This window comes from Rheinheimera sp. 4Y26, assembly GCF_025245835.1.
Classification (GTDB): domain Bacteria; phylum Pseudomonadota; class Gammaproteobacteria; order Enterobacterales; family Alteromonadaceae; genus Pararheinheimera.
Genome location: NZ_JAOBWS010000013.1, coordinates 1 through 90,626 on the forward strand (window position 1 = coordinate 1; position 90,626 = coordinate 90,626).

88 protein-coding genes, 3 tRNA genes and 2 other RNA genes are annotated in these 90,626 nt (G+C 48.9%); 66 read left to right on the top strand and 27 right to left on the bottom strand.

The features are described 5' to 3' along the window. Window positions 1–122 precede the first annotated feature (122 nt). A tRNA-Leu gene (locus tag N3Z11_RS14835) sits at window positions 123–207 on the top strand. 12 nt (window positions 208–219) lie between these two features. Here N3Z11_RS14835 and N3Z11_RS14840 read toward each other — a convergent pair. Continuing rightward, on the bottom strand, window positions 220–369 hold the full coding sequence (locus N3Z11_RS14840; protein WP_260657981.1) for a hypothetical protein: 150 nt from the start codon (window positions 367–369) through the stop codon (window positions 220–222). Between the two features lie 67 nt (window positions 370–436). On the opposite strand from N3Z11_RS14840, the gene N3Z11_RS14845 reads away from it, so the two are divergent. Then, complete coding sequence (locus tag N3Z11_RS14845) at window positions 437–1,639, top strand: tetratricopeptide repeat protein (protein WP_260657982.1); 1,203 nt, start codon at window positions 437–439, stop codon at window positions 1,637–1,639. A gap of 103 nt (window positions 1,640–1,742) precedes the next feature. Then, window positions 1,743–2,675, top strand: a complete 933-nt coding sequence (locus tag N3Z11_RS14850; RefSeq protein WP_260657983.1) for a M28 family peptidase — start codon at window positions 1,743–1,745, stop codon at window positions 2,673–2,675. On the opposite strand, the gene N3Z11_RS14855 is transcribed toward N3Z11_RS14850, so the two are convergent. Genes N3Z11_RS14855 through N3Z11_RS14865 form a run of 3 tightly spaced genes read right to left on the bottom strand, consistent with a single transcriptional unit; the run spans window position 2,672 to window position 7,289 of the window. After that, entirely contained in the window at window positions 2,672–4,264 is a 1,593-nt protein-coding gene (locus N3Z11_RS14855) for an FAD-binding domain-containing protein (RefSeq protein ID WP_260657984.1), read from the bottom strand. The two genes, N3Z11_RS14850 and N3Z11_RS14855, sit on opposite strands and share 4 nt — an antisense overlap. Further along, window positions 4,261–5,763: an FAD-binding domain-containing protein gene (locus N3Z11_RS14860; RefSeq protein ID WP_260657985.1), complete on the bottom strand. Its 1,503-nt coding sequence runs from the start codon at window positions 5,761–5,763 to the stop codon at window positions 4,261–4,263. Before N3Z11_RS14860 ends, N3Z11_RS14855 begins: the two co-directional genes overlap by 4 nt. Before the next feature lie 2 nt (window positions 5,764–5,765). Then, window positions 5,766–7,289 (bottom strand): cryptochrome/photolyase family protein, encoded by a 1,524-nt coding sequence (locus N3Z11_RS14865; RefSeq protein WP_260657986.1) that lies wholly within the window; start codon window positions 7,287–7,289, stop codon window positions 5,766–5,768. A 180-nt stretch (window positions 7,290–7,469) separates the two neighbouring features. Between N3Z11_RS14865 and N3Z11_RS14870 the strand changes: the two genes are divergently transcribed. Continuing rightward, window positions 7,470–8,012: a DUF2796 domain-containing protein gene (locus N3Z11_RS14870; RefSeq protein ID WP_260657987.1), complete on the top strand. Its 543-nt coding sequence runs from the start codon at window positions 7,470–7,472 to the stop codon at window positions 8,010–8,012. Window positions 8,013–8,158: 146 nt separating this feature from the next. Here the strand turns inward: N3Z11_RS14870 and N3Z11_RS14875 are convergent, their stop codons facing one another. Next, the gene (locus N3Z11_RS14875) at window positions 8,159–8,710 is read right to left on the bottom strand and encodes a DUF3299 domain-containing protein (protein WP_260657988.1); all 552 of its coding nucleotides are present in this window, start codon (window positions 8,708–8,710) and stop codon (window positions 8,159–8,161) included. A gap of 90 nt (window positions 8,711–8,800) precedes the next feature. Here N3Z11_RS14875 and N3Z11_RS14880 point away from each other — a divergent pair, with 90 nt between their 5' ends. The 3 genes from N3Z11_RS14880 to N3Z11_RS14890 all read left to right on the top strand — a co-directional run bounded on the left by N3Z11_RS14880 (window position 8,801) and on the right by N3Z11_RS14890 (window position 12,515). After that, on the top strand, window positions 8,801–9,532 hold the full coding sequence (locus tag N3Z11_RS14880) for an ABC transporter ATP-binding protein (protein WP_260657989.1): 732 nt from the start codon (window positions 8,801–8,803) through the stop codon (window positions 9,530–9,532). Continuing rightward, window positions 9,523–10,779, top strand: coding sequence for an ABC transporter permease (locus N3Z11_RS14885; RefSeq protein ID WP_260657990.1), 1,257 nt, complete (start codon window positions 9,523–9,525; stop codon window positions 10,777–10,779). Before N3Z11_RS14880 ends, N3Z11_RS14885 begins: the two co-directional genes overlap by 10 nt. Window positions 10,780–10,859: 80 nt before the next feature. Further along, on the top strand, window positions 10,860–12,515 hold the full coding sequence (locus tag N3Z11_RS14890; RefSeq protein ID WP_260657991.1) for a diguanylate cyclase: 1,656 nt from the start codon (window positions 10,860–10,862) through the stop codon (window positions 12,513–12,515). Here the strand turns inward: N3Z11_RS14890 and N3Z11_RS14895 are convergent. The 10 genes from N3Z11_RS14895 to N3Z11_RS14940 form a co-directional block, all read right to left on the bottom strand. Continuing rightward, entirely contained in the window at window positions 12,481–16,335 is a 3,855-nt protein-coding gene (locus N3Z11_RS14895) for a PAS domain S-box protein (RefSeq protein WP_260657992.1), read from the bottom strand. The two genes, N3Z11_RS14890 and N3Z11_RS14895, sit on opposite strands and share 35 nt — an antisense overlap. A gap of 79 nt (window positions 16,336–16,414) precedes the next feature. Then, complete coding sequence (locus N3Z11_RS14900; RefSeq protein WP_260657993.1) at window positions 16,415–16,876, bottom strand: hypothetical protein; 462 nt, start codon at window positions 16,874–16,876, stop codon at window positions 16,415–16,417. A gap of 249 nt (window positions 16,877–17,125) precedes the next feature. After that, complete coding sequence (locus N3Z11_RS14905) at window positions 17,126–17,464, bottom strand: hypothetical protein (protein ID WP_260657994.1); 339 nt, start codon at window positions 17,462–17,464, stop codon at window positions 17,126–17,128. 349 nt (window positions 17,465–17,813) lie between these two features. Further along, window positions 17,814–18,500: an RloB family protein gene (locus N3Z11_RS14910; RefSeq protein WP_260657995.1), complete on the bottom strand. Its 687-nt coding sequence runs from the start codon at window positions 18,498–18,500 to the stop codon at window positions 17,814–17,816. Then, window positions 18,478–19,821, bottom strand: a complete 1,344-nt coding sequence (locus tag N3Z11_RS14915; protein WP_260657996.1) for an AAA family ATPase — start codon at window positions 19,819–19,821, stop codon at window positions 18,478–18,480. Before N3Z11_RS14915 ends, N3Z11_RS14910 begins: the two co-directional genes overlap by 23 nt. 284 nt (window positions 19,822–20,105) lie before the next feature. Then, entirely contained in the window at window positions 20,106–21,194 is a 1,089-nt protein-coding gene (locus N3Z11_RS14920; RefSeq protein ID WP_260657997.1) for a site-specific integrase, read from the bottom strand. Between the two features lie 3 nt (window positions 21,195–21,197). After that, window positions 21,198–21,407 (bottom strand): hypothetical protein, encoded by a 210-nt coding sequence (locus tag N3Z11_RS14925; protein ID WP_260657998.1) that lies wholly within the window; start codon window positions 21,405–21,407, stop codon window positions 21,198–21,200. 362 nt (window positions 21,408–21,769) lie between these two features. Continuing rightward, window positions 21,770–22,009: a hypothetical protein gene (locus tag N3Z11_RS14930; RefSeq protein ID WP_260657999.1), complete on the bottom strand. Its 240-nt coding sequence runs from the start codon at window positions 22,007–22,009 to the stop codon at window positions 21,770–21,772. 16 nt (window positions 22,010–22,025) lie between these two features. Next, window positions 22,026–23,549 (bottom strand): replication endonuclease, encoded by a 1,524-nt coding sequence (locus N3Z11_RS14935; protein ID WP_260658000.1) that lies wholly within the window; start codon window positions 23,547–23,549, stop codon window positions 22,026–22,028. 445 nt (window positions 23,550–23,994) lie between these two features. Then, window positions 23,995–24,636 (bottom strand): helix-turn-helix domain-containing protein, encoded by a 642-nt coding sequence (locus N3Z11_RS14940; protein ID WP_260658001.1) that lies wholly within the window; start codon window positions 24,634–24,636, stop codon window positions 23,995–23,997. 191 nt (window positions 24,637–24,827) lie between these two features. Here N3Z11_RS14940 and N3Z11_RS14945 point away from each other — a divergent pair, with 191 nt between their 5' ends. The 44 genes from N3Z11_RS14945 (at window position 24,828) to N3Z11_RS15160 (ending at window position 60,516) form a co-directional block, all read left to right on the top strand. Further along, window positions 24,828–25,046 carry a transcriptional regulator gene (locus tag N3Z11_RS14945; protein WP_260658002.1) on the top strand — a complete coding sequence of 73 codons (219 nt, stop codon included), beginning with the start codon at window positions 24,828–24,830 and terminating at the stop codon, window positions 25,044–25,046. Beyond that, window positions 25,046–27,283: a DNA-binding protein gene (locus tag N3Z11_RS14950; RefSeq protein ID WP_260658003.1), complete on the top strand. Its 2,238-nt coding sequence runs from the start codon at window positions 25,046–25,048 to the stop codon at window positions 27,281–27,283. Before N3Z11_RS14945 ends, N3Z11_RS14950 begins: the two co-directional genes overlap by 1 nt. 71 nt (window positions 27,284–27,354) lie before the next feature. Further along, the gene (locus tag N3Z11_RS14955; RefSeq protein ID WP_260658004.1) at window positions 27,355–28,080 is read left to right on the top strand and encodes an AAA family ATPase; all 726 of its coding nucleotides are present in this window, start codon (window positions 27,355–27,357) and stop codon (window positions 28,078–28,080) included. A 15-nt stretch (window positions 28,081–28,095) separates the two neighbouring features. Continuing rightward, on the top strand, window positions 28,096–28,674 hold the full coding sequence (locus N3Z11_RS14960) for a hypothetical protein (protein ID WP_260658005.1): 579 nt from the start codon (window positions 28,096–28,098) through the stop codon (window positions 28,672–28,674). Further along, window positions 28,671–29,165: a helix-turn-helix transcriptional regulator gene (locus N3Z11_RS14965; protein WP_260658006.1), complete on the top strand. Its 495-nt coding sequence runs from the start codon at window positions 28,671–28,673 to the stop codon at window positions 29,163–29,165. Before N3Z11_RS14960 ends, N3Z11_RS14965 begins: the two co-directional genes overlap by 4 nt. 8 nt (window positions 29,166–29,173) lie before the next feature. Continuing rightward, a complete protein-coding gene (locus N3Z11_RS14970) occupies window positions 29,174–29,443 on the top strand; it encodes a hypothetical protein (protein ID WP_260658007.1) in 270 nt (89 codons plus the stop codon). A 40-nt stretch (window positions 29,444–29,483) separates the two neighbouring features. Continuing rightward, a complete protein-coding gene (locus N3Z11_RS14975) occupies window positions 29,484–30,131 on the top strand; it encodes a DUF3164 family protein (protein ID WP_260658008.1) in 648 nt (215 codons plus the stop codon). Further along, window positions 30,128–30,331, top strand: a complete 204-nt coding sequence (locus N3Z11_RS14980; protein ID WP_260658009.1) for a hypothetical protein — start codon at window positions 30,128–30,130, stop codon at window positions 30,329–30,331. Before N3Z11_RS14975 ends, N3Z11_RS14980 begins: the two co-directional genes overlap by 4 nt. After that, on the top strand, window positions 30,319–30,546 hold the full coding sequence (locus tag N3Z11_RS14985) for a hypothetical protein (protein WP_260658010.1): 228 nt from the start codon (window positions 30,319–30,321) through the stop codon (window positions 30,544–30,546). The genes N3Z11_RS14980 and N3Z11_RS14985 overlap by 13 nt, the downstream gene beginning before the upstream one ends. After that, window positions 30,546–30,619: hammerhead ribozyme type II (locus tag N3Z11_RS14990), an RNA gene on the top strand. The genes N3Z11_RS14985 and N3Z11_RS14990 overlap by 1 nt, the downstream gene beginning before the upstream one ends. Window positions 30,620–30,627: 8 nt before the next feature. Then, window positions 30,628–31,212 (top strand): gp16 family protein, encoded by a 585-nt coding sequence (locus tag N3Z11_RS14995; protein ID WP_260658011.1) that lies wholly within the window; start codon window positions 30,628–30,630, stop codon window positions 31,210–31,212. Beyond that, window positions 31,209–31,691, top strand: coding sequence for a hypothetical protein (locus tag N3Z11_RS15000; protein WP_260658012.1), 483 nt, complete (start codon window positions 31,209–31,211; stop codon window positions 31,689–31,691). The genes N3Z11_RS14995 and N3Z11_RS15000 overlap by 4 nt, the downstream gene beginning before the upstream one ends. Beyond that, complete coding sequence (locus N3Z11_RS15005; protein WP_260658013.1) at window positions 31,688–32,110, top strand: Mor transcription activator family protein; 423 nt, start codon at window positions 31,688–31,690, stop codon at window positions 32,108–32,110. Before N3Z11_RS15000 ends, N3Z11_RS15005 begins: the two co-directional genes overlap by 4 nt. A gap of 536 nt (window positions 32,111–32,646) precedes the next feature. After that, the gene (locus N3Z11_RS15010; RefSeq protein WP_260658014.1) at window positions 32,647–33,579 is read left to right on the top strand and encodes a DUF4760 domain-containing protein; all 933 of its coding nucleotides are present in this window, start codon (window positions 32,647–32,649) and stop codon (window positions 33,577–33,579) included. Between the two features lie 114 nt (window positions 33,580–33,693). Continuing rightward, on the top strand, window positions 33,694–34,128 hold the full coding sequence (locus tag N3Z11_RS15015) for a DUF5675 family protein (protein ID WP_260658015.1): 435 nt from the start codon (window positions 33,694–33,696) through the stop codon (window positions 34,126–34,128). Between the two features lie 2 nt (window positions 34,129–34,130). Then, the gene (locus N3Z11_RS15020; RefSeq protein WP_260658016.1) at window positions 34,131–34,406 is read left to right on the top strand and encodes a hypothetical protein; all 276 of its coding nucleotides are present in this window, start codon (window positions 34,131–34,133) and stop codon (window positions 34,404–34,406) included. After that, window positions 34,397–34,975 carry a hypothetical protein gene (locus tag N3Z11_RS15025; RefSeq protein ID WP_260658017.1) on the top strand — a complete coding sequence of 193 codons (579 nt, stop codon included), beginning with the start codon at window positions 34,397–34,399 and terminating at the stop codon, window positions 34,973–34,975. The genes N3Z11_RS15020 and N3Z11_RS15025 overlap by 10 nt, the downstream gene beginning before the upstream one ends. Beyond that, window positions 34,972–35,205 (top strand): TraR/DksA family transcriptional regulator, encoded by a 234-nt coding sequence (locus N3Z11_RS15030; protein WP_260658018.1) that lies wholly within the window; start codon window positions 34,972–34,974, stop codon window positions 35,203–35,205. The genes N3Z11_RS15025 and N3Z11_RS15030 overlap by 4 nt, the downstream gene beginning before the upstream one ends. After that, window positions 35,198–35,536 (top strand): DUF2730 domain-containing protein, encoded by a 339-nt coding sequence (locus tag N3Z11_RS15035; protein ID WP_260658019.1) that lies wholly within the window; start codon window positions 35,198–35,200, stop codon window positions 35,534–35,536. Before N3Z11_RS15030 ends, N3Z11_RS15035 begins: the two co-directional genes overlap by 8 nt. Continuing rightward, entirely contained in the window at window positions 35,536–35,826 is a 291-nt protein-coding gene (locus N3Z11_RS15040; protein WP_260658020.1) for an ArsR family transcriptional regulator, read from the top strand. The genes N3Z11_RS15035 and N3Z11_RS15040 overlap by 1 nt, the downstream gene beginning before the upstream one ends. 11 nt (window positions 35,827–35,837) lie before the next feature. Then, the gene (locus tag N3Z11_RS15045) at window positions 35,838–36,419 is read left to right on the top strand and encodes a DUF3486 family protein (protein ID WP_260658021.1); all 582 of its coding nucleotides are present in this window, start codon (window positions 35,838–35,840) and stop codon (window positions 36,417–36,419) included. Then, window positions 36,419–38,044 carry a terminase large subunit domain-containing protein gene (locus N3Z11_RS15050; RefSeq protein ID WP_260658022.1) on the top strand — a complete coding sequence of 542 codons (1,626 nt, stop codon included), beginning with the start codon at window positions 36,419–36,421 and terminating at the stop codon, window positions 38,042–38,044. Before N3Z11_RS15045 ends, N3Z11_RS15050 begins: the two co-directional genes overlap by 1 nt. Next, on the top strand, window positions 38,044–39,615 hold the full coding sequence (locus N3Z11_RS15055) for a DUF935 domain-containing protein (RefSeq protein WP_260658023.1): 1,572 nt from the start codon (window positions 38,044–38,046) through the stop codon (window positions 39,613–39,615). The genes N3Z11_RS15050 and N3Z11_RS15055 overlap by 1 nt, the downstream gene beginning before the upstream one ends. Further along, a complete protein-coding gene (locus tag N3Z11_RS15060; RefSeq protein ID WP_260658024.1) occupies window positions 39,615–41,042 on the top strand; it encodes a phage head morphogenesis protein in 1,428 nt (475 codons plus the stop codon). Before N3Z11_RS15055 ends, N3Z11_RS15060 begins: the two co-directional genes overlap by 1 nt. After that, window positions 41,042–41,314, top strand: coding sequence for a hypothetical protein (locus tag N3Z11_RS15065; RefSeq protein ID WP_260658025.1), 273 nt, complete (start codon window positions 41,042–41,044; stop codon window positions 41,312–41,314). The genes N3Z11_RS15060 and N3Z11_RS15065 overlap by 1 nt, the downstream gene beginning before the upstream one ends. Continuing rightward, complete coding sequence (locus N3Z11_RS15070) at window positions 41,302–41,748, top strand: phage virion morphogenesis protein (protein ID WP_260658026.1); 447 nt, start codon at window positions 41,302–41,304, stop codon at window positions 41,746–41,748. Before N3Z11_RS15065 ends, N3Z11_RS15070 begins: the two co-directional genes overlap by 13 nt. 116 nt (window positions 41,749–41,864) lie before the next feature. Continuing rightward, window positions 41,865–43,130, top strand: coding sequence for a KAP family NTPase (locus tag N3Z11_RS15075; protein WP_260658027.1), 1,266 nt, complete (start codon window positions 41,865–41,867; stop codon window positions 43,128–43,130). A 77-nt stretch (window positions 43,131–43,207) separates the two neighbouring features. Beyond that, a complete protein-coding gene (locus N3Z11_RS15080) occupies window positions 43,208–44,323 on the top strand; it encodes a phage protease (RefSeq protein ID WP_260658028.1) in 1,116 nt (371 codons plus the stop codon). 4 nt (window positions 44,324–44,327) lie between these two features. Then, a complete protein-coding gene (locus tag N3Z11_RS15085) occupies window positions 44,328–45,254 on the top strand; it encodes a Mu-like prophage major head subunit gpT family protein (RefSeq protein ID WP_260658029.1) in 927 nt (308 codons plus the stop codon). 41 nt (window positions 45,255–45,295) lie between these two features. Further along, on the top strand, window positions 45,296–45,736 hold the full coding sequence (locus N3Z11_RS15090; protein WP_260658030.1) for a hypothetical protein: 441 nt from the start codon (window positions 45,296–45,298) through the stop codon (window positions 45,734–45,736). Then, window positions 45,736–46,152 (top strand): gp436 family protein, encoded by a 417-nt coding sequence (locus tag N3Z11_RS15095; protein WP_260658031.1) that lies wholly within the window; start codon window positions 45,736–45,738, stop codon window positions 46,150–46,152. Before N3Z11_RS15090 ends, N3Z11_RS15095 begins: the two co-directional genes overlap by 1 nt. Further along, window positions 46,152–46,589, top strand: coding sequence for a hypothetical protein (locus N3Z11_RS15100; protein ID WP_260658032.1), 438 nt, complete (start codon window positions 46,152–46,154; stop codon window positions 46,587–46,589). The genes N3Z11_RS15095 and N3Z11_RS15100 overlap by 1 nt, the downstream gene beginning before the upstream one ends. 3 nt (window positions 46,590–46,592) lie before the next feature. Beyond that, window positions 46,593–46,715, top strand: a complete 123-nt coding sequence (locus tag N3Z11_RS15105) for a hypothetical protein (protein WP_260658033.1) — start codon at window positions 46,593–46,595, stop codon at window positions 46,713–46,715. A 3-nt stretch (window positions 46,716–46,718) separates the two neighbouring features. Then, window positions 46,719–47,669 (top strand): hypothetical protein, encoded by a 951-nt coding sequence (locus tag N3Z11_RS15110; RefSeq protein ID WP_260658034.1) that lies wholly within the window; start codon window positions 46,719–46,721, stop codon window positions 47,667–47,669. 61 nt (window positions 47,670–47,730) lie between these two features. Continuing rightward, a complete protein-coding gene (locus N3Z11_RS15115; RefSeq protein ID WP_260658035.1) occupies window positions 47,731–48,162 on the top strand; it encodes a hypothetical protein in 432 nt (143 codons plus the stop codon). Window positions 48,163–48,215: 53 nt separating this feature from the next. Then, window positions 48,216–48,515, top strand: a complete 300-nt coding sequence (locus tag N3Z11_RS15120) for a DUF1799 domain-containing protein (protein WP_260658036.1) — start codon at window positions 48,216–48,218, stop codon at window positions 48,513–48,515. A gap of 113 nt (window positions 48,516–48,628) precedes the next feature. Continuing rightward, window positions 48,629–54,250: a tape measure protein gene (locus N3Z11_RS15125; RefSeq protein WP_260658037.1), complete on the top strand. Its 5,622-nt coding sequence runs from the start codon at window positions 48,629–48,631 to the stop codon at window positions 54,248–54,250. Then, a complete protein-coding gene (locus N3Z11_RS15130; RefSeq protein ID WP_260658038.1) occupies window positions 54,247–55,680 on the top strand; it encodes a hypothetical protein in 1,434 nt (477 codons plus the stop codon). The genes N3Z11_RS15125 and N3Z11_RS15130 overlap by 4 nt, the downstream gene beginning before the upstream one ends. After that, window positions 55,677–56,522 (top strand): hypothetical protein, encoded by an 846-nt coding sequence (locus N3Z11_RS15135; RefSeq protein WP_260658039.1) that lies wholly within the window; start codon window positions 55,677–55,679, stop codon window positions 56,520–56,522. The genes N3Z11_RS15130 and N3Z11_RS15135 overlap by 4 nt, the downstream gene beginning before the upstream one ends. After that, complete coding sequence (locus N3Z11_RS15140; RefSeq protein WP_260658040.1) at window positions 56,523–56,933, top strand: hypothetical protein; 411 nt, start codon at window positions 56,523–56,525, stop codon at window positions 56,931–56,933. Window position 56,934: 1 nt separating this feature from the next. After that, the gene (locus N3Z11_RS15145) at window positions 56,935–58,935 is read left to right on the top strand and encodes a hypothetical protein (RefSeq protein WP_260658041.1); all 2,001 of its coding nucleotides are present in this window, start codon (window positions 56,935–56,937) and stop codon (window positions 58,933–58,935) included. Then, complete coding sequence (locus N3Z11_RS15150) at window positions 58,932–59,324, top strand: hypothetical protein (RefSeq protein WP_260658042.1); 393 nt, start codon at window positions 58,932–58,934, stop codon at window positions 59,322–59,324. The genes N3Z11_RS15145 and N3Z11_RS15150 overlap by 4 nt, the downstream gene beginning before the upstream one ends. A gap of 14 nt (window positions 59,325–59,338) precedes the next feature. Beyond that, window positions 59,339–59,770, top strand: a complete 432-nt coding sequence (locus N3Z11_RS15155) for a hypothetical protein (RefSeq protein ID WP_260658043.1) — start codon at window positions 59,339–59,341, stop codon at window positions 59,768–59,770. Window positions 59,771–59,820: 50 nt separating this feature from the next. Then, on the top strand, window positions 59,821–60,516 hold the full coding sequence (locus N3Z11_RS15160) for an SOS response-associated peptidase (protein WP_260658044.1): 696 nt from the start codon (window positions 59,821–59,823) through the stop codon (window positions 60,514–60,516). A 199-nt stretch (window positions 60,517–60,715) separates the two neighbouring features. Here N3Z11_RS15160 and ssrA read toward each other — a convergent pair. Both ssrA and smpB read right to left on the bottom strand, forming a co-directional pair. Further along, window positions 60,716–61,073, bottom strand: a transfer-messenger RNA (tmRNA) gene (gene ssrA, locus N3Z11_RS15165). A gap of 156 nt (window positions 61,074–61,229) precedes the next feature. Beyond that, on the bottom strand, window positions 61,230–61,712 hold the full coding sequence (gene smpB, locus N3Z11_RS15170) for an SsrA-binding protein SmpB (protein ID WP_260658045.1): 483 nt from the start codon (window positions 61,710–61,712) through the stop codon (window positions 61,230–61,232). 117 nt (window positions 61,713–61,829) lie between these two features. Between smpB and N3Z11_RS15175 the strand changes: the two genes are divergently transcribed. Then, window positions 61,830–62,273 (top strand): type II toxin-antitoxin system RatA family toxin, encoded by a 444-nt coding sequence (locus tag N3Z11_RS15175; RefSeq protein ID WP_260658046.1) that lies wholly within the window; start codon window positions 61,830–61,832, stop codon window positions 62,271–62,273. After that, the gene (locus N3Z11_RS15180; protein WP_260658047.1) at window positions 62,266–62,610 is read left to right on the top strand and encodes an RnfH family protein; all 345 of its coding nucleotides are present in this window, start codon (window positions 62,266–62,268) and stop codon (window positions 62,608–62,610) included. The genes N3Z11_RS15175 and N3Z11_RS15180 overlap by 8 nt, the downstream gene beginning before the upstream one ends. 3 nt (window positions 62,611–62,613) lie before the next feature. Here N3Z11_RS15180 and N3Z11_RS15185 read toward each other — a convergent pair whose 3' ends face one another. From N3Z11_RS15185 to nadK, 4 genes are all read right to left on the bottom strand, one after another. Next, window positions 62,614–62,736 carry a hypothetical protein gene (locus N3Z11_RS15185; RefSeq protein WP_260658048.1) on the bottom strand — a complete coding sequence of 41 codons (123 nt, stop codon included), beginning with the start codon at window positions 62,734–62,736 and terminating at the stop codon, window positions 62,614–62,616. Window positions 62,737–62,865: 129 nt separating this feature from the next. Further along, complete coding sequence (locus tag N3Z11_RS15190) at window positions 62,866–63,234, bottom strand: outer membrane protein assembly factor BamE (protein ID WP_260658049.1); 369 nt, start codon at window positions 63,232–63,234, stop codon at window positions 62,866–62,868. Between the two features lie 74 nt (window positions 63,235–63,308). Next, the gene (recN, locus tag N3Z11_RS15195; protein ID WP_260658050.1) at window positions 63,309–64,976 is read right to left on the bottom strand and encodes a DNA repair protein RecN; all 1,668 of its coding nucleotides are present in this window, start codon (window positions 64,974–64,976) and stop codon (window positions 63,309–63,311) included. A gap of 141 nt (window positions 64,977–65,117) precedes the next feature. Further along, a complete protein-coding gene (nadK, locus tag N3Z11_RS15200) occupies window positions 65,118–65,999 on the bottom strand; it encodes an NAD(+) kinase (protein WP_260658051.1) in 882 nt (293 codons plus the stop codon). A gap of 153 nt (window positions 66,000–66,152) precedes the next feature. On the opposite strand from nadK, the gene hrcA reads away from it, so the two are divergent. Next, window positions 66,153–67,169, top strand: a complete 1,017-nt coding sequence (gene hrcA / locus N3Z11_RS15205; protein WP_260658052.1) for a heat-inducible transcriptional repressor HrcA — start codon at window positions 66,153–66,155, stop codon at window positions 67,167–67,169. A gap of 42 nt (window positions 67,170–67,211) precedes the next feature. Next, a complete protein-coding gene (gene grpE / locus N3Z11_RS15210) occupies window positions 67,212–67,781 on the top strand; it encodes a nucleotide exchange factor GrpE (RefSeq protein ID WP_260658053.1) in 570 nt (189 codons plus the stop codon). Between the two features lie 85 nt (window positions 67,782–67,866). Here grpE and N3Z11_RS15215 read toward each other — a convergent pair whose 3' ends face one another. Then, window positions 67,867–69,483 carry a methyl-accepting chemotaxis protein gene (locus N3Z11_RS15215; RefSeq protein ID WP_260658054.1) on the bottom strand — a complete coding sequence of 539 codons (1,617 nt, stop codon included), beginning with the start codon at window positions 69,481–69,483 and terminating at the stop codon, window positions 67,867–67,869. Window positions 69,484–69,699: 216 nt separating this feature from the next. On the opposite strand from N3Z11_RS15215, the gene N3Z11_RS15220 reads away from it, so the two are divergent. After that, window positions 69,700–71,181, top strand: coding sequence for an NAD-dependent succinate-semialdehyde dehydrogenase (locus N3Z11_RS15220; RefSeq protein ID WP_260658055.1), 1,482 nt, complete (start codon window positions 69,700–69,702; stop codon window positions 71,179–71,181). A gap of 52 nt (window positions 71,182–71,233) precedes the next feature. Here N3Z11_RS15220 and N3Z11_RS15225 read toward each other — a convergent pair whose 3' ends face one another. After that, window positions 71,234–71,731, bottom strand: a complete 498-nt coding sequence (locus N3Z11_RS15225; protein WP_260658056.1) for a PACE efflux transporter — start codon at window positions 71,729–71,731, stop codon at window positions 71,234–71,236. 92 nt (window positions 71,732–71,823) lie between these two features. On the opposite strand from N3Z11_RS15225, the gene N3Z11_RS15230 reads away from it, so the two are divergent. Together N3Z11_RS15230 and N3Z11_RS15235 are read left to right on the top strand one after the other, a co-directional pair. Beyond that, entirely contained in the window at window positions 71,824–72,720 is an 897-nt protein-coding gene (locus N3Z11_RS15230) for a LysR family transcriptional regulator (RefSeq protein ID WP_260658057.1), read from the top strand. Window positions 72,721–72,931: 211 nt separating this feature from the next. Then, window positions 72,932–75,844, top strand: a complete 2,913-nt coding sequence (locus N3Z11_RS15235; RefSeq protein ID WP_260658058.1) for a diguanylate cyclase — start codon at window positions 72,932–72,934, stop codon at window positions 75,842–75,844. Between the two features lie 108 nt (window positions 75,845–75,952). Here N3Z11_RS15235 and N3Z11_RS15240 read toward each other — a convergent pair whose 3' ends face one another. From N3Z11_RS15240 to N3Z11_RS15255, 4 genes are all read right to left on the bottom strand, one after another. Next, on the bottom strand, window positions 75,953–76,360 hold the full coding sequence (locus tag N3Z11_RS15240) for a phosphate ABC transporter substrate-binding protein (RefSeq protein WP_260658059.1): 408 nt from the start codon (window positions 76,358–76,360) through the stop codon (window positions 75,953–75,955). Between the two features lie 10 nt (window positions 76,361–76,370). Continuing rightward, window positions 76,371–77,576 (bottom strand): hypothetical protein, encoded by a 1,206-nt coding sequence (locus N3Z11_RS15245; protein WP_260658060.1) that lies wholly within the window; start codon window positions 77,574–77,576, stop codon window positions 76,371–76,373. A 235-nt stretch (window positions 77,577–77,811) separates the two neighbouring features. Continuing rightward, window positions 77,812–81,531: a hybrid sensor histidine kinase/response regulator gene (locus N3Z11_RS15250; protein ID WP_260658061.1), complete on the bottom strand. Its 3,720-nt coding sequence runs from the start codon at window positions 81,529–81,531 to the stop codon at window positions 77,812–77,814. 106 nt (window positions 81,532–81,637) lie between these two features. Further along, window positions 81,638–82,132: a TIGR00645 family protein gene (locus tag N3Z11_RS15255; RefSeq protein ID WP_260658062.1), complete on the bottom strand. Its 495-nt coding sequence runs from the start codon at window positions 82,130–82,132 to the stop codon at window positions 81,638–81,640. A gap of 199 nt (window positions 82,133–82,331) precedes the next feature. On the opposite strand from N3Z11_RS15255, the gene N3Z11_RS15260 reads away from it, so the two are divergent. From N3Z11_RS15260 to N3Z11_RS15295, 8 genes are all read left to right on the top strand, one after another. Further along, a complete protein-coding gene (locus N3Z11_RS15260) occupies window positions 82,332–84,497 on the top strand; it encodes a S46 family peptidase (RefSeq protein ID WP_260658063.1) in 2,166 nt (721 codons plus the stop codon). A gap of 290 nt (window positions 84,498–84,787) precedes the next feature. After that, a complete protein-coding gene (locus N3Z11_RS15265) occupies window positions 84,788–85,501 on the top strand; it encodes a hypothetical protein (protein ID WP_260658064.1) in 714 nt (237 codons plus the stop codon). 28 nt (window positions 85,502–85,529) lie between these two features. After that, the gene (locus N3Z11_RS15270; protein WP_260658065.1) at window positions 85,530–85,964 is read left to right on the top strand and encodes a regulatory protein RecX; all 435 of its coding nucleotides are present in this window, start codon (window positions 85,530–85,532) and stop codon (window positions 85,962–85,964) included. Between the two features lie 156 nt (window positions 85,965–86,120). Continuing rightward, window positions 86,121–88,739 (top strand): alanine--tRNA ligase, encoded by a 2,619-nt coding sequence (gene alaS / locus N3Z11_RS15275; protein ID WP_409566873.1) that lies wholly within the window; start codon window positions 86,121–86,123, stop codon window positions 88,737–88,739. Window positions 88,740–88,743: 4 nt separating this feature from the next. Next, window positions 88,744–89,955: an aspartate kinase gene (locus N3Z11_RS15280; RefSeq protein WP_260658067.1), complete on the top strand. Its 1,212-nt coding sequence runs from the start codon at window positions 88,744–88,746 to the stop codon at window positions 89,953–89,955. Between the two features lie 116 nt (window positions 89,956–90,071). Then, window positions 90,072–90,275, top strand: a complete 204-nt coding sequence (gene csrA, locus N3Z11_RS15285) for a carbon storage regulator CsrA (RefSeq protein ID WP_031568392.1) — start codon at window positions 90,072–90,074, stop codon at window positions 90,273–90,275. Window positions 90,276–90,442: 167 nt separating this feature from the next. Then, a tRNA-Ser gene (locus tag N3Z11_RS15290) sits at window positions 90,443–90,532 on the top strand. A gap of 17 nt (window positions 90,533–90,549) precedes the next feature. Continuing rightward, a tRNA-Arg gene (locus N3Z11_RS15295) sits at window positions 90,550–90,626 on the top strand.

The window sequence follows — 90,626 nt, forward strand, 5'->3', positions numbered from 1 at the left end:
TGGAATTGGTAGACACACTAGCTTCAGGTGTTAGCGCTTCGCGGCGTGGGGGTTCGAGTCCCCCCCTAGGCACCAAAGTCGCAGACAAATAAAAGTCGTATTGCAAAATACGCAAAACACTTGCCTCGGTGGTGGAATTGGTAGACACACTAGCTTCAGGTGTTAGCGCTTCGCGGCGTGGGGGTTCGAGTCCCCCCCTAGGCACCAAATAATCCAGCTTTATGCTGGATTTTTTGTTTTTATACGCGGCAAAAATTTCTCTTTATTATTCCCCTGAATACCCTCTGTACCTGCATTGGCGTCGTCACTATGGCGACTGGCAAAAATTTTTGCCGCACAGATACTTTTTGTCACAATTTGTTCCGTCATCTGATAAAGCCTGTGCCGGCACTGCGGTATACACTCAAAGCTGTATGAACTGCAGTTGAGGTGTGTGATGCCCCTATTCATTCATCGGTCAGCCATCAAAATTTTATCCACCACTTTGTTGTTGTTTCTGACTGCCTGTCAGCAGGTGCCTGTGACACAGGAGCAGCAGCTTGCCGGGCTTTTGCTATTACAGGACAACGAGTTCCAGCCAATAACAACGCCTGTTGAAACCGAAGAACAAATTTTTGCCTTGCCGCACACTGTCGTCGAGCAGGCGCGTCAACAGGTTTTAGCTTATCAGTTCGCCGACGAACGCAGCCTGGCACTGCTGACCTTTATTTTTGGCAGTGACGGCGACCCGCTGGAGTATGTGAATAATGCCACACTCACAGCCACTGATACTTATCAGAAAAAACAAGCTAATTGTCTTTCTTTGACCATTTTGGCTTATAGTCTGGCGCAACAACTTGGGTTTGATGCATATTTTCAGGATGTTGATGTGCCTGAGTATTGGGTTACCCGTTCAGGGAACAGTATGTTAAACGGCCATGTGAATCTGATGATTTACCCTATTAAAATCAGCAGTTCTATCCAGCAAATTGTCGTGCTGAGAAACAATGGTTACCTGATTGATTTTGATATGGCACCGCAGCGGGCAAAACAACAAGCACAGCGGATTTCCGAGCAGACGATAGTGGCGATGTTTTATAACAATAAAGCCGCAGATGCGATGATGAATAATCAATATGATCTGGCTTACCATTATCTGAAAGCTGCTATCGCCAAAGCACCACAACTGGCACAGAACTGGAACAACCTGGCGGTGTTATATCGGAAAAAAGAGCTGTTAACGCAGGCAGAGCAGGTGTATTTGTATAGTTTGCGTCTGGAGCCGGAGCACACCAATACCATGTCAAATCTGGCGATGTTGTATGAACTGACCGGAAGAGTGCAGGAGGCCGCCGTACTGGACGCCAAAGTAGCCAAAAAACGGCTGAGTAATCCTTATTTTTTTATTATGCAAGGCAATGAAGCACTGGAGCGCCATGAGGCCGATGATGCCATTAAACACTTCCGGCGCAGTCTGAAATTACAACCCCATGTGCCAGAGGCTTATTTTGGACTGGCGCGCAGTTATCTGCTGAAGCAGGATCTGGTCAAAGCCAGTGGTTATCTGCAAACGGCCAAACGTTATTCCGACTCTGCTACTGAGCAGCGGCGTTATCAATATAAGCTGGATATGCTCAATGCAGTGGCAAAACAAGATTAACCCTGACCTTTCCTTCAAGTGCCAGCGCCATCGTCTGGCGCTTTTATTTGTATGGTTCTTTACATTTTCAGTTGTGCTGCTCCCCGGGGGAGCAGTGGCCGCAGTGCAACAATCCGCACAGTTCGCCATGCCCGGCCAATTGGCCGGCGCGAATGCCCAGGATGTGCTGTTTGAGCAGGCCTGGCAGGACTTACAACTGTTATCCGCCGATGAAATGGCCGGGCGCAGCAGTGGCAGTGAGGGCAGTGTGCTGGCACAACAATATCTGCAACAACGTTTTGCCGACCTTGGTTTAGTTGCCTTGACCGACAATTACCGCCAGCCCTTTCGTTATAACCTTGGTTTTAGTCAGCAGCATGGGGTGAATCTGATTGGACTGAAACAAGGTTGCCGTTATCCGGATATTTATATTGTGGTCACAGCACATTACGATCACCTGAAACCCCAGGGGAAACGGATTTTTAATGGCGCAGATGACAATGCCTCGGGCGTGGCCGGGATGTTATATCTTGCCGCTATGCTGCAAAGCCAGTGCCCGGCTTATTCTTATCTTTTTGTTGCCACAGACGCGGAAGAGCATGGGCTCGATGGAGCCAAAGCCTTTTTAGCGCAGCCACCGGTCAGCCCCGCAAAAATGTTGTTAAATATCAATCTCGATATGATTGGCCGCGGTGAAAGAAACAATAAGTTGTACCTGCTTGGTAAACGCAGTTTGCCCGTCATTTTACAAATGCCACGCACTGAAAAAAACGGCGTCCGACTGGTGCTGGCCAGTGACCGGCGGCCAGAGAGCAGAGGCAGCGCCAGCGTGGACTGGAGTAATGCCAGCGATCATGGGGTATTCAGGCGGGCCGGTATTCCTTATTTATATTTTGGCGTGGATCTTCATGCCGATTATCACAGCCCCAATGATGACTGGCAGCGGATTGATGCCGGTTTTTTTCAGGCGGCTTTAAGCCAAATTGCTGGCACTGTGCTTTGGCTGGAGCAACAAAGCCCGGCACAGTTACAGTATCCGCGCAACAGTACAAACTAAACTGAGTCTTCAGTAAACATCAGCAGCTGTTGTGGCTGTCCGGCTGCCTGTGCCAAAGCCCCGCCGGTTCTGGTGGTCCGAACCGGTCTTTTACGACTGGCGTGACGCTGTACCAGTTGTTGCTGCTGTGCACGCCACTGTGTTTTGTCCTGAAGTGCCGACCAGGTCGATAGTTTTGCTCTGGCTTCGCGCATCGCTTGTTCCAGCTGCACTATCGGCATCGGATAATCGCTGCCAAGCATTACACCATAACGCCGTTGTAACTGTGCCGGTAACAGCCATGGGCTATGCAACCAGTCATCCGGTAGCTGCGTAAGTTCAGGACACCAGCGCCGGATAAAATGCCCCTGGGGATCTTTTTGCTGGCTTTGTTTCAGCGGGTTATAGATGCGGTTTGGATTCATCGAAGTAGTACCGGACTGCATCTGAATTTGCGGGTAGTGAATACCGGGTTCGTAATCAACAAAACATTGCGCCAGAAACAGCGCCGTTGGCCGCCAATGTAACCACAGATGATAAGACGCAAAAGCCACCAGCATGGCGCGGCCACGAAAATGCAACCAGCCGGTGCTCAGTAAACAGCGAATAGCAGCGTCTATCAGCGGGTAGCCGGTTTGACCGGCACAAAAAGCAGCAAATTTTTCTCTGGAAAAATCCAGCTCGCGCATGCCATCAAAACCCGGATGCATATTGGTCATTTCAATCACCGGCTCATCTTCGAGCTTTTGCATAAAGTGACAATGCCAACGCAGCCTGCTGAAAAAAGCCTGCAGTGCAGTTTTGTGGGCGCCGGGCTGCAACTGCTGCATTTGTTGTACAGACTGCTGCTGCAAAGCGCGCATGCTCAGCATGCCGTAGCTTAAATAAGGGCTCAGCCGCGAGCAGCTTTGGCCTGCTTTGGCGGCAAAGGAAATATGTTTTTGATAGTTATTTGAGCGGCTTGCAAAAAAACTATGCAGGGTGTCGGGCAGGTTAGAGGCCTGCTGCATGCTGTGGCAGGGCGGTAAATCATGGCGTCTGGTTGGCGCAAGCTCAGTCAGTGTCTGCTTAAGGTCAGCCTCGGCTTGTAGTTGCGCAGAATGTGGTGTTAAAACAGGTGCCAACACAGGCACGAGCGCTGTTGGTGGTTTTTCCTGCGATGACTTTAGCCAGTCGTCGGCCTGATGAAACCAATGATCGCGGTTGGAAAGTGGCCGGAAAATGGCAAACTGACGAAACTGATGCCAGGCCACACCATGTGCTTTAAGTGCCTGAGCCACAGCCAAATCGCGCTGATAACTCCATAAGTTGCCGGTTTCTTCGTGGCTGAATACCGCAGTTGCCTGATATTGCTGACAAAGCTGCACTAACACTTTGCTGGCCGGGCCACGCTGCAGCAATAAAGGTTGCCCAAGCGAGCGCAGCTGTTTGTCCAGCTCCAGCAAAGCACCTTTGATAAATTGCCAGTGACGCAGCGAAGTATCAGGCTGCTGCCAGTAGTCGGGTTCAATAATATAAAGTGGCAACACAGGCCCGTGTTTGGCGGCAGCGCTCAGCGCGGCATGGTCGTTAATCCGTAAATCACGTTTAAACCACAAAATACTGATCATGGGTTTTGCAGCTGTTGTTGTAGTTTCTCCAGGCTGCTGTGCCAGTCTGGCCGTGCCGGCGGTAGACCAAGCTGTGCCGCATAAGGTGCTGCGATGCTACTGACATAAGGCAAATGTGCTGCCATGCCCAAAGAACGGAGTTCAGGCAACTGGCTGCGGATAAAGACAGCAGCCGGATCGTACTGCAGCGCTTGTTTCAGTTGATTAAAATAACGGCCGGGGGCTGTGCCGGCGCCGGCAATATAAGCCCAGTTGCCCCAGTTGCTGGCCACGTCATAATCCAGCAGCTGTTGTTCAAAAAAAGCCGCACCAAAACGCCAGTCCAGCGCCAAATCATAAATCAGGTAACTGGCCACCAGTTGCCGGCCACGGTTGGACATCAGGCCGGTTTGTAATAAAAAACGCATATTGGCATCCACCAGTGGCACACCGGTTTGCCCCTGACACCAGAGCTGAAATTTCAGTTGTTGCAGTGCCATATCGCCTTGAGATTCCGGCACCGGATGGCGGCCAAGCCCTTGCCGTCGAAAAAGCGCAGCGCCAAATTTGCGCTGGTGCCAGCGAAAATATTCGCGCCATAACAGTTCGAACTTCAGCCAGTAAGTCGAGTCGTTGGCGCCCAGGCTCTGCTCCAGCTGACAAATCTGTTGCCACACCCAACGCACTGACAAGCTGCCATGACTGAGCGCTGTAGATAAAAAGCTGGCGTAGCCCGGGGTTTGACCCGGCGGCACCATAGCGCCGTCGGCAGCCACATCACAAAACTGATTCCGGCTTTGTTTGTAGTGGTAAATGGCTTTATTTTCATAAAGATAAGCAAGAAACTGTGCTTGCTGCTGGCGCCCGGCGGCAATGTGGATGTTGTGCGGTTTGGGGCATAACAACAACTGCTGTTGCCAGTTTGCTTCCAGCGTCAGCAGCCAGGCTGCGCTTTCTTTGGTTTTTGCCAGCTCAGTGGCGCCCAGCCAGCGTCCGCTGATATTGTTGTCAGCACAAGCTGAGCTGACCCGGAGCTCAGGCTCACGCGCTTTTCTAAACTGGCTAAAACTGTCGGGAAAGGCGGCAAGTTCAGGTCGCAAGCTGTCGCCAAGCAGTGAATTTAAATCAACACAAGACACTGGCACATAGTGTGCGGCCAGTTGCTGCAGCTGCCGCTCTTCTTCGGCAACAGGCTCTGCCATGGTTACTGCGCTGATGCCAAGGGTCTTTATCAGCTGTGGCAGTAGCTCGGTGCTGTCGGCCAGCACACAGAGAAGGGGCAGCTGTAACTTTGCCAGTTGTAACCTGAAATCCTCAACCAGCCACAGCTGATGGCCAAGTCGTAGCCGGCTGGCTCTTGTGATGCCAAATTGGCTGCCAAAAAATTGTTTTTTCTCCAGCAGCACCAGTGCGATGCAGTCGTCCTGTTGCTGCAACAGTGCGATGCAGTCGTCCTGTTGCTGCAACAGTGGATTGTCAGTCAGTCGCAGTGCCTGATTTAGCATTACCAGACGGGTCATGCTCAGAGTTTTTCCAGTTTGATTAAAAGTTCAGCCGCATAATCACGAATGGCCTGTTGTGAATCGGCCGGTTTGCGCCGCCATTGCTGATACGCCAGTTGCATCCTGGCATTGCCGGCCAGTTTGTCTTCGTTGCGGGCCAGAAAATCCCAATACAGTGCATTAAAAGGGCAGGCGCCTTCACCCGTGACCTTTTTCACCTGATAACTACAGTGCTGACAATAGTTGCTCATGCGCTGAATATAATTGCCGCTGGCAGCATAGGGTTTAGACGCCAGCACACCGCCATCGGCAAACAGCGCCATACCGCTGGTGTTGGGCAGCTGCACCCACTCAAAAGCATCGGCATACACCGACAGATACCAGTCATTCATCGCCTCTACCGACAAACCGGCCAACAGTGCAAAGTTGCCGGTGATCATCAGCCGCTGAATATGGTGGGAATATGCATATTGCCGGGTGTGGTCAATAGCCTGCTGCATACAACGCATTTTGGTATTGCCATGCCAGTAATAGGCAGGGAGGGCGCGCTCGGCAGCAAAAAAGTTCAGCGTTTTATAATCCGGCATCAGCAACCAGTACAAACCGCGCACATATTCGCGCCAGCCAATCAATTGTCGGATAAAACCTTCGGCCGCATTCAGTGGTACCTTGCCTTCCCGATAAGCCAGCTCCACTTTCTGACACATCCAGCGCACATCCAATAAACCAATGTTCAGATAAAGCGCGCTGACGCTGTGAAATAAAAACGGCTGATCAAGCTGCATTGCGTCCTGATACTGGCCAAACAGCGGCAATTGCTGACTGACAAAATCAAGAAAAACCGCCCTGGCGTCCTTGCCAGTGACGGCGAGAGAAAAGGTGTCTGCATCGCCCATATGCTGACTAAATTCACGTTTGACCAGCGCAATCACTTCAGTGGTGATGTGGTCCTGCTGCACAGCGCTGGGGGTGGGGAGTTGCAGGTGGTCCGGACAACTTTGTCTGTTGTCATGGTCAAAATTCCATTTGCCACCTTCGGGCTCGCTGCCGTTCATCAAGAGGCCGGTGTAACGGCGCATTTCACGGTAAAAATATTCCATCCTGAACTGACTGCGGCCGTCTGCCCAGCGTCTGAACATCTCGGTACTGGCAATAAAACGATCGTCCGGCAACACTGTCACCGGCTTTTTTAACAGCGCTGGCCAGGTTGAGATTTCCTGCGCCAGCCGGTATTCAGCCGCTTCAGTCAGCAATACTTCTGTCAGTTGTGGCTGCTGGCTCAGCGTCGTGGCGACGGATTCATATAAAGACGAAATCCGCTCTTCATACTGAAAATACTTTACCTCCATACCCTGGGCGCGCAGGCTGGCGGCAAAGTGACGCATTGCACTGAAAATCAGCACTATTTTATGCTGGTGATGGCGTACATAACCGGCTTCTGCCTGTACTTCTGCCATTAGCACCAGATCGCCGCTTTGCCATTGCCTTAAGCTGGCAAGGGCCGGACTTAGTTGATCACCCAAAATCAGAATCAGTTTTGCCATAACAATCAGACTGGCACTCAAAGCAACAAGATATTGACATTACGCACCAACCCGCCGGAAAGATCAGACCGGATAAACTGATTTTGCCGGTGGCTGGTCTTAGCATATTGCGCGGCCGATTGCAGTGTGTTTCTGTTGCGGTATGATTCGGCCAGAATGATTGCTGCACAGGAGATAACAATGAACACTAATCGGAGCAAAAAATGTTGGTCGGGCGCGCTGAGCATAGTCGTCATGGCCTCAATGATGTTAGGCGCAGGGCTGGCACAGGCGCAGCAACATAACGAACATGGTGCCCATCAGCATGGCAAAGCCAGCCTGACATTTGTGCTGGATGGTAATGAAGCTGAGCTGGTGTTAACTACTGCGGCGGCCAATATTGTTGGTTTTGAGCATAAAGCCAGTACTGATGCTGAAAAACAGCAACAACAGCAGCAGCTGGAGATGCTCAAAAGTGGCAGCTGGTTTGCGCTTGCCGAAGCAGCCAATTGCAGTATCAGCGGGCATAATTTCCGCGAAGAGCAGGGTGAAGCCAATCATGCTGATTTATATGTAGATTTTCAGATTTTATGTCAGGCTCCATTAAAATTGTCCGACATCAGTTTTAGCCTGTTTAGCCAAAGCCCGGCGCTGGAAAGTATTGATGTGCAATATCTGGTAAATGGTGAGGCTGCTGTGGCTGAGTTGTCTGCAAAAAATGCGGTGTTGAAATTAATCCGCTGATAACAATAGAAAAGTATTGTTGTCGTTTTGCCGGTAAATACCGGCTTTGCAGTTGAGTACAGCTAAAGTGCCGTCAAAACAATAAAAAAGCCTGATATAAATCAGGCTTTTTTATGTATCCGGTTTTTGCCTGGGGCTGTGATTTGTTATTCGTACACATACTCACTGATTTTGTCGGCTTTAATGCTGTACGCCGAATTGGCCAGATCGTGGCTCATGGTTTCAGTGGTTAAGGTGCCTTCGAGCCAGAAAGGGTTGTAAATCATATCTGCCTTTAAACCTTTGGCATTGGTGACAAAAATAATCTGGTTTGGTGGTGGTGGTGGCACGTGAATACAGGCACCAAAATAAGGCACCAGGAAAAAAGCGGTAATGTTTTGGTCGGCATCATATTCAATAGGCACCACAAAACCCGGGATCCGCACTTTTTTGCCGTTGAGCTCACTGCGCACTTTGGCGGACTGCAGCACTTCGGCCCAGGCCTGGCTGGCCGGATCATCTTTATTCAGTTTATTAATGGCAGAACCACCGCCTTCGCCGCCTTCATGGCTGACTTCCGGCAAGGCTTCCATTTTGGCCAAATCTTCCGGGGGTAATAAATCAGTCCATTCCAGCGTTTGCACTGCTTGTGCGCTGGCTGCTTGTTCGCTTGTGGCGGCAGAAGTCTGGAATGCGACCAGACTCAGGAATAATCCCATCAACAACGGCTTGAACATTGGAGCTTACTCTCGCGCTTATGTTATAAAGTAATAATTGTGCCGTATCATATCACTTTGCCGAGAATGCTTGTGCCTGCAAAACCGAATTTTCCCGCGCTTGAACTCAAAAATTTTTATTTCAGTTACCAGGGGCCAACCGCTTTTAGCCTGCAGTTACCTGATCTGCAGCTTGAGGTCGGGCAGCATTTATTTATCCGTGGAGCTTCGGGTTCAGGTAAAACCACTTTGCTGAATTTATTGTCCGGTATTCACCCGTTAAGCCGCGGAGAGATCCGGATCCATGGCGCTTTATTTCAGCCACAAAAAGCCGCCCGCCGTGATTTGATGCGCGCCAGAGATATTGGCGTGGTGTTTCAGCAATTAAATCTTATCAGCTATTTGTCGGTGCTGGATAACGTGTTGCTGGCGGCGGAATTTGCCGGCAGTCGCGCTGCGGCCACAATACAGAGAGCGCAGATGTTGTTGACTGCCCTTGGCCTTGAGGCCGCATTGTGGCGGCAAAGTGCGGTGAACCTGAGTGTGGGTCAGCAACAAAGAGTGGCTATTGCCAGAGCCTTGCTGAATGAACCGGCGCTGCTGATTGCCGATGAACCGACCTCGGCGCTGGATGCCGACAACAGAGATGCTTTTATCCGCCTGATGCTGAGCGAAGCAAACCGCTGCGGCACCACAGTGCTGTTTGTCAGCCATGACGCTCAGCTTGCCCGTTATTTTCAATGGCAATTACGGATGGATAAGCTGGCTGATGGTATTCAACCGCTGGCGGCAGCACGGCAGACGGAGGACAGCTTATGTTGTTAAAACTGGCCAGACAAAGTTTATGGCACAGGCGCGGCACAGTGCTGATGACCTTGTTGTCGCTGACCATCAGTATTGCGTTATTGCTGGGCATTGATCATCTACGCCTCGAAGCCAAACGCAGTTTCACCAGCACAGTGTCGGGCACAGATTTAATTGTCGGTGCGCGCTCAGGCCAGCTGAATTTATTGTTGTATTCGGTATTCCGCCTTGGCAATGCTACCAATAACATCAGTTATCAGCACTATCAGCAGCTATCTTCACATCCACAGGTGGCCTGGGCTATTCCAATGGCACTGGGTGATTCACACCGAGGTTTTCGGGTGATAGGTACCAATGGCGATTATTTCCGTTATTTCCGTTATGGACAGCAGCAATCCCTGAGCTTTGCAAAAGGTGAAGCCTTCAGCACTGTGTATCAGGTGGTGCTGGGGGCAACAGTTGCGGAAAAACTGGGGTATCAGCTTGGCGATCAAATCATTTTGTCGCATGGCGTGGGTGCAGTCAGTTTTACCCAGCATAAAGATCAGCCCTTTGCCGTGGTGGGTATTCTGGCGGCAACAGGCACGCCGGTGGATCAGAGTGTGCACGTCAGCCTGGAAAGTATTGAAGCCATTCACCTTGGCTGGCAGGGCGGCGCGCCGGGTTTTGGCAAAAAGCCCAAACTAAACGACACCCAACTGCAACAGCTTGAGCCTAAGGTGCTGACCGCTTTTATGCTGGGGTTAAAATCCAAAGTGGCTACTTTTGCTATTCAGCGGCAAATTAATGAATTTAAAGCCGAACCATTAACCGCCATCTTGCCAGGAGCAGCTCTTGCTGAACTCTGGCAAATGCTGGCCATGGTGGAAAACATGTTATTGCTGGTGACCTTACTGGTGCTGATTGCGGCCTTGATTGGGATGGTCACCACTTTGCTGGCGGCAATGAAAGAGCGGCAACGGGAAATGGCGATTTTACGGGCCGTTGGCGCAAGGCCATGGCAGCTATTTTGTCTTATTCAGCTGGAAGTTTTTTGTATCAGTCTGGCCAGTATCGGCAGCGCTTTATTGCTGCTTTGTGGCTCGTTAGCGGTGTTACAGCCGCTTCTGAGCAGCAGTTATGGTCTGGTGATTTCCTGGTTGCCCTGGCATGGTCATACCGCAGCTTTATTGGCGGCACTGCTGGCACTGGCGTTATTGTTGGGGGCAATTCCGTCTTATCTGACTTACCGGCAAAGTTTGGCACAGGGCCTGACGGTGCGTTTGTAAGCTGTTGGACCTATTCTAACCGCTTGGTTGTTCAGGGAACTTTGCTATAGTAAGGCATCGGAATAAAGCGAAGCGGACGCATGACAAACGCAAAAGAAAAGCTCGAGCAACAAATGGCTCTGTTGCACCAGCAATATCTGGATCGATTACAACAGGAATTGCCACAGTTGCAGCAGCAGCTGGACCAACTGGATACAACTGCGGATTGGCGTCCGCTGGTTGCTAAACTGCTGGCAAGTTTTCACACTCTGGCAGGTTCTGCCGGCACCTTTGGTTTTCATGAGCTGGGCCAGTCTGCCAAGGCGCTTGAGCTGCAGGCTAAAAACTGGCTGGCTGATACCAATGCCCCTGCGGCTGAGCAAATCGACAGTTTCCGCCATATTTTTTCCCAGTTGCGCCAGCAAAAACGCCTGGTGGTGCAGCAGCGGCAGCAGTTACCTGTTGCCGCCAAAAGTAACGAGAAAAAACAAACGCTGATTTATCTGCTGGAAGATGAAGGTGATACAGCGCGGCATTTGTGCCTGACTTTATCCACTTTTGGTTATGTGGTGGAGTGGTTTAAACAAAGCCATTTGTTGCAGGCTGCACTACTGCGAAAGTTACCTGATGCATTGATCATCGACATAGAGTTGCCTGAAGAAACTGAGAGTGGCCTTAGTTTTGTTGAACGTATGCAGCAACAGTTGCCGGAGCAGTTACCACTTTTTGTGATCAGTGGTCATGATCATTTTGATTTTTACCTCAAAGCGGTGCGCTGTGGCGCTTTGGGTTATTTTGTAAAACCTATTAATGCCCAGGCTTTGGAAGCGCGCTTACAGCGATTGTTGGCCGGCAGGCAGCGCGATGCATTCAGAGTGCTGATTGTCGATGACGACCAACTGCTGGCTAAGCATTATGCGCTGGTGCTTGAAACGGCGGGTTTGCGTGCTGAGATCCTGAATGATCCGGCAGATATTTTTGCCGGTTTACGTAAATTCCACCCAGATGTGATTCTGCTCGACGTCAATATGCCGCAATGCACAGGGCCTGAGCTGGCGCAACTTATCCGGTTACAGGATGAGTGGCTGGGGGTGCCTATTATTTATTTATCTTCGGAAACCGACAGTGAGCGGCAGCTGGCGGTGTTGATCAAAGCGGGTGATGACTTCCTGACCAAACCTATCAGCGACAATGCGCTGGTGGTGGCTATTTTTGCCAGAGCTCAGCGTGCCCGTCAGCTGGCCGAAGTGATGACCAAAGACAGCCTGACCGGCTTATTACAACACGCACATATAAAAGAGCGTCTGGCAACTGAGCTGGAACGCAGTGACAGGGCGCAGCAGCAGGTCAGTGTGGTGATGCTGGATATCGACCACTTTAAAAAGGTCAACGACAATTATGGCCATTTAACCGGCGATCAGGTGATTACCAGCCTGGCGAATCTGTTAAAACAGCAGTTGCGTAAAACCGACATGATAGGCCGTTACGGCGGTGAAGAGTTTTTGCTGGTATTGCCGGATTGTCCGGTGGAAAAAGCTTTTAGTGTCATTGATAAACTGCGTGAGTCTTTTGCCGGTTTCCCTTTTAGTTTTGATAACCACACCTTTTATTGCACTTTTAGCGCAGGTATTGCCTGTGGCAACGGCCACCTGCAGCCTGATCTGGTGATAGAGCAGGCTGATCAGGCGTTGTATCAGGCGAAAACCAATGGCCGCAATCAGGTCAGGATTTTTGCAGCGCCAGTAGCTGATGAATAGTATCCAATAATTGTGGAATGGCATGCTGACCTTTAGCCAGCACAGCCTCCACTCTGGCACATTGTTCTGCAGTCACCTGCTCTGACGACCAGACCAGCACCGGAACATGCTGATGTTGTTTAGCGATGAGCGGCAACAGCTCCCAACCTGAACCATCCGGTAAACCTAAATCCAGTACCACCAGATCAAAATGTTGCTGTTGCAATAACCGGCTGGCTTCTTCCACCGAGCCAGCACTGACGGTGCAGGCTTCATCGATGGTAAGCTGCTGCAGCGAGCTCAGCGCCGGATCATCTTCTACATGTAAAATTTTGGCTTTGGCCGGGCTGAGCAAATTGTGCAGCTTGTCCAGTAACACATCAGGTTGCAGCGGTTTGGTCAGCCAGTCAAAAGCGGTAAAGCCGGTATAGAGCGTTTGTCCTTCCTGTTTTTCCACCGAAATCACCAGAATCGGCAAGTTGGCGGTCTGACGCTGGCTGCGCAGTTCACTGATAAAGGCTGCAGCATGGCCATCCGGCAGATGCATATCCAGCGTCATGGCAACAAAACTGCGTAAACTCAAAGCTCTTCTGGCGCTCGCCAGATTATGGGCCGTGCTGACCAGATAACCCGAGGTTTCCAGCAGCATTTTTATGTAACCGGCAACGGCCGGATCGTCTTCCACCACCAGTACAGCATCGCGGTGCAAGCTGTTGCCAGGCTGCAGAGTCGGGAAATAAAGTGCAAAACAACTGCCACCTTCCGGGCGTTTGTGATAACTGATATGGCCGAGCATGCGCTCAGTCAGCTCTTTGACAATAGCAAGACCAAGGCCTGTGCCTTCTTTGCTGCGGGCGTCAGCTGAATCAGCCTGAGAGAATTTTTCAAACATCCGTAGTTGGAACTCAGGACTGATGCCAGGGCCTGCATCCAGTACCTCAATCATCACTTCAGTGTTTTTCTGGCTGAGTTTTACCAGTATTTCACTGCCGGCAGGGGAGAACTTGGCTGCGTTTGACAATAAATTGGCCATGATTTGATGAAAGCGCATCGGATCAAGCTGCACAGCACCATCTGTATCTGCTTCCAACCTGATTCGGGCCTGATATTTGTCCGCATAAGGTTGGTTATGTAACACACTTTGTTCCAGTAATTCTTTGATAGAGCAGGTCGAAAACTCAAACTGCATTTTACCGGCCACCAGTTTATCAATGTCGAGCAAATCGTTAATCAGCTGGCTGAGTTTGTTACTGTTCTCCTGTGCTATGGCCAGCATATTCTGCATGGTTTTTGGCACTTCGCCCAAAGCGCCGCCGCTAATCAGCCCAAGCGCACCGGAAATGGCAGTGAGCGGGGTACGAAGTTCATGGCTGACGGTAGAGACAAACTGATTTTTCATCTGCTCTATGCGTTTGTGCTCGGTAATATCCTGAATAATGGACCAGCTTTGTTGTTCGCCACTGGCACTTTGAATAAGCACACCACTTTGTACCACAGGCACCAGATGGCCATCCTGATGCAGCAGTTCTTTTTCATAAGGACCATAACGGCCGGTTTGTTGTAACGAAGTTAATTGTTGTTGTTCCTGTTCGTCGTAACTGGCAGGGGTCAGATCGGCAAAACGGCTATGGATCAGGCTGTGGTGGTCATAGCCCAGCATATGTTGCAGTTCAGGGTTGGCGTCCAGAATAACGCCATCATCAAACCGGCTTAGCACTATGGCAAGAGGAGCCAGCTGGTACAAAGACGATAGTTTTTGTTCACTGGCCCGCAGTGCCAGCTGTGCTTCTTTTTGCGCTGTGATATCCCAGATAAAACCGTCGATATAGAGCAGCTGATTGTTTTGATCAAAAATGCCGCGACCAAGCTCCTGCACCCAACGGATTGAACCATCGGCGTGACGAATACGATATTCAACGCTAAAACGGCTGTGATTGGCCAGCTCACGTTCCACCACCACTCTGTTGTTCTGACTGTCTTCCGGCAGCGTAATGCCGGCGAAGCTGGTGACTTTATTGCGGATAAAGTTTTTTGCCGGATAACCTGTCAGTTTTTCCACTTCATCACTGATAAACAACATGGTCCAGTGCGCATCATTAATACAGCGATACACCACGCCCGGCAGGTTCTCCAGCATAGAGCGGTGCCTTTGTTCACTGAGTAACAAAGCATGGTTCAGTTGCTCCAGCTGGGTAATATCAACAGCCACGCCCATATAACCCAGTACGCTGCCATCGTCGTTGCGCATCACAGACACACTGAGCCGAACCTGTTTCCGTTCACCATTTTTACAGATGTAGGTCCATTGCCGGGTTTCACCGGAGCCACGCCGCGCCGCATAAACAAAGGTATCAAAACCGCTGATGTTTTCCTGGAACTGTTTACTCAGTTGTTCGGCGCGGCGGGTAATTTCGGCGGCATCATGAAATAACGCCGGGCTTTGTTTACCCACCAGTTCGGTGGCGCTGTAACCCAGCATGCGCTCGGCACCTGTGTTAAACAGCTGAATAATGCCGTTGGGGTCTGTTGAAATCATTGCGACTTCGGTTGAGGAATCCACCACAGCCTGCAGCCAGGAGCGGCTTGCCATCAGCTCAGCTTCGCGTTTTTTGTCCTGGCTGATATCGGTATGGGTACCAAACATTAATAACGGCTTGCCGCTTTGATCCCAGCTGGTCACCCGGCCTACAGCGTGGATCCAGACCCAGTGCCCAAGCTGATGGCGCATGCGAAATTTCACATCATAAAATGGCAATAAACCGGCAAAATGCTGCTGTAACAGCTCAGTTGATGGCTGCAGGTCGTCCGGGTGTAACAAGCGCTCCCAGGTGGCAATGGTGGTGTGAGACTCTTGTGGCAGTCCCAGCATCTGGTACCAGCGGGCGTTGTAAATAGTGACGCCGGTCTGAATATTCCATTCCCAGGTGCCGAGGTTGGTGCCCTGAATAATAGCGTCCAGCCGGTCACGCTCTTGCTGGGTTTTTTGTTGTTGCTGATGGCTTTCGGTAATGTCGGTGCCAACAATCACCACATGTTCAACCTCAGCCTGAGAGGATTTTTGCGGCACAAAACACAGGCTCAGAATGCGGCCGTTGCGCTCAGGGGTTATATATTCAACCTGTTCACCGGCAAAACAACGTGCAAGCGAAGGTGCCAGTTCATCACTGAACTCTTTGCCAAAAACCTCCTCAATAGTGCGTCCGACCGCCTGTTCCGGCTTTACATCAAACCAGGCGGAATATTTGGCATTACAAAATACATAACGTTGTTGCCGGTCAATTTGGCCCAGCAGCACAGGCACATGCTCAGTGACTGTTGTTAAAGTTTGTTGTTGCTGTGCTTTTTCCCGCGCCAGCAAACGGTTTTGCATCAAACTAACGGCTTGTTTGGCCAATAATTTCAGCGCTTCTTTTTGCGCCTCTGTCAGCTCACGGGGACTGGTATCTATTACACACAAAGTGCCGACGGAAAGGTCGGGCTTGACCAGCAGCGGGGCACCGGCATAAAAGCGGATGCCGTTGGGTTTGGTCACTAGTGGGCTATCTGCAAAACGCGGGTCTAATAAGGCGTCTGGTACGTATGTCAGCTGATCCGGCTGCAAAATAGCATGAGCACAAAACGAAACATCTCTCCTTGTCTCGTTTTCCGCCATATTCAGTTTGGCTTTAAACCACTGACGATCTTTATCTATCAGGCTGATAAGAGAAGTGTGCGACTGGCAAATCAGCGCAGCTAAGCGGGTTAAAGCATCAAAGTCCGGATCGGCCTGAGTATCAAGAATTTGCAGCTGATACAGGAAATTCAGGCGTTCGGCTTCATTATGGGGTAAAGCAGGTTTCATAAACAGAAAGTACACCGGACATAGGTCATTCCAGTGTACGCTGATTTTTTAGCTGCGTGGGCAGCACAGTGGAAAAAAACTAGGGTTGGGCTGCCGCTGGTGCTGTTGCTTTGGCTCTTTCATCCAGTAGTTTGCGCGCCTGCTGCTTTTCGTGTTGTTGTTTGATCCGCAATAAAGCGGCATAAAGCTGGGCCGAATTAAAAGCTTTGGCCGGATCTATCAAGTCGCTGACATCTGTGCCCGACTGCTGTTGTAACGCCAGTAACAGTGGCATATGGTTGGCACGAATAAGCTCGGCGCGCATATCCAAATCTTCACTACCGTCGGAAATGCTGTAGCTTTTCATCAGTAAATCAATGGTTTCTATTTGCCTGGCCGTGGAATTTTGCTGCTGTTGTAATTGAGTCTGCTGGCTGGCCAGCCATTGTTGCTGCAGCTTGTTCAGGCTTTCCATATGCCAGATATAAAACAACATAGACGCGGCGCTGATACCAAGGGCAAAACCCCAGATAAAACCATTTTGAGCACGAATAAAAGACATGAAAATTTCCCTGCAGGCGGGGCAGCAGAGGCTGCCGGAACAAGATAAAGCGACTGCTTTGTCAGGCGCCCATCATCATGGGCTGCCATGGTGCTGTCAACCCGGCGATGTACATTTCGCGTTTAACTGCTGCAAAACTGCGCGTAGTGGGGGTTTGCGCTCTGCCGTCCTGATGACGTTTATGCCGCAAGGTGATGTTGCACCGGCCATATACTGATGCATTTCAGCAACTTTGCCATAGAGCTGGTGTTAACGGTTGCTGATGCGGCTGATAGTGGCGGCAGCAGATGCAGTGATGGTTTTTTCCACACTGCTGTTGCGCTGCGGTTCAGTAGCCTGGCGTTGTGACATTTGTTTGGCAATGTCCTGTAATAACTGCAGAATTTCTTCCTGACGCTGCTGCTGCGCCTGTCGGGCCTGTTGGTTCTGATGTCCTTGCTGAAACAGCTCATCTGCCTCAATATTTTGCACCGACAATCGCAAAGTTCGGCTCTCATCGACTAAGTCGGTCAGTTTTATTGAGATAACAATCAGGGTGATAGTGGCAACAGCGAGTAAAAACAGTATAAAAATCTGAACCAATTCCATGGTGTACATCCTTGATAAAACCCAAAACAGGGATAAAGGTTTATAACACTGTTATTCCGCCTGCGGCAATGCCAGAGTCGACAACTGGTGTTTTTTGCTGGATTAGCGGGTTGGGAGTTCTGATTTGTGGCAGTTTGGTTGGCGAGTGCGGGGATAAAGGACTTCGTTGTATAAAGATGCGCTGATAAAGCTAAAACACCAATAAAACAAAAGGCCACCCGGAGGTGGCCTTTTGTTTTATTGGTGGAGCTGGGGGGATTTGAACCCATAATATTCATATTTATCTCAGTATGTTGGAAGCAAATAAATACTAAATTGCTTAATTCTAGAAACCCACCAATAAGTTGAACTAGCACTCAAGTAGTCCAGCATCAACGATGTCTTCAAGTAAAAAAACGACTTCTGTTTTTAAGCATGCAAACGGATATGAGCCGGCTTTATCTTTGCAAAGAGCGACTAACTTACTTGCATTGTAAATTGCTACCTTGTAGCGCCTTACTAACAAGCTAAAATCTTCATTATTTCTAACTCTATGTAGATATTGTTTTACGTAGTTGTTTTTGTTTTCAAGTATTTTTTCTAGGTCATTTGTTTTTGTTATATCAATGTAATGCAATATGAGCCATAAATCGAAGCAAGGATTGGAGCATATTGTAATGTAATTCTTTTGGCGGCACTCTTTTATATTGATTAATGTATTTTTTATGTGGTTTGCCTGAAAATTACTGTCGTGATCAAATATTACATATGAGCATTCTTTTGTTTTTCTAAATTTGCTAACTCCGCTTGCAATATATTCATTTAGATCTCTGCATATGTGGGTTATCGCGCTATGGTTTACATTTGTTTTCTTTACGACATGAAGTCGATAATATTTATCAAATTGCCTTGGGATTATTTTTTTTAACGATTCAAAATATAATATTTCATCTTGCCCTTCGGCTGATAGTACGAAGCAGCAAGGGTCTAATTGTTTTTTATTAAGCTTTCTAGCTGAGGATATTTGGCTTATTTTATTCATTACTGGTGCGCTCAACTATCGGGATTGCTCCAAATAAGCCATTTAAATATGCACTACGTATATCTTTATCATGTCTTGTAGAATAATCATTCAGTGAGTAAAGAGACGTAGATTGATTCCATTCTTTCTGTGCAAACCAAATTTCATCTCGTCTTATGAGTTTTAGATCTAGCAATTCGGACTGGTGGGTAGTTACAATGAACTGCCCCGCATGAGTGTCAGTGCTAAGAAATTTCTCTAAGAAAAGTTTTGATAAATTCGGATGCAGACTTCTGTCAAATTCATCTACTATAAACGTTGGTTTCAATACGTTCTTAAGCGCTTCAGAATTTGATAGTACAGGTATTAAGTCTAATAATCTCACTGTTCCATCGGATTCTTCTGACGTAGAAAAGTCAAATTGATTACCATGAATGTCTTTGTGTTTTAATATTATTTCATGGATATCAATTTCGTCACCATTTTTCGTTGCTGTGTATTCGCGAAAATTGTTTTCAAACTTAATTGGTTGGTCAAGAATTTCGATTTCTTTTTTTATCTTGTTTATTAATGATGGGCTAAATAATGATGATTCAACCTTTTCTATGTTTAGACTATCTATGCCAGTATCAAAATCTTTTATATTGGCTGTGTAAGAGTTTATAGTTCCATCCTGAACATCATCGGTAAGCCCTCCATAACGACTATTGGGGAATACGATTACTAGGCAATATTTAAAGTAAAAGAATGCTGCTCTTAGGTAAGACGTAAAATTTTGAGGTAAATCCTTTTGTATTTTTCCGTTCTGACTAACAAAATTTATGATTGATGTGTTTTCTGGCGCATACTTTGACAATGCACTTATGAAGTTAAGAGTTTCACTATCTGTTATTATGTCGGAGTTGAACTCGTGAAAATCTTTGTCTGATTTTCGCTCATATATAATTTTCTCGCGATTTTTCTCAATATAAGAAAGTCGTTCGTAGAGGATTCTATCCTTATTCACCTCGAATGTTAGAGCTAAATGGAATGAATCGATCGTAAACTCAATGTAGAATGAAGCGCTTTCTTTTGGGGTTTTAGTTACCTTGAACGGAGTGAAATCAATTTTTTCGTCACTGGCTTTAGAACTCGTTATCAAGTTCTGAACAAAATCTATTGCTTTAACGATGTTTGATTTCCCAGATGCGTTTGCACCATATATCAAACTGGTTTTGAGAACTTTTAGATCTAAATTCGATTTAATCGGTTGTACCACATGTGATTTATGGTTTCTTAAGCGAGGAGCTGGCCGGAGGTTTAGCTCAATGGGATCACATATAGAACGAAAATTTTCTGCTCTAAAACAGACTAACATAACACCCTCAATGGATAACGAGAAAATTTCACGTTAAATATAGAGCATGATTGCTCTGTTTACTAGCATTTAATCAAGCTTTGGTTTCTTAATTCAGAGTTTAAACGTCGTTAAGGCAATATTTTAAACTTTCGACCTTCAAAAGTTCAGGTTTTAAGACTTTTCCAAATTGGGTTAGGGTCAATGCACTTCGTACAATGACTATATACATTAGCCACCACGGGTGCCCCGCCGCTAAGCGCGGTTCCTCCCCGTGGCAGCTGCCTGCTGCTGATTAAAATTATTTAGTCAATCCATTGTGCGTAAATGGTTCGGATCATGCCCCAATCTTTATGCCCCATTTGTTTTGCCAGCCAACTTGGATCGCGTTTGGCCGTTAGCATAGTGGAAGCATAGGTATGACGACAGGTGTATGGCCGTTGATAGGGCACGCCTGCTGCCTTAAGTGCTGGCTTCCAGTGTCTTTCCCGTGGTACGCCATCATATTTCCAAGGCTTCATGGTGGACGGATCGAGAAAAACCCGTTCATAATGGCTGAGATTTGGGTGATAGTTGCGAATATTCAGCAACACCCGCAGCGCCCTGTCATCTAAATGGTGGGTTCGGTCTGAGCTTTCGGTTTTAGTGCCAGCCAGCTTGCCATTGACGATGGATTGCCGGATATAAATACGCTGTTTATCAAAATCGACATCTTGCCAGCGTAAGCCCAACTGTTCGCCTGTTCTGAGGCCAGTGCTAAATGCAAAGATGTAAAAATCACGGGCTATCGGATTGGCTATTGCATTAATAATTGCTTCGCGCTGTTCTGGCTTAAACGGATTAACCCTTTTGGTTCGGCGTGGCAGTGGTTCGCATTTTTCAATCGGATTGGATTCGATAATGCTGTCGTTAAATTGCTCTTTAAAAATGCCATGCATAATGGAGCGTACTTCATTAACAGACTTTGGCGACAGCGTTGAAGCAGCAGCCCAAGTTTTGAACATTGATGGTTTAAAGTCGGCAAGCGTGATACTGCCAAAATTAGGCAAAACATGCGTGTTCACTTTGCTGACGTAGCCACGGTAAGTACTACGTGTCCAGTTTTTGCTTTTGTGTTTAAACCAAATTTCAACAGATTGCCTGATGGTGATATGGGCTGCTTTATTCGGGCTGTGTTTCAGCGCGCGTGGGCTGTTTGGGAAATGACTGCTGTAGTCAAATTTGCCCATATCAATTTCGTAGATGATTTGTTCACGTTTGACCGCAGCCTCTTTTAATCGGGTTTTGGTGGGCGTACAGCGGATGGTTTCACGGCAGCGCTCGCCATTAAACATAAAATCAATGCGGATAGAACTTTCACTGGCGTAGATGCCTTTAAATTCAGTTGGTTTCATGGCTTATCTCCCTGTGCCTATCCATTGTTGCAAAGCGGCCATGTCAATAAAGATCCGGCCGTTTCGTTTAACCCAATGAACATCCATACGGATTTTGCCTTTGACGCGCAGTGCATTGATTGCGTCTTTTGTCCAACCGATAAGCTCTGCACATTTTTCTACGGTGACCCAACGGATAGCCGTTGTTTGTGGGTCTGAAATTTGATTTTGCATATACCTATTCCTCAAGACGCGCCTATAGCGCGCGACTTGTTTCAAAGCCAAATGGAACAAGCTAAAAAAGCCTGAATTAAGTTTTTTGGGATTTAAAATGCAGCGGAAAGTAGGTTTATTTGAGAGTATGCGCCGAACACCATCTGTTTGAGAGCAGACGTTTTTGTGTCTGAACTCATGGGCTATTTCGATTACGCTACTTAAGTTAAGTATGAGTTTAGTTAGTAGATCCGAGCCCAGGTAATTTGAATAAAACCCTAAATCAGGTTGGTGGCTAGTTAGGCAATGGGCAATTTTCGGACGAGCTGCAGATGCGAAACTAATGCAAGCTGCAGTTTCTGTCAACGGAAGCTTCGGAAAAATCATTCGTTGATTATCCGATAGTGACGGTTAAATTCAGACTTGGTGAACTGGCAAACGCGGTCAATAAACTTCACGACCATTTCAACTTCTTCGTTTAAGGTCAATACACCGCAGATAATTCCAAGGTTTTCCGGCAGGAACTTATCACCACGATCTTGTTTGATGACTGTGAGGTTTAGCAGTAATACCACTTCATTTACGGTAAAACTGGTGCTTGGGGTATTCATCTTTTTATTCATTTTTTCATCCGTACAGTTATTTACACAAGTCCAAGGTTGCCACCTCACTCGACAGCACCAGCCCACCTAAAGGCGGGTTGGTGCTATCTCGGCTCGGCGGCGCAGATGACAAAGACCATCTGCGCGTGCGGGTTTTAATAGTGATACCAAGCAGCGACAGACCCGACAGCGCAGGTTTTCGTAATTCCTGATAGCGGTTTAGTGGGCAGCTTTGAATTTCTCCGCTTTGGTAGTCGATAGATTCAGTGGCGCGGATTTCGTAATAGGGGCTTATCAGATGCGCTTTGCGTGGTGTATCAACGGCATTCATGGCAATACAAAACGCAGCCCAGTTCGAGGCGTCGGCAGCAGCATGGGCTGCATTAAATTCTTCTGTTTGATTTTCGGTTTGTTTTAGACGACGAAGCTCGCGCCAAACTGTGACACTAGGGCCACCAATTTGCTGAAACTGGCGAATACCGGCAGCCTTTGACCATGCGTTAATTCTTGCTGCAGCTAAGTTTGATGGCTGACCACTGGTGTCGGTTCCAACCTCAAAGCCGTCGATGTTCTTGGCGATGTACTTAGCGATATATCCGGCAGCACTGCCTTTGTTGGGGTCAATATCAATAAACTTAACCCGATACTGTTTTGCGCCTTTTTCATCGGGCGAATCTTGCAGGCCGTAATGGGTGACAATCTCTTTAAATGTTTTGATCTGCTCGACTGGCATAAACAACAGCAAATGCCAGTGTGGTGTGCCGTCGTGATGCGGTTCTACTACCCGAAAGCCATAGGGCTTAATTTCGTCGCGATCAAACTTGGCGCGACATAGCTGCCAAACGTGGTTTAGGTAGTCCTGTGCATCGTTGATGCTAGAACCGTCATAATTTGGGTTCGGAATTCCGCTTGCATTGGTGGCGTGCATTCTTGATGGCGTGGTTAAAGTGACAAATACCGCCGCATGCTGACAATACTGGGCGACTTCTTCAAAACCACGAATTCTGACCATCAATTCATGACGACGGATCACCGGATTACTAATGTTGTGCTGTGCGATTTCTGCCAAAGAAATACTGAAACCTTCGTCATTCTGCAAATAGCTGTTTTGCATATATTGCTGACTTAGTTGCTGGTTCTGCTTATAGCGATGTAACGACACATCGCCGCAATACACGGCACGACGTTTTGACACATAACCTAATGCACGTTCAACTTGGTTAATCAGCGAGGCCGTTTTACGGCGAATACGGCGCAACCAGAATTTGGCATCCTGCAGGCGGTTTTTAATTTCCTGTTCGGTGTAGGCAAGTTTGCCAAGCTGGTATTTTTCAAAGTGGTTAATTGCGGTGCTGAGGTCGGCAGTTTTGCAAAAGTCAGCTTGTGTAATGGCAAAGGCTTTTAGTCTGGCATGGTCGATAGAAAAGTCTAAATCTGCAATCACCATGTTCTGATGGATGGTGTTCAGTAAATACAGCGCGTGGTTTTCTTCAACCAGCTGCTGATCAGCGAGGTATTTTTGCAGTATTTCGCGGCTGGTAAAACTTGCGGGGGAGGGCAACTTGCGGCAAAAGTTGGCGCTGGGATGACAAAAGTTGGCACTGGAGTGACAATTTCCAGACGTGTCTGGACTGCTGTAGCCAAAGTCATTGGTGTAACCAACCGTATGGATTGATAAATATAGATAAAAACCGGGAATAGGTGAAATAACGCGGGATTTGGTGGGAAAGCCTGATGTAATAAGGCTTCTAACGTTATTTAATGCATGTTTAAGCTATCAGCAAATCGGATCCAGAAATCAGAAGTTTGAAAAAAAGTATGCCCTTATCGTGAAACCTAAAATCAATCAGAATGATAAATCGAAAAGCTCAAATTGCTACCTGAATTAACCCGCAAGCCAGCACTATCAACGCATTCAAGCTCTACTTACCAATAAAACACGCAGTTGAGCAAAAAGAATTGGATCTGATCCGATTATTTTACCGAATCAGATCTGCAGATCCGATTTAATTTCCAATGTCTTTTGAAATATTGACCACCTGGCCAACGATCTCAAAACTTGATTGCTCATCAAGCTTAATTTCCATTGGGGGATATACAGGGTTATCGCTGAGTAGAATCCAAGAGGATGCTTTAACCTGCATTCTCTTTACCCATAGCGAATCCTCAAACCTTATAACGTAAATGTGCCCATCAATAGGTCTTTTGCGGCTGGTATTGATTACCAGGGTATCGTTGTTGTGGATAGTAGGCTCCATACTGTCGCCTTTGGCCCAAACAATCACTAAATCACTTTCTTTAAAGCCCCTGTATTGCAACCACTTCTTGCGGTATGCCAGGAATCTGGAAGGGGCCTCATTCTCAAATGCAGTAGAACCATGCCCGGCAGAGACCTGCACAGAGTAACCAGGAATAAGCACAAACTCATGCATAAACTGGCTTACGTCATCTGCTTTCACGTCAGATTTTTGATTAGTCGCTAACACCGTTTCAGGCAGCAGATATTCGACCCCAGGGCCACGCACACCATCATGCTTTCTGACTAACCATCCCTCTTTTTTTGCCTTTTTATGAACCCCAGGGACGGAAGAAGGCATTCCCTGCAATTCAGTTATTTGTTTTGGGGTTAACCAACACTCTGTGCTCACAAATGCCTCTGGTTTATAAATGGTTAATCATTCGGTTAATAATTAAATTTCTTTATAAAACAAAGTTTTATAAGAAATAAACAGAAATCTTGAAATGAACCGATTGATAAACCGAAGTTTATATATAAACTAATAAGCAACTACGCTTAGTAGAACTGTTAAAAGGTTAATTGAAATTGCGGAGAATTGGAATGGAAAGCAAAGACTGGCACAGAGCTGATGTGATCTCCTCCCTTAAAAAGGCAGGCTGGTCAATGGCGTCTTTATCCAGAAAGCATGGATTGCAAAGCGGCACCCTTTACAACGTATTGGTTACTCATTGGCCCAAGGGAGAGCGGTTGGTTGCCGATGCTATTGGTACTGAACCGGAAATTATTTGGCCAAGTCGCTACGCTCGGAAGTTGAAATAATGTCTAAGAACTGGTTTTCAGCAGCCGAACTGGCAGGCTCTCCAGGCATGCCAAAAACTGAGCGGGCAGTGTTGCTGCGCGCCACAAAACAATCCTGGGAGCAACGGCCAAAATTAAAAGGTAAAGGTGTTGAATTCAACATTAATAGCCTGCCACAGGAAACCGTTGAGTTTTTAAACTCAGGAAAAGAATTAACTGGTGATGTTGCGCCTGTATACCAACAGTTTGTAAGTCAGATAGATGCAGAGGAAAACGCTCGTACAAAGAGGAAACAGCGTGAATCAGAAAGGCTTTTACGTGAGCTGAGTTCTCTTTCAGAAGAAAAACAAAATCTGGCGCAGGCCAAATTATGTTTGCTTCAGGTCATGGATAAATTTGTTGCTCCTTTTGCAAAAAAGCGCCAGGGCACAACTGGTGAAAATCAGTTTTGTGAACAGTACAACAAGGGCCTGATTGCAGTGGATGCGTGGATCAAAACACTAATTCCATCGGTAAGCCCAGTAACTTTAAGGCGTTGGAAATCGACTGCAGCAAAAGATGGTGTTGCCGCGCTGGCTGGTAAATACAAAAGTGCAGTTACCAGCAAATTCGACAAGCACACAGAACTAACGCAGTTCGTATTAGCTGTTGTAACAGCTAAACCACATTTTGCTGATAAGCCAAAAGAAGTACATAACCTTATCTCTGTAAAAAAAGCTGAGAGCTTCCCTCATTGGCCCACAGTGTCAGTAAGTTCAGTTGCGAGGCATTTAAAGAAGGTAAAAGAACAACTCGTTACTGAGTTGGCTTATGCAACCAACCCGCGCGAGTTCAATAACTCACATAGGCCGCTATTTGGCACGATGTATCCATGGGTATCAGGTCCAAATCAAGTTTGGGAGCTTGATTCTACGCCTACGGATGTGCAGCTAAACGTTAATGGCAAAGCTCGTCGCTATAGCATTATCGGCGCAATAGACGTTTTTACTCGCCGTTTAATGCTGACGTTAATGCCAACATCAAACAGCGAAGGCATTTGTCTGTTAATGCGAAAGTGCCTTTTGACCTGGGGCATTCCAGAGCCGGAAAGTCTGATCCGTACAGACAATGGTAGTGATTATGTGAGTAAAAAAACCTCTGGTTTGTTCAATATGTTGAATCTTAATCAGAGCAAAGCCACTGCTTTTAGCGGTTGGGAAAAACCGTTTATTGAACGTGCTTTTAAAACCATAAGCCATGGCTTGATGGAGAAATTGCCTGCTTATGTTGGTCATAACGTTGCAGATAAAAAACGCCTGCAGGATATGCAGAGTTTTGCTGAAAGTATCGGTTCAGAACGGCGCAACCGTGAGCGTAAGTTGTTGGAGTTGTCACTAACGCCTGGTGAGCTGCAAGAAATCCTCGATGATTATTTGACCTATGACTACCACCATAAACCTCACTCTGGTTTAGCTGGTAAATCACCATTACAGGTTTATGCAGAATCAGGTTACCGCCCGCAACTGCCTGAAAATCCACATAGCTTGGACTTGCTGCTTAATTTTGCCGGAACAGCAACAGTAGTGCGTGGCGGTGTATCAATTATGGGCATCAGATTTACTGCTCCTGAACTGATGGAAAGCACTTGGAACAGAAAAGAGGTTCGAGTGTTCCTTGATCCGTCAGATGTCGGCAGAGCAACACTTTATCCGGTGGATGCGTGGGGCGAGACCTATGTGGAAGCAGTAAACATGGACCTTATTGGTCGTGATATTGACCCAGCTGAATTCAGAGAGCGCCGTAAAAATGCCATGAAAGGTTTGCGCGATTTTAAAAGAACTGCCGAAACGTTGCAGCAGCAATTTGGCATCAACCAACTGGCAGCAGTAGAGCTAGCTCAGAAGAAATTAGCCAATCAGGCAATTGTTGGTTTTAACCCTACACAAGTCGATACCTCCAATGCCGCACTAAGCGCATTGAGTAAAAGTGCGACCAGTCTGTTAGCCAGTAAGTCTGAGAGTAGTTATTCAGAAGAGGAATTGTTGGCTATCAGTGCCCGACGTGACGAATTGGAGCGACGCAAAGAAGTACTCAACGAGCAATCAAGCAAAGTGCTTCGAACTGAACACGAACAAGCGGAATGGCTCACAAGAGAGAGCTTGATTAGGGAGCTAACTGAACGCGAACAAGACTGGCTACATAAGTTCCGGCTAACCCACACCATGACCAGAAAACGATTAGACAGAATTTTAGAAGAGGGTAGACGCGCCAACGGTTAACAAAGGTGCGTCTCCCGGCAACCGGCCAAGCTGTACCAGAGCAAGGCCACTTACAACACGGAGTATAACGGATGAAACATAAAACGGTAGAAGTAAAAAATGTGCTGCGAACGCAGGCTATGTTTGAAAACCTGCAATCCCGCAGCATGATCACCCCTGGGATTGGGTTGATTCATGGCCCATCTGGGTTCGGCAAAACCACGACAGTGACTTACATGTTTAACGAATTAACCTTGTCAGGCCATCAGCCTTTATATGTTCGTTGCTATGCCACCGACACAGCCAGCAGCATCCTTGCAAGGATTATGAATGAAATGGGCGCTGACCCAATGTTCCCTCTTCGCAAAATGGTCGATTACATCATTCGTAATATGAATGAGAAAGGGCTGGCGTTATTTGTCGATGAAGCTGATCACATTGTTGGCCAGGCAAAAACGATGGAAACCATCCGAGATTTATATGACAGCACAGAACAGCCAGTAGTGCTTATTGGTATGGAGGAAATTGCACGTCGAATCTCACACCGCAAGCAGCTTTTTAACCGCATCAGTGAATGGGTTGAATTTAAGGCCGCTGATATTGAAGACGTTAATTTGTTTGCCATTGAGCTGCTTGATGAAAGAGTAAAAGTGGCAGAAGACCTGCTCGAATACATCCGCTCAAAGTCAGCTGGTGAAGTGCGCCGCATCTTAATCGCTTTAGAAAAGATTGAGCGTGCTGCATTGGCTAGTGATGAAGATTATGTCGATTTGCATAGCTGGGGAGACCGTCCTTTGTTCTTGAGTCATCGCCGTTAGACCGAGGATATTCAGATGAATAAACACGAATTAGCGTGGAACTATATGAAACAAAAGGATTGTTTTTTGGTTTCTGAAGTAGCTAATGCAGTGGATATGGATATCGAACTCTGCCGTAAATCAATTAAAAGACTTGAAGAAAAAGGCTGTGTGCAAGTGATTAGTGGTATTGGCGTCGCAGGGCGTCCCTTTGTCTACAAAGTGATAGCCAGCAACGATGCCAAACCCCAGTTTGGTCGGGGTGGGACAGTTGGAAATAAGCGGCTGAGAAAAGGCAAAACTGGGCAGCAGTTAATTTGGAATAGCCTCCGAATTAACCGCGTTGCCACTGTCAGCATGATTGTGGCTGTGACTCAGGTCTCCGAACGGACTGTCTATCGCTATTTAAATTCATTAGAAAAAGCGGGTTATGTCAGCTGTCGACGTCCCAGCCGCGAAAACAAAAGCAATCAGGAGCGAATTGGTGAAGAGGGGGCTTGGGTATTGCGTCGTGAAACTGGCCCTAAAGCACCTATTTTGCGACGGAGTGAGGGATTTTGGGATCAAAACGAACAGAAGCTTTATCCCTTCCAGCAAGTTGGAGGTCAGGAATGAAGTGGCTTGCTGTGTTACGTGAGCAAGTTGATCTTAATGGCCAGCGCAGTGTCGCTGACAAATTAGGGATCAGCAATACCACAGTAAGCCAGGTAGTAAACGAAAAATACCCTGGTGATATGGCGAGGATTCAGGCTCTTGTCGAAAGCGTGTTTTTGAAAAAAACAGTTATTTGCCCGGTGCTTGGTGAAATTGCATGGCACGAATGCCATCGCCATCAGAAAAATGAGTTTACAAGTAACCCTCAGAAGCTGCGGCTATATCGGTCATGTCGAAGTGGATGTGAAAACTCTGATTTGCCTGTTACTCAAAATGTACAGCTTGATGCATTAGCAAACCGAGGCACTTCAAGTGCTAAGTACGATGCCAGTGCGGTGATTAACAGGCTTACCAGGCAAGCTGAAAATGAGGGGAGTCGCGCACGTTTATTGGAGTTGCTGCAAGACGAGCTGCATAGCCTGGCTGCCAAATATAACAAGTTATTGAAGTGAGAATGCACATGAACAAAGCAAACGAAATCAAGCTGGCGTTGCGTGATGCAACTAACGCAGTAAACCGGTTGGACAAGTGCGGCTACCAGGTGATTGGTATCAGCTTAAACCAGTCAACACCGGTGATCACCATCAATACACCGCCCAAGCACCGCATTCTGAATGGGGCTGAAGTGCTATGTGTGAAAGAAAGGGGCAATGCGCCGGAGCGTATCCAGTCAGCCAGATTTGAAGGCTGTTTGGTGACCTGGAAAGCAGACCCGTTAAGTATTCAATAACTGATTTAACCCACCAAATACCATCGCAAGAGGATTCCCCATGGATACATCTACACAAGTTGCAGCTCATGCAGCATTAATTCCTGCCGGCTACTGGCAGGACGCTAAAGGCTCTTTAATTCCGGAGTCGATGATTAAACCTATTGACCGTGAGCGCGATAGTTTAGTGAAGGCACTGGTGGCTAAGGCCACTGAGTTAAGCAAGTTTATGGCGGCTTTTAAAGCTGAAGCTTTTGGCGACATTCAGGCGTTTATTGACCTATCGCTGGAGCAATACGACACCAGCATGGGCGGCAAAAAAGGCAATGTAACGCTGTATACCTTTGATGGCCGTTACAAAATTCAACGAGCTATTCAGGAGCATATTAGCTTTGACGAGCGCCTGCAGGCCGCCAAAGCCTTAATTGACGAATGCCTGAAAGATTGGACTGCACAGGCGGCGCCCGAGCTAAAGGCTATTGTGAACGGCGCTTTTGATGCCGACAAACAAGGCAATATCAGCACCGGCCGTGTACTGGGTTTACGCCGGCTGGATATTAAAGACGAGCGCTGGGTGAAGGCCATGCAGGCCATTAGTGAAGCCGTGCAGGTGGTTGGCAGCAAGTCATACATCAGGGTTTATGAGCGTATTGGCGACACCGATCAATACCGCGCCATTCCACTGGATATTGCGGCGGTGCAGGTATGAGCCAAACAGTCAAAAAGCAGACCCTGCGCCCAACAGATGAAGCAATAGCGCAAGAAATTGCGGTGTCGCTGAGCATTCACGAGCAGTACACCACCAACCATCCAGGTGAAACCTTTGAGCAAGGCGTAGCGGCAGCACTGCTTTGGGTGTTGGGTAATGGCGAGCTGCCAAACGGGGAGGCGACAGGGTGGATCAACTAACACAGGCCCTGTGGGAATTGCGTCAGCACATGGTTGCACTCTGTGCAACCTACCAACTGGACGTTTGGCCAACCGTGCCAGGTTATGAAAGCCTGATTAAAGGCATAGAGCAAAGCGCCGGACTTGAAGAAGAGCAGCTGCTGTTCTGGTTTGAAAACAACTGCGAGAGTCTGGAACAACTGCAGGAATATATCCGAACCCACAAGTCGAACTAAAGCGAAACAGCCCGGTATTGGTGACCGGGTTGTCTATCTAGCGTCGTGGCTGGGTACTGAAGAGCAGCGAAAAGGTTGTATATGTTCGAATCAAAAAAATCATCGCGTAAGTGGTTAATTCAGATGATCCACATAGCCAAAAGCAATTTGCAAATGGCCGATGAAAGCTACAGGGCCTTATTGGCGCACCACGGCAAAGGCAAAACAAGCAGTATCAACTTATCGGTAACTGAGCTGCAAACAGTGCTGGATGCCATGGTTAAACTGGGTTTTAAAGCCGAATTAAAACCGGCAAAAAACGGTGTTAAAAAGCGCTTAAGCCCAGCTACAAAAACAGCTGTAAAGGATGAACGCGCTGTAATGCGTGCCATTTGGATTTTTATGGCCAAGGCCGGTTTTATTGATGATGGCAGCGAAGTCGCACTGAATGCCTGGGTAAAACGCATGACTGCCCAGCAGAACGGCGGCGAGGGTATTGCCGAAGTTCAATGGTTGCAGGGTGCTGACGCCTCAAAAATGCTTGAGTCATTAAAACGCTGGTGCCGCCGCTGTATGTATGAAGCATTACAGCGCCAGGGCGTTGAGGTTTACCAGCAGGCCAGTTACCAGGTGTTGCTTGACAAATGGCACCGGGTGCATGGCCAAACACAGGAGCAACAGCCATGAAATTAGGTCGTTGCCCTGTCTGTCACAGCCATTTGCACCTGGACCAACTGGTGCAGGATGAGTCTGGCCGCCAGTTGTTGGGCTTGGTATCAAAACTGGGCTATCGCTTAGGGCCGGTACTGGTTAGTTACATTGGTTTGTTTCGTCCGGCTAAACAGGATTTATCCAATAGCCGCGCCTATAACCTGGCACTTGAGGCTTTGGAGCTAACCAGCAATCAGCCACTACTGGCCGAAGCTATGCGTGAGACAGTGCAAAGCATACATTCCAAGCGCCATCAGGGTGACAATAAACCTATGGCCAACCACAACTATTTAAAGCGGGTGTTGGAAGCAAAAGCACAGGCACCGGTGGTGCAGCATTCACCCAGTATGGAAATAAAACATCAGCATCAGCTATCAGCAGAAGAAGATAAGCGCCTGTTTGAGCAGCGTATTCAGCAGCTGGGCGGCAGAGTAATTACAAAGGTGGACTTATGAGTGAGCAGCAGTTAGACGCCTTTTCTACACCGGAAGAGCTGCAGGATTTACTGCAGCAACTGGAGAGTTTGCCTGACGAACAGCGCCAGGATGTTGTCAAGCGCATTCCGGCAATGCTGCAAAGCCTGATGGCCTTATTTGCCAGCGAACTGCGTAGTAAAGGAGCCAAGGAACCTGAGCGGTTGGCTGAACACCTGGTAATTTGCCTGGCAAACTACTTTGGTGGCATGCAGCTGTATTTACCACGTAATGACAAGCTGGCGCTGGAGCTTAGAAATATCCGGATTTACCAGCAACACCGGGGCGGCAATACTGAGCAGTTGGCACGCCAGTATGGCCTAACCTCAATTCAGATTTACCATATAGTTCGTGAGCAGACTACGGCCGAGCGGGCACGGCGGCAGCTGAATATTTTTTAATATAGGAAACGTCAATCCATCATTGAGTTTTACATGTTGTAACCGAAGATTTTTTAAAACGCTCATCACAACACTATAACGTCTAAAAATTAATCTCTACATTAATTGACTAAATACGGGGACCTAAGGTAAATTCCCATTGGGAACTCCTGTGATGGAGCCCCCCTACATCTTGATGTAGAGCTCTTTCTCAGAAAAGTGTGACTCGAAATGGTCGAGTTAAAAAGTGGTTGCAGCGTAAGCTGCTTTCTTGCTTTGGTTTTTCTGAAGACTTTGATTAAACTAAAATGAATACACGGTACAATTCGTGTAATTCAAAATAATAAAAAATATCACCAACGATTCGATAGGATTGTCGAAAAGTTAAATTTCATGAAATTGGAGAAAATCGCCATGACAGTAGTGAATAAATTAAATTATTTAGTAGGTTACGGATTAGGTTGATAAATCTCAATCTTAATACTACCCTCTAAGGTCCCATTTTGGGACCTTAGTTTTTTGTAAGTCTGATTAAGTTAAAAGCAGGGAGTTGCATAGTGATTAAGAATGTTGCGGTTTGTTCGTTTGGCATATCCATTTTTAGCGCACTGATATACGCATTTATTTATTTTTACCATCCTGATTTTACCACAGTTAGTAATAACACAAATGCGAGAGACTCACTGCTGGATGTCATGCAGTTCATCACATTTGCGTCACTTGTAACGGCTGCAGTTCCACTCACATGTTTGAGACTAGCGAAAGCTTATCCAGAGTCAGTTAGGCTGTTAAAGGTCTTTGGGGTCATAATTATTGTAGAATTGATTATTGGTTATTTAATAATCAAGTATAACCCGCTCTTTCAAACGGCCCTGTCAATTTTGGTTTCATCATCTGTAATAGCGATGGGCTGGTGGATTCAAAACATTAACCATGCTAACAACGCAAGAAAATCGCACACTTTGAATATTATTATGCAGTCCCGAATGAGTGCATCCTATTTAGATCGATTAGCGGCATTTACCAAAGTATATCGGGGTAACCGCTTTATTTCTAAGGAATTAGCGGTATTAGGTGACGTTACAACCACAACTGACGAAAGATCGTTTTCTAACCTGCCTAAAAATATTCGTGATGCGTATGACGGAGTTTGTTACCTGCTTAATTATTATGAGTTTTTAGCCCAAGGGGTTAAAGCACGTGATTTGGATGAAAACTTAGTTCTGCAATGTTTCAGTTCATTTATGCAGGTTATTGAGTTGAAAGCATTTTTCATCATAAAGTTAGCAAGGGAAAAGGATAAAAGTTATTTCGAAGGATTAATTTGGGTACTTGAGCGATGGGGGATGTCTTCTTTTAATGTCAACCTTGCTAAGTCAAGCCCTGAAGGGGATTTGGGGGTGCAAATACCGAGCAATATAGATGAGTTAATTAGTAAAAGAAAAAAGAAAAAGCCCAAAACGCACTCTAGGACGTTACCTGCCAATTGAAATTTGGCGAAATACACTTAGAGACGTAATGAAATTAGCAAAACTCTTTAAGTGAAGTCCATTATGACCAACAACTAATCTGCGGTTAACCCCCATTAACCGCAGATTAGGCCGATGTCCCAGCCCTTAAAACTCCGTTTAAAAACCTTTTCATTCCCACATGGCACTTATGGCGAGTTGTTTAATGCAACTACCGGCGAAAGGCTTTGTGTAACTGCTGAATGCCCCTGGCTAAACAACGAAGTTGGCCGCAGCTGTGTGCCGGCAGGTGACTATGTTGTATCGGCCCATGTAAGCCCACGTTTTGGTAGATGCCTGATTATTAGCGCACCTTCACTTGGTGTTACTCCTGCAGGCCCAAGCCTTCGCACCCACTGTTTATTTCATGCTGCCAACCGGCCATCAGAGCTAAAAGGTTGTATTGCACCAGGTAATTATTTTGGTGCCATCGACAACGATTGGGCCGTGATGGAGTCGCGCAAAGCTCTTGAAAAGCTGCTGGTACTGGTCGGCAACGATGAAGTGCAACTTCGGATTGAGCGGTATTAACTATGGGTCGCAATGCTGACTGGAGTTACCAGCGTGGCCGCCAGGCAAGGTTTGAAGCCGAAAAGGCGGTATATACCGGTTCAGTTTCCTCTGCAGAAAAGCCGGCTTTACATAGCCGCGACGCCACCATGCAAGCCATGTTCGACAAGGGCTGGCACAGTCCAACCCCAGTTGAAATCCAGCAATTTATTAACCCTCCCCAGTCTATCGGCGAACAACTCAGAGCCAACAAGCGTCTGCGGGAAATTCTGAAATTAGGAGCAGTTGAATGTCGATAGCACTGATTACCAGCATAGCCACCATGGCTATTCGCCAGGGGCCAAACGTGATCCGGGGTATTGCCTCGCTGTTTGGTGGCAACGATACCGCAAGCAAAGTGGCCGATATTGTGGAGCAAGTTGGCAATATTGCAGGGCTGAGCCCAGAGCAAAAGATTGCTAAAACAGCAGAGAAAATTGCTGCCATGCCACCTGAAGTTTTATTGGGTCTGGAGCAGCTGAAAATTGAACTGGAAAAAGAACAGACTCGACGCCAGGAGCTGGCTTACAGCGATCAGCAAGCAACCCATAAAGAAACGCAGCTCACTATCCGAAACGGTGACAACGCCACCGATGAATATGTGCGCCGCACCAGGCCATTAATGGCTCGGCAGTCATTTTATATAGGCTCGCTGTACGTCATTGCGATGGAATTGTTGCTGGCCTTTGGTAAAAGCAGCACAGGTGCAGACTGGGCTATGGCTTTGGCCATTTATACCCCTGCACTCAGTTACATGGGCCTGCGAACACTAGACGGCTTTGCTCCCTTTGGTAAAAGCAGTGCACAAAAACCAGGTAAACCGGCATGACAGATTTAATTGACCGCGCTGCCGAACTGGAGCAGCAGCAGCGCGAACAGGCGCTGCAATCGGCTCTTAGCAAACCGCTTGAATCTCAGGAAATAGACGAACTGGGCAATTATTACTGTAACGATTGTGGCATTCAAATCCCGCCCAAACGCATTGCAGCTGTGCCAACGGCCGTGTGCTGCATTGACTGTCAAACCATCCGTGAACGCATAGGAAAACACTTTGTTTGATGACATCAATTACAGCGGTGCCAAGTTTTGGTTAGACCTTGCTCAGGTTGTTTTTACCGCCTTGATTGGCCTTTATGTGCTGGTAAGTAAACCCACCAAGCAAAACAAACAGGCCACAGCGGCTCTGAAAGAAACAGTGGAAGCTCAGGAAAAACGCCTGGGCACACTGGAGTTAAAGATGGAGTACATACCGGACCAGGACGAATTTCACAAACTGGATAAAAAAGTGTCCGAGCTGGTCGGCAAAATCGGCAACGTGCATGACCGGATGCGAAGTGTCGACCAAAAGCTGGATTTATTAATTGAGAACGAACTTAGAGGGAAATCCTGATGTTGCAGGAATTGATGACCGAACATCAGCGGCTGGCCATTTTACGCCTGCTGGCTGAGGATTCCGGGTATGACCTGAATGAATCCATTTTGCATGATGGTGTGAACGCGCTGGGGCTTGATATCAGCAGGGACCAACTGCGGACGCAATTAGCCTGGCTGAGTGAGCAGGGCTGTGTGCAGCTTGACAAGGTTGGCTCTGTGCAGGTAGCAAAACTAACCGAACGTGGTTTAGACGCAGCCAATGGCCGTGCCCGCATTCCTGGGATCAAACGCCCAACGCCAAAATAAAAGGTGCCCCAATGAATGATAAAGTCACCAGGGGCCGTCGCAGCAAAATCCATCTGTTACCCGAAGAGATCCGGCGCGAGCTGGACAGCAAGCTGCGTGATGGCCGCCTGACCCAGCAAGATGTGCTGGATTACATCAACGACCTAATTGAACAAAGCCAGTTACCAGAAGAAGAAAAGACAGAGCTGAAAATAAGCCGTTCTGGCCTGAACCGTTACGCCACTCACTTAGAAACCATCGGCAAAGATATCCGGGAACTGCGCGAAGTCAGTAACGCCCTGGTGGCGCAGCTTGGCGACAAACCCACAGGTGATGTCAGCAAGATGATCCTGGAGATTGGCCGCACTCAGTTATTCAAAGCCATGATGCAGCAGTCCAGCGCTGAGGAAATGGATATTGGTCTGATTAAAGACGCCATGTTAGCCGCCCAGCGACTGGAAGCGGCGGCAATGCAAAGCCATAAGCGTGAAAAAGAAATCCGGCAGTTGTTTGCAGCTGAAGCGGCCGAAGCTGCTGAAAAGGTAGCGAAACAGGCTGGCTTAACCGCAGATGGTGTGGCTGCTCTTAAACGTGAAATTTTGGGGATCGCCTGATGAAACTGCCCAATGCTGTTGCCAGCGTGGCTGCCGCTGCAGTGTTAGCAGTAACGCCTATAGCTCAGGCCGTGGCTGAATCTGTTGATCATCATGTAAGCCAGCTCAGTCAGTTTAATCCGGCAGAGGTGCTGCTGGGCTACCAAAAACGCTGGGTGGCAGATGAAAGCCCACTCAAAATTGCTGAGAAAAGCCGGCGAACTGGTATCACCTGGGCTGAAGCCTGTGATGCCGTATTGTGTGCATCAACGAGGCGTCAGGATGGTGGCTGCAACCATTTTTATGTGGGCAGCAACAAAGAAATGGCCCGCGAGTTTATTGAAGCGGCTGCCATGTGGGCGCGGGTTTTTAATAAAGCCGGCTCTGAAATTCAGGAAGAAGTGTTTGTGGACGGTGGTCAGGAAGGCAAAGAGATCCTGACCTTTGTGGTGCATTTTGCCAGTGGTTATAAAATCCAGGCGCTAAGCTCCAATCCATCAAACCTGCGTGGTATGCAGGGCAATGTCACCATTGATGAAGCAGCATTCCATGAGCGTCTGGCAGAAGTATTAAAAGCCGCCCTGGCATTGACCATGTGGGGCAGCAAAGTCCGTTTAATCAGCACTCACAACGGTATTGAAAACCTGTTTAATCAACTGGTGCAGGACAGCCGCGCCGGCAAAAAACGTTATTCGGTGCATACCATAACGCTTGATGATGCCTGTAAAGACGGCCTTTATCAGCGTATTTGCCAGACACGCAAACTGCCCTGGACACAGGAAAAAGAAGACGAATGGAAAGCGGGTTTGTTAAAGGACACCGCGACTGAAGAAGACGCCCTGGAAGAATATTACTGCGTGCCCAAAGCTGGAGCCGGTATCTACCTCAAGCGCACGCTGATAGAGCGTGCCATGGTCAAAGACCGCAGTATTCCGATTGTGCGTTTTACGGCCCCCAAAGACTTTGAACTGAAATCAGAAGTTGAGCGCCAACGCATTGTCAGCGAATGGCTTGAAAACAACGTGCTGTATTTACTGGAGCAGTTGCCTAAAGACTGCCGGCATGTTTTTGGTGAAGACTTTGCCCGCAAAGGCGACTTGTCGGTATTTGTGCCGCTGACTATCCGGCCCGACTTAACCAAACGGGTGCCTTTTGTAGTGGAAATATCCAACGGCACCTATGAAGCACAGCGCCAGATTTTAATGTTTATTCTGGAGCGCCTGCCACGCTTTACCGCTTCGGCCTTTGATAGCACCGGTAACGGCGGTTATCTGGCTGAATCTGCCAGGCTGAAATTTGGCACTGAAATGGTGGATTGCGTAATGCTGAGCCAAGCCTGGTATCGCGAATGGATGCCCAAGCTTAAAGCTGAGTTTGACGATGGCTTTATCGAAATTCCTCGCCACCAGGACATCATCGACGATCTTTGCAAAATCCAGATGAGAAACGGTGTGCCGCAAATTGAAAAAGGATCCGGCAAGGGGAGTGATGGCCAGCAGCGCCACGGCGACTTTGCAGTAGCTCTTGCCATGGCCGTGCGCGCCAGCTGGATGGAAGGCGGCGAAATCGACTTTACCTCTATTACAGCACTCACTCAAAACAAAGATGCCCCCTCAGAAATGCAATCCGCAGCAGGATGTTGGTAATGCAAACAGATAAAAATGGCACCACGTACCGGGTGCGCGAAAAACAGAAACAAACCGATAACAGCCCACGCATTATGCAGTTGCGCCGCGAGTTCGCTGAGCATCCAAGCCGTGGTTTAACGCCTGTTACCCTTGCGGCCATTATGACCGACGCCGAGCAGGGCAATTTGCTGGGCCAGTGTTACCTGGCTGAAGATGTTGAAGAAAAAGACGGCCATATCTATGCCGAATTGTTTAAACGCCGGATGGCGTTAACCAGTGTGCCTTTCAGAGTAGAGCCACCCCGTAATGCCAGCGCCCAGGAAAAGAAAGACGCTGCCAATTACAACGATGTGCTGACCGATATCCCTAACTTTGAAGATGTGCTGTTTAACATGGCCGACGGCATATTGAAGGGTTTTAGCAATATAGAGTTTCACTGGGAGCGGTATCACGACTTCCGGTTGCCGGCTGATTTTCAGCACCGGCCTGCCACCTGGTTTCAGTTGTCGCCGCATAATCAGGATAAGCTGGTGCTTCGAAATGGCACGGTTGAAGGCGAAGCCCTTGAGCCGTTTGGCTGGATCCAACACCGGCATGCTGCCAAAAGTGGCTATGTGGCAAGGTCTGGTCTTATCCGGCAACTTGCCTGGCCCTTTATCTTTAAAAATTACTCAGTGCGCGATTTAGCTGAGTTCTTAGAGATTTATGGTATTCCGATCCGCATTGGTAAATATCCGGCAGGCGCTAGCCCCGATGAAAAGAACCGGTTGCTGCAGGCTGTGTGGAGTGTTGGCCATAACAGCGCCGGCATTATGCCCAAAGGCATGGAAATGGACTTTATTGAAGCGGCCAAAGGCGGTGGTGAGCCGTTTATGACCATGATGTCTTGGTGTGAGCGTATTCAATCCAAGGTGATTTTAGGTCAGACGCTAACGGCTCAGGTCGATAGTTCCGGCAGTCAAGCCCTGGGCAATGTGCATAACGAAGTGCGGCTGGATATCCGCAACCATGACTTACGCCAGCTGGCCAGCACGCTTAACCGCGATTTGCTTTGGCCTATGCATATGCTCAATGGCAAGTCTTATAACGGCGATCCACGCCGGTTGCCGCAAATTAAGTTTGATATTGAAGAAGCTGAAGACATTAAGCTCTTTAGCGAATCATTACCGGCCTTGGTTGGCCTGGGTATGAAAATCCCTTCAGCCTGGGCACATGGCAAATTGTCTATCCCACAGGCAGAAAATGGCGAAGCAGTGCTGGGCGTCGCTGCAGCACCTGCAGTGCCTGCGCCTTCAGATAAAACAGCTGCACTGCGGTTAGCCATTGCCAGCCTGAAAGCAGAAGTCCCGGAAAAGGATTTAGCCGACCAGTTTGCGGCGCAGTTGAGAGTAAAGTCAGCGCCGGTAATGCAAAAGCTATTAAAACCGGTAGAAGAGTTAGTGGCCAACGCCACAAGTCTGGAAGATTTGCTGCAACAGCTGCTTCAACTTGAAGGTAAGCTGGATGAGTCTGAACTTGCCGAAGTGATGCAACTGGCGCTCAGTACTGCTGAATTGGCGGGCCGTTTTGATGTTGCTGCAGGTAACTGATGGCAGCAGTAAAACCAACAGCCCATTACGGCAGCCTGCCATTTAAAGAGGCCATTGCCTATTTCAGGGCAAAGCTCAACCTGCCAAGTGAGCGCTGGGCTGATGTTTGGCGTGAACAGCATGACGCCGCCTTTATGGTAGCTGGTGCAATGAAGTCAGACTTACTGGCCGATTTACGCCAGGCGGTTGATGCAGCAATAGCGGAAGGGCGCAGTTTAAAGTGGTTTCAAAGCGAGTTTAAAAACATTGTTAAACGCACTGGCTGGGAGCATAACGGTGATGCTGCCTGGCGGGCGCGGGTTATTTACGATACCAACATGCGCCAGGCTTATAACGCCGGCCGTTACCAGCAACTGCAGCAGTTCGAGTTCTGGCGATATGTGCATGGCGATAGCCGTTACCCAAGGCCGGACCATCAAAAACACCACAACTTGGTACTGCCTAAAACAGCAGCTTTTTGGCAGATATGGTTTCCGCAAAATGGCTGGGGCTGTAAATGCAAAGTCATTGGCGAGACAAAACAAAGCATTGAACGCAAAGGTTTAAAGGTATCTAACGAGCCGGAAATTCCTATGCGGGATTGGGTTGATAAAAAGACCGGCGAAGTTCACCAGGTGCCAAAAGGCATTGATCCAGGCTTTGACTATGCGCCCGGAGCCAGCAAGCCAAGCGAACAAATCAAACAGCAGTTGGCCGATAAACAACCTCTTGCTGAGCGCTTACCAGAACGTCTGGCACCATCAGCTTTTAGCACTGTACCTGGTGTGAATATCCATCGTCTGAATGAAAAGCTGACCGAACTTGCAGCAACCTCAGCTGGCCCGCAAGTACAGCAGCTGTCGCAGTTCCTGCACAAACACGATATTAAAACGCTGTTTATCACTCAGGCGCAGATGAATCCAAAGGCGATAGCGCCGACCAAGATATTGTCTGATGTTAATGATTACCTGGACGCAAAGACGGAGTTTCACCCTCTGCAGCGCTTAACCACCAAAGGTTACTTATATGCCAATGGGTTTACCTCAAGGAGTTTTAATCATGTAGTTGTCAAAACAAACGCTGGCAACGCTTTAAGCAGGGCTGCAATTAATGAAATGCGCCGGGCTGTGGATTTGGCAATTATTAATAAACAGAGCGACAAAGCAGCCTGGACTTTATCCGATATCATCAGAAAGCAGGTGACAGATGGTAGCGACGGCGCGGTGCTGTCGGATTGGCTCCATGAAATGGGCCATCAGTTGCACTACAAAACCGGACTAGCAAAAAGCGGTATCTCTGACTGGGTGACGGTTTACAGCACCGAAAACTTTAAAGAGTGGCATGCAGAGCACTTTGTTATGTGGCTTTTAAACCGTAAAGCACTGGCGGCCTGGCGTGAAGATGTTGCACTATACTTTGACCAATTAATGAAACAGGCGTTGAACTGATGTCGATAGAAGACGCGATTAAAAAGGCAATGGCCGGTGATTTTGGCCCTCAGGAAAAAACGCCTGTGTCAGACAAGGCCCGTGAGATATTCCGCTCAGAAAGACCATTTAAGGAGCGGTGGGATTTGATCTCAGCGCTTGAAGCTGAGCTTGACCAAGCCAATAAAGAAGACTGCTCCCGTTATGGCAGTATCATTGAAGGCATGCATGCTGATGCAGAAACTGCCGAAGATATCCGTTATATGAATGCGGAGGCAAGTTGGCAGGAATAACCTTTTCAGCTCAGCTTACTGGTGTATCTGAGTTAGTCGACACACTCAATAAACTGATGGCCAACACGAAGAACCTGCATCCGGCTCTGGCTCAGGTTGGTGAATATCTGCTGGAGTCTCACCAGGCACGCTTTCAACTGGAAGTTGCACCGGATGGCACCCCATGGGCACCACTGGCACCAGAAACTTTAGCCCGCAAAAAAGGTGAAGACAGGATCCTGCAGGACCAAGGCACACTGCGTGACACCTTAAGTTATGACGTCAGTGCCAATGAGCTGTTTTTTGGCTCCAATCTGGAATATGCAGCAACCCATCAATTTGGCCGTGAAGAGGATGGCATTGAAGCCAGACCTTTTATCGGCTTTAGCGAAGGCCCATGGCAAGATAGTGTGGAAATCTTGGTGATTTTACGGGAACACCTTACCAATCGTTAAAAACGCCTGTATCGTGTTTACAGCCTCTTTATCTTAAGTGTTGGCATAATGGCGTTTTGTTGGAATTAATGCGGCTGACGTCGATTTAAATGGTCTTTAAACGATAGGATGTTGAAATGGATGATTCGGGAATTGTTGATGTATATGACCGCAGTGATTTTGCATCGACGTTGGTCAATATAGTCACTTCAAAAGTTGAAAGTCCATTTTGTATCGGACTAGATGCCAAATGGGGAAATGGTAAAACGGCGTTTGTTAATTACTTTTTGAAACCAGCATCAGATAGCATAACTCTGCCAATTGTTATATTTGATTGCTTTGAGCAAGAAAGGTCAGGTGATCCATTCATCAGCATAACTCAGCATATACTTCAGGCTTTTCCCCAAAATTCAAAGGTTGATATTCACGACGCTCGGGAAAAAGTGGTCATGACGGCAAAAAAAGTTGCGTCTGCAAGTGGGGCAATTCTTTTTAAGGCATTGGCAAGGACTGTACTTAGGCAAGATGCAGATGAAGTTTTGAATACGTTTTTAAATGAAGAACAAGCAAAAATCATAAGTGATGAAACAACTGTTGCCATGGAGAATTACGTATCCGAGAAGCTGAGAAATGGATTGCAAGAAAAAGCTGCAAAGGAGAGTTTTCGGACTGCAGTTTTAGAGTTAGCTGAGAAATTATCGAAACATGGCAAAATTTTAGTTGTAATCGATGAACTTGATAGATGCCGTCCCGAATTTGCTTTAGAAGTTTTGGAATCAACTAAACATATTTTGAACGCAAAAGGTTTAGTGTTTGTCATTGCATACCATAAAGAGCAAATGCACACACTAATCAGACATCAATTTGGTAGTGATATAGATGCTGGTCAATATCTTCACAAATTCATTAATCTAGATTTAATACTGCCTATTACCAAAATTAGAGATAGTGATACTCATTTTGGAAGCTTAGTGAAACAGTTTTTCCGGCCATTCACCATCAATGAACGGACTGTCGCGGAATTCAGCAGCATCCTTAGAACCTTGAATATTTTTTACTCATTTGAGGCTCGAACAATTGAAAAAATATGCACCACTTTCGCTTTGTGTGAGGGAGGCAGGTTAGACCTTAGGCTTCAAATACTAATCGTAGTTTGGTCTATTAAGCATCCTGATTTATTCAAATTAATTTTGCTTGGGACTTCCTTTCCACCAGAAGCTACTCAAGAACTGATGATTGAACCAATTTCTAAACTTCTCAATTTTGAGAGAAGCCAAAGCCCTATGGACCCTATCGCTCCAGCAACCTACATCAACACATTACTTGCAGGAACTAATGGAAATGACATAAGCCATTTCAATCGTGTTTGTCATTTTGCAAATTTAGTAAATCAATACAAATAACTAGCAAACTGCTTTAATCAGAAAACTGAATAAATGCGATCAAAATCAGCCCAGTGAGTTATTAACCCTGGGCTTTTATGTTTTCCAAATCCGCTTTATCCATCGCTGTTTTATCTGCTGCCGGTAGCACCAGTCCGCTGGGTTATGCCGTTCTGACGGCAGAGCTTGCCGGTGGTGACGATTGGGCACAGTTGCTACCAGATGGCGAGTTTTCCGCAGTTGATGGCCGCCCGCATGATGTTCCTGGCGGCAAGTGGCGCATGAATGCCCAGGTGGCAGAACGCCTGATTGCCCAAGCTGCCCTTCGCAAAAATGACCTGCTGATCGACTACGAACACCAAACCTTAACAGCTGCCGAAAAAGGTATCCAGGCACCGGCATCCGGCTGGTTCCGTGCAATGGAGTACCGGCCAGGCAAAGGGCTTTATATCAAGCCCAGCTGGACCCCAAAAGCTCAGGCGTTTATTGACGGCAAAGAGTATCGCTATCTTTCGGCTGTGTTCCCTTACGACACCACCACTGGCGAGCCAACAGCAATTCTGATGGCGGCGCTAACCAACAATCCTGGCGCTGACGGAATGGAGGCGCTTGCCTCTCTCGCGGCCCGGTTTGAACAACCCAACCACGGAGATAAAACCATGTCCGATTTGCTGATCCAGCTTTTGGCAAAGCTTGGCATTGAGCTAAAAGCAGGGGACACCCTGACCGATGCTCAAGCCCAGACTGCGCTGGATGCTGTTAACGACTTGCAGGCCAAAGCAGGCAACGTTGCTGCCTTAACTGCAAAAATTGAAACCCTTGAATCTGCCGGCGCCGGAAATATCGACCTTGCGCAATACGTGCCCATTGCACAGTACAACGCCGCTATTGGCCAGGTTGCAGCACTGACAGCTACCACGGCCAGCTTAACCGTTGAGCAAGTAATTGCTCAGGCTGAAAAGGACGGCAAGCTCATTTTGGCCTCAGAAAAAGATTACCTGGTAAGCCTGGGTAAACAAAATATGGCCGCGCTTACGGCACAGCTTAATGCCCGCCCTGTGATTGCTGCATTAACCGCAAAACAATCCGAGCAACGCAGCAAGCCGGATGCCCAGGACAAATCACCGGTAGCGGCTTTAACCGCTGACCAGAAATTAATTGCGGACCAGATTGGCGTCTCACATGACGAGCTGGCCAAGGAATTAGGAGCTTAAGCACATGGCAATGGTTAACTCAGCAACCTTAAACGCGATGCGGGTCGCATTTAACAAAGTATTTGAGCAAGGCAAAACCCGCGCAAACCCACAGTACAAAGCAGTTGCTACCGTTGTGCCAAGCACCACTAAAAGTAACACCTATGGCTGGTTAGGTCAGTGGCCAGGCTTTCGTGAATGGGTAGGTGATCGTGTTATTAACTCGATGAAAGAACACGGTTACGCCATTCAGAACAAAGACTTTGAAAGCACTGTAGGCGTTGACCGCAACGACATTGAAGATGACAACCTGGGCGTTTACAACCCGATGTTTGACGAAATGGGTTATGCCTCGGAAGTTTTCCCGGACGAGCTGGTATTTCCGTTACTCAAAGCCGGCTTTACCACGCTGTGTTATGACGGCCAAAACTTCTTTGACACTGACCACCCGGTTAATGCCAAAGTTGATGGCTCCGGTGCTGACACCTCAGTGTCTAACGTAATTATTGATGGTGCTTATGTTGGTCAGCCGTGGTTCCTGCTGGATGTGAGCCGCTCCCTCAAACCTCTGGTGTACCAGGAACGCAAAAAGCCGCAATTTGTGGCCATGGATAATCCGAATGACGAGCAGGTATTTACCAAAAAACTGCTGCGTTACGGTGTCGACCTGCGCTCTAACGCTGGTTACGGCTTCTGGCAAATGGCCATTGGCGTCAAAAAAGAGCTGACCTACGCCACGCTTTGGCAGGCCATCGAAATGATGAGCGATTTTAAAGCTGACGGCGGCAGGCCACTTGGTCTTGGCAAAAACAAACTGTTGCTGGTTGTCCCGAATAGCAAACAGAAAATTGCCAATCAGATCAAAGCCCGCGATTTGATTGATGACGGTGGTGTAACTGTCAGCAACGACCTCAAAGACAAGTTTGACGTTTTAGTCGCCGACTTCCTGTAATCCATTGATAGCTCCGGTTAGCGCCGGGGCCGGAGAACATTATGAGTAACAAAATCATTCTGGTGACCGCTTTGGCGGCAAGCTTTCGACGTGCAGGACTTGGCTTTACCGACCAGGGCACCTGTTTATGCCGCGAACAACTTACTGATGAACAGTACCAGCAAATCATCGGTGAAAAACGTTTGTCGGTACGTGAAGTTGCTCCGCACGAGATACCTGAAACAGCAGACACCAGCGCGATCCGCTGGCTACTGGATGGCGACGGGCAAACAGGCAAAACAGACAGCACGCAAATTACGCTGGTAACAGTAGCAACCTTTGCTGAGGCATTTGCTCAGCTGGACCCATCTAATCCGGACCACTTTACCGGCGGTGGTAAACCGCAACTGGACCCACTGAGCAAGATGCTTGGCAGAGCGGTGAGCGGTGCTGAGCGTGACAGCGAATGGGATGCCTTTAAAGCTGCCGGAGCTACTGCCTGATGTATTGCGATCTGACAGAACTGCAAAGCCGCTTTGGTCTGGACGAGATAAATCAGCTGATTGATCCGGACGGCACAGGCGCTGTTGAAGCAATTGCTTTGGCAGAGCTGACGACAGCCAGCGCCACTATCGACAGTTATCTGACAGGTCGCTATCCGCTGCCACTGAACGTGGTGCCGGTGATTCTGGTTGGTATTTGTGCCGACTTAACCCGGTATGCGCTTTATCGCAATGCTGTGCCGGAGCTGGTTAAAGAGCGCTACCTGGCAGCAATTCGCTGGTTACGCGATGTTGCGGACGGTAAAGCATCCCTTGGCTTAAGTACCGCCCATGAGGCACCGGCTACAGATGCGGCCATTGAAATTAAGAGCGGTGGCAACGTCTGGCAGCGCGATATCAGTAAAGGGTTTATCTGATGATTTTAGCCGCCATTGCACAGCTCCTTCGGGACTATAAACCAGCCGGTCAGGCCGTTTTTGGTCAGGTAGGCAGCGCATTTAATGTTGCTGCTGCGATGAAAGACGGCCTGGTTAAACCACGCCAGGTGTATGTCATTCCATTGCCTTCAGGCTTTGGTAACGGCACTCAGGACCTTGGCCCGCTGATGCAGCAGTGCCGGTTTGAGTTTGGCGTGGTGGTTGGCATTAAAGCTGTGGATGACCCCAAAGGTGAAAAAGGCCCGGCGGTGATGGATGAAACCACAAAAGCAATCACGGCCTGTTTGCTGGGGAAGTGTCCGGTGCAACACGCTGACCGGATTGAAATCACCAGGGCAGAACCTATTGGCATTAAAGAAAACGCGATCTGGATGTTGTACCGATTCAAAACAACGGTGCCAGTGCACCAGGAGTAAACCATGACCACACATCATCAGGGAGGCCGTCGCTATGTATTAGATGGCAAAGAGGTCTCCCAGGAACAATACCAAAAGGCCAAAAGCAAGCAGCAAAAACCTGCTCCGGCCGAGACTCAGGAGTAAGCAATGACTTTACGTGCTGAAGAAGAATACATGCTGTTTAAGCTCAATCCGGGCGCTTATGGTACAGACCAGGCGTTGGTGGCAGCTGATGCAATTGCTGTTTTTGACGTTGGTTACAGTCAGGAATTTACCAAAGAGCAGATGAAAGAAGCTTTGGGTTTTCCAGGCTCACCATTTGAAAAAATTACCGGTGGTTATCAGCAGCTGACGTTTAAGTGTTATGTGCGTGGTGCATCTGATGGCCAGGTTGATACGCCTGTGCCTTACGGCCCGCTGCTGCGTGCTGCCGGTAATAGTGAAACGGTAGAGCTGACTGGTGTTTCTTATGCGCCGGTCACTCAGAACTTTGAGCACGGCACCCTCTGGTATTACGTCGGTGGTGCCAACGGTGTACTGCACAAGATGATTGGCGTGCGTATGTCGGCCAAGTTTGTCTCCAAAGTCGGCGGCCTGGACTATTGGGAATTCACGGCCATGGGGCTTGATGTTGACCCGGTAGCCGCAGGGGCATTGCCTGACGTCGACTGGTCTGGCTTAACAGTGCCAATGCATACAGCTGCCAACACAGTGCAGACCATGACTTTGTTTGGTGCTGCAGTTGGTATGGCCACTTTAACCATTACGCCAGGCAACACCTTCAGCCACATGCATGTGACGAATCAGGAAGAAATCGCATTCGAAGCGCGAAATGGCTCTGTTGATATTTCCATCGTTGAGCCGGATCCAACAGTGGTGAACTACTGGTTAAAAGCCAAAAAAGGCGACCAGGGCGCACTTGCTTACCAGCGCGGCAAAACGGCCTCTAACGGCGGTGACATTGTGGCGTGGAATATCCCGAATCTGCAGCTGGCATCGGCAACCCGCCGTAATGACGCTGGCCGCCTGTATCTGGATTTAAAGCTGAACATTAAGCCACTGACCAAAAACAGCGATTACGTGTTCCAGACGAAGTAATCCTTTGTGGCAAGGATGCCTTTAACCGCTTTTTAAAACCCATTAAAAACCGAGGTAAACAATGAAAAAGTTTCAAATCAGCGCATTACAACAGCGCCAGTTTAAAGCGCCGGTAACAGTCAAACTGGCCAGTGACGAAGTTGGTAAAAAAGGTGAAATGCAGTACGACACTATCCATTTTGTGGTCCGTTTTCGCTCAGTTCCTGGTGATGAAGCACGCAAAAACTTGCTGCGGGTAGAAGAGTTGCGTAACCAGGGCAACAGCCTGGAAGAAGTGCTGACCGAAAGCCTGAACCAGAGCAAAAGTTATGTTCTAGGCATTGAAAAACACCCTGAGCATCCATTCCCATTCCTTGATGGCGAAAACGACGCAGAAAGTTCCCCTGAGCTGATTGAGCAGCTTCTTAACGTGCGTGAAATCCGCGAAGCCATTGAAAAAACCTACGGCGAAGCCCGTAGTGGCGAGTTGCTGGCAAAAAACGCCAAGAAGTAGCCAGGTGGTGGGCGTCCGGGGCAGTTAATAAAAAAGATGCGGTGGCCGAGCGGATGCGTTTGGCTGGCGCGCCCCAGGACGTCATTGACCAGGTAATTAAGCAAAACAACGGTGCACCTGAAATTCAGCCTGCCAACTTGCTTATTACCAGGTTGTTTTTCGCCTGCGCTACCCAGTGGAATTATGCCGGTATGTCCGGCAGCCGGACGGGCTTGAACTACGGTGCTGTTGATGTCCGGGCAGCAAAAATACCTGAATACCAGGCATTAGATCTGGATGACCAGGAATGGTTGTGGGAAGGCTTGCAGCAAATGGAAGCTGAAGCCCTGAAGGTGTGGCAGGAAAAGGATTAACCGGGATTTTTAAACAACCAAACCAAAAACGCTGCCACACAAAGCCCAATCACCAAAAACACAGTAAGTAAAAAATCCATTAATCCATACCTTATCCGGGAAAAAGCTGCAGTATGAATGACTTAGTTCTCGCGCTCAAGTTAACCACTTCGGGTGGTCAGCTGGTGGTCAAAGACTTGTCCACAGTGACACAGGCCAGTAAAAAGGCTGAGCAAGCGATTGACGGTTTAAGTCAGGCTGGTGCTCAGTCAGCTTCCGGTTTAGGCAAAACAACGCAAGGCAGCCAGCAATTAGGCCAGGAGGCCAAAAAAACAGCCGCAGAGCTTGATGGCATGCGCGGCCGTATGTTGGCGCTGGCAGGAGTTGGCGCCGCTCTTTTTGCATCCCTGCAGGCGTTTTCGGGTGTAAAAGCCCTGATTGACAGAGCCGATGATTTTAACGTTCTGCAGCAGCGGATCCGTACAGCAACCAATGAAACCCAGGATTACAACCAGGTCAGCGCTGAGATGTTTGATATTGCTCAGCGCAATGGTGCCGCTCTTGGCACAACAGTTGAGCTGTTTCAGCGTTTATCCACCTCCCGCAAAGATTTAAAAGCCACCAATGGCCAGATGCTGGAATTTACCGATGCCGTACAAAAGCTGGGTGTAATTGGTGGTTCAAGCACACAGGCACTGGATGCAGGCTTGATGCAGTTAGCCCAGGGATTATCTGGTGGTGTGCTTCGGGCAGAAGAATTTAACTCACTCCTTGAAAACATTCCTGAAGTTGCCGCCCGTATCGGTAAGGGCATGGATGATATTGGCAAATCAGAAAACGAGCTTGGCCTTGGTGACCTTAGAAATCTTGTCCTAGAGGGCAGGTTATTATCTGAAGATGTGCTGCAGTCTATCCTGGTGCAACTGCCGGAAATCGAAAAGCAGTTTGCAACTATGCCTGTAAGTGTCGGCCGTGCCGGCACAATGGTAGATAACAGTTTTTCAGCCGCCTTAAGCCGGCTTGATACCATCACCGGCACCACCCAAGCCTGGGCAGAAATACTGGTCAAAATATCCAACTCATTGGATGACATGAGTGCCGCCGAGCTGCAAGACACTGCAGCCGCTTTAATGGCCGTGGCTGGTGGTGCTGCTGCATTAGTGATGTTGACCCGTTACAACATTGGCCTGAAAGCCATTGCTGTAAGCGGTGCCGGTGTAATTGCGTCGACAGTACAGCAAACTGCAGCCCTGATGGGTGTTGCCGACGCTTCTTCTGTTGCAACCCGGCAAATTACCTTATTAGGTGTTGCAAGCACTGCTACCAGTCGCGCTATGGCTTTGCTTGGCGGCCCAATCGGCCTTGCATTACTTGTTGCTGGTGCGATTTATCAGTTTGCAAATAACAGTGAGTTGGGCGCTGAAAAGGCAGATTTATTAGCCGAGCGTCTGAACAAATTATCAGGTGCATATGGCGAAGTTTCTAAAGCCAAAATTCAGGAAGCCGTTGCAAGTAATACAGCTGAGTTAAAAACAAGTGCTGACCGCATTGCTGAAATCACCAGCAAGATGGTCAGTATTCGCAAGGCGATTGAATTAAATCCAGCCAGCAACGCTGCCAGGGCAGGTCACAAAGAACTTGGCCAGTTAAAGCAAGAACTGGCAGAGCTGAACGCACAGCAAAAGGTATTGTTAGAAGACAGTGCCAAACTTGGTCAGCTTTTTTTCGACTTTTCTGCAGCCACGGATCCATTTGCCGAAAGTGCCGCCAAAGCCTCTGACGAACTGCTGAAGTTATATAACGCACAAATGTTAAATGCTCAGGCTGTTGACGCCCAGGGCCGTGCTTTAAACGATGTTGATTTAGATCTCTTTAAAACCCGTTTTAAAGAAGCGACCAGCTTACCCAAAGATGCCGAAGCAGCCATTAAATCATTTGCAAAAACGGCAGAAGCGGCGGCGCAATTGGCAGCTAATGATAAGTATTTGGCTGGTCTGAAAGAAGAAGTTCGCCTGCAACAAATCCGCCTGACATTAGGTGAAGCCGAATACGAGCTAGCCAAAGCTGTGAGCAGCCAGAAAATGACAGATACGGCTCAGCTCAAACTGCTCAAAGACACACTGACATTACAGCGCCAGATCGCACAGACCAAAAACAATCAGGACGCTTTAAAAGCATTAAAGGCCGAAAACGATTTACTGCAAGTACGCCTGACCAAAGGCGAAAAAGAGTACCAGCTGCAAAAGATGATCCGTGACCTGAAAGTATCGGATCCGGCTTTGATTAAACAGCTTGATGCTGAAATCGAACGTCAGCGTTTACTGAATGAGCAGCTGGATGTTCGTCAATATCTGACTGATGGCAGCTATGAAGAAGTACTGGACGGTCTGACCAAAATTGGTGATGCCGGAAGTAGCGTAGGCAATGCGTTAGTTGACAGTTTCGGCTCTGTTGCAGACCAGTTTGCCCGCATGGCTGAGCAGCAAGATGAATTTGCCCGCAAGTTTATTACCCTACATGAAGCACGCAAAAAAGCTGAAAAAGAGGTGGATCCGGAGCGCAGAGCCAAGGCCCTGAAAAAAGCGGATGCCACTGAACGCGCATTGATGGAAGACCAAACCCGGCTGCAAATGGGAAATTATGCCGATTTAGCCGGCGCTGCCAGCAAGATGTTCAGCGAGCAGAGTAAAGGCCGTCAGGTCATGCACAAGCTGGAAGTGACTTTTGCTGCCATCGAAACTGCTTTAGCCCTTAAAAAAGCCGCAGCCAATGCCATTGCTGCCATTACCAACCAGGGCGCTGGCGACCCTTACACTGCTTTTGCCCGGATTGCCGCCATGGCGGCCATTATGGCTGGGCTTGGTGTCTTTAACGGTTCTGCTTCTGGCGGCGGTGTCAGTGCTGAAGAGCGCCAAAAAACACAAGGCACCGGCACTGTGCTGGGTGATTCCGATGCTAAATCTGAATCTATTGCCAATGTGCTTGGGCGCATTGAAGACCTTGAACTCGACCAGTACGCCGAACTGCGCTCAATCAATAACAGCATCCGCGAACTATCTGCCGGCATTAAGAATCTGGCGGTGAACCTTGTTGCAAGTTACGGCCGCTTTAACGAATCCAATTACCCTGGCGAACTGGGTAAAGACTACAACCTGCTACTTGGCTCTAATGTGGCTGCCTTTACTACCGGCGGTTTAGTGGGTGTTGCTGTGGACAAGCTGCTGGGCGGGCTGGTTGGCAACATTACGAATAAGCTTTTAGGCGGTTTGTTTGGCAGTAAAAAAACAGAGCTTTTGGACAGTGGCATTAGCTTTGCCAGCCAACAGTTGGGAGACATTTTATCCAGTGGTTTAGTGAACGCCACGGTGTATGACGTGATTAAAACCACGAAAAAGAAACTGTTTGGCCTGAGTAAATCCAGCTCTGAAAAAACCGAATACCGCGCCATGGACGAAGCAGTAAAAGCAGAGTTTGGCCGTATCTTTTCGCACATGGGTAAATCCATTACTGAAGCGGTAGAGCTTTTGGGCTTAGAAACCGGCAAATCCCTGGAAGGCTTTGTGATTAATCTGCCGAACCTGTCTTTTAAAGACCTGAGCGGCGATGAAATTGAAAAAGAGTTGCAGGCGATGTTCAGCCAGCAAGGCGATTTAATGGTGCAGTATTTGCTGCCTGGCATTGCTGAATTTCAGAAAATGGGCGAAGGGCTTTACGACACGCTGCTGCGCGTTGCTCAAGAACAGGCCGTATTTAACTCAGCTCTTGATAACCTTGGCCATCAGCTCAGCCGGTTCTCTGGCGTGACCAAAGAAATGGAAGTGCAAATTGCTCAGTCCATTATTGAAATGATGGGTGGCATTGAGCAGTTCCAGTCATTAACGGCTGATTATTTTGCCGAGTTCTACTCCGAAGCAGAGCAGCTGGCCGCAGCCACTCAGTCTGCCCAGGCGCAGTTTGCCAGCCTTGGTCAAACTATGCCGGCCAACCGCGAAGCCTTTAAAGCCATGGTGGAAAGCCTTGATTTAACCACAGAGTCAGGCCAGCAAATGTATGCGGCATTGATGGCACTGTCGCCTTTAATGGACCAGATATTTGACGACCAGGAGCGCCGCGCTAAAGAGTTGGCCAACTTTAACAAAGGCATTGGTGATGAACTGGCCAAGCTTGATATGTCCGACCTTGAGCGCAACCTGTTTGATTTAAAAGCCTGGTATGACGCACAAATTAAAGAAGCGGCAGAGCTTGGTGCTGACACCACACTGCTGGAAACCTTATATGCCCGCAAACGTGATGCACTGATTAACGACACCTTTAATACGCTGGTGGATGCCATTACCCAGGCAAGCCAGGGCATTGATAATGCCATCCGGGATATTCGCCGCAGCATGGAGGGCTGGAGTGAAACAGATTATCAAAACAGCCAGGTCAATCAGCTGCGCAGCCGACTTGGCAGCGGCGACATTAACGCTCAAATCAAGAATATTCAGGCCCTGCAAGGCGCTATTGTCAGCCGTTATCAGGCGGAAATGGCAGTAAACAACAACTTAATGCAGCAGGCGCAGTCGGCACTGGATAACCTCAACGCCAGCTGGGGCGAGCTGACTTCGCAGCTGACCGGTGTGCGTAGCGCCATCTCTTCGGCCATTTTGGATTTACGCCGCCAAAGCAGCGGCTGGAATGAAGTGGGCTACCAGTCCGGACAAATTGGCCAGTTGCGCGGCAAGTTAGGTGCCGGCTCAGTGCTGGACCAAATTAATGTGGTTGGCCAACTGCAGCAAGCCATTATGGACCGTTACAACGCTGAGCTTGCAGCAAACCAGCAAATGCAATCGGCCGCCCAGGAACGCTACGAAGCCGACGTTGCCGCGCACGATGCACTGCGCGACGCTGCCCGTCAGTTACTGGCTGCAGCCGATGCACTATTGCTGTCGGACTATTCGCCGGCCCTGATGGGCGAGCAATTTAAAGAGGCGCAAAAGCAATTTAATAGCCTGTTAAACAGGGCTAAAAGTGGTGATACCGACGCAATGCAAAGTCTGCAGTCAGCAGGCTCCAGTTACCTGGATTTAGCGCGGGATTACTTTGCCAGCGGCAGCTCTGAATATGCAGCCATCTTTGATGAAGTGCAAAAGGCTTACCGTGGCTTTGGTGGAGCAGCAAATGCGGCTGAGCCTGCAGTGCCCCGTGCTGTGCTGCAATACCAGGAATCGGATGCGCAGCTGCAGCAGCAAACTATTGCTGAGCTGGAAGCCCTGCAAACCCTGCTTGACGAGCTGGAAAAACAAGCGCTGGCAGAAAAAACAGCGGCCGAAGAAAAAGCCAAGGCAGAACTTGCCGCTTACCAGGCAAAACAACTTGAGCTGCAACTGGGCGCTATTGCTGAGCTGACCGACTTGCAAACCATGCTGGCCGATTTGGAAGCGCAAGCCGCAGCCCAGCGTGATGCGCAACTGGCTGCAGCACAGCAACAGGTTGATGCCATTGTGGCGCTCGAAGATGGCTTTGGTGAAATTGTAGATGCTATCCGAAGCATTCCGCCCCCGGTCATCATTATTAACCCGCCTGCAGTACCACCAACCGGCACCGGCAATGCCAATGCCAGCGGTACTGATAACAGTGCTGTGGTTGCTTTGCTTGAGCAGCAACTGCAACAACAGCAACAGGCCAATGCCAGGCAGCAACGCCAGATGGCGGCAATGCAGGATGATTTACAGCGCACGCAAGCCATGCTGTATGAAAACCGGAGGCTGGCATGAGTTTCAGCCAATGGATCAAAACACCAGGTGTCGACCGCTGCTATTTAGTGGAGTTTCAGGCGCGCCAGGCAGGCGAGCTGGTGACCGTGCGCCGTTCAACGCACCCATACCGTACCGGGCCATTGGATGTGCCGGCATTTACACCTTACCTGGACACCATTTTATCTGTGGGCAGCTGGGGCCGCGAACTGACCGAACTCTTTACCGGTTATAGCACTACCGCCAAGACCAGCATTGAGCTGTATCTGGATGATGAATTACTGGCGTTAATTGAGTCTGCCAACGTTGGCGGCCTGCCGGTAACCATTCGTTGTGGTGATGCCGGCTGGCCTTTGGCTGATTTTGGCTTGGTGGTGTCTGCCACGGCGGATGCGTTAGTGGCCACCAGTTTTGATACTGCCCAGCTGACCTTGCGCGATAGTGCAGAGCTGCTGCGCCGGCAATTACAAAACACCTTAATTAGTGTGGGGCCAAACCTTGGCAAGCCTGTGCCTATTTGCCTGGGCCGCTGTTTTAATATCAGCCCGGTACTGATTAATGAAGCCACCAAAACTTACCAGGTACATGACGGCGCTATTCAGGCCATTACTGCAGTGCGTGAAAATGGCGTGGCCATTCCATTTACTGCCAATGTGGCTGCAGGCACGTTCTCGCTGACCAACAATGCCAAGGGCAGAGTAACCGCTGACGTGGATGGCGCCAAAGTGTCGGATGTTTGGCTGCAAACCGCTGCACAGATGATCACCTACCTGGTTGGCCGCTTTGGTATCGCAGAGCCAGCCGGCTTAAGTGCGCTGCCGGCATATCAGCTGGGCCTTTATGTTTCGGCTGAAAAGCAGCTGGCCACAGTGCTTGATGACATCAGTGCCAGTGTTGGCGCTGCCTGGTATTACAGCAGAACCGGTCAGTTGCAGTGGCTGTTTTTTAACGGCCCGACTGAGCCAGTGGCCACTCTTCACGCTGATGATATTGAAGACAACACCTTATGGCCGCGCCGGCGGATTGCGCCGGCTAAAACCGTCAAACTGGGTTACCGGCGCAACTGGACACCACAGGCAGATGGCCTGGCAGGCTCAGTGCGTGAAACCACGCCAGCCCTGGCCACAACGTATGAACAGGAAGAATCTGCCTATACCGCGCCAAATGCCGGCGTAACGGGCAATTTTCCGGATGCAGCTGACGTTACGGCCAGCACGCTGATTGTCACGCTTGCCGATGCCACAACAGAAGCCAACAGGCGTGCTGCCTGGTCAGCTGTTCCCCGCACTGTGTTTGAGTTTTCGGCTTTTGCCGCTCCTTTTAACCTCGATTTAGGCCAAACCGTGACTATTGAATATCCACGCTATTTTTCTGAAGGCGGCCATGCGGTGATCACCAGGCTTAGGGATGACTTATTAACTGACACCTGCGTACTGGAGGTAGTCCGTTGAATAATGTCCGCATGATCATGAACAACAAATGGGACGGCGCCGCACTTGCCATCAGTACAGGAACGGCCATTGGTTCACTGCCACTTTCCAACAGCCAGGTTTATGGCCGCAGCAAGACCACAGGCGTTATGCCGGATGAAAACGGCTTATCGGTCATCAAATTTGACCTGCAGGAATTAACGCTGTTAAACGGCCTGGTGCTGTACCGACACTTCCTCAGTAATGGCGCCAAGTGGCAGGTGGAGCTTTTTGAAGGCCCGGATTGTACTGGCGTCAAACTTTATGACAGCACCTTATTGGATGCTATCCCAACCAAAACCCTGGGCGAGCTGGATTGGTTAGTTGATCCGCTGGTGTCCAGTGCCTTTGATAACTGGCCGTTTCGTTTCTCTCAGTTGTGGTTTGCCGAAACCTTTGCGCTTTCTGGTCGCATTACCTTGCTGGACAGTGCCAGCAAAGATGGCATTCACGAATTTGACCGGGTTTATCTTGGCCAGGCATTTACGCCTTCGGTGAACTTCAGCTGGTCTTCTGAATTTGCCTGGCAAACCACAGCACAGCAAAAAGTGACAGCTGCAGGCTCTGTATTTGCAGCAGCTAAACCAAAAACAAGGCAGCTGGCACTGTCCATGGACTACATACCGGAAACCGAGCGCCCGCATATTTCAGCAGCCATTCAACACGTTGGTTTAAGCCGTGATTGGTTTATCAGCCTTTATCCGGGCACAGGTGGCATCAAAGAAATTGAACATGCAATGGCCGCTAAATTCACAGCGCTGCCGCCAATCTCCAACAACTTTTTTAATAACTACACGGCCAAGTTTTTGGTTCGGGAGGCATAAATGACAGCTCCACTTTCACCACCTGGCGTGGTGTTTTCGGCAGCGAATAAAGGCGGGGATTATCTTGCCAAATTGCAGCTATTGGCCCAGGGCGTTGATACAGCGGTTAACGCTTTTAATGCTCAGCTTGAAGCCGCTGAAACTGCAGATCAAATCCGGCTGGCCACTGCACAAATCAAAAACGATGTGCAGGTTATCCAGACAGAAATAAACCAGGCTCTGGCAGCGGCTTATGCCGCCATTGGCACAGCAGGCGACACCGCAACTTATGCCACTCAGCTTGTGACTGCTCGCCTGATTGGCCAAAAGCCATTTGATGGCACAGCGAACATCCAGCTCGACACCGGGGACATCACAGGGCTTCAGGAAAAGCTTGATGACATTGAATTAACTGCATTGATGGGGCTGTAGCATGACGATTGCAACAACAAATTTAAAAGCACAGGTTCAGGCAAGAATTGATGCTGCGACAGGCGCAACAAGCCTGAAAGACCTGGCGGCCATTCGTATGGCGGCTGAAGGATTGGGCTGCAACGAATCTAATACCGACACTCTTATTGCTGCAAAGTTAGCGGCAATGAATGGCGAAACACTGTTAAAGGATATGCTCCTGGGACGGAAGGCCAGTGAACTCCCACAAGGAACGGTGCTGTATTCGGCTCCATTTGATGTAAGCGCCGGCGACGATATTTATATTGATGTGCTGGGTAAGTTAAAGAAAAAGCAGCATCCAGTGAAGATGGCGGTGGTAGCCTCTGGCGTTAACCAGTATCTGAATTCTTCCAGTTCATTCCGCACTTACCTTAATACACATCGTGGCGGCCAGCCTGGCGGTAGTACTGACCTTTGGTGTTTTAGCTACACATTACAAGATGGCAATATCATGTTTGGTGCGTTAACCGGAAGCGCATCAACTAATGCGCTTTGCCACACCTTTATCGTGAATCCTACGGACATGGCGGTGCTGAGCTATCAGGCAGTGAATATTTCCTATGGTTCCGGCAACTCTTCTAACTTCAGGGGAGTCGGTCTTCGTGAAGTTTCAGCTAACACATTTCGTCTGTATTTTGCGGCAGCATCAAGTGGTGAGTCGAACCCTGTTTCAATAACCTTTAATACTCTGACTTATAACCCTGCAACCAAGGCTGTCACTACAGCTGCTGGCACTACAATTCAGACATCGCCTGGTGGTGCTTTCGATTCGGTGTCGAATAAACAAGGTGACCGCTATGTGCTGATGCACACAAGCATTTACACCTATTGTTTGGATATGCAAAACGGCACTGTAAACACTTATTCTGGTATTTCAGGTGTTACAGGTCTTAGTCAGGTCGTTCAGTTCGATGTTGACAGCGTTGGATATGAATACGCATTAGTTTTGGTCGGTGCCACGCCAAAGCTCCTTAAAGCTGGCGTCGACTCGGTGCTTGATATTCCTGCCAACCTTGCTGCTGACGGATGTGTCGGAACCGGCTGGGTTAAAACCAGAATTGGAGCTGGCGCTTACATTACCCGCAATCAAACCACCAAAGTTATGAAACTTGTGAAGTTCAGCGCTGACTACACAACCTGCGTTATTTACACCCTGTCATCTAACTACGAAGGCACTAACGCATCAAATAACGGCGAAGCTGTTTATAAAAAAGGAGACCGTTATTGGTTCATACCTAACAACCTGGCCACATCAGCTGTCTCATTCCTTTGGGATGGTGTGAATGCTCCCACCGGTTTTATGGTGTCTCCAAATGTATCGCCCTGGGATGCTCCTTATCTCGGTGGCAGGGGCAAGGTTGTTGCATCTTCAGCAGATACTTTAGTGAACATGGCCGGAGTGATCACAAGTAACAGCGGCGGTGTTCTGGCTTATGGCGCTTACATACAGTTGTGTGATGCAGCAGAGTCATTTTCTACCAGGGCAACTAAGGTTGGCACCGCTATTACTGATGCAGACGCCAATAACCTTTTTGAGCTGCAACTGAATGCTAAAACAACTTTTGTTACCTCTTCGCTGACAACTGATCCTGAGCGGATTAGTCATGGTGGATTGGTTACAAAACTTGAGAAGTGCCGGCCTCAAAAAGTCGAACTGATGAACGAATCGAGTGCTGCGCTTAGCCAAAGCAATATTGGTGACGCAATAGACTGCAGCACGGCACTCAGCACATCAGGCATTCAAAATATATCGTTTGGCAAAGGCGCATTAGTTCTCAACGAAGCAGACACAGAGACAACCTGGCGTGTCACATTCGAAACCGGGCCGACGCAAGGAGGTATCTCAGCAACTCACTTAAATGGTTACCGCCAAACAGTTGGCTCTACTACTGCGCTTGTAGCGGCACGTATCAACTCACCAAAACCAGTGCTGGTGTCCACCTATGGCGCAACGGTTCTGACAGGAGAAACACCCGTATGATGATTTTTAACCGAGCTGCAGAAAATGCGACTGACCTTCTAACGAATACTGAAGCCCCGAAAATTAGCGAAACAGACTTAGGTCGACGCATTACCGTTAATGCCTTTTGGGGCCGTTTTTCATTTGAAGAATCCGTTGCTTTTGAAAACGCTTTGTCATCGAGTGCCGAGCTGCGAGTGCTTGATAAAAGGCTGGCTGCAGTTGTTGCCACATATGTTGATTTAAATGATCCAATGTATGAAACGGTAGCAATGCCGGCATTGGTAGCTGCAGGCATTTTGAGTTCAGAGCGTCCTGGAGCGATTTTATCTGCCCCAACTCAGTGGAAAGAACTGCCCCCATCTATCCAGCAGAGTTTTATTGATGCTGGTTATCAAATCGACGTTTAAATAGGTTTTGAAACATGCTGAAACTAGCTTTTTATAAAGGCCAAAAACGTTTCGTTAACTTCGCTATCAGTAAAGCCACTGGCGGCCCATATTCGCATGTGGAAGTGATTATTAAAGAGTTGGGGAATGGATTTTGCCTTTGCTTATCATCGTCAATGATGGATGGCGGGGTGCGAATTAAAGTTATCTGCTTGCAAACAGAGGACTGGGAGATAGTTAATTCTGGTATCGCGGGCGTGAGTGAAAGTGATGCCTGGGAATGGTTCTACAAATACCACCGTTGCACGTATGACTACTATGGTGCGTTACGCCATAAACTTCACTGGCTGGATGAAGTGGAAGACAAGTTTTATTGCAGCGAAGTGGTATGCCACCTTTTTAAACTCGAACATCCACAGCTCAATCCAAATCAGCTGTATAAGCACATTAAAGCCTTAGTGGTGTAGCAAGCACCCTCCAGCTGAGGTATAGATAAAGCTTCAGCTGGAGGTTTTTTATGTGCGGAAGACTAAACGTATCAGATGACCCACTGGTCATTGGCCTGATGGGGGCGCTGGGAATGCCGCTCTTTGAAAAAGAACGTTACCCATTGCGTACCGGGCGATTTATCAAAGCAACGAATGTAGTGTCTATCGTGCTTGAAGAGCATGGCCAGCGCAGATTGCAAGATGCTATTTGGTGGTTGTTACTAGAACCAACCGAAACAGGCTTTAAGCCCTCACAATACACTTCATTTAACACCCGTTACGATAAGCTCAACGTCAAAGGCAGCGCTGGATATATTCCTTACCGCAAACAACGTTGCATTATTCCGGCATCAGGCTTTGGCGAAACCGAAGTGAGTAATGGCAAAACCTTATACACGGACTTTATTGGGAATGAGGCGATTGCCTTTGGTGGCCTATACAGAACTTGGGTGCATAAGGACACCGGAGAGATGGTTTACTCTTGCTCAGTGATCACCTTACCACCACACCCAAAACTAAAGCCTTATCACACCAAAGCAATGCCATTAATGTTGCCAAAAGGCATCATGGACGATTGGCTTTCACCAGGTGTTACTAACACAGACCTTTTTAATGACCTTTTAAAGCCGGTATTAAGGGTTGATTTAAAGGGTATTACGATAGATAAACCAAGCCACCACCAGCAGATTGGAGAATCCTTTGAGTTGGCAAAGGATAATGATTAGGGCGTTTGCATCAAATTGGGGCAGGGGAAATCACTTGGTTTGATAAAATTAAACCGTTTAATCTGACAAATTTGTCAAACCATATGACGCGAATTTGTCAAACCATGCGGCGCGCTACAATTGGCGACAAGGTGTAGTTTTAAACTATTGGATTTAAAGGAGATTTGAGAAGCGGCGCAGCTTGCGCCGCTCTCATTTGTGGTGGAGCTGGGGGGATTTGAACCCCCGTCCGAAAAACCTACGTCTTCAGTACTACATGCTTATCCATTCATTTGGTTAACCCTATGAGCGCCGAATGGCAGGCTATCGTCGGGCGAGTCCGATTGGTTTTAGCATCTTGGCTCCGGACAAAGCCGCCATGCGATCCTGTTAGGGGTGATCTCCCAAAATCCCGGCTTACAGGCATGCGCGGGGGGGAGAGCATCTACTGCTTATTAGGCAGCGATTGCGTATGTTTCGTCGTTTGCGACTACTTTTTTGCGGCTTTTTACGAGGCCAACCGCCCCTCGGCATGCACTTAGGAGTTCGTGAATCCCGTCGAATCCAGTATCAGCCCCGAATTCTTCGTGAAGCGAACGCTTCAGTAACCTGGGCATTCTACGCCCTGACACCGGTAGCGGCAAGCAATGCTTTGATGCTTTGCTGCTTTATCCGGCGCCTTATTTACTAAATGGCGATTGTTTCGCCAGTTTCAAGCGCCAAAAGAAAAAATTTTAGCGTTTGCTGTGTTTCATCATCCGTTCTTTTTCGCGTGACCAGTCGCGGTCTTTAATATCGTCGCGTTTATCAAATTCACGTTTACCCTTGGCGAGATAAAATTCCAGTTTCACCCAGGGGCCTTTCCAGTACATGGACGTTGCTATCAGGGTAAAACCGTCGCGCTCTACCGCACCAATCAGTTTGTTCAGTTCGCGCTTGTTCAGCAGTAATTTGCGCGAGCGCTCGGGGTCGCACACCACATGGCTGGACGCACTGTTTAGTGGGGTAATCACAGCGCCAAATAAATAAGCTTCGCCATTTTTCAGGATGACATAAGAGTCAGTCAGATTGGCTTTGCCCTGGCGAATACTTTTAATTTCCCAGCCCTGCAATGCCATACCGCCTTCAAAACGGTCCTGCAGAAAATAGTCGTGCCTGGCTTTTCTGTTGGTAGCAATGGTGCCACCTGTATTGGTTTTATTCGATTTTTTACTCATGCTTGCTCAAAATGCGCTTGAAAGTGCGACATGGCGAAAAGGGGAGAGCCATGGCGTTGAAACTTGTTACAGGTGCAGATTCTGCTACAATCGCCGACCTGATTCAGGGGAGTGAGTATGCCACAAATTGAACGCAGCGCGTTGGTTTTTTATAGCTGCCAGCAGATGTTTGAGCTGGTGACCGATGTGCCGTCCTACCCGCAGTTTTTGCCAGGTTGTAGTGCCGCTCAGGTGCTTTCCTTTGATGGAAATATTCAAACCGCCAGTTTGCAGGTGTCTAAAGCCGGCATCAGCAAAAGTTTTACCACCCGTAATACGCTGGTGCCGTACAGCCGTTTGGATATGCAGTTAGTTGATGGGCCTTTTAAGTTTTTGCGGGGCGGTTGGCAGTTTATTCCGTTAAGTGACGATGCCTGCAAAGTGGTGCTGGCGCTGGAGTTTGAGTTTTCCAGCAAGTTGGTGGAATTTGCTTTTGGCAAAATTTTTAATGAACTAACGATGGCGATGGTGCAGGCTTTTACTCAGCGTGCCAAACAGGTGTATGGAGAACAATATGGCTGATCAGATTGCAGTTGAAGTGGCCTATGCCTTGCCGCAGCGGCAAAGTTTGTTGAGTTTGACGGTAGCTGTAGACAGCACTGTGCAACAAGTAATTGAATACAGTGGCATTTTAAAGACGCACCCTGAAATTGATCTGAGTAAAAATAAAGTCGGGATCTGGAGTCGTACCGTTAAACTGGATGAGCGGGTAAGAGCCGGCGATCGGATTGAAATTTACCGGCCTCTGATTGCCGATCCAAAAGATATGCGCAGACGCCGCGCCGAAAAAGCGAAAGAAGAAGGCAGAGCTGATAAGACCACAGGTGGCCGGCCGCAACAGCATCATCAGGACGATTGAGCATTAAATTGCGGGCAAAGCTTGTCTTTGTTGCTGCTGAGTGGCTGGCAGCATCAGCTTCATCATCAAACCCGCTATCCGACCGGCATCGGGCAGGCAACAAGCACGGATAAACAAAAAGGACATCAGAGATGTCCTTTGTTGTTTGTTGCGCAAGCAAGGTATTTGCACTTTTGACCGGCTTATATCCAGGCTTCGTTTGGTGCTTGAGTTCCAATTAACAGCAAACTCAGCGTGAAACTAATGCTGTTTCTGTTATTGGTCTAATGGTGTATTAAAATCTTTTGGTACTTCAAAATCACCGGTCATTTTGACCAGCTTGTTATCTTCGAAATTTAACACCAGTTGTTTTTCAAAATCACGTTTACCATTGCCGCTTTTCAGTGAGTAAAAATAGTGCCAAACGTTATCGTCAAAGCTGTTTTCGGCCACCGGGTTACCAAGCACAAACTGCACTTGCTCTTTGGTCATTGCAATACGTAATTTATCAATGTCTTTTTGTTCCAGAAAGTTGCCTTGTGGCACATCAATCCGGTAAATCCAATTGCTGCAGGCCGACATTGACAGGGCACAACAGGCGGCAACCAGCCATTTGCTGATTGATTTTGAGAATACAGCTGCCATAACACTCTTCATTTTTTTTAGTAAGGCCTGCATCATACCGCAAGCATGGGGGGAGATTAAACCCTCCATCTGACTCAGGGAGTACATAAAAGTTCGCGGGCATTGGCAATTGCGCTGGCACTGACATTTTCACCGGCCAACAAACGGGCAATTTCCTGCACCCGTTCATCGTCCTGTAAAGTACGCATCCGCGTTTCGGTATGCACACCGTCGGTATATTTTTCGACAAACATTTGCTGGTGACCCTGGCTCGCCACTTGTGGTAAGTGGGTGACACAAATCACCTGAGTAGCAGCCCCCAGCTGACGCAATAAACGGCCAACGCCAGCAGCCACAGGGCCGCTGATGCCAACGTCCACTTCATCAAAAATTAAGGTGGGGGTGGTGACTTTATCGGCCAGGATCACCTGAACAGCCAGGCTGATGCGGGATAATTCTCCGCCTGATGCGACTTTGTGCATCGCTTGCAGCGGCTGACCCGGGTTGGTGCTGACCAAAAACTCGATATGGTCGCAGCCCAGGGCGTTGGCTTTATCCAGCGGCAGTTGCTGCAGCATGATTTCAAAACGGGCATTGTGCATACTGAGTTCAGCCATGCTGCGCTCAATTTTATGGCTCAGTTCCAATGCGGCCTGTTGCCGCTGCTGACTGAGTTTGTCGGCCGCTTCGCTGTAGCTGCGCGCTGCCCGGGCTATGGCTAATTCCAGCTCAGCCAGTCTATCGTCATCACCGGCCAGTTGTTGCAGTTGCTGCGCTAGATGCTGATGGTGCAAAAACAGCTGGTCATTTGGGATCTGATGTTTACGGCTTAACGTCAGCCACTGACTTAACCGCTCATCAATGTCATTTAAACGCTCAGGGTCTACTTCTACTTTTTCGCCGTAACGGCGCAGCTCGCGGCTGGCTTCTTCCACCTGCACCAGGGCTTCCTGAAGCATTTGTTCTATGCCAGCGAGTTTGCTGTCGATTTGGCTGGCATCGCCCAGCAGATAGCTGGCTTGTTTTAATAAACTTAATGCGTTGCCTTCTTCACACTCTGTCAAAAGCTCCAGCCCTTGCTGACTGGCGGCAATTAAACCGGCGCTGTGGCTTAACCGCTGATGCTCTGTTTCAAGTTCGGCAAATTCGTCTTGTTGCGGGGCAAACTGGTCAAGCTCTGCCACCTGATATTCCAGCAATTGGCGCTGTGCTTCGCGCTGCTGTTGTGAGGTGAGCAACTGCTGATATTCCTGCTTCAGCTGCTGCCAGTCTTTCCAGTGTTGTTTGACTGCCTGCAATAAGGTTGGATGATCAGCAAAAGCATCCAGCAGCTGACGTTGATGCTCAGATTTCAGCAATAACTGGTGGGCATGCTGGCCGTGAATGCTCAGTAATAACTGACCCAGACTTTTTAATTGTTGTGCCGGCACCTGCACGCCATTGATATAACCACGGGAGCGGCCTTCGCTGCCTACCACGCGGCGAACTATACATTCATTCCCCATGGCTAAATCTTGCTGAGCCAGCCAATGTTGTGCTGCAGGCAGCTTGCTGATGTCAAAGGTGGCGACTAAATCGGCCTTATCGGCACCAGGGCGTACGACAAAACCATCGGCACGCTCACCCAGGCACAAAGCCAGGGCATCCAGTGAAATAGATTTACCGGCACCGGTTTCACCTGTGATGGTGGTCATACCGGGTTGCCATTCAATTTCCAGTGCACGGACAATCGCAAAGTTGCTGATATGAAGATGGGTAAGCATGATGCGGCCTGTAGTTATCAATCACAGTTAAAATGAATAACTGTGAATTTATACAGTAATTTTAAAACTGACAAGTCAAAGCGGAAAAAATTTTAATGTCACGGGGCTATAACCGCAGCTTCCATGCAGGAAGCTGCTGATTTAATAGAGTTTGGAGCCCCAGCCTAACTTATTGCGCAGCACGTTAAAATAACTGTAACCCGGCGGATGTACCAGTTTCAGTGGTTTAGGGTGTTTGCGGATCACAATTTCGTCCCCCGGCATCACCGCCAGAATGACATGGCTGTCGCAGCTGATTTGCAGATGGGCGTCGTTACTTGGTGCCACTTTGAGCCGGATTTCGCTGGTGCCTGACACCACTAAGGGCCGGCTGCTTAAGGTATGGGGGAACATCGGCACTAAACTCATGGCATCGAGCTCAGGCGTTAAAATAGGGCCGCCACCGGATAATGAATAAGCGGTAGAGCCTGTTGGTGTGCTGACAATCAGACCATCCGAGCGCTGGCTAAACACAAATTCGCCATTAATATAGGCTTCAAATTCAATCATATGCGCCACTTTGTCAGCATGCAGTACAGCTTCATTGACGGCGCTGTTGCTGCTTTTAATGCTGTCGTGGCGATGTACTTCAATTTCCAGCAGGTTGCGGTGTTCGTTGACATAATTACCGGCCAGCACTTCGGCCAGTGGCACCTGAAAACTTTCCGGTGATAAGTCGGTTAAAAAACCTAAATTGCCGCGGTTCACCCCAAGCACTGCCACGCCAAAACGTGCCAGCACCCGTGCAGCGCCCAGCATATTGCCGTCACCACCCACCACTATTGCCAAATCACAATTTTTGCCAAGGTCTACCAGATCCATCGCCTGTACTTCAGCTAAACCTAATGAACCCGCCACCTTTTCTTCGACATAAACCTGCAGTTGATATTGTTTGAGAAAATGGTACAAACTGACCAGGGTGTGATTGGCGCCCTGATGATTGGGTTTGCCAATCAGGCCGATAGTGCGAAAAGCATGGCTCATAGCTTATTGATCCAGCGAAGATTTGGCTTGAGTATACAAAGTGTGATGGCGCTGTACCAGAGTCTGGCTGACGGTTGCGTTAGTTTTGTGCTGATGGTTGTTTTTTTGTGGTAAGTCCCCACTATATGCAGGTATTCATCAACAGGTGGCAGTATGACGGCAGGGCTGAGTCGGTCAGAGCTTATTTTAAAACTCATCGTAGAGCAGTATCTGGCGGATGGTTCGCCGGTATCGTCGAAGTTGATCGCAGAAAACGCCGCTTTGCAGGTGAGTTCAGCCACTGTGCGCAACAGTATGGTGCAGCTGGAACAGCTGGGGCTGATCCGTTCGCCTCATACTTCTGCCGGCCGTATTCCAACCACGCAGGGGATCCGGCTTTTTATCGACAAAATGCTGCAGCTGGAGCCTTTACCCTCGCGTTGGCTTAATGACATCCAGCAGCATCTGGTGCCGCAGTTGCCGGTGTCGCTGTTGTGCCAGAAAGCCGGCCAGTTATTGGCCAACCTGACAGGTTTGGTCAGCATTTTTAGTGCGCCCAAAGCGGCAGGCCGGGTGATCCGTCAGGTTGATTTAGTGCGTCTGGCCCCCGACAGACTGCTGCTGGTGGTTATTGATGAAGAAGGTGACATTCTGCACCGGGTGTTATGGCAACCACAGGGCATCAATGCCAACACCTTAAGCCGCAGTTTGTGTTTACTCAATGCCGCACTTTGTCATCAGCAATGGCTGGACGGTATCTCCAGACTGAGCCTGATGCTGAAAACCGAAGATGAAACCATAGCGGCTTTATTAAAAGATGTGATGGCGCAATTAAGTCTGGATGAGCTGCAGCAAAATCAGCCGCTGGTATTTGGTCAGCATCATTTACTGCAAGCGGCTGAATCGCTTAAAGATCCGGCGTTACAGCAGGTGGTGCAATTGCTGGAGCAACCCGCTTGCCTGATGCAGTTATTACAACCGCTGGCCACCGACAACAATACCAAACTTATTTTGGGTAAAGAGTCGGGCATAGCACAACTTTATAATGTCAGTGTGATTACTGTCAGGTATCAGGCTGATCCACAACGATTTTTAGCTTTATTAGGCCCAAGAAGGATGAACTACGCCAGACTGATCCCGCTGGTGGAAGCCTGTGGCCAACAATTATCAAAGCACTTGAATCGGGCGTGACAATCCCCATAATAGCCGCACCAAGTTTGGAGTGAAGAACAGATGAGCGAGCAAGAAAAGGTACATAACGAGCCACAGGCTGAAAACGCAACCACCCAAGCCACTGATACAGTGGAATTATCGGGTGAGCAGGCAGTGATTGCCAAGCTGGAAGCAGAATTAGCGGCCGCCCGTGCCCATGCTGCCGATCAACAGGATTTGGCGTTGCGGGTAAAAGCTGATGCGGAAAACACCAAACGCCGCGCGGCCATGGATGTGGAAAAAGCCCATAAATTTGCACTGGAAAAATTTGCCGGTGATTTATTACCTGTGCTGGACAACCTTGAGCGTTCTTTAGGTTTTATCGATCCGGCCAATGAAGCGGTGAAAGCGCTGGCTGAAGGGGTGGAACTGACGTTAAAAGGTTTGCTCGACACAGTGGGTAAATATGGTGTGCAGCAGATTGATCCACAGGGTCAGCCATTTAACCCTGAATTCCACCAGGCCATGTCAATTCAGCCAAGCGCTGAGCTGGAACCAAACACCGTCATGTTTGTGATGCAAAAAGGTTATGAACTGAACGGCCGTTTATTACGCCCGGCCATGGTTGGTGTGTCGAAAAAGCCGGATTAAACCGTTTTTAAGTCGCAACGTGCAACCAAAAACAATGCCAGCTTATGCTGGCATTGTTGTTTTAGCATGATTGGTTTTGTGGTGTTTAGTTCACTTTAAAACGACCAACCAGACCAAAAAGCGCATCCGATAACTGCCTGATTTGCATCGACAACTGTTCGTTTTTTTGTGCTATACCACCGGCGGCCACCGCCTGATCGTTCAGCGCATACAGGTTTTTGGTAATTTCTTCCGATACCAGACTTTGCTCTTCGGTGGCGGCCGCTGTTTGGGTAGCCATATCGTTGACACGGCGTGATGATTGTTGCAGCTGATGGAACACTTCATCAGCTTTGGCAAAAAATGCCAGGGTGCGGTCGGCATTTTCTTTACTGCTTTGAATGGCGCCAGAGGCTTCATTCACCCGGCTTTGCAGTTTTTGAATCATTTCCTGAATATGGTTGGTACTTTGTTGGGTGCGCGACGCCAGAGTGCGGACTTCATCGGCCACCACCGCAAAGCCACGGCCCTGTTCACCGGCCCTTGCTGCCTCTATGGCGGCATTGAGCGCCAGCAAATTGGTTTGTTCGGCAATAGCGCGAATCACATCCAGCACAGAGGCAATATTAGCCGAGCTGTTTTGCAGTTCAGCCGAACTTTCAAGCGCAGTGTCTACATCACTGGAAAGTGCCTGCATGCTGTCGTTGACATTATTCACCACTGTTAAACCCTGTTCGGCATTGCGGCTGGCGGCTTCGGCCTCCTGCGCCGAGCTGGTGGCCACATTGGCCATCTCTTTGTTGGCAATAGTCATTTCATGCACGGCGCTGACAATAGTGTCTGAGGCGGTATTTAATGAATTGGTAATGTCTTTGGTGCTGGACGCTGATGCTGACAAATGTTCGGTCAGTTCACTCAATTGGCCAGCTTGTTTTAATACCGAGGCAATCAGCTGGCACAGGTTGGCAACAAAAGCGTTAAATTCGTGGGCAAGCTCGGCAAATTCGTCTTTGCTTTGCACATTCAGCCGGGCGGTTAGATCCCCTTCGCCAGAGGCGATTTCGTGAATACGGCGGGTTAAAAAGTTAATTTGTGAGGTTAACTGGCGCGGGATCTGATAACTGAACCAGCCGGCTATCAGTAAAATCAGCGCTGAAATACCATAAGCCAGGGTTTGAAAACGGTTGATGGCGCTGCTTAACACTTGTTGTTCGCTGATGGACTTATTGAGCGCAGCTTCACCGGCTTTATCCAGTACATCACGCAAAGAGCCAAACTTTTGTTCTTCATCACTGAGTAGCAGCGTTGTATCTGCGCCATTGCCGGCGGCGCTGAGCAATTGTTCGCTGGCTTGTTGCCACTGGTTAAACTGGTTGTCAAAACCGGCAAATTCGCCCCTGATGTCAGGGTACTGTGCCAGATGCTTTAAATAGTCGGCAAAACGTTGTTTAACCTGAGCGGCATTTTCTCGGGCGTCCTGCTGCTGCGCGGCAATATCACCAACTTTATTCAGTGCATAGGTGGTAGCAAGTTTGGCCTGATACAAATCGCGGTCGGCGTTGAGTACTAAAGAAATGGCTTTAAGAAAATTATTGGCCTGAGCGTCCAGCGCACTTTTTTGCATGGCCGATAAATAACTGAACATCGCCACGACCACCACTAAGGTGAAAGCCAACAGCACCATAGGAACTGTGCTTTTTACTCTGATACTGTGCAGGTTCATCTGCGTCTCCCTGTGTTGTATTTTCTTGACGCAAGTATTGGCTTGTATTGAAAATTTCTCCAATTCAAAGCTTAAATTTGCGACAAGTACTTAGGCTTTTGCTGCCAGTTTTTTAGCAATTGCGCTAAAAACGGTTTTGCATAAAAGCCGTCGCGTTTGCGGCCGCGCTTTTGGTTATACTCTGGCCCCTGGTGTTTATTGTGGATGGTATTTGTGATGCAACTTGCTGATCCTTCGTTATTAAAAACCGGCTTATTACTCAATGGTGTCTGGCAACAGGGGCACGGCAATGCGGTAAATAGCGCTGTGAATAGTTTTGTCGTCAGTAACCCTGCCAATGCGTTGGCAGTTGCCAGCGTGAGCTCGGCGACAGCTCTTGATGCTGAGCAGGCTATTTGGCATGCGGTGCAGGCGCAGGCGTTGTGGCAGCAACAACTCGCCTCTGAGCGCGCTTTATTATTAAAAAGCTGGTACCGGCTGGTGCTTGAACATCAGGATGACTTAGCGCTGATTTTAGCCACTGAGCAAGGCAAACCGCTGAGTGAAGCCAAGGCTGAAATACTTTATGCCGCCAGTTTTATTGAGTGGTTTGCCGAAGAAGCAAAAAGGCTGTACGGCGATCTGATCCCAAGCACAGCCCGTGGCAGAAGGCTGCTCACCATCAAACAGCCGGTTGGAGTGGTGGCCGCCATTACCCCCTGGAATTTTCCGGCCGCTATGGTCACCCGCAAACTTGCTCCTGCTTTGGCTGCCGGCTGCGCTGTGATTTTAAAACCTTCAGAGCTGACACCACTGACGGCGCTGGCGCTTGGCGAACTTGCGCAGCGCGCCGGTTTTCCGCCAGGGGTATTGCAGTTGCTGCCAACCATTGAGGCTGCAGCTGTGGCACAGGTGTTGTGCCAAAGCCCTCTGGTTCGCAAGCTGACTTTTACCGGCTCAACCCAGGTTGGCAAATTACTGATGCGCCAGTGTGCTGATACGGTAAAAAGGCTATCGCTGGAGCTTGGCGGTAATGCACCTGTGTTGGTGTTTGCCGATGCGGATTTAACTAAAGCCGTAGCCGGGGTGATGGCAGCAAAGTTTCGTAATGCCGGCCAAACCTGTGTTTGTATTAACCGCATTTATGTGGAGCGTTCTGTCTATGACCGCTTTAACAGCTTGTTATCAGAGGAAATTCAGCAGCTAAAGCTTGGCGATGCGCTGACCCCCGGCGTGCAGATTGGGCCTTTGATTAATACGGCTGCAGTGCAAAAAGTATCGGCTTTGGTGCAGGACGCCATCAGTAAGGGCGCCAGGTTAAATTGTGGCGGGCAGGGCTCAGCACTTGGCGAAAGTTTTTATCAGCCAACGCTGTTAACAGAAGTCACTCAGGAAATGCAGCTGATGCAGCAGGAGATTTTTGGCCCTGTGGCGGCTGTCATGCCCTTTGATACCGAGCAGCAGGCTATTGCCATTGCCAATCAGAGTGCGGCTGGCCTGGCGGCTTATCTGTACAGTAGTGATATTGGCCGGTTATGGCGGTTGGCTGAAGCGCTGGAGGTGGGCATGGTGGGGATCAATGAAACCGCCATTTCCACTGAGGTGATCCCTTTTGGTGGGGTCAAAGAGTCGGGGCTTGGCCGGGAAGGCTCGCGCTATGGCATTGAGGAATATCTGGAAATTAAACATCTGTGCTGGGGCGGTTTAGCGCAAAGCTAACAAACCTGAACTTGCGGTCAGCAAAAGCTGGCCGCAGCGCTCCACTCAGGTGCTAGCTGCCGGCCTCTCGCGAAGGGATAGGAAACAGCAGATCATAAGCCCAGTGGTATAAATAACCGTACAGCAGATAAAACAGCATAAAACCTAAATCCAGCAGCAACGCCTGCCATAAACTGACTGCCAGATACCAGGCCGTGAGCGGTACAAACACCGCCAGTAAACCCAGCTCAAACAGCACTGCATGACCAAGGCGCTCCGGCGCAGTTTTATAACTTCGGCCTTTGGGCGCTAAATAATAGCGGTCAAACCACTGATTAAACTGATAATTCCACCAGGTTGCTAGCAGCGACATCAGCACCGCCAACAGGCCCAATGTCACTGCAGACTTGTCAAATAACAGGCTGCTCAGCGGCACCAACAGCAGTAAACCTATGCCTTCAAAGCCCAGTGCCATCCTGAGCCGGTCTTTGCGGCTGCGGCTTAGTGGCGGGGCAGCGACTACATCATTGCTATGATGCGCTGCTGATTTTGCGTTAATGCGGCTGTGCATGTTGTTGTTCCTGATGCTGTGGTATTGCTGTGGCTTATTCTATCTGTGATTATGTAGGTAACTAAGTTAGAACCCATCTGGAAAACAGATAGATGAATTTGCAGCAGCTGGATATTTTGTTGGCGGTGGTGGCGGCTGGGTCTTTTTCGGCGGCGGCGCGAAAGCTCAATAAAGCGCAGTCGGCTGTCAGTCATGCCATCAGTGAACTGGAAATTGATTTAAATCTGCAGCTGTTTGACCGCAGCAGCCGTTACCCAGTGCTGACGCAGGCCGGTGAGCGTATTGTGGCGCAGGCGCGGCTGGTGCGCCGGCAAATGCAGCAGCTGAGCGAGCTGGCCACAGATTTGGCCGGCGCTGTTGAAAGCCGTTTGTGTCTGGCTGTTGATGATGAAGGCCAGCTGCCCTGGCTGGCGCCTGTGCTATCTGAGCTGGCACAGCGGTTTCCGGCGCTTGAGCTGCAGATTTTATTTCCGCTACTGGAAGATTTAACCCGACTGCTCGACAGTGGTGATGCGGATTTGGGCATATGTTTTCAGCCACAACAGGCCGGCACGCAATTTTTGCGCTGGCCACTACAGCAGCTGAAATTTGCCGCAGCTGTGTCGGTTGAACATCCGCTGGCGCAGCTTGGGGAAGTTACAGTGGCTGATCTGCAGCAATATCGGCAACTGATGGTCACAGGGCGTGGTGAAAGTGTGGAGCGCCAGCGCGGCCGTATTTGTGGTCAGGTCTGGTGGCTGGAAGGCGACATGGCCGTGCTGGCGCTGCTTGAACAAAATCTCGGCTGGGCCTGGTTACCGCAGTCTGTTTTGCAACCCGCGCTGGCAGATTGCAAGTTGACCCGACTGCAGCTTAAAGATGATCCTTCGTTGTTACCTGTGCAGTTGGAGCTATGGCAACATCAAACGAAAAAACTGGGACCGGCCGGTTTATGGCTCAGGCAAAGGTTATTGTCGTTACATGATGGGGGCAAAAGCGGCACAGCCTGAGCCGCTTTTGCTGCTGCGTTTAGCATTATTTGACGGCAGATCGCAAAAAGCGCTGTTGTTATCTGACTGTTTAGTCACAAAAATACCCCAACTAACGCTATTGTTTTGCGCTTTGCCCCTGCTTTGCGTTATCGTAACTTTCCTTGTTGTTGATAGGTGCAGATGTCAGCAGATGTTATTTTGGCGCAGTGTATTTAGCTTAGTTCTGCTTATGATGATGAGCAGTTTTCAGGTTTGGGCCCGCACCACGCCACTTACCGACTATTTCCGTGAAAGCCTGACCACCCGCGATGGTTTACCCCACAATACCATTAACGCTATTACCCAAAGCAATGACGGTTATTTATGGTTTGCCACCTGGGAAGGGGCTGCCCGTTATGATGGCCGTAATTTCAGTTTATTTGGCCGTACCGCTGAAACAGGTTTGCCGGATCTGGGGATCCGCGCATTTCATCTGGCCAGCAATGGCGATTTATTATTGGGTGGCTCCCGCGGCGGTATGGCACTGGTCAAAGATGGTCAATGGCAACATTTGCCGGCAATAGGCACGCTGATCAACGATTTGCTGCGGGATCATCAGGGCGATTTATGGATGGCAACCGAAGGCGGTGGATTATTCCGGTTGTCACAGGACGGCATTCGCACACAATTTACGGCAAAAGATGGCCTGCGCCCATCGGTGATTTACCGTGTGCTACAAGACAAAGAGGGTTTGATTTGGCTGGCAACTCAGCAGGGGCTCTATTGGTTTGATCCAAAGATGCCAAACCCTGTGTTTACGCTGGTTGCCACTGATGCTGGCCTACCTCTGACCTCTGTTTTTGCGTTGGCACAAACGGCCGCCGGCGAGCTACTGGTTGGCACCGAGCAGGGCGTGTTTAAGAAAGACGGCAGCGGATTTGCGCCGTTGCATCCGCAACTGGCCGGTATTGCTGTTGCGACTCTGATGCTGGATCAGCAACAGCACCTGTGGATAGGTACCATTAACCGCGGTGTGATGCGGTTGTCTGATTTAGGTCTGGAGCAACTGACGGTCAATGAAGGTTTGCCCAACAACAGGGTGCTGGCGCTGTGGCAGGATAAAGAACTCAGCATCTGGATTGGCACCAATGGCGGGGTGTTAAGGCTGCGTGATACACCTTTTACCAATCTGACTACGGCCAAGGGGCTGGCCGACAATTATGTGCGAACTATATTGCAGCATCAGGATGGTTCAGTTTGGGTGGGGACCAGCAATGGCCTGAATAGAGTACTGAGGCAACAGATTGACCCTGTGCCTGGCCTTGATGGCAATCCTGTGTCTGCGCTCAGTCTGGCGCAGGGGCAGGATGGCGATATCTGGGTAGGCAGCTACGCCGAAGGGGTACTGCGTTATCGGAACAATCAAATCATTGAACATTACGACAGGGCAGACGGCCTTGTGTCCAATGAGGTCAGGGCCTTGTTGCCGCTTGCCGACGGTAGCGTCTGGATCGGCAGTTCAGGCGGCTTAACCCGGCTCAAAGATGGCCAGATGCAGCATTATCATGTAGCCGACGGATTGCCCGGTGAGTTTATTACGGCACTGCATCAGTCGCCTGATGGCCGGCTCTGGATTGGCACCGGTAGCGGTGGCGCAGTGTATGAAAATGGCAAAATCCAGCCCCTGGCGTTACAGCAACACGACGATGTGCATTATGTGTTTGGTTTTTATCAGGCGGCAAATTCGGCTGATGTCTGGTTGGCAACAGACCGGGGCTTGCTGCGTTTTGATGCCGCTAACAAGGTGATAAAACAGCTGGGTCTGGCGCAAGGCCTGCCGTTTGACAAAATTTTTGCCATAGTGGCGGAGCAGGATCAGTATTTCTGGCTCAGCAGCAACAGAGGGGTGCTGCGCATCAGGCAACAGGACGCTGTGGCTATCACCAACGGTAGTCTGCCAAAACTGGTGAATTACGAGTTGTATGGCGAAAGTGACGGTATGCAGAGCGCTCAGTGTAATGGTGGTTCTATGCCGGCTGCGGCAGCACTGAACAGTGGGGCTTTGTGGTTTGCCACTTCACAGGGGGTGGCCATGGTAGAGCCGTCCAGACTTGCCGATTTTGTGGTGAAAACTCCGCCCGTTGTGGTCCAGCAAATCAGTGCCGATGGCCAACTTTATGCTGGCTCTGCTGCAAGGTTCCCGCCCGGCACCCGCCGTGTTGCGCTGCAATTTGCCGGTTTAAGTTACGTGATGCCAACCCGCATTCAATACCGCACTCAGTTGTTGGGTTTTGATCAGCATTGGGTCGAGCGTGGCCCGCAGCAGGTAGCGGAATATACCAACCTGGCGCCTGGCGCTTATCGTTTTGTGGTCAGTGCGGCCTATCCCGACGGTGACTGGTCGGCAGAGCCGGCACAATTTGAGTTTGTGATTGAGCCAAGATTATGGCAGCGCACCGATTTTATTGTCAGTGTCGGTTTGGCTTTGCTGTTACTGCTGGTGCTTGTCTACCGCGCCCGAATGCTCAGTGTGCGCCATAACGAAATGCGGCTGCGCCAGCAGGTCAGTGAAAAAACTGCGGCTTTACAGCAGCAGGCGACAGAACTTCGTCAGGTCGTCACTGAAAAATCGGCTTTGGCTGAACAATTACGTCAGCAAGCCGAGGCATTTGCCTTGCAGGCCAGAGAAGATGGTTTAACCGGCCTTGCCAACCGCAGGGCCTTTGATGAGCAACTGGCGGCTGAATTTGCCAGGGCTGCACGTTTGCAACAGCCACTTTGTCTGGTATTAATTGATATTGATTATTTTAAACGTATTAACGACACCTATTCCCACCTGACCGGCGATGTGGTACTCAAACGGCTGGCGGGTCTGATTAAAGCACAGTGTCGTGACATTGATATTTCGGCGCGCTGGGGCGGTGAAGAATTTGCTTTATTGTTACCCCAAACCAGTCTGGAGCAAGGCCGCGAAGTCTGTGAAAGGTTACGTCATGGTCTGGCACAGCTCGAATGGCAGGACGTGGCGCCTGGTTTAACAGTCACAGCCAGTTTTGGTGTGGCTGTGAATACCGGCCTGTTGCATTACGATAAGCTGATATCCAGAGCCGATACGCTGTTATATCAAGCCAAAGCCCAGGGGCGGGATCAGGTCTGTGGTTAACAAAAGGTTGGGCTGACGTCAGGCTGCGCTGTGATTGAAGGCGGTTCAACGAACAAAAAAGGAGCTTTTCAGCTCCTTTTTCCTTTTTTGCTGCAAGATCGCCGCAGATCAGAACTTCAGCGCTACTTTCACCGAAGCATCCACTTTGCTGGCATCGACATAACCAATCAGCGACGGATTGGTGGCCACCAGTTTGATCATTTCTTCATCACTGGTAATTTCTTTGGGTGGTGTGCCTTTGCCGGTAAAGACCAGCTTGGACCAATAGGCTTTAAGCTGACTGGACGATTTTTTCAGCACTGTGTCGTTAAAGGCACTGCTGGCAGATGCTGTTTCACTGAGCGAAACCGGCACCACAGATTTACCATCGGCAAAAGATTTTTCCCGGCCAAGGAAAATTTTCGCCACTGTCGCCTCGTCCAGTGCATTGTTGTTGGATGGGTGCACAATCACTGCCACCTCAGCAAAGGCCAGTTGGCTCAGCAGCAAGGCTGATAATAATAAAGTTTTTTTCATGGTTATCCCCTCAGAACACCAGATCAACGCCAAAGGACAGAATTTCGTAATCACCAACGGCAGGGCGGGTGTCGGAACCATTAAAATAATCCAGTTTAATGGCCGCACTTGGGTGGAAATCGTAACGCACTGACAAGCCAACGCCATCAAATTCGCGCTGGGCAAAAGCGTTATTGATGCCTTTGCCTGTGGCTAATAATACCGGATGCGCCACGCCGTTTAAAAAGTCGTGATCAGTATCCTGGGCATAATCTTCGGTATGCAGTGTCACCACCACATTGTCAAAACGCCGGCCTAGCGCCAGATACCAGGATTGATTCGGGGCATCAGTGGAGTCTTTCACCACATAGTCCACATACTCAAAATCCAGCAGCCAGTTGTTGTAGTCAATGGCAAAACCACTGAACCAATAAAAAGCGTCTTTGCCATCCCAGCCGATGCGGGATTTTAAGTCATTGACCTGAGCGCCGGTGGCTCCCATATTTTGCGCCATGGCAATGCCCTGCGCAGCCAGCGGGAATATGGTGCTGTTGTCGATGCTGGCGCCGTCAATTTCAGTGGCAAAAATGCCGCCGAATAACTGCCACCAGTCGCCGGCCAAAGTTGCATTGGCGCTGAAAATATTGTCCATGCCAAAATCAACAAAGTTATTGGTCACAGCGCTGAATGCTTCACCTGACCAGCCGCCATACAGCACTTTAGTGGCCAGGCTGTAATCACCCAGATTAAACTGACTGTCCAGCGCAATACCTTCGATGGTACTGAATTCAAAGTCGATATAAACAGCTTTGGGCAGCCTGGAGAAATTATGGGCATAACCCACTTTTTCATATTCCGACTGATGGAATATCGGGTTAGCAAAACGACCGGCACTGACCCTGTGGCTATCGTTGAGCTGATAGCTTAAATACGCCCAGCGCGCTTCAATATCAAAGTCGTTGCGCCCCTCACCAAACAGCTGCACTGTGGCTGATAAACCTTCTCCCAAATCAGCCTGCGCCTGAATGGCAAATAAAGATTCTGGTTTAAATGACAGCTCGCCTTCCTCAAAACCCGGGAAGGGTTCAAGGCCGCCATCTGTGGAGACTGAGGTGCCACGAATAGAAGCAAAACCATTGAGTTTGACTTCTGCCAGCAGCGGTTGTGAAAAAAGTGCTGCGAATACAGCTGAGGTGATCAGCAGTTTTCGTTTTCCCGGTAACTTAAAAGTTTTCATCGTCTGTCCTACCTTTTCTTATAGAAGCCTTCCAAGCGTAGCTGAAGTTTTTGCTGCTCTCTTTCTTTTTTAAAACAATCACTTTGCGTCAGATCAACTGCTGTGTTTAAACCTGCGCTGTTGGCGGTTCAGCGCATTTTTAAGCTGAGGTGTTTTTAGTAGTGGCTGAAGGGAGAGTTGAGGGCAAAGCTACGGAGGTTCAACACAACGGCTGCGCCTGATAGCAGCACAGTTTTTATAACCAGCGCTGCAGTTTTTCCAGCAAGAGCGCGGCGTCCATAGGTTTAGTGACAAAGTCATTCATACCGGCGTCCAGGCATTGCTGATGAAAATCGGCGGTGGCATGGGCGGTCAGCGCTATCACAGGTAAATGTTGCCAGCGTGCATCCAGGCGGATAGCGCGGGTTGCTGTGTAACCATCCATCACCGGCATATGCACATCCATCAGGATCAGCTGATAAGTCGATTCGGCCAGTTTTTCCAGTGCAATAGCACCATTGTCGGCGATATCCACGTCAAAACCGGCATGCTGCAAGATAATGCGCGCTAATGTCTGGTTATAACTATTGTCTTCAACCAATAAAATCCGCTGTTTTTCCGCTTTGGGCAATAAAGGTTTTGACGCTTCCTTCGTCACTTTAGGTTCCATCTGAGGTTCAGCCTGATAACAGCGCACGGCAAAACTAAAGGTGCTGCCAACACCCACGGAGCTTTGAACTTCGATACTACCGCCCATCAGCCGCACCAGCCGCTGCGCAATACTTAAGCCAAGACCTGTGCCGCCATATTTGCGGCTGGTGGAGCTGTCAGCCTGACTAAAAGCCTGAAACAGCTGTTCACATTGTTGCTGGGTTAAGCCGATACCGGTATCAGTGACGGCAAAATGCAGCCAGATTTCGTTTCCTTCGGTTTGTTCCGGCGCTTCGGTTGCTGCTGTGGGCAGGCGGCGTTCCTGGTCCACTGTTAATTTAACCAGACCGCTGCCGGTGAATTTCACCGCATTACCCAGCAGGTTGATCAGCACCTGACTGAGCCTTAACGGGTCGCCGAGCAGCTGCTCAGGTAATTTGGGGTCGATACTAAATTGCAGTTCCAGCTTCTTTTGCCGGCTTTGTTCGATAAACAGATCCCGCACCTGCTGCAATAAATCGCTGAGCTTAAACCGCACTTTTTCCAGCTCGAGCTTACCGGCCTCTACTTTGGAAAAGTCAAGAATGTCATTGATAATACTTAATAAAATCTTTCCAGAGTTACTGATTTTATGTAAGTACAATTGCTGCTCGGCAAAAGATTCGGTGTTTTGCGCTAACTGGGAAAAACCAATAATGGCGTTCATGGGCGTGCGGATTTCATGGCTCATATTGGCCAGAAACTCACTTTTGGCAACCACAGCTGCTTCAGCTTTGCTTTTGGCTTGCGACAGCTCGGCCATGGTTTGCTGCAGATGCGCAGTGCGCTCGGCTACAAGTGCAGTAAGCCGTTGTTGTTCTCTGAGCGATTGTTGCAGTCGGTGTCTGAACCACCAGGCAAATAGCGCCAGCAGCAGCAACAAGGCCAGGCTTTTTGCCCACCAGCTTTGCTGCCAGGGGGTGAGAATTTTAAAATGAAAATTGTCTGCACTGCTGATATCGCCAAAGGCATTTTTATATTGCAACTGAAACTGATAATTGCCCGGACTCAGGTTGGTGTAGTCACGGTAACTTTCGCTGCTCCAGTCTGACCATTGTTCAGTAAAACCAGTCAGTTTGACCCTGAACTGCAGGTTGTCGGAAGCGCCAAAACGCGGAATGGCATATTCAAACCGCAGATTATTTTGCCAGGGTTCAAGCGTGACTCTGCCCGACAAAGGCCGGGTCAGCTGCTCATGATTGATCAGTAACCTTCTTAAAAGTGGGGCAGGCAGAGGGGCTTGTTGCTGCTGTAACACTTTGGTATCGAGCCGGAATAAACCTTCGGCTCCACCAAACCACAGCACATCCCCGGCGTCGACCAGAATCACATCAAGCGGGGTGTCGGCCAGCGGATATAAAGGCGCTGTGGTCCAGTAAAATCCGCTCTGGCCGCTATCGGCGGTAACAGGTACTGCAGCGCCCGCCTGGCGCTCGCCGGTTTGATTATTCCAGCTTAACAGCCATAACCGCTGCTGGCTGTCGGCACTGGCAGAGCGGATCCAGGGCTGCTCTTTAAACAGCTGCTGATATTGCGGGTCAGGGTAAAACTGCTGCTGCTCTGAATTAAAACGATATAAACCGGCCACAGTGGCAATAAATAATGCGTTTTGATGCATCGACACTTCATTACGGTTATTACTGGGTAAACCGGATGCCTGCAAAAATTGGGTGACCAGCAGCACGGGCCTGTTGAATGCAGGTGGTGCTTGGGCACCTTGATTCAGTTGAGGCGTGGCAGAGTCCGCTACTGCTTTGGGTTGCAGCCGGTAAAGACCATGACCAAGGGTGCCAAGCCAAAGTTCACCCTCTGGCGTTTCTACCACAGTATTGATGGTGCCACTGATCTGCGGCACCAGACCTTCAAACTGCCACTGTCCCTGCTGCAGATACATGCTGGCGAGGCCATTTTGCAGACCAAGCCAGATGCGGTTGGGATCAGTTATTGAGCGCGTCAGTACTTTGGCCGGCAGCGGCGGTTTAAATAAAAGCCTGCTGCGATTGCCGTGCAGGCTAAAAATACCTTCATTACTGGCGGCTATTAACTCTGCAGCTTCGGTTTTTGCGCCGGCAGCCTGAGCTTGCTGAGGTGGTGCCAGACTGAGTAAATCCCAGGTTTGCTGCAAGATGCCGGGCACAGGCACAAACCTTGGTCTTTCATGGTTGCTCTGCTCAAGCAGAAACAACCCCTGACTGGTGCCGGCATACAGTTGCTGCTGATGACGTGCCAGTGACAACACATTACCTTTGAGGCCAAGCACATCATTGTATTGTGAAATCGCCGCCGACACTTCGACCCGTGCCAGGCCATGATCCAGTGCCAGCCACAAACCCTGCTGCTGATCCTGATATAAAGCGCGGATGTTATCGTTGAACAAACCGGACTTTTTATTCAGATGCTGAACCAGCTCCCCCTGACGGTTCAGTAAATACAGGCCATCTCTGGTGGTGCCAATCGCCAATAAACCGTTGCTCAGAAGCGTGCTGCTGTACATCAGCGCCTGGGTTAACCTGCTGTTGAGCGCTGTGGCCCAGGGTTTCACCCCATCCGGCCCCAGCAGAAAAAAACCATGGGCTCTGCTGCCGAGTAAAATCTGGTTATCGCCCCAGTCTTCAGCCAGCAGCATGGCCATACCGCGCAAAGCGGCGGCTTGTGGCACAGGTACCAGTTGTTTATCTGTCAATTCCAGCAGACCCAGGGCTTCATCCTGCACCAGAATACGGGTGCCGACTAAAAAGGCGCGCTGAAAGTGACTCTGGCTCAGAAATACCTGAAGATCAGTGTCGCTTATCACAAAAATATGCTGGCGGGCGACAAATACAGCACCTTGCGGGCTGTAAAAGGTTTGGCGCACGTCCTGAAAATTTCGGTATTGTGCGCCGATGCGGTCGGTCCAGGAATGATATTGCCGCTGATCACTGTCTGCAGTCAGATAACCCAGTTCCGCCTTCGCGCCAATATAAATGCGGCCGTCAGGCCCCAGAGCCATGGAACGCACCACCGATTGATTAGCGGTTCTGATAGTGCGCCACGACACGCCATCATATTCCAGCACGCCGGCATTATTACCACTGTAAATCAAGCCTCTGTTGTCTTGTAACAAAGCCCAGTTCTGGCTGCCGGCGTTGTAGTCTTTGGGTTTGTAGTTTTTTAACAGCGGCAGGCCGGTTTCGGCCAACAGGGCAGGACTGACGAACAGCAGAATAAAAATGAAGATCGTAAAGATATAAGCAGGTGCCAGCCACGGCCGGCACTGATGGATGCTTGCTGATGCGGTTCCCTGCAACTTATACCTCGTCCTGAGCCACTCGTGGCGCTGTTCGCTGTGCCTTGGTCAAACTTTCAGCAAAGGGTATAGCAGATACAGGACGGGCACAAGCAACAGGTTGTTTTTACTCTTTATCTTTCATGATTTTGTCGAGATAACCCATGGCAAAAGCCGACATCACAAAAGTAATGTGGATCAGCAGATACCACATAATTTTGTCATTTGGGATATTGCGGGTGTCCATAAAAATTTTCAGCAGATGAATAGACGAAATTGCCACAATGGACGCAGCGACTTTATTTTTCAACGAAGCGGAATCCACTTTACCCAGCCAGCTCAGTTTTTCGTCGTTGTCATTGATATCCAGACGCGATACAAAGTTTTCGTAACCGGAAAACATCACCATCACAATTAAACCACCGACCAGCGCAATATCAATCAGTGACAACACCACCAGAATTAAATCCACTTCTTTGATGGCGAAAATGTTGGGCAAAATATGGAAAACTTCCTGAAAAAATTTAATGCCAAGCGCCAGTAACACCAGACTTAATCCCAGATAGATAGGTGCCATGATCCAGCGCGAGGTATAAATCAGTCGTTCCAGTAGTTTTTCCATCAGCAAACTCCACTCTGTCAAAGTCAAAGCGCTGATCTGGTGCTTTTTCGACAAAAATCAAGGCGTGGCGCCAAATTGTTGCCTCAGACGCTGTACATTTTTGAAAATTATCGCACAATGCCAACCATTGCCCGCAGCGGTGCGGGCTGCTGTTCTGCGCTGTGATAGCTTCGATGACGTCTTTCCAAAGGAACCTTTTATGATGAAAAAAACCATGCTTGCAGTGGCGCTGCTTTGCGGCGCACAGGCTGTGGCTGACGAGGGAATGTGGCAGCCGCACCAGCTGCCGGAACTGGAAACTGTATTAAAGAGCAAAGGTTTGGCCATCGATGCCAAAAGTATTGCCGAGCTCACCAGCTTCCCGATGAATGCGGTGATTAGTTTGGGCGGTTGTACCGCATCTTTTGTGTCGAATCAGGGTTTAGTGGTCACTAACCACCACTGTGCTTACGGCAGCATTCAGCACAACAGCACGGCGCAAAACAACTTATTGGCCAATGGTTTCCTGGCCAAATCGCTGGACGAAGAATTACCGGCTGCGCCTGGTTCCAAAGTATTTGTCACCGAAGAAGTACGCAACGTCACCCGCGATATAAATCAGGAACTGACGCCGGCGCTGATGGGTAAAGACCGTTTTGACAAAATTGATGAGCTGCGCAAGGGCCTGGTGGCCGACTGTGAAGCGACGCCGGGATATCGCTGTGATGTGTACAGCTTTCACGGTGGCCTGGAATATTACCTGATTAAACAGCTGGAAATCCGCGACGTGCGTTTAGTGCATGCACCGGCCGGTGGTGTGGGTAAGTTTGGTGGTGATATCGACAACTGGATGTGGCCACGTCACACCGGTGATTATTCGTTCTACCGTGCTTACGTGGGTAAAGATGGCAAACCAGCTGACTTTAACGCTGACAACGTACCTTTTACCCCACCGTCATTTTTAAAAGTGTCGGCCAAAGGTGTGCAGGAAAACGATTTTGTCATGGTGATTGGTTACCCTGGCCGCACCAGCCGCTATAACACGGCTTTTGAAGTGAAAAACCAGTTTACTGAAGTGTTGCCACAGTCCAAAGCCTATCGCGAAGAAACCATAGCGCTCATTAAACAATTAACTGCCGAAGGTTCGGAAAGCCGGATTAAATACGAAGCTATTCTGGCGGGTCTGGCCAACTATGCAAAAAATTTCGATGGCATGCTGCAAAGCTATCAAAAGGGCAGTACACAGCAGCGTAAAGACGAATTTGAAGCTGTGTTAAACCGCTGGATCAAATCTGATACCAGCCGTAAGGCCCGTTTTGCGCCTGCGGTGAAAAACCTGCAGCAACTGATTGAAGAAGGTGCGGCGAATCAGCAACGTGATTTGGTGATGAACTATTTTGGTTATGCCCAGATGTTCAGCACGGCACGCAAGTTATACCGCAATGCCAATGAGCAGTTAAAGCCGGATGCAGAACGCGAAAGTGGTTATCAGCAGCGTGATGCCCAGCGTTTTGAAGCCGGTTTAAAACGCATGTCACGCAGTTTTGACCCTGCGGTGGATCTGGAAATTGCTTTGCATTTCCTCGAGCACTACAGCAAGTTACCAGCCAAACAACGACTGGCGGCTTTTGATAAGTTTTTTGGTCTGGACAGCACTGCTTTTGACAAAAAGCTGATGCGCGAAAAACTGCAGGCCATGTACAGCGCTTCAACCCTGGCTGATGAAGTTGAACGTTTAGCCTGGGTTGGCAAATCAGTGGAAGACTTCCAGAAGAGTGAAGATCCGCTGATCAAATTTGCCATTGCGATGTACGAAACTGATTTAGCAGAAGAAAACAAAACAAAAGAGTGGCTGGGCAAAATGGCGGTGGCAAGGCCAAAAGTGATGGAAGCCGTGATTGCCTTTAACAAAACCCAGAATAAACCGGTATATGCCGATGCCAACAGTACTTTGCGTGTCACCTACGGCACAGTGCAGGGTTATCAGCCAAGAGATGCGGTGAGTTACAGCCCGTTCACCACTCTTAAAGGCATCAGCGAAAAATTCACCGGTGTGGATCCTTTTGATGCACCAGCCAAACAAATGGCGGCTATTGCCAAAGGCGATTTTGCCGGTTATCTGCACCCGCAGCTGAACGCAGTGCCGGTGAACTTTTTATCGAATGTGGACACCACAGGCGGTAACTCAGGTTCACCCACCTTAAACGGCAATGCTGAACTGGTTGGTTTATTATTCGACGGTGTGATTGAAGGTATTATCGGTAACTTTGATTATGATCCGGCGTTAAACCGCTCTATCCATGTCGACAGCCGTTACATGCTGTGGCAAATGGAAAAGGTGGATGGCGCCAGTAATCTGATTAAAGAAATGGACATAGTGCGTTAACAGTGAACGCCTTTGTTCTGATGAAAATGGCAGCTTCGGCTGCCATTTTTGTTTGCCGGCAAAGCATAGAGTAAAGGCTTTAAATGGCTGCTAGCCTGCATTGGTATTCCGGCCTTTTTGCAGTATGATAGGGCGCTTTAAAATCCAGCAATAACGCTGTCTGCGCGCAAATTAAGTCACACTGAAGCCACACAACCCTGCTGCTTTTGCACAAAGGCCGGTGGCAAGTTGTGACATCAGGGCTGTGTTGCAGGTTAAAATGCCGGAGTTTTTTGTTTTTGGAGAAGGACATGAAATTGCAACTGGTGGTACGCCGGGCTCCGGCCATGGCAGGGGTTCGTTGGTTGCAACAGGCCTGGGCGATTTTTAAAAAGTATCCGGGACTTTGTATTCAAACTGTGATGTTGATCCACTTCACCTCGTTATTGGGCGCCTTGCATCCGTTGCTGGGGGTGATAGCGGCTTTGCTGAATCCGTTTTTAACCGCGGGTTTATACCGTTGTGTGGTGGCGATGCAGCAACAACACATGGTGTCGATGCAGGACTTCTGGTTGCCGCTCAAAGACAAAAGCGTGCGGGCGGTATTTTTACGGCTGGCGGCGGCCAATATGCTGCTGAGCATTCCGCTGACCTTGCTGGCCACGCAACTGGCCACCGACATTGCCGCAGGCGTGAATAATCTTGGGCTGATGTTTGTATTTGTGATGCTGCTCAGTTTAGTGATGATGATGTTTGCTTATGCAGTGGCAATTGCATATTTCTTAAAAGAAAAACGCTTATTTCCAATCTTGCAGGCCAGTTTGCTGGCATGCTGGCGTAATGTGCAGCCGCTGACTATTTATGGGCTGATGGCGATTGGCTTGCTGAGCACTGGTATTCCAACTTTGTTTTTTACCTGGCTTTTGGTGTTGCCGTTATTGTCGATCAGCTTTTTCCTGTCGTTCAGTGAGTTTTTTGCGTTAACTCCGGCTTCAGACAACAAGGTGGAATATCTTGAAGTCTGAGCAGGCTGATCAGGCTGGGCCGCCGACTTTGAGCGATTTGAAAAAAATCGCCATTGATTTATTAAGCCGGCGTGATCACAGCAGACAAGAGCTTGTGCAAAAACTGCAGTCGAAAGGCGCTTTGTACGACGATATCCAGCAGGTGCTGGACTGGTGCCAAACCGAAAATTACCAGAGTGACGAGCGTTACGCGACGCTTCTGGTGCGGTCAAAAATAAACAAAGGCTATGGTCCGCTTTATATTGCTCAGGCAGCAAGAGAGCAGGGCATCAGCAAAGAACTATTAACGCAGACTATTGAAGCGCTTGAAGTGGATTGGTTTGCGCTGGCGCTTGGCCAATATCAGAAAAAATATGGTGACAAGCCGGCAACAGATTTTCAGGATAAACAAAAACGCATGGGGTATTTGCAGCGGCGGGGTTTTAACGGCGCGCAAATCCAGTATGCATTAAAACCGGATTAGATAGCCTAAGCCATTGAAGTTGCAGCGCGGCGACAAGTGAATGAGTCCCCATGAGCATAGTGAACTATGTGAATGGGGCGATTGAACGCGGTCAACAAAGCTGTGGCTTCAAGGGCGACGGGTATAACATAAAGACAGTAGGATTTGGATATGTATATGACATCAGCGCAACTTCGACGCGCATTTCTGGATTATTTTGCCAGTAAAGATCACCAGGTAGTTGCCAGCAGTTCTTTGATCCCGGGCAATGACCCAACCCTGCTGTTTACCAATGCCGGTATGGTGCAGTTTAAAGACGTATTTTTAGGCCAGGACAAACGCAGTTACAAACGTGCTGTGACAGCGCAGCGTTGTGTGCGTGCCGGTGGCAAACATAACGATTTAGAAAACGTGGGTTACACCGCCCGTCACCACACCTTTTTTGAAATGCTGGGTAACTTCAGCTTTGGTGATTATTTCAAGCGTGAAGCCATCGCTTTTGCCTGGGAATTTTTAACCGAAGTGGTGAAACTACCCAAAGAAAAACTGTGGATCACAGTGTACGCTACAGACGACGAAGCTTTTGATATCTGGACCAAAGAAATTGGTGTGCCGGTAGAGCGTGCCATCCGGATTGGCGACAACAAAGGTGCACCTTATGCGTCCGATAACTTCTGGGCTATGGGCGATACCGGTCCTTGTGGCCCTTGCACCGAGATTTTTTATGATCACGGCGACCATATCTGGGGCGGCCCACCGGGTTCACCGGAAGAAGACGGTGACCGTTTTATCGAAATCTGGAATAACGTCTTTATGCAGTTTAACCGCCACGCCGATGGCCGGATGGAACCGCTGCCAAAACCAAGCGTAGACACCGGTATGGGTCTGGAACGTATTGCTGCTATTTTGCAAAACGTACACAGCAACTATGAAATTGACACCTTCCAGGGTCTGATCAAAGCCGCTGCTGCCATTACCGGCACCACAGATTTAGACAATAAATCGCTGCGTGTGATTGCTGACCATATCCGCTCATGCTCGTTTTTAGTGGCTGACGGTGTAATGCCGTCAAACGAAGGCCGTGGTTATGTGCTGCGCCGTATTATCCGTCGTGCTGTACGTCATGGTAACCAGTTGGGCGCCAAAGGGGTATTTTTCAGCAAATTAGTGGCTGAGCTTGCAGTGCAGATGGGTGAAGCCTATCCGGAGCTGATTGAAAAACAAGCCATTATTGAAAAAGTGCTGCGCATGGAAGAAGAGCAGTTTGGCAAAACGCTGGAACGTGGTTTGTTATTGCTGAACGATGCGCTGGCGAATTTAGCAGACAGCACAGTCATTCCTGGTGAAGTGGCCTTTAAGCTGTATGACACTTATGGTTTCCCAATCGATTTAACGTCTGACGTGGCGCGCGAACGTGGTTTTAGCGTGGATCAGGCCGGTTTTGAAGCGGCGATGGAAGCACAGCGTAAACGTGCCCAGCAAGCGTCAAACTTTGGTGCTGATTACAATCAGGCGTTAACTTCAAGCAATGTCACTGAATTTACCGGTTACAGCGAAGAACACGGCAACGCCAAAGTGGTAGAAATTCTGCGTGATGGTGAAGCTGTGACATCGTTAATTGATGGTCAGCAGGCGCTGATTGTGCTGGATCAAACACCATTTTATGCTGAGTCTGGCGGCCAGATGGGCGACAGCGGTGTGTTAAAACTGGCGGACGGTAGTGTATTTACCGTGGTGGATACCATCAAAGTGGGCAAAGCTTTTGCACATAAAGGCACGCTGGCCGGTACTTTACAGTTAAACGACCGGGTGGAAGCTGTGATTGACAGCGCCCGCCGTGACGCTATTAAGAAAAACCACTCTGCAACCCACTTATTACACGCAGCTCTGCGTCAGGTGCTGGGCGAACACGTCACGCAAAAAGGTTCATTAGTTGGGCCTGAGCGTTTACGTTTTGACTTCTCACATTTTGAAGCGGTGAAAGCCGATGAAATCCGTACACTGGAAGTGTTGGTCAACCAGCAAATTCAGCAAAACCACGAAGTCAGCACCCGCCTGATGAACTTAGAAGCGGCCAAAGCGGCCGGTGCTATGGCGTTGTTTGGTGAAAAATACGATGACGATGTGCGCGTGTTGTCAATGGGCGGGTTCTCTACCGAACTTTGTGGTGGTACCCACGTAGCCCGCACTGGCGATATTGGCCTCTTTAAAATTGTGGTGGAAAGTGGTATCGCCGCAGGCGTGCGCCGTATTGAGGCTGTCACAGGTGAAGGTGCTATTGCCCATCTGCATAAGCTGGAACAACAAGCCCAGCTGGTAGCGTCGATGCTGAAAGGGGATGTGATGAGCATTGCCGAGCGTGTCACTCAGGCACTGGATAAGAGCAAAGCGCTGGAAAAAGAACTGGAGCAAGCCAAAGCCAAAATGGCCAGTGCTGCCGGTGCGTCATTGCTCGACAAAGTAGTGCAGATTAATGGCGTGAAAGTGCTGATTGCTGATTTACCTGGTGCTGATGCCAAAGCCTTCCGTACCATGGTTGATGAGCTGAAAGTGAAATTAGGCTCTGGTGTGATTCTGCTGGCTACAGCAGCGGATGACAAAGTGAGTTTAATTGCCGGTGTCACCAAAGACTTAACCGACAAAGTGCAGGCCGGTGCCCTCATTGGCTGGGCTGCAGAGCAAGTGGGTGGTAAAGGTGGTGGCAAACCTGATTTAGCTCAGGCCGGTGGTACCAACGTCGCTGCTTTGCCAGGTGTATTGGCTGCTGCAACCGGCTATTTAAGCGCGAAGCTGTAACAGCGTGGCGTTATTGGTACAAAAATTCGGTGGCACCTCGGTCGGGTCCACCGAACGTATTGAAAGGGTGGCGGAGCTGATTATCCGCACCATTCAGGCAGGTCACAAGGTGGTGGCAGTGGTGTCGGCTATGGCAGGGGAGACCAATCGTCTGCTTGGTCTGGCCCAGCAAATTGACCCTAAAGCAGCCAGCCGTGAACTGGACGTGCTGGCGGCCACAGGTGAGCAGGTCACTATTGCTTTGCTTGCTATGGCATTGATCAAAAGGGGATATCCCGCCGTATCATTGTTGGCTGACCAAATTTGTATTCATACCGACAATAAATTTGGCAAGGCCCGTATTACTGCTGTGGACAACCAGCGTTTGTTACAGGAGCTGGAGCAGGGCCATATTGTGGTGGCCGCTGGTTTTCAGGGCCGCGACTTTGAAGGCAATGTCACCACTTTGGGCCGCGGTGGTTCTGATACCTCAGCTGTGGCGTTAGCTGCGGCGCTTAAAGCCGATGAATGTCAGATTTATACCGATGTTGATGGCGTTTATACCATAGACCCACGCATTTGTGCCGATGCCAAAAGACTGAGCCTGATGCCATGCAGCCATATGCTGGAGCTGGCCAGTGTTGGCGCTAAAGTGCTGCATTCAAGGTCGGTAGAATACGCTGCGCTGCATAGAGTGCCGCTTCGGGTGTTATCCACCTTTAAACCCGATGCCGGTACTTTGATTACCTATGAGGATGATGTAATGGTATTGCCGACAATTTCCGGCATCGCCAGCCAGACAGGTGTGACTTTGTTAAGGCTGCAGCAGCTCAGTGCGACGCAGCTTCAGCAAGTGATGCAATGTCTGGCTGAGCTCAATATCGAAACCGATATGCTGCAGCAGGACGGTGAATGGCCGCAGCAACTGACACTGAGTTTTAGTCTTGCCACGGCAGATTTAAGCCAAGTGACTGATGCTGTGCAGAAAATAACAGAAAATAGTCTGGTTTCTCTGCATCATCCGCAGCAGAACCTTGCTAAACTGTCGGTCGTAGGGGTTGGAATCAAATCTGATCCAATATTATTAGCCAAAATTTTTAGCATATTGCATGACATGAATGTGCAAATCTGGCTGATGAGTAATTCAGAAAGTCGTTTTTCAGTGTTGATCGCCGCCGAGTTGCTGGAGAAAGTTGCCAGGGCGCTGCATCAGGCTTTAGTCACCACAGAGAATTAATCCCAGGATTTTCATAAATTTGAAGCCTGAGTTATGATTGGAACAAGGACGCGACGGCAGTCAGACCAAGCGTCATTCAGTACAGCTGGAATTTTAAAAAGGATAGGAGCAAGCGAATGCTTATTTTAACCCGTCGTGTTGGTGAAACCTTAATGATCGGTGACGAAGTGACTGTCACTGTGTTAGGTGTAAAAGGTAATCAGGTTCGGATTGGTGTAAATGCACCAAAAGAAGTCTCTGTACACCGTGAAGAAATCTATATGCGAATTCAGGCAGAAAAAGGCACACCAGGCAGCTACAGCCAGGATGATGATCAATAATTCTGTTGCGCTAAATATTTGTTTTAACTGTTTTACTGTGTGATTTTTGCCCGTATTCGTTATTAATTGTCCAAATTGCTTAAAAGGTCAGCAAACAAACTTTTAAGCGGGAAAAAATGTTTGACATATTTTCCCAAGACATTAATATACGCACCGCAACGTAGCGCGGAGAGATGGCCGAGTGGCTGAAGGCGCACCCCTGCTAAGGGTGTATAGGGGAAACTCTATCGAGGGTTCGAATCCCTCTCCCTCCGCCAGTTGTTTTAGATTAGATGGACGCATAGCTCAGCTGGATAGAGTACTCGGCTACGAACCGAGCGGTCGGAGGTTCGAATCCTCCTGCGTCCGCCA

Coding starts and splice junctions, on each gene's coding strand:
- N3Z11_RS14840 (WP_260657981.1), bottom strand. CDS start 369: ATGACGGAACAAATTGTGACAAAAAGTATCTGTGCGGCAAAAATTTTT.
- N3Z11_RS15215 (WP_260658054.1), bottom strand. CDS start 69,483: ATGAACCTGCACAGTATCAGAGTAAAAAGCACAGTTCCTATGGTGCTG.
- N3Z11_RS14965 (WP_260658006.1), top strand. CDS start 28,671: ATGAAGTGGCTTGCTGTGTTACGTGAGCAAGTTGATCTTAATGGCCAG.
- N3Z11_RS15255 (WP_260658062.1), bottom strand. CDS start 82,132: ATGGAAAAACTACTGGAACGACTGATTTATACCTCGCGCTGGATCATG.
- N3Z11_RS15025 (WP_260658017.1), top strand. CDS start 34,397: ATGTCGATAGCACTGATTACCAGCATAGCCACCATGGCTATTCGCCAG.
- N3Z11_RS15260 (WP_260658063.1), top strand. CDS start 82,332: ATGATGAAAAAAACCATGCTTGCAGTGGCGCTGCTTTGCGGCGCACAG.
- N3Z11_RS14870 (WP_260657987.1), top strand. CDS start 7,470: ATGAACACTAATCGGAGCAAAAAATGTTGGTCGGGCGCGCTGAGCATA.
- N3Z11_RS15015 (WP_260658015.1), top strand. CDS start 33,694: ATGTCCCAGCCCTTAAAACTCCGTTTAAAAACCTTTTCATTCCCACAT.
- smpB (WP_260658045.1), bottom strand. CDS start 61,712: ATGAGTAAAAAATCGAATAAAACCAATACAGGTGGCACCATTGCTACC.
- N3Z11_RS14950 (WP_260658003.1), top strand. CDS start 25,046: ATGTCTAAGAACTGGTTTTCAGCAGCCGAACTGGCAGGCTCTCCAGGC.
- N3Z11_RS14845 (WP_260657982.1), top strand. CDS start 437: ATGCCCCTATTCATTCATCGGTCAGCCATCAAAATTTTATCCACCACT.
- N3Z11_RS15150 (WP_260658042.1), top strand. CDS start 58,932: ATGATGATTTTTAACCGAGCTGCAGAAAATGCGACTGACCTTCTAACG.
- N3Z11_RS14975 (WP_260658008.1), top strand. CDS start 29,484: ATGGATACATCTACACAAGTTGCAGCTCATGCAGCATTAATTCCTGCC.
- N3Z11_RS15190 (WP_260658049.1), bottom strand. CDS start 63,234: ATGGCAGCTGTATTCTCAAAATCAATCAGCAAATGGCTGGTTGCCGCC.
- N3Z11_RS15265 (WP_260658064.1), top strand. CDS start 84,788: ATGAAATTGCAACTGGTGGTACGCCGGGCTCCGGCCATGGCAGGGGTT.
- N3Z11_RS15040 (WP_260658020.1), top strand. CDS start 35,536: ATGTTGCAGGAATTGATGACCGAACATCAGCGGCTGGCCATTTTACGC.
- N3Z11_RS14875 (WP_260657988.1), bottom strand. CDS start 8,710: ATGGGATTATTCCTGAGTCTGGTCGCATTCCAGACTTCTGCCGCCACA.
- N3Z11_RS15125 (WP_260658037.1), top strand. CDS start 48,629: ATGAATGACTTAGTTCTCGCGCTCAAGTTAACCACTTCGGGTGGTCAG.
- N3Z11_RS15235 (WP_260658058.1), top strand. CDS start 72,932: ATGATGATGAGCAGTTTTCAGGTTTGGGCCCGCACCACGCCACTTACC.
- N3Z11_RS15240 (WP_260658059.1), bottom strand. CDS start 76,360: ATGAAAAAAACTTTATTATTATCAGCCTTGCTGCTGAGCCAACTGGCC.
- N3Z11_RS14905 (WP_260657994.1), bottom strand. CDS start 17,464: ATGGAATTGGTTCAGATTTTTATACTGTTTTTACTCGCTGTTGCCACT.
- N3Z11_RS15080 (WP_260658028.1), top strand. CDS start 43,208: ATGTTTTCCAAATCCGCTTTATCCATCGCTGTTTTATCTGCTGCCGGT.
- N3Z11_RS15145 (WP_260658041.1), top strand. CDS start 56,935: ATGACGATTGCAACAACAAATTTAAAAGCACAGGTTCAGGCAAGAATT.
- N3Z11_RS15180 (WP_260658047.1), top strand. CDS start 62,266: ATGGCTGATCAGATTGCAGTTGAAGTGGCCTATGCCTTGCCGCAGCGG.
- N3Z11_RS14945 (WP_260658002.1), top strand. CDS start 24,828: ATGGAAAGCAAAGACTGGCACAGAGCTGATGTGATCTCCTCCCTTAAA.
- N3Z11_RS14890 (WP_260657991.1), top strand. CDS start 10,860: ATGACAAACGCAAAAGAAAAGCTCGAGCAACAAATGGCTCTGTTGCAC.
- N3Z11_RS15110 (WP_260658034.1), top strand. CDS start 46,719: ATGACTTTACGTGCTGAAGAAGAATACATGCTGTTTAAGCTCAATCCG.
- N3Z11_RS14925 (WP_260657998.1), bottom strand. CDS start 21,407: ATGCAAAATCAAATTTCAGACCCACAAACAACGGCTATCCGTTGGGTC.
- N3Z11_RS14885 (WP_260657990.1), top strand. CDS start 9,523: ATGTTGTTAAAACTGGCCAGACAAAGTTTATGGCACAGGCGCGGCACA.
- N3Z11_RS15140 (WP_260658040.1), top strand. CDS start 56,523: ATGACAGCTCCACTTTCACCACCTGGCGTGGTGTTTTCGGCAGCGAAT.
- N3Z11_RS15225 (WP_260658056.1), bottom strand. CDS start 71,731: ATGCACAGCCGCATTAACGCAAAATCAGCAGCGCATCATAGCAATGAT.
- N3Z11_RS14895 (WP_260657992.1), bottom strand. CDS start 16,335: ATGAAACCTGCTTTACCCCATAATGAAGCCGAACGCCTGAATTTCCTG.
- N3Z11_RS15005 (WP_260658013.1), top strand. CDS start 31,688: ATGAGTGAGCAGCAGTTAGACGCCTTTTCTACACCGGAAGAGCTGCAG.
- N3Z11_RS15120 (WP_260658036.1), top strand. CDS start 48,216: ATGCGTTTGGCTGGCGCGCCCCAGGACGTCATTGACCAGGTAATTAAG.
- N3Z11_RS14980 (WP_260658009.1), top strand. CDS start 30,128: ATGAGCCAAACAGTCAAAAAGCAGACCCTGCGCCCAACAGATGAAGCA.
- N3Z11_RS15230 (WP_260658057.1), top strand. CDS start 71,824: ATGAATTTGCAGCAGCTGGATATTTTGTTGGCGGTGGTGGCGGCTGGG.
- N3Z11_RS15065 (WP_260658025.1), top strand. CDS start 41,042: ATGTCGATAGAAGACGCGATTAAAAAGGCAATGGCCGGTGATTTTGGC.
- N3Z11_RS15020 (WP_260658016.1), top strand. CDS start 34,131: ATGGGTCGCAATGCTGACTGGAGTTACCAGCGTGGCCGCCAGGCAAGG.
- recN (WP_260658050.1), bottom strand. CDS start 64,976: ATGCTTACCCATCTTCATATCAGCAACTTTGCGATTGTCCGTGCACTG.
- N3Z11_RS15060 (WP_260658024.1), top strand. CDS start 39,615: ATGGCAGCAGTAAAACCAACAGCCCATTACGGCAGCCTGCCATTTAAA.
- N3Z11_RS15175 (WP_260658046.1), top strand. CDS start 61,830: ATGCCACAAATTGAACGCAGCGCGTTGGTTTTTTATAGCTGCCAGCAG.
- N3Z11_RS15105 (WP_260658033.1), top strand. CDS start 46,593: ATGACCACACATCATCAGGGAGGCCGTCGCTATGTATTAGATGGCAAA.
- N3Z11_RS15090 (WP_260658030.1), top strand. CDS start 45,296: ATGAGTAACAAAATCATTCTGGTGACCGCTTTGGCGGCAAGCTTTCGA.
- N3Z11_RS15100 (WP_260658032.1), top strand. CDS start 46,152: ATGATTTTAGCCGCCATTGCACAGCTCCTTCGGGACTATAAACCAGCC.
- N3Z11_RS15045 (WP_260658021.1), top strand. CDS start 35,838: ATGAATGATAAAGTCACCAGGGGCCGTCGCAGCAAAATCCATCTGTTA.
- N3Z11_RS15160 (WP_260658044.1), top strand. CDS start 59,821: ATGTGCGGAAGACTAAACGTATCAGATGACCCACTGGTCATTGGCCTG.
- N3Z11_RS15050 (WP_260658022.1), top strand. CDS start 36,419: ATGAAACTGCCCAATGCTGTTGCCAGCGTGGCTGCCGCTGCAGTGTTA.
- csrA (WP_031568392.1), top strand. CDS start 90,072: ATGCTTATTTTAACCCGTCGTGTTGGTGAAACCTTAATGATCGGTGAC.
- N3Z11_RS14955 (WP_260658004.1), top strand. CDS start 27,355: ATGAAACATAAAACGGTAGAAGTAAAAAATGTGCTGCGAACGCAGGCT.
- N3Z11_RS14860 (WP_260657985.1), bottom strand. CDS start 5,763: ATGACCCGTCTGGTAATGCTAAATCAGGCACTGCGACTGACTGACAAT.
- N3Z11_RS15245 (WP_260658060.1), bottom strand. CDS start 77,576: ATGAAAACTTTTAAGTTACCGGGAAAACGAAAACTGCTGATCACCTCA.
- N3Z11_RS15220 (WP_260658055.1), top strand. CDS start 69,700: ATGCAACTTGCTGATCCTTCGTTATTAAAAACCGGCTTATTACTCAAT.
- N3Z11_RS15130 (WP_260658038.1), top strand. CDS start 54,247: ATGAGTTTCAGCCAATGGATCAAAACACCAGGTGTCGACCGCTGCTAT.
- N3Z11_RS14855 (WP_260657984.1), bottom strand. CDS start 4,264: ATGATCAGTATTTTGTGGTTTAAACGTGATTTACGGATTAACGACCAT.
- nadK (WP_260658051.1), bottom strand. CDS start 65,999: ATGAGCCATGCTTTTCGCACTATCGGCCTGATTGGCAAACCCAATCAT.
- grpE (WP_260658053.1), top strand. CDS start 67,212: ATGAGCGAGCAAGAAAAGGTACATAACGAGCCACAGGCTGAAAACGCA.
- N3Z11_RS15000 (WP_260658012.1), top strand. CDS start 31,209: ATGAAATTAGGTCGTTGCCCTGTCTGTCACAGCCATTTGCACCTGGAC.
- N3Z11_RS14915 (WP_260657996.1), bottom strand. CDS start 19,821: ATGTTAGTCTGTTTTAGAGCAGAAAATTTTCGTTCTATATGTGATCCC.
- N3Z11_RS14865 (WP_260657986.1), bottom strand. CDS start 7,289: ATGGCAAAACTGATTCTGATTTTGGGTGATCAACTAAGTCCGGCCCTT.
- N3Z11_RS15095 (WP_260658031.1), top strand. CDS start 45,736: ATGTATTGCGATCTGACAGAACTGCAAAGCCGCTTTGGTCTGGACGAG.
- N3Z11_RS14920 (WP_260657997.1), bottom strand. CDS start 21,194: ATGAAACCAACTGAATTTAAAGGCATCTACGCCAGTGAAAGTTCTATC.
- N3Z11_RS14995 (WP_260658011.1), top strand. CDS start 30,628: ATGTTCGAATCAAAAAAATCATCGCGTAAGTGGTTAATTCAGATGATC.
- N3Z11_RS15115 (WP_260658035.1), top strand. CDS start 47,731: ATGAAAAAGTTTCAAATCAGCGCATTACAACAGCGCCAGTTTAAAGCG.
- N3Z11_RS15030 (WP_260658018.1), top strand. CDS start 34,972: ATGACAGATTTAATTGACCGCGCTGCCGAACTGGAGCAGCAGCAGCGC.
- N3Z11_RS15075 (WP_260658027.1), top strand. CDS start 41,865: ATGGATGATTCGGGAATTGTTGATGTATATGACCGCAGTGATTTTGCA.
- N3Z11_RS15085 (WP_260658029.1), top strand. CDS start 44,328: ATGGCAATGGTTAACTCAGCAACCTTAAACGCGATGCGGGTCGCATTT.
- N3Z11_RS15155 (WP_260658043.1), top strand. CDS start 59,339: ATGCTGAAACTAGCTTTTTATAAAGGCCAAAAACGTTTCGTTAACTTC.
- N3Z11_RS14960 (WP_260658005.1), top strand. CDS start 28,096: ATGAATAAACACGAATTAGCGTGGAACTATATGAAACAAAAGGATTGT.
- N3Z11_RS14970 (WP_260658007.1), top strand. CDS start 29,174: ATGAACAAAGCAAACGAAATCAAGCTGGCGTTGCGTGATGCAACTAAC.
- N3Z11_RS14900 (WP_260657993.1), bottom strand. CDS start 16,876: ATGTCTTTTATTCGTGCTCAAAATGGTTTTATCTGGGGTTTTGCCCTT.
- hrcA (WP_260658052.1), top strand. CDS start 66,153: ATGACGGCAGGGCTGAGTCGGTCAGAGCTTATTTTAAAACTCATCGTA.
- alaS (WP_409566873.1), top strand. CDS start 86,121: ATGACATCAGCGCAACTTCGACGCGCATTTCTGGATTATTTTGCCAGT.
- N3Z11_RS14930 (WP_260657999.1), bottom strand. CDS start 22,009: ATGAATAAAAAGATGAATACCCCAAGCACCAGTTTTACCGTAAATGAA.
- N3Z11_RS15185 (WP_260658048.1), bottom strand. CDS start 62,736: ATGTCCTTTTTGTTTATCCGTGCTTGTTGCCTGCCCGATGCCGGTCGG.
- N3Z11_RS15055 (WP_260658023.1), top strand. CDS start 38,044: ATGCAAACAGATAAAAATGGCACCACGTACCGGGTGCGCGAAAAACAG.